Genomic DNA, 97,921 nt, shown 5'->3' on the forward strand with positions numbered 1-97,921 from the left:
TCCTCTACCGCGCGGTGCGCGACGACGCCGACCTCCGCTTCGCCACCATCGTCACCGCGATCGAGCAGCACCCGGGCGGTGTCGGGGTGACCCTCAGCGACGGCTCGACCGAGACCGCCGACCTGCTCGTCGGGGCCGACGGCCTGCACTCCCACACCCGGTCCCTGGTGTTCGGACCCGAACGCGACCACCTGCTCGACCTCGGCCACGTGGTCGGCGTGTTCATGATGGACCGGCGACCCGACTTCCTCACCGAGGGCGCCACCGCCAGCCTCACCTCGCGCGGCCGCACCGTCGCCGTCATCAGCCTCGGCGACGACCGGGCCGCCGCGTTCTTCGGCTTCCGCACCGACGACGTCGCCCGCGACCTCGCCGCCGGACCGCACACCACGCTGCCGGAGGTCTTCGGCGACCTGGGCTGGCTCGTGCCCGACCTGCTCACCCGCCTGCGCACCGCCGACTCCGTCTACTACGACACCCTCAGCCAGGTCGTGCTCGACCGGTGGAGCGACGGCCGGGTCGTGCTGCTCGGCGACGCCGCCTGGTGCGTCACCCTCTTCGCCGGCTACGGCTCCTCACTGGCCGTCGGCGGCGCCGACCTCCTCGGCACCGCCCTGGAACAACAACCCGACATCACCACCGCCCTGGCACGCTGGGAGGCCGAACTGCGCCCGGAGGTGCGCCGCAAGCAGAAGCTCGGCCGCCGCGTCAAAGGGCTCTACGCACCCGCCGACCCGTTCCGGCTGTGGCTGCGCGACCTACCGCTGCGCACCGCCGCGCTGCCACCCGTGAGCCGCCTGCTCAAGCGCCGACTCCAACTGGCCGGCTGACCACCGGGCCGTGGACCCTGGAGGTGGTGGTCCGGTGGAGCCGGGGAACGAGGTCGCCCGGCGGGTCTCCCCCTGGGTTCACCGGGTCGGCGGCGCGGGGCGGGCGTCCCGCACGGCGAACGGGGTGCCCTGCTGGCAGGTGGTCGCCTGGCCGGGCTGCGCCACGCCCTCCACGACGACATCGGCACCCGCTCGCACCACCTCCGGGTCGGCGCCGAGCAGGAGGAACTGCCCGGTCTCCGTCGCCAGGACCAGGCAACCGGCCTCCACCCCCGCCTCCACCCGACCGCGCAGCGTCACCTCGGCGCGGGCAGGTGTGGAGGTCTCCGTCGCGGTGGCGGGAGCCGAGGTCGGTGAGCTCTCGCAGACGGGCGGCGGCATCAGGTCACCGTCACCGGTCGCCTCGACCATCGCGTCCAGCGTCGTCTCGCCGGCGCGCTCGAACACGAACGTCAGCGGCACGGTCGTGCCGGCGAGCACTTCCCTCGTGAAGTCGACGAGCCGCAGGTGGTAGGCGGAGGCGGCGCCGGCCGTCGCGCCCTCGGCGGGCACCTCGATGCGGTCCACCGGCTCACTCGTCCCGTCGCAGTCCCGGTCGGCGTGCAGTTCGACCCGCGTCGCGGCACCGCTCCGCACCGCCACCAGCGCGTCCGCGTGGTCCGCACGGCTGAGCAGCGTCAACCAGACCGTCGCGTCGTCACCGGGCCGCCAGCGGTGCTCCGGCGGAGGTTCGACCACGACGTTGCGCAACTCGACGTCGCCCACCTGCCCGTTGGACCCGATCGTGCCGCTCTCCAACTGGCGCTGGGGCTCACCGCAGGACACCACCGCCACCGCGACCGCGGCGACGACGGCTCGCAGAACAAGGGCTCGCAGACGGTCCATAGTCGACGGCTACCCACCGGCGACGCGCCGCAACACCTGTGCCCCACCGTCAGGTAATCGCAAGGTGAACCTGACGACAACCTTGCGATCCAGCCGGCTGCGGGGTGACTTGCTGACGATCTCCTTGCGGTGCAACGCCGATCCGTCCGAGCACGGGAACGGGAACCTAGCCTCGGAGGTGACCGGACCACCGAGCGACGGAGGCGACAGATCGTGATCGACATCGACACCACGGCCGCCCGGGCCATCGACGAGCTGACCGCGGCCACCGGGGTCGGACGTCAGGGTGGACTGCGGATCGCGTGCGCCGACCACGCGGACGACCGCGATTTCGAGTTGTCCATCCAGCCGCACCCGGCGGTCGACGACGTGGTGGTCGTCCGCGACGACGCCCGCGTCTTCCTCGACCCCCGCGCCGCGCGGGCGCTGTCGGGCAAGGTGCTCGACGTGCGCAGGCGGCACGCGGGCCGGATCCACTTCGGCGTGTACCCCCAGGCTTGAGAGGAACCCGGGCACCACGCACGTGGTGATCCGGGCCGTACCTTCCAATCGGCTTGCGTAGTGCCGCCGCGGCGCGATCCGACGCGGCGGGCCGGCCGCCCTGACCCGACAATCGAGGCATGACGCTCTCCGTGCTGCTCGTCGAGGACGACGAACACATCAGGCAGGCCCTGGGGCTCGCGCTCGACGACGAGGGCTTCGCCGTCACCGACGCGGTGTCCGGCGAAGACGCCCTGGACCTGTTGCGGACCACCACGTTCGACGTGGTGCTGCTGGACCTGATGCTGCCCGGCGTGGACGGCTTGGAGGTCTGCCGAACCCTGCGCTCCCAGGGCGACCTGCCCATCATCATCGTCACCGCTCGCACGGACGCGAGCGACGTGATCGCCGGGCTCGAAGCCGGCGCCGACGACTACGTCACCAAGCCGTTGATGGCCAGCGTGCTCGCCGCCCGCATGCGCGCCCTGTTGCGCCGCACCGGCCGCCAGGACGAAGTCCTGCGCCTGGGCGACGTGGAGGTCCAGCCCGAGGTCGGCACGGTGCTGCGGGCGAACACGGAGGTGCACCTGACCCGCACCGAGTTCCGGCTGCTGGTGGAACTGGCCTCGGCGGAGGGCCGGGTGGTCAGCCGCGAGCAGCTGCTGCAGCGGGTGTGGGGCTACGACTACTTCGGCGACACCCGGCTGCTGGACGTGCACATCCGTCGCCTGCGCCGCAAGGTCGAGCACGACCCCGACGACCCGAAACTGATCGTCACCGTGCGCGGCGTGGGCTACCGGGCCGGCCTCTGATGCTCCGGCTGTCGTTGCGGTGGCGGGTCGCCCTGGTCCTCGGCGCCGGTTCGCTGCTGCTCACCAGCGCGATGGCGGTGCTGGTGTGGAACCTGGCCTCGGGGTACATGCTGCGCCAGCGCGAGCAGAGCGCCACCCGGCAGGCCGAGGTCAACGTCCGGCTGGTCGACGAGGCCCTGCGCACCGGCTCCGACGCGCTCGAAGAGCTGCTGACCGGCCTGACCACCGGCCCCGACTCCACCGTCCTGCTCTACCGGTCGGGTCAGGTGCTCACCAGCGGCCGGCAGATCGATCCGCAGGTCCTGCCCGAGGAGCTGGTCGACCTGGGCCGCCGCGGCGTACCGGCCTCGCAACGACTCGTCGTCGACGGCATCCCGGTGCTGGCGGTGAGCCTGCCGATCAGCTCCACCGACGCCGCCTACGTCGAGCTCGCGCCCCTGGTGCAGCTGGACAGCACCTTCCGCTTCCTCAGCATCCTGCTGATCACCGGAACCGTGGCCAGCGGGCTGCTGGGCGTCGCGCTGGGCTCGTGGGCCAGCGGCCGCGCCCTGCGTCCGCTGACCGAGCTGACCAGGGCCGCGTCCCGCATCGCGGGCGGCGACCTCAAGGCGCGCCTGCCCACCCAGACCGACCCCGACCTGGCGCACCTGGCCACGACGTTCAACTCCACCGCCGACGCGCTGGAGGAACGGGTGCTGCGCGACGCCCGCTTCGCCGGCGACGTCAGCCACGAGCTGCGCTCACCCCTGACCACCATGGTGAACGCGGCCGAAGTGCTCCGCCGCCGCCGCGCCGAGATCCCCGGCACCGCAGGCCGCGCCCTGGACCTGCTCACCTCCGAGGTCGACCGGTTCGCCCGCACCGTCGTGGACCTGCTGGAGATCTCCCGCGCCGACCAGCAGGCCGACGACACCGACCTGGAGCTCATCGACCTCGCGTCGTTGGTCGACAACGTGCTGGAGTCCCGTCCCGGCACCGAGGTCCCGGTCCGGACGGAACCCCCCGGCCCCCGGGTCCTCGGTGACCGCCGCCGCCTGGACCGGGTGGTGAACAACCTGCTCGACAACGCCGAGCGCCACGCCGGTGGAGCGGTGCGCGTCGCGGTCCGGTCCCACGGCGGCCGCGCCAGGCTGGAGGTCGACGACACCGGGCCGGGCGTGCCGCCCGAGCTGCGCGACCGCATCTTCCACCGCTTCGACCGCGGCACGCGGGCGGGCAGCCGCGGCACCGACACCGGCAGCGGCCTCGGCCTGGCCCTGGTCGCCCAACACGTCCACCGGCACGGCGGCGCGGTGTGGGTCGAGGACAGCCCCGGCGGCGGCGCCCGCTTCGTCGTGGAGCTCCCGGAGGCACGCCGGTGAAGACCACCCCAGCGCTCGGGCTGACCGCCTGCGCCGTGCTCACGCTCTGCGGCGTCCTCACCGCCTGCGGCGTCACCGCGCAGGACGAGCCGCAACCGCTCACGACCTCCACGGTGGCGCCCGTGCACACGCCGACCGTCACCCAACGTCCGGACCCCACGGCCCCCGCACCTGCCTCGTCGACGACCGCGACGACGCCGGTCCCGGCCACGCCGACCCGCTGACCTTACGTGCCGCGGCGACCTTGCGGTTGCCTTGCGAGGTCCGCCCGGCCGTTTAACGCCTCGTCACCCGGGAACGCTCGGACGGGAGCGGTGCCGCTCCACCACGGCGACAGCGCGCACCGCGAGTGCGCCCCAAGGCCCACCTCGGCGAACGAAGGGGCAGGCGATGAGCGTGGCGTCACGGCAGACCGGGGACCGGGGGTTCTTCGGACATCCGCGAAGCCTCGCGCACCTCTTCGGCGTGGAGATGTGGGAGCGGTTCTCGTTCTACGGGATGCAGGGCATCCTGACCATCTACCTCTACTACTCGGTGGTCGAGGGCGGGTTGGGACTGCCGGAGGCCACGGCGACGAGCATCGTCGGCGCCTACGGCGGGGTGGTGTACCTGTCGACGATCGTCGGCGCCTGGGTGGCCGACCGCCTCGTGGGATCCGAACGCGTCCTGTTCGGCAGCGCGGTCCTGATCATGTTCGGACACGTCGCCCTGGCCCTGGTGCCCGGTTTCCTCGGCGTCGGGATCGGGCTGTGCGCGGTCGCGCTGGGCAGCGGAGGGCTGAAGGCCAACGCGACGGCCATCGTCGGCTCGCTGTACGCCGAGGGCGACGAACGGCGTGACGCCGGGTTCTCCCTGTTCTACCTCGGGGTGAACGTCGGTGCGTTCACCGGGCCGCTGCTGACCGGCCTGGCCCAGGAGGAACTGGGCTTCCACTACGGCTTCGGGCTGGCCGCCGTCGGCATGGCGATCGGGCTCGCCCAGTACTCGTTCGGCCGGCGGAAACTCCCCGAGGGGGTGAACGTCGTGCCGAACCCGCTGCCTGCCGGCCGCCGGCCGTTGGTGGCCGCGGGCGCCGTCGCGGTGGTGGCCGCCGTGGTCGCGCTGGTGGCGACCGGTGTGGTGCGGCCGGACAACCTCGCCACCACCGCGGTCGTGGTGATCCTGGTGGCGGCGCTGGCCTACTTCGCGGTCATCCTGTCCAGCAAGAAGATCACGGGTGTGGAACGGCGGCGGGTGGTGGGCTTCATCCCGATGTTCCTCGCCAGCTTCGTCTTCTTCGCGCTCTTCCAGCAGCAGTTCACCGTCGTGGCGATCTACGCCGACCAGCGGCTGGACCGCACGTTCTTCGGCTGGGAGATGCCGGTGTCGTGGGTGATGGCGATCAACCCGATCTTCATCATCGTGCTCGCCGGGGTGTTCGCGGCCCTGTGGACCAAGCTCGGCCCGCGGCAGCCGTCCTCGCCGGTCAAGTTCGCGCTCGGCACGGTGTTGATGGGGGTGGCGTTCCTGCTGTTCCTCCCGGTGGCCGGCGGCGCCGCCAACACGACACCGCTGCTCGCGCTGGTCGTCATCCTGCTGGTGTTCAGCGTCGCGGAACTCCTGCTCTCACCGGTCGGGCTGTCGTTGTCGACCAAGCTCGCACCCGCCGCGTTCCGCACGCAGATGGTGGCGTTGAACTTCCTGTCGATCGCGCTCGGCACCGCCACGGCGGGTTCGCTGGCCAAGTACTACAGCGTGGACGACGAGGCTCCGTACTTCGCGTTCGTGGGCGGCACGGCGGTGGTGCTGGGTGTCGTGCTCGCGGTGGCCAGTCCTCACATCCGCAAGCTGATGAGCGGCGTCCGCTGAGCCGGGAGCCGACGACGGCGTGGTGACGTCGGACCTGAGCGCCCACATCGTCGCCGCCGTGCCGGGCTTGCCCGGTGCAGGCATGGGGGTCGGTCTCCTCGCGGGGTCGGCCGGCCCGCCGGAAAAGGCAGCGGGCCGGCCGGGTCTCGACTGATGCGGGGGTTACGGCGTGACCGAGAGCAGGTGGGCCTTGAAGCCCTCGCCGACACCGGGCTCGGGCGTGCCGGCCCAGTCCTTGATGAGCACCGCGCCCGTGGTGCAGCCCCACGGGGTCCAGGTCCAGGCGAGGTAACCGATGTGGTTCGCGTCGGCCCAGTCCGCCAACCGCTCCATGTAGTCGTAGCCGCAGTTGTCCTGGCCGAACTCGCCGAGCACGACCGGCACCTGCTGGGCGACCGGTGCGATCTGGGTGTCCCAGCAGGTCTCGGTGACGCAGGCGTTGAAGCTGTAGGCGTGCCACGACGCGGCGATGTTGTTCAACGGGTCGGTCGGCTTGTGCGCCAGCCACTCCCGCATGTCGTTGGCCCACTCCAGGCCGCCCAGCATGAGGACGTTGGTCGCGCCGGTGGCGCGCACGGCGTCGACCAGGTCCTGCATGCCGGCGGTCTCGTAGGAGATGCCGGTGCAGGCGCCCCCGTCCCGCCAGCACTGCCAGCCCAGGGTCTTGTCCCAGTTGGCGGCCATCTCGGGGTACGGCTCGTTGAACAGGTCGAAGACGACGGCGTCGTTGCCCTTGAACGCGGTCGCGACGCCGGCCCAGAACTGCGGCGCGTACTTCGCGTCCGGCATAGGCTTCTGGCACAACGCGTGCTCGTCCTTGCAGTGCCAGTCGGGACCGGTCGTGTAGGCGCCCCAGGTCCAGTGCAGGTCGAGGATCACGTTGATGCCGTTGGCGACCAGCAGGTCGACGTAGTCCTTGACGGCCTGCTGGTAGGTGGCGCCGCCGGGCGAGCCGTGGACGCCCAGCCAGCACTCCTCGTTGAGCGGGACCCGCACCGCGTGGATGTTCCAGGTCTTCATCGCGTCCACCGACGCCTGGTCGACCGGACCGCCGTCCCACATGCCCTTGCCCTGCACGCAGGCGAACTCGCTGCTGGAGCGGCTGACCCCGAGCAGCCGGTACGGCACGCCGTCCGCCGTGACCAGCTTGTTGCCGGTCACGTGCAGTTCCGGCGCCGGCCCGTCGACGGGCGGAGTGGTGGTCGTCGTGGTGGTCGTCGTCGTGGTCGGGTCGACACCGGTGCACGCGGCGCCGTTCACGGCGAAGCCCGTCGGCTTGGCGTTGGCGCCGCTGTAGGAGAAGTTCGCTCCCGCCGACACGCTGCCCTTCGCGGCGATGGTGCCGTTCCAGCTCGCGTTGGTCACGGTGATCTGCTTGCCCGACTGCGACCAGGAGCCGTTCCAGCCGTGTTGCAGGGTCTGGTTGCCGGCGTAGGAGTAGGTCAGCGTCCAGCCGTCGACCGCCGACGAGCCGAGGTTGGAGATGGTGACGTTCGCGCCGAACCCGCTGCCCCAGTCGTTGGTGGTGTAGTCGACTCGGCAGGCGAACGCCGCTTCCGCGCTCCCGCCGCTCGCCCACGACCCACCGGCCGCTGCCACCAGGGCCGTGCCCGCGATGGACACCACGGCGCCCAGCGCGGCGATCGAGGCACGACGTTTTCTGGTTTTCTCGAACATCTGCACTCCTTTGTGCGAGTGACACCTGGTCCGCCACCGTGTGGTCCGGAAGCGGTTTCCGCAGACGGAAGAAGAGGGACGCCCGGTCGAAGATGGCTGTTCCCGACCGCGCGCCCACCGACGAGATCGAGCAGGAAGGGCCGACGGGGCGGTGGCGCCGGAATCGACGGCTTTGTTCCGCAGCACCCTTTGTCAGCCCGAGGGCGGTGCAGCGATCAGCCGAACCGGAGTCCGACGAGCGCCCGTGAAGAAGTCGCTTCCAGCACGCGGGGACGCGGCAGACCGACCGGCCGGGAGGCCCGATCGGTGCCCTCACCGGGGACTGGATCGGATTCCGCGGTGACGGAGCGGTAGCCGATCCAGCGCCACAGGGCGTCCACTCGTCCGCCGGCAGGCACTTCCGGGTCGGCGACGACCTCCGGCACGGCGCCTCCGGCTAAGCGCGAGCGCCGGCCGTCCTGCGGGTTCGAGCGCGTCATGGTGGCCCACTTCCTCGTCGATCAGCGGGGAGTCGGAGCCCTCAGATAGTTACTCAGGTAGGTGAACTAAGTCAACTCCACCGGCGTACCAGGAGGTGGCACCTGCCTTGGGGGAAGCCGCTTGAGCGGGATATACCCGCAGTTCAGCGCTTTGTTAGGCAACTTGAAATGCGGAACTGGAGCGACGAGCGTGGTCGCCTTGATCCTCGGCGCAGGACCCGCGATCGAGGACACCGGCCGTGACGTCACCGCAGTGCGCGGACGTGCCGCGTCGGTCCGGCCCTGCGGTCAGGTCTGCGCTGCTTCCCTCTCGGTTCGACCGCCACCCGCTCGGGCGGGCGCCGGCCGCGCCCCGCCCTCGGAGCGGCCGTCACCGGGGATCAGCTCGCTCTGCAGCACGAGAACCGCCCCGCCGATCGCCGCCGCGTCCGATCCGTTGACCGACGGCATCACCCGCACCGGGTGCGCCTCGCGGGCGAACACCCGACGGTCCAACTGCTCCTGGATCACCGCCTGGTAGATCGAGCCCGCCACCGCGAAGCTCTGCCCGGACAGCACGATCACGTCCAGGTCGAACAGGGTTGCCAGGGAGACCGCGGCATGACCGATGTAACGCGCCGACCGCTCGACGAGTTCACGGGCGTCCGGGTCGCCGGCGTTGGCGGCCGCCACGATCCGGGCGAACTCGGTGAGGAAGTCGTCACCGGTCGGGTCGAGCGCCAGTCGTCGGGCCAGTGCCGGGATCGCCAACGCCTGCCTGACCAGCGCCGACGGGCCGGCGAAGTTCTCCAGGCAGCCGACGTTGCCGCACGGGCACTCATCGCCGTGCACGTCGACCGAGATGTGGCCGATCTCCGCGCTGTTCGACGAGCTGCCCCGGTACACCTCGCCGGCGACCACCACCCCGCCGCCGATCCCGGTCGCCATGTAGATGCAGCCATAGGCGCTGCGCGGGTCCACCGCGCCCATCCAGTACTCACCGATGGCGGCCGCCGCGGCGTCGTTGTCGAGCAGCACCGGCAAGCCCAGGCTCTCCTCGAGACCTCGCGCGACGGGGTAGCCGTGCCACTCCGCGGTGGGGTACGGCGTCAGAAGCACACCCGCACGCCGGTCCTGCGGGCCGTAGCTGACCAGGCCGGCCCCGAGCACCTTGGCGCGCTCGACGGCCGCCGTCGCCAGCAGGGCGTCCACCTGCGCCGCCACCATCGGCAGCGCCCGCTCCGGCGGCATCGACGCCACGCCCTGGAACGAGGTCCGGGCCACCGGCCGCCCGGCCAGGTCGACGACCACGATGACGCAGGTGTTGCGCTCCAGCTGGATCCCCACGCTGTAGCGGGCCTGCGGGTTCAGCTGGACCAACGTGCGCGGCTTGCCCCCCGTCGGCGCACCACGACCGGCTTCGACGACCAGACCGTCGCCCAGGAGCTCGCGCACGACCTCGGAGATCGTCGCACCGGTGAGACCGGTTGCCGTCGCGAGCTCCACCCGGCTGATCGAGCGCGCCGCCCTGATCACGTCCAGGACCAGCCCGCGCGTCTTCGGCCGGTTCGCCCAGACCGGGCTCCTCGCCACGGTTCCCTCCCAGTCCCAGCTTCGTCGGACCACATCATCCATCGGGCTCATCCGGGCCGTCGTCGATCACAGTCCGCCGACAACCCCACCTAGCAGCACGTTTAGCTATCATAACGAACTTAATAAAGCGCGGGCACGCGGCCGACGCCAGCGGAGACGACCGGGCGGCGGCACGGGTCGGACGTCGTCAGCGCTCTTGCACGCTCGCCTCAGACGGATCTACGTCTTCTTCGTGACCGAGACCAAGTAGCACCCGCCTGGGTGCACCGGGACCATTGCGCGCATGACAGCGAACGCGCCATCGGCGGCACAGGGGTGCGTCTTCTGCGCCATCGTGGCGCGACAGGCCGAGGCCAGCGTGGTGCACGAGGACGAGACCGTCGTGGTCTTCATGGACCTGAACCCCGTCACGCCCGGCCATCTGCTCGTCGTGCCACGCAAGCACGCGGCGGGCCTCGAAGACCTCGACGGAGCCACCGGCGCCCACGTTTGGTCGGTCGGTCACGACATGGCACGAGCCTTGCGCCGCTCGAACCTGCGCTGCGAGGGGATCAACGTCCTCCTCTGTGATGGCGAGGCCGCCTTCCAGACGGTCTTCCACTTCCACCTTCACGTGATCCCCCGTCACGCCGGAGACGGCTGGACCCTCAAGGCCGATCCGCCGGAACGCGAGAGGTCGCTCCTCGACCGCGACGCGCAAGCAGTCAAAGACGCCATCGCGTCGCCGGACTGACCGGTCACGTCCGCTCATGCCACCGAGCGACCAGCGGGCCGTGACCGAGCTGGGATGATGTCGGTGATGAGCACTCAAGCGGAAAGTGACCAGGCGAGCCTTCGGCAGCGGTTGGAGGCGTTGAAGCTGCCGGTCGTGTCGCTCCGACGTCACGGCTTCGTGATGCCGGCAGATCCGGGCGCGATGATGCGGGAACCCGAGGCAGTAGGCGTGGGTCCCGACGGTACGGCCTTCGCCGTGTGGCCTCACCGCGATGGCGGCAACCGGAAACAGGTGACCTGGCACGTTGGCGGCCGGCGGAGAGTTGTCGGAGCCGTCGACGTCGAGACCGACCTACAGGTGCGTTTCGTGCAACCGCTGCCCGGGGAGCGCGTTCTACTGGTGGCGGCCCGGGCCGGCAGGTTCGGCGAGGTCAACGCGGAGGTGTGGACCAGCAGCGGCGAGCTCGCGCACAGCGGTCACCTCGGTGACGCGATCGAGGAGCTGCTGACCACACCCGAGGGCAAGGTTTGGGTCGGGTACTTCGACGAGGCGATGGGCGGGAGTGGGCCGGAGGGGCACGGGCTCGCCCGCTTCCGGGGAGACCTGACCGCCGAGTGGCTCTATCCGCTGGATGCCGGTCTGCCCTACATCTCCGACTGCTACTCGCTCAACGTCGAAGGTGAGACCGCCTACTTCTGCCCTTACACCGAGTTCCACGTCCTGTCCGCTACCGGCTCGCAGGTGACCGATTGGGGACCCTCCCCGTGCAGGTCGGCTTGCCACCTGCTGCGACGCGGTCCGGACCTCGCTCTTCTCCGCGGCACGGGCCCCGAGTACGACGTCGCGACGTTGCTGCGGATCAGCCGCGACGGGGTGCACCAGGAAGGCGGGCGATGTCGTGTGGTCCTGCCCGACGGCATGGAGGCCCGCCAATTGCGTTACACCGGCAGAGGCGATGTGCTGCACGCCTTCCTCCGATCGACCTGGTACTCCATAGACCTGGACGGTCTGGGCGCGGCAGCGGGCCGCCCCGGCGCGTAGTCGGCACAGCGTCACGGATGATCCAGCGGTGAACGCGACGGCCCGGAGCTTGCGGTTGATCGGGTACTGGCTCGGCCCTGAGGCGCCCGGGTGGCCCGATGTCCGGTCGTTCGTCGATCCCTCACCCGATGCCGCGCTGCGCGATCGCGTGGTGGCATACCTCCGCGGCGGGAGCGTGTTCGTCGCTGCCGCGGGCACGTCGGCATGTCGTCTCTGCGGGCGGATGAACGGTAGTGCGGAGCTGACCGACGGCGTTCGCTTCGTCTGGCCCGAAGGGCTCCCGCACTACGTCGAGGCCCACAACGTCAGGCTGCCGGCCGAGGTCACCACGGCGATGGACGTCGTCCCACCGCCGGTCGACGTCGCCGAGTTCGAGCGCCGCCTGCTCGACACGCACGAGTTGATCATCGACGCGGACTGGTGGCGAGACCTCAGCGGAAGCTGACGTCCGGGCGTTGACCCGATCACCTCGTCTCGCTAATGTCGGATCCGGCGTGGCCCACGCCCCACCTCCATCGACTGTCCCCAGCACAGTCCTGGCCGGAGGCAAAGGGACTTCTCGTCTCGGGTCGCTGTCGTAGTCCGTCCGTCTCGGGCGTGGTGGTCGCCGGGGGACCGTCGTCCGGGATCCGGAAGGCCCTCTCATGACAGCGAACCGGAATTTCAAGCGCAAGGTCCGAGCCCGCGCGGCCAAGACCGGGCAGTCCTATTCGACTGCCCTGCGACACTTCCGCCTGGGTCACTTCCGGCCGACTCCGACACGAGAAGCCATGCCGGAATCCGACCACGTGCGGCTGGCCGTGGCCCAGACCACCATGCGCAGCGAACCTCGTGACAGCGCCGAGTTCCGCGCCGGCGGGCGCGACATCCGTCGGATGATGAGTGAGGCGCACGACGCGGGTGCGACGCTCGTGCACTTCCCCGAAAGCGCGATCTGCGTTCCCGGCAAGTACATCCTGTCCGGTGGCGACCCGGCCGAGGCCGGGCCGGCGAACTGGGACCTGTTCGCCTGGGGCGCGCAGCGGCAGGAGCTGACCGCGATCGCGGCACTGGTTGGGGAACTGGGGCTCTGGACCGTGCTCGGCTCAACCCATCGCCTGACCTCGCCCCACCGTCCGCACAACAGCCTGTACGTGATCTCCGACCAGGGGCGGCTCGTCACGCGGTACGACGAGCGCATGTTGTCGAACACCAAGATCACCTACCTGTACACGCCCGGATCGAGCCCGCAGACGTTCACCGTCGGCGGTCTGCGGTTCGGGCTCCTGCTCGGGATGGAGGTCCACTTCCCCGAGCTGTTCCTCGAGCAGGAACGGCTCGACGTCGACTGCGTCCTGTTCTCGACACACGGGCCGGGTGAGCGGCCCGACGACGGGACGTTCGCCGCCGAAGCACGGGCGCATGCGGCCGCCAACCGCTATTGGGTCAGCTACGCGGGGCCGACGTGGGGCGTGCCATCCGGTGTGATCTCTCCGACGGGGCACTGGGACGCCCGGTGCCTCGAGGTCGGGAGGCCCGGACTGGCACTTGTCGACCTCGACAGCAGTCGGGAGAACGGCGCACGGCGGTGGAGGCGCACCGCGCGATCGGGGATCTATGAGCCGCACTTCGTCCCCGAAGACCGCAGGAGCAACGACGTCCACTCGTTCTAGAGGTCCTTGCAGAAGCCGCCACGGGAAGATCGGGCCGGCCACCACCGGAAGGGACCGTCAGCGCCGCTATCCGCTCATGCCGATGTCAGGACGTCCGAAAGCTCGTGATCCGGCCTGTGTTGAGGCTTCTGCCAGAGGAGTTAGTAGGACTGCGCTCGGTCGAGGTTCGAACGAGGGTCGGCAACGCACTCTCATGGCGCTGATCGGCCGTCACGGCGCAGCGGGGCGGTCGTGCGGCGGGTCGAGCGATTTCCACGTGAGTTCGGGCAGTGGGCCACTGGTGATGTCGAGGTCCGCGCGGGCACGGGCGTAGAACTCGTTGCGCAGTCGCATGGCACTGCGGTAGGCGTCGGCGAAGGAGGACGGGTCGGGGTCGTCCTCGCGCAGGATGTGCTCCAGCCGCCACACCTGCTCGCTCCACGTTCGTGCGGCGGCGATGGTCGACGGCTCGCCGAGGAGCAGGACGGTCTCCCACCGCGCGGCTCGTTCGGTCTCCGCCTCCGCGAGGGCCGTGAACGCGGAGTCGAGGTCGATGGGCTGACCCGTGGACAGCAGCCCCTTGGTCTCCGCGATCCGGCGGCACAGCCGGACCATGTGCTTGACCGCGTTGGCGTACTCCGAATACGCGACGAGGCGTTTGTCGTCCCACCGGGCGGACTGCGCTCGTCGCCAGCGGATCCGCTCGGTAGCGGACGTGACGACGAACGTCGCGGCTGAGCCGAGCAGGACACCGACGATGGTCAACACCTGCGCAACAATCGGGTTCACGGATCCCAGCCTGCCGGCTCTCCGGACGACTCAGGCGCTCATCCAACGGCAAACGGACGCCGACCCGAACCGTCGGCACCGGGCCGCCCCTCGACCGGTGTGGTGCAGCGGGCAACGCATGGACATGCCGATGTGAGTGCGGCGGATGGTGGCCGGATGGCACTTGAGGTGGTTGGAGAGGCGCGCCGCGTGGCTCGCAGGGAACCGCGGCGCCGTCCTGCCGGCCGCTGGTATGTGCGACGACAGGTGCGCGCGGTAACGCGAGGAGCGTCTCGAACTCTGAGGACCTGGGCGGCGGGGCTCAGGACGCCATCGGTGTCGTGGGCGGGGCTCTTCGCGCCTTTCTAGGACGACGCCCCAAGGTGGGCTCCCTGGTCAGGCGCGGGCGTAGCGGTCGGCGAGGGTGTGCAGCAGCGGCCTGAGTTCGCTGGGCGACTCGACGGTGAAGTCCATGCCCAGCATGCCGATGTAGGCGGCGATCGTGTCCAGTGAGTCGGCGCCGGTGACGAGGACCGAGGTGGTGTCGTTGACGGTCTCGACCACGCCGACGCCGGGGTGGATCCGGTCGAGGACGGCTTGGGCCGGTGCGTCGACCCGGAGGCGTGCGTGCACCTGCCAGCCCGTGAACGCGACACGGCGCATGGTGAAGCTCGTGTAATCCTCGTCGGGCAAGGCGGTGGGGGCGAACCGGCGGTGGGTGCGCATGCGTGGCGTGATCCAGTCCGCCCGGTAGACGTCCCACTCGCCGCTGGACGGGTCGCGGGCCACGAGGTACCAGCGTCGCTTCCAGGCGAGCAGGCGGTAGGGCTCGACGAGCAGCGAGGTGTCCCGGTAGTCGAAGCGGAACCACTCGACGTCGTGGATCGCGGTCGCGATGGTGCGCAGCACGGCGGGGTCGACCTCGGGGTCCGGGGCGTCGGTGTCGGTGTTCTCCGGCGCGTGGTCGACGACCGAGGCCAGCGCCTCCACCGTCGGACGCAGGCGTGGCGGCAGGACCTGTTCGAGCTTGGCCAGCGCGCGGGCGCTGGAGGTCTCCAGCCCGGCGATGCCGCGGCCGGCGCGCAACCCGATCGCCACGGCCACCGCCTCCTCGTCGTCCAGGAGCAGCGGGGGTAGCTTGCCGCCCGCGCCGAGCCGGTAGCCGCCCGTCGCGCCGCGGGTGGCCTCGACGGGGTAGTCCAGCGTGCGCAGGCGCTCCACGTCGTTGCGGATGGTGCGGGTCGTGACGCCCAGCCGCTCGGCGAGTTCGGTGCCGCTCCACGACGGGCGTGACTGGAACAGCGCCAGGAGCGCGAGGAGCCGCGCCGATGTGTCCGCGGTCACTACGACGACCTCCGTCTTATAGGAACGAACCTTTCCTATAGGCACTCTAACGTCTGTGCCATGACGAACACGGAGATCCGCCCCTTCCGCATCGAGGTCACGCAGGCCGAGCTGGACGACCTGACCGGTCGCCTCGACCGCACCCGCCTGCCGCAGCCGGCGCCGGGCGACACCTGGGAGCACGGCACCCCCAACCACTACCTGCGGGAGGCCGTGGCGGCGTGGCGCGCGTTCGACTGGCGCGCCGCCGAGGAGCGCATCAACGCCCACCCGCACTTCGTCACCGAGATCGAGGACCAGCCGATCCACTTCATCCACGTCGAGTCGCCGCACGAGGGCGCGACGCCGCTGCTGCTCGCGCACACCTACCCCGGCTCGTCGGTCGACTACCTCGACCTGATCGGCGGGCTCACCGACCCCGTCGCCCACGGCGGGCGCGCCGAGGACGCGTTCCACGTCGTCGTGCCGGACGCGCCCGGCTTCGGCTTTTCCAACCCGGTCACCGAACCGGGCTGGACCACCGCCCGCGTGGCCCGCGCCTACGACACCCTCATGCGCAGGCTCGGCTACCAGCGCTACGGCGTCCACGGCTCGGACAACGGCGCGATGGTCGCCCGCGAGCTCGGCATCCTCGCCCCGGAGGGCTTCCTGGGGTTGCACGTGCTGCAGCTGTTCTCCTTCCCGTCGGGCGACCCCGCGGAGTTCGAACGACTCGAACCGCAGGACTACGCCGGTCTGGAGCACATGCGGTGGTTCCAGAAGGTCGGCGGCTACAACACCATGAACGCCAGCAGGCCGCAGACGGTCGCGGCCGGGCTCAGCGACTCGCCGGTCGGGATGCTCGCCTACAGCGAGCTGTTCAACTCCTTCGGCAACGGCACGTCCCTGGTGCCGCTGGAGACCATCCTCACCGAGGTGTCCGTCAACTGGTTCGCGAACGCCGCCGCGGGCATGACCCGGTCCTACTTCGACAACGCGGCCGCCCCCGCCGACGAGCCCGCCCCGGTGAACGCCTCCCCCACCGGCGTGGCCGTGTTCGCCGACGACTTCCAGACCATCAAGGTGTTCGCGGAACGGGACAACTCCAACATCGTGCACTGGAGCCGGTTCGAGAAGGGCGGCCACTTCGCCGCACTCGAAGTCCCGGAGATCGTGGTGGACGACATCCGGGCGTTCTTCACCGCGCTGCGGTGACCTCCCGGCAACGGCCTCCCCACCCCGCGGATGCCGCACATGCCCCTCGCATGTGCGGCATCCGCGTTTCAGTCCCGGTTCGGTCGGGGGCAAGCCCGATTCGCAGCGGGCCTGGGGGCGTCACGGGGTCAGAGCCAGCCGCGCTGCTTGGCGGCCAGGGCCGCCTGGAAGCGGGTGCTCGCGCCGGCCCGGGCCATCAGGTCCGCCACGTGGCCGCGGAACTTGCGGACCGAGACGTGCAGCGAGCGGGCGGCCGATTCGTCGGTGTCGTGGTGGGCCAGGGCGTGCAGCACCCTCCGTTCGATCGGGGACAAGGGGTGGTCGTCGAGGTCCCGCGCGCGCGACCACGTGCCGTCGAAGACGTCGACCAGCATCGCGACCAGGCCGGGCTGGCGGATCTGCAGCACGCCTCCCGCGTGCTCCGCCGGGTCGGCCCGGACGAACGCGACCGCGCGGTTGACCAGGACGAGATGGCGCACCGGCTCGGTCGTGACGCGGTGCCGGTCGCCGACCGCGTGCCACTTGCGGACGTGGTCGTACCGGCCCGGGTCCTCCAGGGCGTCGGCCGGCACCAGCGTCCGGCTGCGCAACCCGCGCGCCAGCAGGCCGGCGAACGGCGTGCCGGTCCCGTCGTCGTGGACGCCGTCGCGCACCCGGGCGAGCTCGCCCGGCTCGTCGGCCAGCAGGCCCAGGACGCGCCGCACCGCGGCCGAGCCGTCCGGGACGTGCTCGACCAGGTGCACGGGCCGGCCGCTGCGGTGCTCCTCGCTCAGCTCGGTGAGCACGTCCCACGCCCGGGTCAGCCCGGCCAGCTGCCGCCGCGTCCGCTCCAGGCGGTGGCGCACCAGCAGGTCGACCGCGACCGCCGGCTCCACCGCGGTCGCCGCGTCGTCCACCAGGCCCAGCGCGCGCAGCTGTGCGGCGACCGCGCGGGCGTTCGGCATGAGCAGCTCGGCGCCCGCGCTGTCCACATCGGACGTGCGGCTGCGCAGCAGGTGGCGGTACAGCCGTTCCTGGTCCGCGGTGAGGCCGAGGTCGAGCAGGCCTGTCATGGTTCCCCCTCCCCGGAGCCGGCCTAGCGCCGGGGCCCGTAGGTCAGGCGCCGCAGGACGGACTCGGCCGGGCCGGGCCGGGTGGGCGACGCCGCGGCGACCAGCACGGCGACGAGCCACACCGCGACCGCGACGACCACGCCGACCAGGGTCGGGCTCGCGAACCGCTCGTCGAGGGCGAGGGTGAACGGCGCCAGCAGCACCAGCCACGCCACCGACTGGAACAGGTACCCCGACAGCGACCGCCGCCCCAGCGCGGCGAGGGCGCCGACGACCCGGCCGGACGGCGTGACCCGCATGGCGAGCAGGCCGAACACCGCCACGTAGCCCGGACCGGCGAACATCCCGCTGCCGCCGTGCAGCAGCAGCACCAGCTCCGCCGTCGACTCGTCCACGTGCAGCCAACCCGCGCCCACCAGTGCGGCCGGGAGCCCGCCGGCGACCGAGAGGCCGATCCCGACGACGGCGGTCCACCGGAGCACGGCCACGTGGCGCGCCGGCTCCTCCAGCACGCGGCGGCGTGCGGCCCACATGCCCAGCCACGAGATCAGGACGAACGGCAGGGCGGTCGCGGTGTGCACCGGCCACTCGCCGAGCCGGTCGAGCAACGACGTGAGGTAGTCGGGCGCGACGAGGGACGCGACGTGGTCCACGGGCAGCGGGGCGGACCCGGTCGACCCGAGCACGCCGCCGAGCGCGACGACGGCGATCACGACGACCTCGACCGCGGCCACCGCCCAGATGACCAGCGCGATCCGGTGGAACTTGTCGCCGCGGCGCAGCAGCGCCAGCGTCATCACGAGACCGACGATCCCGTACGCGCCGAGGAAGTCGCCGTAGTACAGCAGGGTGCCGTGCACGAGTCCGAACGCGACGAGCCACGCGTTGCGGCGCACGAGCACCGAGCGGACCTCGCCCGGCGTGGCGCCGGAGGCCGCCTGGCGGCGGGCGAGCTGGACGAGCCCGTAGCCGAACATCACCGCGAAGACCGGGTAGCCGCGGGCGTGGGCGAGGTCGAAGAGCAGGAAGGTGAGGCCCCGGTCGACCCCCTCGGGCGCCGGGTCGAGGCCCGGCTCCCCCGCGAAGACCACGCCCGCGGCGTTGGCCAGCGCGATGATCAGCAGCATCACGCCCCGGGCCAGGTCGGGCGCGAGGGCCCGTTCACCGGGCCGGACCGGACCCCTGGTCGTGCGTGGCGCGGCGTCGAACCTCATGCGTTCCCCCAGGTTGTGATTGGCCAGCATTAGTGTGCCTGACAAAGTATCAGGTGCAAACTAATTGCTTCTGGCATGATGGGGCGAAATCGGCCGAAGTGGACACGAGGGCATGGCGAGCGAGGACTTCGTTCCGGCGGCGTTGCGCCGGTTGTGGCGGATGTCCGAGCCCTCGCGCCTCGGGCGGCGACCGGCGCTGGACATCGACCGGGTCGTCACGACCGCGGTGGAGATCGCCGACCGCGACGGGCTCGGCGGCGTGACCCTGCCCAAGGTGGCCCAGGCGCTCGGCTTCACCGGCATGTCGCTCTACCGGCACGTCGGCTCGAAGGACGAACTGCTCGTGCTCATGGCCGACCACGCGCTCGGCCCGCCGCCGGAACCGGCCGGCGAGGGCTGGCGCGACGGCCTGCGCGACTGGGCGTTCGGCCAGCGGGCGATCTTCCGGCGCCGGCCCTGGCTGGTGCAGGTGCCGGCCTCCGGACCGCCCTCCGGGCCGAACCAGGTCGCCTGGATGGAGGCCGCCCTGGTGGTCCTGGCCCGGACCGGTCTGGACTGGCCGCACAAGCTCGGCGTGCTGTCCCTGGTCGGCGGGTACGTGATCCACTCCGCCCGCCAGGACGGCGAGTTCACCGCGGCCAGGGCCGAGGGCCAGGAGCAGGCCGAGGCCGAACGCGACTGGGCAGTGGCCCTGGCCCGCCTCGTGCAGGGCGGCCGGTTCCCGGAGACCGCACGGCTGTTCTCGTCGACGTTGTTCTCCGCGCCGCCGGTCGTCGCCGGCGTGGACATGGCCGACGCCGACTTCTCACTGGGCCTGGACGTCATCCTGGACGGCGTGGCCGCGCGGATCGCCCGCACCTGACCGCGCAACGTCCGCCGTGCACGATCCTGCACGGACTCCTGCAACCGCTCGCTCTTCCGCGCGACCGCCGGTGATCGACATCCTGGCGTCATGGACCGATCCGACGTCATCGACACCTGCACCGCCATGGCCTGGCACGCCGACCACCGCGAGTGGGACCGGCTCGGCCGGGTGTTCGCCGACGAGGTGACCCTCGACTACACCAGCCTCAACGGCGGCGAACCGGTCACCCTGACGCCCGCGCGGATCATCGAGGGCTGGCGGGCCGGGCTGGGCGCCTACGCGGCGACCCAGCACCTGCTCGGCAACCAGCCGGTGACCGTCACGGGCGACACCGCGGTGTGCACCGCCACCGGCCAGGCCACCCACCGCAAGCCCGACGGCGCCCTGTGGACGCTCGGCGGCTTCTACCGCTTCGACCTGGTCCGCACCGGCGAGGGCTGGCGGATCGGTGGCGTGGTGCTGACGGTGGCGTGGAGCGAAGGTGAGCGGTGAGGCCGGCGGTGATCGCGGGCGTGGCCGCCGCCGTCCTGGTGGCCGGCGCGGCGGCGCTCGTGGCCGGTGACGACTTCCTGCGCGCGGTCGTCACCGACGCCGTCCACCCGGTTCCCCCGACGACCGCCTCGGTCGACACCCTCGACCCGGCGGCGCGGCGCTACCTGGACGCCGTCGCCGCGCGGGACGCCGACGCGGTGGCCGCCGCGTTCGCGCCCGACGCCGTGGTGGTGGACGTCGGGCGGGAGATCCGCGACCGGGACGCGATCCGCGCCTGGGCCGAGGCCGAGGTGGTCGGCGGCGCCTACACCCTGCTCGACCACGGCCCGCGGCCCGGCGGCGTCACCCTGCTCGTCCGCTTCCAGCCCGGCGGCGCGGGCGGTTTCCGCGCCGACTACGGCTTCGACATCACCGACGGCCTGATCACCAAGGCAACCCTGGAGTACGCATGAACAAGGTCACCTTCGACAGCGACGGCGTGACCCTCACCGGCAACCTGTTCCTGCCCGACGGCGTCGAACGGGCGCCCGGCGTGGTGGTCGCGGGCACGTGGACCAGCGTCAAGGAGCTGATGGCCGACCGCTACGCGCGGCGCCTGGCCGACCGCGGCTACGCGGCCCTGTCGTTCGACTTCACGGGCTTCGGCGAGTCCGCGGGCGAGCCGCGGGACGTGGAGGACCCGGCGCGCAAGGTCCGCGACATCCACCACGCGGTGGGCTTCCTGGCCGCCCACCCCGCCGTGGACGGCGACCGGCTGGGCGCGCTGGGCATCTGCGCCGCGGCGATGTACATGGCGGACAACACCGCCCGCGACCCCCGCGTGAAGTCCCTCGCCCTGGTCGCGCCGTGGCTGCACGACGCGGCGATCTGCGAGGTGGCCTACGGCGGCGCGGACGCGGTCGCGGAGAAGATCGAGATCGGCCGCGAGGCGCGCTCCCGCTACGACGAGACGGGCGAGATCGACTACGTGCCCGTGGTCAGCGCCACCGATCCCCGGGCCGCCATGCCCTACGACATCGACTTCTACCTCAACCCGGACCGCGGCGGCATCCCGTCGTGGCCCAACCGGTTCGCCGTCATGTCCTGGCCGGACTGGCTCACCTACGACTCCATCGCCCTCGCGCCGCGGATCACCCGGCCCACCCTGCTCGTGCACAGCGAGGACGCCGCCATCCCCGACGGCGCCCGCCGCTTCCACGCCGGGCTGACCGGTCCCGCGGACATCCTGTGGACTCAGGGCACGCAGTTCGACTTCTACGACCAGGAGCACCAGGTGACGCTGTCGGCCGACACCGCCGCCGCCCACTTCGGGAGAACGCTGCGATGATCCTCGTCACCGGAGCCACCGGCAACGTCGGCGGCGAGGTCGTCCACGCGCTGGCGCGGGCCGGCGCACCCGTGCGCGCCCTGGTGCGCGGACCCGTCGAACTGCCGGTCGAGCAGGTCGTCGGCGACCTGGACCGGCCGGACTCCGTCGACCCCGCGCTCGACGGCGTCCGCGGCGTCTTCCTGCTGCCCGGTTACCGCGACATGCCCGGACTGCTCCGCCGGATCGCCGCCGCCGGGGTCGAGCGGGTGGTGCTGCTGTCCAGCCAGGCCGCCGTGGCCACCGACACCGCCAACGCCGTGTCGGCCTACATGGTCGAGTCGGAGGCGGCGGTCCGGGAGTCCGGTGTGGACTGGACGTTCCTGCGGCCGGCCGCGTTCACGTCGAACGCCCTGCGGTGGCTGCCCCAGCTGCGCGCGGGCGACGTGGTGAGCGACGCGTTCGGCGACGTGCCCATCGCGTCGGTCGACCCGGCCGACATCGCGGCCGTGGCCGTCGCGGCGCTGCTGGAGCCGGGTCACGAGGGCCGTGCCTACCCGCTGAGCGGGCCCGAGGCGCTCCTGCCCGAGGACCGGGTGCGGATCCTGGGCCGGGTGCTGGGCCGTGACCTGCGCTTCCACGCGTTGGGTGACGACGAGGCCAGGGAGCGGATGAGCGCCACCACGCCGCCCGAGTACGTCCGGGCGTTCTTCAGCTTCTACCGCGACCGCACGATCGACGAGACGACCGTGCACCCCACCGTGGAGCAGGTCACCGGCCGGCCGCCCCGCACGTTCGAGCAGTGGGCCACCGCCCACGCCGGGCTGTTCCGCTGAGCGGTTTCGTGATCCTTCCTTCGTCGGGCAACCTCGGGGCACACGGGGTGCGTTCCTGGTTGTGTAGAGGCACGACACAGGAGGTCACCGAGTGAAACGGTCCGAGGAGAACGCGTACCGCGAGTACGTGACGGCTCGGATGGAGTCCATGCGGCGCGCCGCGTACCTCCTGTGCCGGGACTGGCACACGGCGGACGACCTCGTGTCGATCACCATCAGCAAGCTGTACCGGCACTGGCCGAGGGTCGGCCGGACGGCCGGCATCGACGCGTACGTCCGCAAGGCGCTGCTGCGCACCTGGTTGGACGAGAAGCGGAGGCCGTGGCGTCGGGAGCAGTCCGTGGAGGAGCCGCCCGAGCTGCCGACGGCGGCCGAGTTCGCCGTGGTCGACCGGGCCCAGCTGCTCGACCTGCTCGACGGGCTCCCGCCGCGGCGGCGGGCCGCCGTCGTGCTGCGCCTCTACCTCGACCTCTCGGTGGAGGAGACCGCCGAGATCCTCGGCTGCTCGGTGGGCACCGTGAAGAGCCAGACCGCGCGGGGGCTCGACACGTTGCGTACGGGCGCGGCGCAGGCGACCAGGGAGGGGTACTGATGGACAAGCAGCTGTTCGACGACGCGATCGGGGAGGTGCCGCCGTCCACGGTCGACGTGGACGCGGTCATCGCCCGCGGCCGCCGCGCGGTCCGGCTTCGCCGGGTGGCGAACCCGGCGGTCGCGGCCGGGGTGGCCGTCGTGGTGCTGACCGGCGCCGTCGCGTACACGCTGACCAGCGGTGACGGTGGGGGCACGCCGGTCGGTGGGCCGCCGGGCGCCACGACCACGGCGTCGCCGTCCTCGACCACGCAGCACCAGCCGGCCGGCTCGAAGGTCGGCACGCCGTCGGTGGACACGGTGGACGTCAAGGTGCCACCGCCCCAGTGCGGGGGCAGGCTGGAGCCCGCGGCCGAAGCAGCCGCGCGGCTGACCCAGGCGACGACGGACGCGGTCAAGGCACAGCGGCCGGACCTGGAGCTGTCGGCCAACCCGGCGGGCGACTACCCGGCGGGCACGCCACACGGGCCGCTCGACTACCACCAGCTGAACCCGACCGACCCGGGTGTCGAGGTGTCCATCTGCGACACCAACGCCACCTTCGAGGCGTGGGCGACCACGACGACGGCCGACGGGAGCGGGAACATCTTCGTCCTCATGGAACCGACCTGGCACGACGGCCTGGGCCCCCTGTGCGACTACCCCGGCCTCGGGATCCGGATCTTCTGCGTGACGGAGACCGGCCCCCGTGGGGAGGAGATCATCAAGCAGACGGCGGACATGGGGGGCGGCATCACCATGCACCAGGTGCTGGTCCACCGGGAGGACGGCACGCGGGTCCTCGTCCAGGCCGAGAACGTCGGCACCTCCGGCAAGTCCGGTAACGCGCCGACCGCGTCGAAGCCGCCGCTGACCCTCGACCAGCTGGTCGCGATCGGCGTCGACCCGGAACTGACGATGTTCCCGGGCTAGCGCCCGCGCTCGACGACGTCGCGGAGAGGGGCGAGGTCGGGGTCGAAGGACGGTGGTCTGCCGCCGGCCTTCGGCCCCTTGGCCTGCGGGCACTCCGCCATGCGGCGGGTGTGCGGCGTGCCTACAGTACGGCGAGTGCTTCCCAGGGGGCCGCCGCGTCCCAAGGGGGCCGCGTCGGGCCGAGAGGAGTCGCCGGTGGCCACTGGTGCGCAGGAGCCCGAGGCCGGGTGGGTGCCGGTCGAGCACCGCGTCCTCGGGCTCGACCGGCGGACGTTCACGCCCGCCTTCGTCGTCCTGGTGATCTCGTTGGGGCTGATCTACGGGCTGCCGGCGCTCAACGCGGCGATCCCCTGGCACAACGAGATCCGGGCCGGTGACGTGCTGGACCTGGGTGACGGCGCGACGGCGGTGCCGCCGGTCGGCTGGCACCTGGAGAGCGGCACCCTGGTCGGCGAGGGGCAGGAGAACCCGGTCGGGCTCCAGGCGCTGCTGGCCTCGGGCGGGGCGACGGTGGAGCTGCGGGGCGCGGCCTTCAAGGGCGCCGCGGAGCAGTTCCTCGACCAGGTGCAGCGCTCGCAGGGCGACGACGTGCCCGGCGTGGGCGGGTCCCGCGCCACGCTGACCACCGACGCGGGTGTGGTGGGCGTCGCGCAGAGCTCCACCGGCCCGAGCGGCGACGGGCTCGACGTGGCGTTCAAGGTGGCCGTCGGCGCGGACGGGTCGGCCGAGGCGGCACCCGCGCTGCTGGTCCGGGTCCGCACCTCGCCGGGCCAGTTCGAGCGCTACCGGGGCGCGGTGGCGGCGTTGCTGCGCAGCATCACGCCCGGAGACCGACGATGAGCGACGTCGCCGCGGGCAAGGCGGCACAGCTGGCCGCGATCGAGCAGTCCGGGTGGGGCCTGCCGTTCCGGTTCCTCCAGCCGCACAACGCGGCGTTCTGGGTGTACCTGCTCGGTGTCGGCGGCGGTGCGCTGACGATGCTGCGCTACTTCGGCCAGGGCGGCGGGTTCTACGCGCCGGCGCTGACCGGGGGCGTGCTGCTGTTCGGGCTCTACCTGGTGCCTTGGCTGCTGCTCCTGCGCCACCACAACCGCTACACCCGCCAGCCCGCGGGCCTGTTGGCGACCGGGTTCGCCTGGGGCGGGGTGGCCGCGACGTTCTGGATCGCCCTCCCGGCCAACACCGCGTTGCTCGACATCTGGGCGAAGGTCGGCGGCACCGGGTTCGCCGCCGACTGGGCGGCCGGGCTGAGCGCGCCGATCAGCGAGGAGCTCGGCAAGGCGCTCGGGCTGGTGCTGCTCATCGGTCTGGCCCCGCGCCTGGTCCGCAGCGCCTACGACGGGTTCATCATCGGCGCGTTCATCGGCCTGGGGTTCGAGGTCTTCGAGGACGTGCTGTACGTGTTCAACGGCGCGACGCAGAGCTTCGGCGTCGACCAGTTCAGCTCGTCGCTGCAGGTGTTCCTCCTCCGGGGCGCATCCGGGATCGTGTCGCACGCGTTGTTCAGCGCGATCTTCTGCACCGGCCTGATGTGGGTGCTGGGCCGTACGCCCGGCGAGCGCAACGTGCCGCGCGGCATCCTGGCCATGCTCACCGCGATGGTGTTCCACTTCGCGTGGGACGACCTGGCGGGCCTCAGTGGCGGCGGCGCCCTGTTCGTCGTCCTGCTCCCGCTCGTCGTGGTCGTCGAACTGGCCACCCTGTTCTCCGTCCTGCGGCACGCCGCACGGCGGGAACGCGCCTGGATCCGGGACCTGCTCGAACCCGAGCTCGCGACCGGAGCCGTCGACCCGCCTCTGCTCGACGCCGTCAGCGGCCTGCGCAAGCAACGCAAGGCCTACCGCAAACACCTGCACAGCCGCCGCCGGGCACGACACCTGATCGAGGGGGCGCAGGACCTGGCCCACGAGATCGCACGCGCACGCGGTGAGGAAACGCTCCACGTCGCCCGCGCCCGAGCCGAACTCCTCCGCCTCCGCACCATCCCCTGACCCGACCCGCCAGCACGACGGAACCTGCACGGCGACCACGTCCGGGTCCGCGGCCACGAGCAACCGGTCTTGCTCATCTTTCGCTACATCCTCGTGATCCCACGCTGAACCGGATGTGGACGGTGCGGTGGCACTGGCCCGCGGCGACGGCCCGCTGCCCCTCCGGCCCGAGCGTGTCGAGGGGACGGCTGGGGTACCCCTACGGCGACAACAAGACCTACGACGCCGCCAACTTCGGCATCTTCAAGCAGAGCTGGTACATGCCGCGCAACAAGTGCGACCGCTGCCGCGGCCAGACGAGCAACCAGTGGAACAACGGCGCGGCGCTCGACAGCAACCTCTCCGCCCACATCTCGTGCCTGCACCAGAGCCAAAACGCCTACGGCAGCCCCCGCGTGGTCACCGCGGTGCCCTGCCGCGGACTCGTCGACCGCGCAGGTGGGCTGTGATGTGCGCGGATCGGGTGCATTCCGGCGTTGCGTGCGGTAGATCTTTCGCTCAGGTGGTGGGGCAACGGAGGGGTGCCGATGGCGGGGTTCGATTCTTCCCGGGGCGTACGGCTGCGGCTGTTAGGGCGCTTCGTCGTCAAGACGTGGCGGGAGACCAACTCCTCGCTGCGGACAGGTGCGTGGGTCCTGTGGACAGCGGGCGGCGTCCTCGCCGTCACGGGCGTGTTCCTGGACGTTCTCGGGTGGTGGAGCTCCCTGCCGTTCCTGACGAACCTGCTGACCACCGTGACCGGCGGGCTCTTCGGCGTGCCGATCGTGGTGCTGCTGATCCAGCGCCTGTCGAAAGACGAGTTCGAGACCCACGTGGCCGAGGAGCTGCGACAGTTGGCGGAGCGCCAAGAACAGCTCCTCGCGCTGCGCAGGCGAGCGATGACAAGCCTGCGACAATCCACGGTGGCTGAGCGGACCCGCGACGAACGGGCCGGTGCCGAGCCCGTCCCCCGCGAGCCGATCCCCCGCGACTTCGAGATCTACCTGCGGTTCCTGGACAGTCGCATGCCCGCTGCCACGGATCCGGACGTGCGGAGTCTGCAGACCGCGTTGCGCGCCGCGTCGGCGACCGTCCCGCCGCGTGGATCCATCTCGACCGACGCCGCGGCAGCGATGCGTACCGCGCTGTCGCTGTGGCGGGACGTGGTGCGGCCGGTGTCGGTGACGATGATGCGAGCGGACTGGCTGGAGCTGCGCGGGAAGATCCCAGCCGGGGACGCCGCCCGTGCCAAGGCCGAGATCGCCCGCTTCTCCGCCGCGATCGCAGCCGCCCGCAACCCCGACCACAGCTGGTACGAGCAGGCCTCGGCGCTGGTGGACGCCTCCGGGCGCAGGACTCCGCGCCGGTCCGTGGCCCGGCTGTTCGAGCAGGGCAGGGCCACCTTCGAGGCACTGCTGGAACTGCGGCACGCGCTGGACGCGCTCAAAGCCGCCCTGACCGGGCCTGCCGCCGGCGGCTGAGACCGCTCGCGACCGGGTGTCGGTGCGGAGGCGTCGCCGGACTGTCGGCACGCGCGTCCGGCCGACCGGCGACCCCGTTCGCATGAACTCAGGCACCGGCCCAGCGGTCGAGGAACTCGTGGCCCGTGCGCACGACGTGCTCGGACCACTCGGTGCCGCTCGCCCACGTGAGGTTTCGCAACACGCAGTGCGCCGCGTAGACCGCCAGCGCGCCGCGGTCGGTGGTGCGCAGGATCTCCTCCCCCAGCCGCTCGCGGACCCCCGGCTCGGCCTTCGGCCAGGCCGCCAGGTCCCAGTCGACGGTCACCAGGTCGTAGGAGGCGTCACCGGTGCGGCACGACCGCCAGTCCAGCACCGCCGTCACCCGACCGCCGTCGACGAGCACGTTGGCAGGCCCGAAGTCGAAGTGGACCAGGTCGTCCGGGACCCGCTCGGGCAGCGGCGCCGCGGCGGCCGACGCGCGCAGGCGGGACAGCAACTCCGAAACCGGCTGCTCGCCTCCCACCAACGCCGAAGGCCGGCACAGCGGCGACCGATCCTCGAACAACCCGCCCAGGACGAGGTCCCACCACTCCCCGCCCGCCCCCGAACCGGCTCCCCGCTCGTGGCCGACCACCGCGATCAACTGCTCCAGCGTGACGTCGTCGACGTGCTCGACCGGGTTGCCCGCCACGAACTCCTGCAGCTCGAACCACAACTCGCCCACCCGTCCGGCGGCGACCTGGCGCGGAATCGGGCAGCCCGCCGCCCGCAGCCTCGCCAGCGCGGGCTCCACGTGCGTCTCGGCGTGCCGGGCCTCCCGTCCCCAGGGCAACCACTTGAGCACCAACCGGGCGCCGTCCGGCCCGGTCACCTCGTAGGCGCCCTCATCGCCCTTGGCGAACCTGCCGACCAGCGTCAGCGCCAAGCCGCGCTCCCGCCGCACCAGCCCGATGACCTCGTGGACCCGCACGTCGATGTCCGGCATACCGGGGTGTGCCTCCTGCCTGTCCTCGGGCACGGGCCGCGCGCCCGTCAGCCGTCCTTGCTCTGGTGTCCACGCACGCTGGATCCGGGTCACCGGCGACACGCGCACAGGCAGTCTCCTCGGCCGACCTGCCGGTGCGTCATCGGCTCCACGGCACGTGCGTGACCGCTTCCGGGCGCAGGGGCCACTGGGCCGTGGTGAGGCTGAGCCGATCGACGTAGGGGAACCGGTCGTCCGCGTCGCGGGGCGGGTCGCCGCGGACGAAACAGCGGTGCAGCAACAGTTCCCGGCGTTGGTCCAGCGGGACGTCGTCGTCGGGACCGTCGCCCGCGGGGACGGGAGGGTCGGCGCCGATGTCCACCTCGCCGTCCCAGTTGAGGTGCAGACCTTCCTCGTCGGAGTAGAACCGGGGGAAGCTCGTCCGCCACTGCGACTGGGAACCCCACCCGTGGGACAGGTCGTTGGTCGGCCGCTGACCCCGGCGGAAGGTGAAGTACAGCACGGAGGTCGTGGCCACGGTGGCGTCGATCAGGTGCCGCGGCGCCCTCACCCGCACGCCGGCTCGGCTGAACAGCAGGTCACCGAACCAGAAGCCGGGCCACAGCACCTCCTCCACGGTCACGCTCGTCGCGGACGGGTCCTGCACCACGGCGACGATCTCGTGGTGGAACGGGGAGAACGCCTCGACGTGCCCGAACGGGGTAAGCCCGACGGCGGTGAAGAACTCCGTGTGCACCGCGTGTGCCGGCGGGCACGTGCGGATCCGACCGACGCCACCCTCGACGACGGCACGTCCACCGGTGACGCCGACCTCGCCGTGCAGGGCGATCAGGTGGTCGCTGACCCGGCTCAACGCGTACAGCTCCAGCATCAGCCACAGCTGCTCGTCGTCCACGGTGTACCCGCCGGCCGGTATCCGCTCCCGCGTGCGCAGCGGCGCCAACCCCGCCAAGTGGTCGGCCACCGCCCGCCGCTCACCGCTCAGGAACCGCCGCCGCGCGTCGACGTCGTCCTCGTCGTGCAGAGCCTCGTACAGCCAGCGGAAGTACCCCCAGTCGAGTGCCACCGCACGATCATGACCCAACCGGCCCACACCGACAACGACAATCGGCCGCCGTCGTCGCTCGTGGGCACGGGTCAGCCGGCGCGGGGACCGAGGATCGGCGCGGCGACCTGGTCCAGGACGTGCCAGGCGTTGCGCCAAGCCACCTTCACCTCGGGCTCGACGGTCGCGTCGCGCAGGAGCGCCACGAGGTACGGGTGCAGGTCGCCGATCGCGTACTGCATGAACACCTCGGCGCAGAACTCGCTGAAGCTCCCCGCCTGGTACTTCTGCCGCTGGTCGCCGTCCAGCCGGTTGCCCTTGGGGTCACGCCACAGCTCCAGGCCGAGCAGGCGGTCCCGGTGCCCGCGCAGCGTCAGCCAGGCGTGGTAGAACGCCTTGGCGTCGAGCGACATCAGGTTCCAGTAGTCGTGGACGCGTCGGAGGTCCCGGCCGTGCTGCGCCAGGACCAGGTGCTCGGCCCGACCGGGTGGCAGGGGGTCGTACTTCGCCGGGAGACCGGCCACCTCGCCCCGGGTCAGCTCGGGCGGCATCGGCCGGTCGGCCAGGAGGGTCGGCTCGAACGTGGCGTGACCCGTCTCGTGCACCAGCAGGCGGATGAACACGCCGGGCGGCGTGGCGATCATGCCGGACAGGTGGATCGTGTCGGCCTCGTACAGCCCGCCACCCCTGCCGTCCGCGCGGGACGACCTGAACGCGACGCGGCACTTGCCGGTCAGGACGCCCCAGAACCGCGGGTACGCCTCGAGGAAGGCCATGACGGCCGCCGCGTGGGGCAACGGGAGGTCGAGGTCCGGCTCACCGACGAGGTCGCACAGGGCCGTCGACTTCGGCTTGGCGGCGAGCAGCGCCGAGATGATCGCGGCGTGCGGTTCGCCCGGGTCGAGGACCGCGGCCCCGTCGGAGATCGCCAGGTAACGCTCTTTGATCTTCGCGACGCCCGCGCCCAGCGTCACCGCGGTCATCCCCGCCCCACCGCTCGCGATGACGAGCTGGGTGATGCCGCCGTCGGTGGTGTCCGCGACCCGGGTCTGGAGCTTCAGGGGGTCGAACGCCGGGAACAGGGTGCCGTCGAACGTGTCGTGCCCGACCACCGCCACCGGGCTCGCGCCCTGCGGCGCGGACCCCCGGTCCACCGTCGCCCCGTGCTGGACGGCGTCGAGCAGCGCCTGCGCCTGTCGGCGGACCGCCGCCCGTTCGGCGGGCGTCGACGGCGCCGCCATGTCGGCGAGCATGTCGTCCAAGTCTAAGTCGTCCCCGTTGGGCTCCACGGAATCCCCTTTCACCGCACGCCTTGTGCCGATTCCGGGGAACCCTAGTCGCCGGCACGTAGCCGGTGCCCGTGCCACGCGGGGACGGGCGCCGGCGACGTCGTGCGCGCCGTTGGGCACCAGGACACGACCGCTCAACCCGAACGTCGTTCGCCTATACGATGCGCGGGTGAAGATCGACGACTGGTGGGCCGTGGTCGAACGAGCCCGCATCGCGGTCGGTGAGCGCGCGGGAGACCGCAACCACGCGGACGATCCGCTGCCCGACGCGCTGACCGACGAGCTCTCGAAGCTCAGCCCTGACGACGTCGTCGACTGGGAGATCACCTTCATCCAGGTCACGGACTCGGCGTACCGCCACCCGTTGTGGCACGCGGCGTACCTGATCGAGGGCGGCTGCGGTGACGACGGGTTCATGGACTTCCGCGACGGGCTCATCCTCCAAGGCCGGGACGTGTTCACCCGCGCGGTCGACGACCCCGACACGCTCGCCGACCTGCCCGTGGTCCGCGCGATGGCCGGTGAGGACGGCGACGGCTGGCTCGGCTTCCAGGCGATCAGCACGTGCGTCGAAGAGGCGTACCGACGCGTGCGCGGCGAAACGGAGTCGTTCCACGAGGCCGTCGACCAGGCGCTCGCCACGTTGACGCGGCCGGACGAACCGGCGGGACCGAGCTGGCACTGGTCCGACGACGACGCGTTCCGCGAGCACCTGCCCCGGCTGTCCGCGCTGTTCCTGTCCTGACGCTCAACGGGTCGACCGGGTCGAGGTATCACCCACCGCGTCCCAGAGTTCCGACGAATGACTCCTGACCACCGGCGGTTCGCTGTGACAAGGTGTCGCGACTCGAACTGTCCCTGTGGGAGGAGACACCCTTGAGACCCAGACGATTAGCCCGGCGCGCGCTCTCCGTGGCCGGGGCGGCGGTGATGGCGTTGGCCATGACCCAGCCCGCGACCGCCCAGCCGCACGACACCGACTACACCGTCCTGGTGGAGGCCGGCGCGTCGACCCAGGCCGCACGTGCCGCCGTCCGCGCCGCCGGCGGACGGGTCACCGCGGAGAACACCGCGGTCGGCACGCTGACCGTGAAGGCGCCGGCCACCGGGTTCGTCCAGCGCGTCACCGCCGCCGACGCGGTGTTCGGCGCGGCCCCGGTGCGACCGATCGGGCAGGCGCCCGGGATCGGCGGACAGCGGACCCGTGAGTGGCACGACGTCGAGAACGAGCACGTCGGCGCCGCGACCAACCCCAAGGCCCCGACCACGCCCCGGACGACCGCGGACGGCCTGGACCCGCTCGACGACGCCCTGTGGGGCCTGCGCCTGGTGCGCTCCGACATCGCCCGCGTCCGGCAGGCCGGTGACCAGCGGGTCTACGTCGGCGTGCTGGACACCGGCGTGGACGGCACCCACCCCGACATCGCGCCCAACTTCAACCGCGCGCTGTCCCGCAACTTCACCATCGACATCCCGAACGACTCCAACGGCGGCGTGTTGGACGGGCCGTGCGAGTTCCGCGGCTGCGTCGACCCCGCCGACCGCGACGACGGCGGCCACGGCACCCACGTCGCGGGCACCATCGGCGCGGCGGCCAACGGCTTCGGCGTGTCCGGCGTCGCCCCGAACGTGTCGCTGGTCAACATCCGAGGCGGCCAGGACTCCGGCTTCTTCTTCCTCCAGCCCGTCGTGGACGCGCTGACCTACGGCGCCGACGTCGGCCTCGACGTGATCAACATGTCGTTCTTCGTCGACCCCTGGTACATGAACTGCACGGCCAACCCGGCCGACAGCCCCGAGGCGCAGATCGCCCAGCGGACCACGATCGCCGCCATCCAGCGCGCGCTGAACTACGCGCACGGCAAGGGCGTGACGCTGATCGGCGCGGGCGGCAACAACCACGAGGACCAGGGCAACCCGCGGACCGACGTGGCCAGCCCGAACTACCCGCCGGGCTCCGCCTACCCACGCCCGGTCGACAACACCACGTGCCTCAACCTCCCCACCGAGGGCGACCACGTCATCTCGATCTCCGCGCTCGGCCCGTCGACGGCCAAGGCCGACTACTCCAACTACGGCGTCGAGCAGACCGCCCTGTCCGCGCCCGGCGGCTACTTCCGCGACGGGTTCGGCACGGACTGGTACCGGACGAACGAGAACCAGATCCGTTCCGCCTACCCGCGCAACGTGGCGCTGACGGCGGGTGACATCGACGCCGACGGCACCATCACCGCCAAGGGCCAGGCAGCCGGGGTGGCCAAGTACTGCGACGCGACCACCTGCGGCTTCTACCGCTACGCACAGGGCACGTCGATGGCCGCGCCGCACGCCGCGGGCGTGGCCGCGCTCGTGGTCAGCCAGTTCGGCAAGCGCGACCGGGCACACCCCGGCACGCTGACCATGTCGCCGGACCAGGTCGAGGCGGTGCTGTACGGCACGGCCACGCCGCGGGCGTGCCCCGAGCCGCGGACCGTGTCCTACGAGAACGTCGGCAGGCCGGCCGAGTTCACCGCGACCTGCGTCGGCGACACCGCGTTCAACGGCTTCTACGGCCACGGCATCGTGGACGCCTACGGCGCCGTGACCCGCGGCGGCGACTTCCTCTGACGGTCGGTCGCGAGTCACGGGTCCGGGACGACCGGGCCCGTGATTCGCGGCTGGGCCAGGCCGGGGCCACCGCGGTCAGGGCAGCGTCCGCGCCGACGCGCCGCTCAGGTTCGCGCGAAGTTCGGTTCGGCCGCTTCCAGTCGCGGCACCGCAAGGCCAAGGCGCCGTGCTTCCGCCAGCACGTCCCGGCAGACTTCCCGCGGCTCCCGAGCGTCGGGGTCGGAGTGCACCTCGAAGCTCGTGCGCACCGGCGGGACATGCGCGGTGAGCCAGGCCAGCACGCGGGCCGTCAGCCAGGCGGGCGCCCGGAACAGCAGCCCGCCGCGCCGGTGACGTCGCAGGTCGAGGCCGCGCGCTTCGAGGAGCGGCAGGAGTTCGCGGCTGGTCAGCAGCGCCTCGCGCAAGTCGCCCGCCGCCCCGGCCAGCTCGGCCAACGACCCCCGCCGCAGGCCCTGCGCGTGCAGGCCGGCGTCCGCCACGAAGTGGATCCACAGCCAGCCGCGGAAGTCGGGTCGCTCGCGCGGCCGGAAACCGGCCTCGCGAAACGCCTGGCGCACGGCCCGGCCACGGTCGGTCGGGGGTTGATCGAGGGTGCCGAAGACGACCGCCGGCAGCAGCGTGCCGCGCAGCACGCCGTCCTCGCCGAAGCCGCCACCGGCTTGGGGGAAGCCCCACACGACCTGCTCCACCGGGAGTGCGCCGATCGCGGCCAACGGCTCGGCCCAGACGTTGCCGAAGACCAGGACGGTGGCCCGGCCGACGCGCGGCGCCAGAAAAGCCGCCGCCTCCGCGAGGCGGTAGTGCGGCACGCTCAGCACGATCAGGTCGAAGTCGTGGTCGGGCTCCAGTTCCTCGCGGTAGCGCACCGGCCACCGCTCGACGACGCGCGGCCCCCACACCCGGCGCCGCGTGTCGTGCAGCTCGAGGTCGACCGCTTCCCCGTACGTCGCCGCACGACCCGGGCGGACGTAGAACTCGACGTCGTGCCCCGCCTGGTGCAGGGCCCAGCCGTGGACGGTGGCGATCGCGCCCCGGCCGAACATCAGGATCTTCAAGGTGCACCTCGTGGGGTACGATCGATCTGGAGATCATCTCCGCTTTCCAAAATATGGAGGTCATCTCCATTTGTCAACGCGAGGTAGCGCATGACCGCCGACAAGCCGCTGCGGGCCGACGCCCGACGCAAGCGCGAGGCCCTGCTCGCCAAGGCACGGGAGGTCTTCGACGCCGGTGAGTTCTTCGACCTGCGCTTCGACGACTTCGCACGCCTGGCCGGGGTGGGCACCGGCACGCTGTACCGCCACTTCCCCACCCGCGAGGCGCTGGCCGAGGCGGTCTACCACGGGGAAGTCGCCGCGCTGTGCGACCGCGCCCGCCAACTGCGGGCCGCGCTGCCCGCCGCGGAGGCGTTGGCGACCTTCCTCCGCGGCGTGGTCGACCACCTGGATACCCACAAGGGCCTGGCCCGGACGCTGGCCACGCTCATGGCCGATCGCACGGGCGCCCTCGCCGAGGGCAGCCGAGCGCTGGAGCAGGCTGTCACCGACCTGGTGGCCGCCGCCGTGCGGGAGGGCGCCGTCCGCGAGGATGTGGGCGCCGGCGCCGTCATGATGGCGTTGCACGGCATCGGCGCGGCCCATGACCGCCCCGATTGGCGGACCGAGGCCGACGGTGTCATCACCCTCGTCCTGGACGGGCTGCGCCGCCCGCACTAGATCCGACAGCCCACAGCCCGACCGGTCACCTCGGGGTGACGTCCTCCCAGTCCGGCGGCGGCTCGTCCAGGGCGTTGACCTTCACGATGTGCAGCGTCACCGCGGACCGCGTCTCGCCGTTCGGCTCGTACCGGCGGAAGTCGGGGTAGTAGTACTTCGGCGAGACCTGCCGCTCCAGCACCATCTCCGGGTCGGCCGCCAGTTCGGCGTCGGCCCGGATCTCCAAGGCCCGGAACTGGTTGCGCGGGTCCAGGATGAACAACGTGACCCGCGGGTTGGCGCGCATGTTCTTGACCTTCTGCCGCTTGTCCAGCAGCCACATCTTCACCGTCCCCTCGTCCTCGTCGTAGATGAACCACGTCGCGGTGACCTGCGGACGACCGTCGCTCCCGATGGTCGACAGCGCGGCGGTCTGCACGTCCAGCAGATCGCGGTGCGATTCAGGTATTCGAACTATACCGTCCATGACACTCCCCCCTTAGTGCGCCTGAGACCTGATGATAGGCCGCCAATGGCAACTCCGCGAGGGGCTTTCGCAAGCCCGATCCGAAGGCGAGTCCGTTATGGCGACGTCACTGGGAAAAATGGAACTCAATCCACATCGGGTTGAATATGTCAGCGCTCGCGGTCAGCGGATGATTCCGGTCGCGAACCTCCGGGAGGCGGTCGCGACGACCGCCCGACAAGGCGAAGAACTACGGCGTCGACCTGGGCGCGAACCCCGCAGTGCAATTCATGTAGACAATTCCGCGAAAGCGAGACGGAAGAATCAGTTATCCATTACACGCCGCCCGGCCGCGACCGGGAATGTGCGCCGTCCGGCGGGGGCAGACCGGCTCCCGCGCCGCCGAACGGCACTGGCCGTTGGGCTGTACGGCGCACCGGAGGTACTTTCGGGAAGAATCGCGACCAATAGCACGAAAGTGTTTCGACAATGCTTGTGGCACGGTGCCGGGCGCTGCTAGGACTGATCGACTGCCGGTCGATCCGAGGGGGCCACATGCGCTTGGCGAAACTGCTGTTACCCGCCCTGGTGGCGGCGGCCCTCGCCGCACCGGTCACGGCGACGGCCCAGGCCCGACAAGCGCCGGACTCGCCACCGCGGCCGGGGTGGGCGATCACCGGCACCGGGCTGACGTGGACGGCGACCTCCCCGATCCCGCCGGGTGGCGCGGCGGTCGAGTTCTGGGACGGGGACCGGCTGCTGGGGCTGCCGCGACCGTCCGCGGACCTGCGCACCTACTCCCTGGACGCGGCGGAGGTCGAGGACGTCGACACGCTCCAGGTGCGGCTGTCGGGCACCCGTCTGGACGTCGAAGAGCCCACTCCCCCGTCGGCCGAGGCGGTCCCGGCATCACCTGCGCCCTTGCCGGCAGGGGACACCGATCCCGGCAGGCCCGGCCCGTTCGCCACCTCCACCGGCGAGTACGAGCTGGACCCGATCACCATGCCCGGCTACGCGGCGCCGCTGGAGCTGGCGGCCGTGGTCGTCGCGCCGGTCGACGCGCCGGGCCGCCGCCCGCTGGCGCTGTTCCTGCACGGCAGGCACATCACCTGCTACAACGGCACCGAGATGGTGCTGGCGTGGCCCTGCCCGGCGCCCGCCAAGCCCGTGCCGAGCCACCGGGGCTACCTGCAAGCGCAGCGGCTGCTGGCCTCGCAGGGCTACGTGACGGTGTCCGTGTCGGCCAACTCCGTCAACGCCCACGAGGACCTGGACCTGGAACAGGGCGCGGGCGCGCGGTCCGCGCTGGTGCGCGCGCACCTGGCGCGGTGGGCGGACTGGGCGGGCGCCGGCCGGGCCTCCGCGCCCGACGTGGTCCGCGCCGCGCCGGTCGCCGACCTGGACAAGGTCGTCCTGGTCGGGCACTCCCGCGGCGGTGAGGGCGTCAACCGGGCCGCGGTCGACAGCCTCTCCCCGCCGGCCCCGGGCAGCGGCCACGACGGCCCGGTGCGCTGGACGATCAAGGGCAACCTGCTGATCGGTCCGACGGTCTTCGCGCACAACCCGGCGCCGGACGTGCCGTCGGTGACGATCCTGCCGGGCTGCGACGGCGACGTCGCCGACCTCCAGGGTCAGCTGTTCGTGGACGCCACCCGCGGGGTGAGCAGAGGGGCCGCGCTGCACAGCGCGCTGTACTTCGTCGGCGCCAACCACAACTACTTCAACACCGAGTGGACGCCCGGTCAGGCCGAAGCCCCGGCCAACGACGACTTCCGCTCCCCGCCCGAGGACCCGGTGTGCTCGCCGGGAACGCCCACCCGGCTCACGCCGGAGCAGCAGCAGACCGCCGCCGCGACCTACATCGCCGCGGCCGCGCGCCTGTTCGTCACGGGCGACCGGCGGGTGCTGCCGCTGCTGGACGGTTCGGGCGTCCGCGCTCCCTCGGCCGACCCGGCGCGCGTGCTCGCCCACGCCGTCGGCGGCGCCCGCACCCCGTTCGTCGTGCCCGACGAGGCGACCTCGGCGAGCGGCTCGGCCCGGGTGTGCGCGCAGGTCTCGGCGGACCCGGCCACGGCGTGCGTCGACCCGGTCGAGACCCGTCCGTCGCCGCACTTCGCCCGGTTCAACCGCATCGTGCCCGAGTCGGGGCGGTCCGCCGTGGCGCTGGGGTGGACCGCCGACGGGCAGGCCGCGACCGTGCGCCCCGGCGCGCCGGTGTCCCTGGCGGGGTCACGGCAGCTGGCGCTGAGGGTGGCCGTGCCGCCGAACAGCGCGACCACCCGCTTCGACGTGGCCCTCACGGACGCGGCCGGGCGCCGGGCGGTGCTGGGGTCGGTGACGCTGGACGGGCTCCCCGCCACCGCGCGGATCTCCGCCCGCTGGGCGCAGGAGCTCCGGGTGCCGCTGCCGGCGCGGGGGATCGACCTGCGTCGCGTCACCGGGCTGGAGCTCGTGCCGCACGGCGGTTCCGGGCAGGCGTGGCTCATCGACGCCCACGGGTACGCCCCCGGCCTGCCCGACCCGCGGCCGGTCGCGCTGCCGCGCGTCGACGTGGGCGCGTTGACCGTCGTGGAGCGCGACTCGGGCGTGCAGACCGTCCGGTTCCCGGTCTCCGTCACCGGGAGCGGCGCGGGGGTGGTGCGGGTGTTCGTCCAGAACGAGGGCGACAACGCCTACACCGAGCGGTTGGTGGCGGTCGAGCCGGGCGAGGGCGAGCTCGAGGTCCCGGTGCAGGTCACCGGCAACACCCGCTGGAACCTGGACGCGAGGCGCACGGTGCTGGTCAAGGCGGTGCGGGGCGCGGTCGTCGGCCGTTACGCGGACCGGCTGACGGTGTCGAACGACGACCCGGCGCCGACCTTCACCGCCACCCCCGTCACCGACGTGGTCGCCGAGGGCGGCACCTTGACCTGGCGGGTGACGCTGTCCGCGCCGGTCGACCGGATCATCACGGTCCCGGCTCGGCCGGCCGCCCCGGAGGGGGTCGAGCTGTCCACCACGGACGTCGACGAGCTGTGGTTCCGCCGCAACGTCACCTTCGAGGAGCCGCTGCCCTCGCGGCCGTTGTCGACCACCCGAGTGCAGCCGATCGCCGCTTTCCCGCGCGGTGAGCTGAGCGCGCTGCTGACCGTGCCGACGGTGACCGACGCGGAGGCCGAGCCGGTCGAGCGGATCCTGTTGGACCTCTCGTTGTTCTCCTCCACCGCGTCGGTCACCGGCGCGGTCACCGACAGCACGCCAGCCGGGCCGTGACCGACGGGCGCCGTCGTCGACCCGATGCATGGTCGACACCCATCCAGGTCGCCCGCGGACCACTGGCCGCGGGCGAGTGAACACCGAGAGGACACCGAACTTGCGCACGACTTGGAGACCATCCCGCGTCACCGCCTTATCCCTGATCTCGGTCCTGGTGGCGGCCGGGGCGCTGACGGGGGCCGCGGGGCCCGCGTCGGCGGAGACGACCGCGGTGCGACTGGACTACACCTGCACGACCTCCCTCGGCCCGACCGCCCAGGTGACCGTGTGGGTCGTCGGCGGCCTGCCCGACGACGGCGCGGGCCCCAACAGCGTCGCCCGCCACGAACCCGCCTACATCGACGTGGACCTCGACCTGCGTGAGCTGCGCCCGGTGATCGCGTTGGCCGGCGGGGTGCGCGTGGACGGCGACAGCACCGCGGTGCTCGACGCGACGATCACCGGCCCGGACGGGACCCGGACCACCCAGGCCCCGGTCACCTTCGCGCCCACGTGGGTGACCGACGTCCGAACGGCCGCGCTGCGGGCCAGAGGCGCCTTCCCCGTGCAGTCGCTGAGCACGGCGGGCTACTACGACCTGCACGTGGACGACCTGGCGCTGACCTTGCGCCCCGAACGCGCCGACGGCACGCCCCTCGGCACCGTCACCGCGTCCTGCTCGCACGACCCGGCGCAGAACGACCTGCTGGGCACCGTGTGGTCGCAGTTCGCCGTCTTCGACCGGCCGCTGCGCCCGACCGGGCTGCGGGTGGTCTCGACGACCCCGACGTCCGTGACGCTGGCCTGGGAAGCCTCTCCCTGGTGGAACCCGACCCTGGGCTACGAGGTGTACCTGGACGGAGGCCACACCGGCATGGTCACGGAGAAGCAGGTGACGCTGACCGGCCTGACCCCCGACCGCCAGCACCGGGCGAAAGTCGCCACTACAGATGTGCGGGGCAGCCGTTCGCCCAAGAGCCAGGGCCTGATCTTCACCCTCCCGCCGGCCTGACCCGCGCGACCGCGCCGATCACCGGGGTCCGCCACGTCGGCGGACCCCGGTGCCACGACCGGTGTGCCCGCCGACCGACGGCGAGTGCGGCAGGCGTTCGTCCGCGAACCCGTCACCCGTGCCGCCGGCAGCGTCAGAGGACGAACGCGTCCGCCGCCTCGCGGAAGGCGTCCGGCCGCTCCACCCACGGGTAGTGGCCGCAGTCGTCGATCACCACCACCTCGCCCTTCGGGAACAACCTCGCGGCGGCGACCACGGGGGCCAGGCCCGTCAGGAAGTCCTGGGCGCCGGCGATCACCCGCACGGGCGCGGCCACCTCCGACAGGCGCCGCGGCAGGTCCTCGGGCACGGTCACGGCGAGGAACGCCCGGACCGTCGCCAGCACGGTGTGGCCGACGCGGGCATGGGCCTGCTCCCGCTCGGTCCACGCCGCGTACCCCGCCGGCGCCGTCAGCGCCTGCCACCGCTCGAAGTCGCTCTGTTCCTCGCTCCACGGGCCCTCGCGGGTGGCCCGCGCCGCCGCGTCGAACACCGGGTCGCAGAGGCGGTGCGCGACGAGCTCCTCGCCGTCCGACGGCGTGTCGGTCAGATAGGCCACCGGAGGCGTGATCAACAACATGCTCGCCACCCGGTCCGGGTACTGGGCGGCGTACGCGACCGCCACGCGGGTGCCCGCCGAGTGCGCCACCAAATCCAGTCGTGCCAACCCGAGGTGGGCGCGCAGGTCCTCCAGGTCGCGGGCCTGCTCCCAGAACGACACCGTCGCCGCGGACGCCGACTTCCCGGACCCGCGGAAGTGGTGCACCACGAGCCGACCGGGCAACCCCGCCAGGTCGCCGAGGTACTCCGGGTGCCGTCCCGCACCACCCGGCAGGACGACGAGCGTCCTGCCCTCACCCCACTCGTCGTAGTGGAGCTCGGCTGCGTCGGCGGCGCGGAAAGTCGGCACGACCGGACCCTAACCCACCGCTTCGCGGGCTCCGGACCAGGCACGACCGGACGCGTGCCAGGGACCTGGAGGTCCAAGCACGCGCCATGGGTGATGCCACCGACGACCGCCACCGCGACATCCGTGATCGCCCGACTGCCACAGCGTCGGTGCCGCGGTCACCGACGTCGGCCGGCTGGTGCACACCGCGGTCACGGGACGCGGCCCGGTGTGCACGGCCGACCCGCGCCGGCGATAACCTTCCGCCCTGTGCCCGGATTCGAGAGCTTCGCGTCGGCGTTGAGCGGTGACGACCGCGAACTGAGGGCTGCGGCCGGGCCGGACGGCATCGTCTGTGTCGCGCCCGACCTGGCGAGCGTGTTCCTGGTCCAGGTCGGCGCCGACGGCACGCAGAGCACGACGCTCGCCATCGTCCGGGAAGGCGGTGGGAGCAGCGTCAACCGGATCGAGGTGCCCGCGTCCTTCCGGATCAGCGGCATCCGGCACGACCACGAGCACTTCACGCTGACCGCCGTCGACGGCCGCACGGCGCACGGCACGCCCCGCCAGTTCGTCGAAGAGCGCAAGCTCCTCGACGAGGAGCACAACCCGCGTTACCACGAGCAACTGGAAGAAGTCTTCCTCGCCACGCACCTGATCCCGGTCCGGGACTGGTCGGAGGCGGTCGACGCGGTGACGACCGACCGGGGTCTGGACGGGCCGGGGGTCGAGGAGATCGTGCGGCTGGGCCAAGCGCAGGTCGTCGCCGGGGACCTGGACCTGTCGGTCACCTTCGACGGCGCCGGGCCGGAGAAGGTCGCCGAACTGCTCCCCCACGTCCGCGACCTGCTGGCGGAGTTCGACCGCGTCAGCCGCGACGGCCTCGAGTTCCTCTGGGACAAGAGCTCCGACGGCAGCGAACCCGACGGCGCGAAGGCGCGGTTCCTGACCGAACTGGTGCCCGCCGAACTGGTCGTGTACCGCTCGGGCGACTTCGAGATCCACTTCGTGGACACCACCGAGAGCTACTACCTCGACGGCTACTGGCCGGCCGTCCAGTTCACCGCGGACGCGACACCCGTCAGCGAGACCGTCGAAGCCTGAACTCCGGTTCTCGACCTGCCCCCGCTGCCGTTGACGCAAGTGCAGCGGACCGTCCGACACGATCAACCCGTTGCCCGGCAACACGATGCCGCGATTGAACGTCGACCCGAGCGCGACCGGTCCGAGGCAGGGCGGCCAACCTCCCCCGTGATCAGCTCCGAGGCTTCGGCCACGACGCGTTCCACGACCTCGCGGACGGTCGGGATGCGCTGCCGCGGCGGAAGGTCGCACGATCACCGACGCCGACCTCGACGGCATCCGCAACATCCGCCGCTGCGGCGCCTACTCCCGCATCCGTGACGCGATCAAGGCCGGTGCCGAGAACATGTGAGCGCCCGCTTCCGGATCGAAGGGACCACGGCCTGCGCGCGATCCCGGCTGGTGTTTACTTTTCCCATGACGTCAACACAAGTCGTTACCTACCGGCGTTTCGCGGGCCGGCTCGTCGAACTCGGGATGGTGACCGAGGCGCGGGTGGCCGAGGCCCTGTCGGCCATCGCGGAGTGGCGCGACCCGGACGGGGAACTCCCGATCGACGAGCGGGCGGCGGCGCTGGTCGAGCTGGGTACCGCGGTGAACGTGCACACCGATGACGTCGGCCTCGACGGCCCCGATCTGGTGGATGCCTACGAGGAGGTCCTGACCGCCGCGGCCGCGTGCTCCGGTGGGTCGGTGGTCGTCGAGGACGTCGAGCTGACCGAGCAGGACGACGAGGACGCCGCGGGCGACTGGCTGCTGACCTTCACCCGCAACGGCCAACCGGTGTCCTGGAGCATCGACGACCACGGCGAGTACCTCGACACCCTGTCGATCTACGAGTCGATCAACGACCTGCGGCCGACCGGTGACGTGCAGCGGAAGTTCCACCTGCTGTCCACTTCGCCCGGTGCCGACCAGGTCTACGTGCTCGCGTCGGAGGCGCAGCTCGCCGTGCTCACGGGCGAACTGGGCGTGTCGTCCGGCACCTGACGGGAACAGGCCGCCGGCCAGCACTCGACGTCAACGCATGAGGTTGTCGCCGCGCGCGGTGCGGGCGTAGTAGACCTCGCGGCCGGCGCGGGCCTTCGAGGCGAGTCCGGCGGCGACCAGTCGGTGGAGGTGGACCGACACCCCGCCGGGCGCGAGGGTGAGGGACCGTGCCAGTTGGTCGGTCGTCGACGGCACGTCCAGCAGCGCCAGGAGCCGGGCGCGGGCGGTTCCCAGGACGGCCGCGAGGTCGTGGCTGGTCTCCTCCGGTTCCCAGAGGGCTCCGACACCGCGCGCGGGATACCTGACCACGGGGGTCCAGGGCTCGGCGGTCTTGACGTAGACCCGGGGCCAGGCGAACGCCGAGGGGACCAGGACGAGGCCGCGGCCGGTGAGGACGCGGTCGGGGTAGGCGACTTCGGTGGTGCGGTTGCCTACCGACAGCGTGTCGCTCGTGGGGTCCCAGCGGATATCCGGGTGCAGTCCGTTGAGCACGGCGCCAGGACCCTGGTCGGCAGTGGACAGTGCCCGCTGGTGGATGTCGCGTTCGAGGATCCCCCGGATCGCGGGCCACCTCGGCTCGATGGTCCGCGACCAGTACGCGCGCAAGTCGGCCACCAGACCGCGCAGTTCCCGCCGCGGCGCCGTGATCAACGGGACCAGCGATGGCGGGACTCCATCGGGATGCGTGCCGCGCACTTCGCGGCGCACGACGTCGACCGGCGTGGCCAGGACGACCGCCAGCTCGTCGTCGATGTCCGCGAGCGGTGAGTCGGGCGTCGGCGCGAGGAACCCCGGCAGGTGGCCCGGGTGCCGGCCGGCGAGGTCCCTCAGACCCTGGTGGCGGGGGTGGGTGAGGACGGGGTCGTCCCGGTGTCGGGACAACCAGGGCATGTGGATCGCGTGCGTGCCCGGCCGTCCGAGGACCCGCAGGCTGGCGAGGAGTTCCCAGGCGGGTGAGATCGCCCAGCGCAGCCGGCTGAGGTCCGCGGCGTCGAGCCGGATGCGCACCTCCCACATGGATTCACTCTAACGTGAATCCGATGCCCCCGTGCCCGGCGTCGTCGACGCTGCCGCCATGACCACGCACGTGCGACCGCCCGACACCGCCGAGTCGGCTCGGGATCGCGGCCGTTACCTCGTCGCCTCCGGCGTTGCCTTGTGGGGCGCGCAACTCGGGGTCGCGGCGGTCCCGCTGACGGCGGTCGCGTCGCTGTCCGCCGACGCCCGCGGCACCGCGCTGCTGTCGGCCACCGTCGCCGTGCCCTTCATGCTCCTGGGCCTGCCCGTGGGCGCCTGGCTCGACCGCGTCCGACGTCGACCGGTGATGATCACCGCGGACGTCGTTCGGGCGGTGACCCTGGCCACGGTGCCCATCGCGGAGTGGCTCGGTTCGCTGACGTTCCTCCTCCTCTGGGTGGTGGTGCTGGTGAACGGGGTCGCGACGGTGTTCTTCGACCTCGGCACCCAAAGCCACCTCAAGGACCTCGTTCCGGCAGACCGGTTGGTGAGGACCAACGGCAGGCTGGCGACCCTCACCCAGACCGCCCTGATCTGCGCGCCCCCGCTGGCGGGCTGGGTCGCGGGGGTGCTCACGCCGTCCGCCGTCCTCGCCGCGACCGCGGTCGGTTACGCGTGGTCCGCGGTGTGGCTCTCGCGGCTGCGCACCCCGGAGCCCGTCCGTCCCGCCGACGCGCCCCGGCAGCGGCTCCTGGCCGACATCCGTGACGGTGTCCGGTTCGTCCGGCGGCAGCCCGTGCTCCTCGCCGTCCTCGGCGCCGGGTGCCTGGTCAACTTCGGCAGCGCCGCGTTCACGGCGGTCCTGCCCGTGCGCGCACTGGTGGACCTCGGCTGGTCCGAGTCGCAGCTCGGGACCTACCTCGGCGCCGGGGGAATCGGCGGCTTGCTGGGAGCCGTGACGGCGAACAAGGTCGCCGGCCGGTTCGGCGCCGGTCGCTCGGTCTTCGTGATCGGCCTGCTCGTCGCTCCCGCCGCCGCGGTGCTGCCGCTCACGGGAGACCCGGTTCCCGGCCACGTCGCCGCGGCCGCCTGGGCGCTGATCATCTACAAGATCGGCTTCGACGCCGTCGTCATGATGAGCTTCCGCCAGGCCGTCACCCCCTCCGCCCTGCTGGGCCGGGTGAACGGCACGATGAGGGTCCTCTTCACCGCCGCCGTCGCGGTCGGCGCGGCCACGGCCGGCACGGTCGCGACAGCGGCCGACAACCGTGCCGCCCTCATCGTGGCCTCGACCGCGCTCGGCCTGGTGTGGGTACCGATCGCGTTGTCACCGCTGCGCCGCATGTCCACGCTGGATGGTGCGCGGTGACGATCAGGACGCGGTGGTCGACGATCGCGGTGATGATCGCGGTGAGCCTCGGCTGGGGGTGCTCGTTCCTGCTGATCCGCGAGTCGCTGCTGGTGACCGACGCGTACGGGGTCGCGTTCGGCCGGGTCGCCCTCGGCGCCGTCGTCCTGGGCATGATCCCGACGGCCAGGCAACGGGTGCCGCTGCGCGCCTGGCCGGGGCTCGGCGGGCTCGCGGTGACGTGGATGGCCGTTCCCATGGTGTTGTTCGCGCTGGCCGAACGGGGTGTCAGTTCGGCGACCGCGGGGATGATCAACGGTTCAGCGCCGGTGTTCACCGCGATCGTCGCCGCCGTGCTCACCAGGACGGCACCCGGTCGGCAACGGCTGCTCGGCCTGCTCCTCGGCGTTCTCGGGGTCGCCGCGATCGGACTGCCCGGCGCCGCCCAGGGCGCCGGAGCACCGTTGGGCGTGGTGCTGGTCCTCATGGCCGTCGCGGTCTACGGCGTGGCGTTCAACATCACCGGTCGGCTCCAGCGCGAGCACGGAGCCCTGCCGGTGATCTGGCGCTCCATGATCATCGCGACCCTGCTGCTCGCACCGGTCGGGCTGCCGGACCTCCTCGACGCCCAGCCCGTTCCGCACGGGATCCTGGCACTGGTGCTGCTCGGCGGCGTCAGCACCGCCGCGTGCTTCGCGCTGTTCGCCTGGCTCGCCGGGACCCTCGACCCCACCCGGGCATCGGTCGTCACCTACGCCGTGCCGGTGGTGGCCCTCCTCGTGGGCGTGCTCCTCGGCGGCGAATCAGCACACGCGCTCGCCCTCGCGGGGGTGGTGCTGATCGCCGCCGCGGCGTACCTGGTGCAGCGGCCGGAAGCCCGCCGGTCCCGACCGACCACTGAGGACCACCCTCCGGACCGCGGACACCGAGTCGGTCGGAACGCCTGAACGTCGGGACCGTCGGCGCCGGTCGCCGGAGTCCTCCCGAGCCGGAGTGCTTCACTCCCCGCGAATCGCGGTCAACACCGGCTCGATGCTGAGCTGCATGAGGAAGAGGAGCTTGTCGTGGGGAACGAGACGGTGCATGGCGGCGGTGACCTCCTTGGTACGCGACTCCTCGTCGCGGTCGGCGGTGGCCCGGACCGCGTCGACGAACGCCTCGACGTAGCGGCGCTGCTCGACGAACAGCTCCTTGCCGCCCGGGGCGCCGTGTCCGACGTGGAGCACGACGTCGTCGGGCAGGGTCCGGTGCAGCTCGTCGAGCTGCTCGATCCAGGAACCGTGGTGGCCGTCGGCGAGGAAGGCGTGCATGTCGTTGTAGACGACGTCGCCGGTGAAGAGCGTGACGTCGTCCAGCGCCCAGACGGCGTCGGCGTGCGACTCGCCCGCGCCCAGGTCCCGCACGGTGAACGTGAGACCGCCCAGCTCGACCGACTCGCCGTCGTGGACGATCCGGGTCGGGAACGGCCGTTGCGCGGGCCACTGGTCGCCCATCATCGGCCCCACGACCTGGTTCTTGAGCGCGTCGTCACGCCGGATGACCTGGTCCACCGCGGCCGTGCTGACGATGGGGACGTCGAGACCCTCCGTGATCGCCGCCAGCCCCGCGTAGTGGTCGGGATGGGGGTGCGTGATCAGCACGCCGGCCAGCGGGCGGCCGCCGCGGTCGACGGCCGCGCGGACCCTGGCGGCGTCGTCGACGGTCAACTGCGCGTCGACGACCACCACGCCGTCGGGGCCTTCGACGAGGTAGGAGTTCACCGCCATGGTGCGGCCCTCCACCCGCTCGATGACCGGGGTGCGGTTTGAGATCATCATGCCGAGAGGGTGTCCCGGACCGTCGCGGCGCACCAGTAGGCACTTCCCAGTGCCTGGGCACCGAAAAGTGCGTACTGGCTCTCAGGACCGGTATGGCATTCAATTGCACCCGTGGAGGGAGCCATGTCCGAACCGGAGCCCCCGTACGTGTGCCCGGTGGACGTGCCACTGCGGCACCTGGGCGGGAAGTGGAAGCTGATCGTCTGCTTCTACCTGCTGCAACGGCCGTGTCGCCATGGTGAGCTGACCCGCCTCATCCCGCAGGTGTCCCACAAGATGCTCACCCAGCAGCTGCGCGAGCTCGAAGCCTCGGGTCTCGTGCGGCGGACGGTGTTCGACCAGGTGCCGCCGAGGGTGGAGTACTCCGTCGAAGAGGCGGAACGCGCGGCCCTGGAGCCGCTGGTGGCCGCGATGTGCCGGTGGGGACTGCGCTATGTGGACGGACACGGCGGGGAGGTCCTCACCACCAGCCTCCCGGACGGCTTCCTCCCTTCACGACCACAGCAGGAGTAGACGTTGCAGCACGTGACCATGCGCACCCCCGACGGCATCGACCTGGCGGCCGTGCTGCGACCCGGGCGCGGCGCCGGACCACGGCGGGCCGTGGCGTTGACCGGACCGTTCACCGGCGTGAAGGAGCAGGTCGTCGCCACCTACGCCGAAGGGCTGAGCGAGCGCGGCATCACGACCTTGACGTTCGACCACCGCAACTTCGGCGCCAGCGGTGGGACCAACCGCCAGCACGAGGACGCGGGCGGCAAGCTCACCGACCTGCAGACCGCCGTCGGTTTCCTCCACGGGCACCCCGACGTCACCGAGGTCGGTCTGGTCGGGATCTGCCTGGGCGCCGGGTACGCGTTGAAGGCGGCGGCCTTCGACGGCCGGGTCCAGGCGTTGGTCACGGTCGCGGGCGCGTACAACAGCCCTCAGGCCATGCAGGCCGGTTTCGGGCGTCGGGCGTACCGCGCGAAGCTCGCCGACCTGCTCGCGAGCGGCGCCGACGTCATGCCCGCGGTGTCCCCGGACGGACCCGCGGCCATGCCCGGACCCGAGCCGTACGAGTACTACGGCACCAGTCGAGGGGCGGCGCCGACCTGGCGCAACGAGGTCACCACCGCCTCGATCCACACGCTGCTGACGCTGGACGCCGCGATCGGCGCGGACTTCGTCTCACCCACGCCGGTGCGGATCATCCACGGAACCCGCGACGAGTACTGCTCGCCCGAGGGCGCCCGGGGGATCTTCGACCGGCTGGGCGAGCCGTCGGACCTGGTGTGGATCGACACCACCAACCACATCGACCTCTACGACCAGCCTCGCTGCGTCGAACCGGCCGTCGAGTCGGCCGCGGCGTGGTTCCACGAACACCTGGGCTGACCGGCGTCACCGTCCATTCCACACCCGAGGAGAGTTGTGTCCATCTCGCCGTCCCCGCGGCCACGTCTCCGCGTCACCACAGGCAGCGAGGGCGACCGGGTCACCACGCTGGAACTGTTCTTCGACCTCGTCTTCGTGTTCGCGTTCACCCAGGTCACCGGAATGATCACCCACGGCGACCCGCCCCGCTCCCTCCTCCAGGGGTTCATCGTCGTGTCACTGCTCTGGTGGGCGTGGTCCTCCTACGCGTGGCTGGCGAACCAGGCGCGCGCGAACCGCGGCCTCCTCCGGGCCGCCTTCGTGGTGGCGATGGTCGCGATGTTCGTCGCCTGCCTGACCATCCCGGAGGCGTTCCACGAGGTGCCCGGCGGTGTCCCGGCAGCAGCCATGCTGGTGTTCTGCTACGCCGTCGTGCGCTGCGCCCACCTGGCGGTCTACCTGGCCGCCGCGGCCGGCGACAAGGTGCTGCGGCGTCGCGTCGTCCTCACCGGCGCGACCTCCGTCGCCCCGACCGTGGCCATCCTCGCCGTCGGCGCCGCGATCGGGGAGCCGTGGCAGACGTGGATCTGGCTCGCCGCGGTCGCGTACGACTTCGCCGCCATCTACGTGGGTGCGCGCGGTGGCGGGTGGATCGTGCAGTCGGCCGCCCACTTCGCCGAACGCCACGGCCTGGTCGTCATCCTGGCGCTCGGCGAATCCATCATCGCCGTCGGCGTCGGCGTGGCGAACCGACCGCTCGACTGGGCCGTCGTCACCGGAGGCGTCCTGGCCATCACCATCGCCATCGCGCTGTGGTGGCAGTACTTCCACCGCAGGTTCGAGCACCTCGAACACGCCCTGGAGTCCCGCCACGGCCACGACCGCTCCCGGCTGGCCTCCGAGGTCTTCACCTACCTCCACTTCCCGCTGATCGCCGGCATCATCCTCACCGCGCTCGGGCTCGAACAGGCCATGGCGCACCTCAGCGACGACCACCTCGGGCCGCTCGGCGGCTGGGCACTCGGCGTCGGACTCGGCTGCACCCTCCTGGCATCGGCACTGACGATCGCACGCACCGGTGGCGGCATCCCGCCCCTGAGGTGGGTGGGCCCCGGCGTGCTCCTCGCGTCCGGCGCCCTCCTCGCCACCCTGCCCCCGCTCTGGGCGCTCGCCCTCGCCACGTTGCTCGTCGGGGCGGTCTGCGTGCACGACGAACTGCGATCCGCGGACCGAACGGCCTCGTGAGGTTCCCGTCACCCGACCCTCGACGGCGGTGGCACCGCACCCGACGCCGATCCGGCACCGCTTCCCCCGAGCGGTCCGGTCGCGTCGGCCACGGTCACGGCGCGCCGCCCCCGCACCGGTCTTCGTGCTCCGCCAACGCTTCGAGGTCGTTGTCCCAGTGGCCGCAGCGGTAGCACGAGTGCGTCACGCGGTGCAGGAACTGCGAGCGATCCTCGTCCGGCAGCTGGTGCTGCCACGGCTTGAGGTCCATCACCACGACCACCCCGCCCCTGCTCCACAGTGGATGGATTCGTGCGCCGTCATCCGCATCTCGGCAGGAACAGGCCCGTGCGGTAGGCGAGCGTGATCGCGTGCGCGCGGTCCTTGGCGCCGAGCCGGCGCAGCACGCCCTTCACGTGGGTGCGGACCGTCTCGACCGACACCACGAGCGCGTCCGCGATCTCCACCGACGTCATACCGGCCGCGATCATCTCCAGCACCTCGCGCTGCCGCGGCGACAACCTCTCGACGCCCCCGCGAGCCACGCCACCGGCCGGCGGCGCCTCGACCGTGACGCCGCGAGCACGGACGGGAGCAGCGGGCACGAGCGCCGGACGGCGGCTCCGGTGAGCCCTCAGGATCAGCGCCACGAGGTCGGAAGGACCGGCGCCCAAGGGCACGACGCCGTGCGCACCGGCCGCTCGTCCGAGGCGGACCACGTCCGGTGCGGGGCGCTCGCCGTTCAGCAGCCCGAGCACCACCGGCACCCGGCCGGGACCGGCGAGCTCGGCGATCAGCGCGCCACTCGGGTCGACGGCGCTGTCGACGAGGACCACGTCCGGGCGCACGTGGCGCAGGCACCGGAGGGCTTCACCCCGCGTGGCGACGGCCCCCAGCCAGCGCAGCCCGGCCCGTCGGATCACGGCGTGCAGCCCTTCACGGACCAGCGGCGTGGCAACGACGGCCGCGACACCCACCACCCCGGGCCCGACGCCGGAGGGCGACCGGGGCCCGACAGCTCGATCCACCGGCTCGGCCAAGTCGACCACCAGCCCTTCCCGCCACCACGACCGCGGTGCCGGCGTCACCGGGCAGCGGACCCACAACTACACCGACAGTGATGTAACAGGTACAGCACCGTATCAGTCATCCTCACCGTCGGCTACTCAGCGCAGCGGCGTGTCGCACAACGTGCACGATGTGGCAGGAGGACTCAAGCCGGACCTTCGGGCAGCTCCGGCAGCGGGACGTCCGGGTCGAGCTCGACGCCGGCGTCCCGCAGCTCGTCGTCGACCAGCGCCCACACCGCGGCCGACAGCCGCCGCACCAGCCGCGCCTCGTCGATCGCGCCGGGCACGGCCAACCACCGCACCGTCGTCGACTCCACCAGCCCGGCGACCCCGAAGGCCACGAGGTCCGCGCGCGCCGGGTCCGCGCCGAGCAGCCGCAGGTACCCGCCGAGCAGCTCGCGCAGCCGGTCGGCGACCTGCGCGCGCAGGTCGGCCGCACGCCCACCGCGACCGGGCGCGAGCCCCGTGGCGCGCACCACCATGTAGTCGTACAGCGAGGCGTTGCACACCATCCAGGACACGAACGTCCCCACCACCTGGCCGATCACCTCGCGGGCGGTGCCGCTCGGCCGGACCAGGCCGGGCAGGATCTCCTCGGCGAACAGCTCCGCGACCCGGCCCGCGACCGCGTCGTGCAACTCGTCGGCGTCGGCGAAGTGCCGGTACAGCTGAGGCCGGGAGACACCGGCCCGGTCCGCGATCCGCTCGGTGGACACCCACGGACCGTGCTCGACGATGGCCGCCAGGGCCGCGTCCACGATCTCCGCACGGCGTTTGTCCCGGTGCCCGGCCCACCGGGCAGTCCTGCCGTCCACACCCGCGCCCCGCCGACCGCCTTCCGCCATCCCGGCAGCGTATCCACGACGACGGTGGTCGACGGCAACGGTTCACCCGATGTCGGATCCCGTGGCCGTACCGCCGACGCCCGAAGCAGATCGGGCGCCTTCAGGGCCTGAGGTAGCGCGGCTCCACCGGCGGCATGGGTTTCACCGGCAGGCCGACGTGGGCCTTGGTCATGAAGTCGAACCACGTGCGCGCGGGCAGGGTGCCGCCGAAGATGTCGCCCTCCCCGCACAACCGGGGAGGCCCGGCGCCGATGCAGATGCCGCTGGGCGAAGTGCTGTCGTTGAACACCTGCACGGCGCCCGCGTAGTCCGGGGTGGCGCCGAGGAACGCCGCGGACTTGTACTGCTCCGTGGTGCCGGTCTTGCCCAGCATCGGCCGCGTCCACCCGAACTGCTTCGCTGCCGCGGCGGCCGTGCCCCGGTTCCGGTCGTCCTCGCTCAACCCGACGGCCAACGCGTTCGCCAACGCCTCTTCCACCACCTGCTCGCACGGCGCCTCGCGGAACTCCACGGGCGTGCCGTGCCGGTCGAGGATCCGGCTGATCGGAGAGGGCCGGCACCACGTCCCGCCCGAGATGATCGTCGCGGCGACGTTCGCCAGCTCCAGCGTGCTCGTCGGCGCGGGGCTCAACGTGAACGAGGCGTTCCGGGACTTCTTGAAGAACTCCGTCTGCGAGACGCGCAGGTCCTTCTGCTTCGACGTCCGGTCCGGTGGCACGCCCGCGATGTTGGTCGCCATCGTGTCCCGCATCCCGAGCCGGTGCGCCATGTCGACCACCGCGTCCAACCCGGTCTTCTCCTCCAGGATCACGAACGCCGTGTTGGGCGAGGTCGCCAACGCCTCCTTCAACGTCATCCGGGGCGGGTAGCTGCCGTCGAAGTTGCTCAGGCAGTACCAGTGCGCGGACGGCTCGCCGGTCCCCGGGCACCCCGGCGCGCCGCCGAAGAACACGTGCGAGGTGTAGGACGTCGGCGACTCGACGACGCTCTCGATCCCGTACCCGTGCTCCAAGGCCGCCGCGGCGGTGAACACCTTGTAGACCGACCCCGCGCCGAACTTGTTCTCGACCCCGCTGGGCAGGTCGAACTGCGTCTGGAACCGGGCTTGGTCGAGCCCGTAGTCGCGGTTGGCCGCCAGCGCCACCACCTCGTGCCGCTCCTTGCCCGGCCGCACGACCGCCGCGGTGTTCGCGATGCCCGGCGTCGGCTTCGGCACCTGCGCCTCGGCCGCCTGCTTGGCCTGGATCGTGAGCGCCCGGTCCATCGGGGTTTGGACGGTGTAGCCGCCGACCTTCAGCTCGTTGAGCGTGTAGCCGTTGTCGGTCAGGTAGTCCAGCACGTACGAGCAGTAGAACCCGAACTCCGGCCCGGCCCCGACGCACCCGGTGGGCAGGGGCCGCACGGGGGTGCTCAGCCCCAGCGGCGCGCGCTTGTGCGCCTGGGCTTGTTCCGGGGACAGCTTGGCGTTCTCCAGCATCAGGTCGATGACCAGGTTCCGCCGCTCGATCGCCCTGTCCGGCCGGGCTTCAGGGTCGAGGAACGTCGGGCTGTTCACCATCCCGGCGAGCATCGCCGCCTGCGGCACCGTCAACAGGTCCGGTGTGGTGTCGAAGTAGGCCTGGGACGCCGCCGCGATGCCGTAGATCGTGCCGCCGAACGGCACCACGTCCAGGTACCGCGACAGGATCTCGTCCTTGCTCAGCTGCGATTCCACGTGCATCGCGATGCGCGCCTCGCGCAGCTTGCGGGCGATCGTCTGCTCTTGGGCCTCCTTCTGCCCGGCGACGTCGTTCCGGGCGAGCACGTGCACGAGGTGGTTCTTCACGTACTGCTGCGTGATCGTCGACGCGCCCTGGGAGATGGTGCCCGTGGCCCCGTTCTTCAGCGCCGCCCGCGCGGTGGCCAGCCAGTCGACGCCGTGGTGCTCGTAGAACCGGCGGTCCTCGGCGGACACCAGCGCGTCCTTCATGACCTGCGCGACCTTGTCCGGCGGCGTGAGCACGCGGTACTGGTCGTAGAGGTAGGCGAACGGCACGCCGTCCTTGTCGGTGATGGTGGTCATCAGCGGCGGCGGCGAGCCGACCACGGTGACCGACATCGCCGCGACGTAGTCGCTCATCAGGTTCGACGCGATGCCGATCACGCCGACGACCGGGATCGCCATCCCGGCGAGCAGCAACCCGGCCACCAGGCAGAGGCCGAGGAGCTTCGCGAAGCATGCGGTTCGCATGGCAGGAAGTCACGTTCGGATGACCCGCCGGAGGGTGTCACGCGGTCGTGTGCGCGGTAACGCGTTCTCGACGCCTACCCCGGCATCGTGCGGTCGGCCGGGCGTGGGTTCACGCGGCGTCGGATCGGGTGGGCGCGGCGCCGACGACATCGGCCGCGTTCGGCACGCCCTTGGGCGGATTGACATCGACCCCGCCGTCGACCTCCCGGAGGCCGGCCGCCCCGCGGTCCCCCGGGCGGGCAGCCTCGTGCAGCGACTCGATGAACGGTTCCCAGTCCACTCGGAACGAGGTCATGGTTCCCACCTCCCGTACGGTGCGCCCATTACCGCAACCATGACCGAGCGGCAGGGGAACTGCCACCAGGGTCAGGGCTTTTCACCCTCGCGGGGGGAGGGATCGTGCTCGATCCGACAGGAAGATCACGTCGCGTGCCGTGAGAACACCGTCCACCACGCGATCCGGTACCAAGGTCGCGAGTCGCTTGACTCGTCGTCGATCCCGCTCGACCTCACGGTGCGGTCGCGCGCAGCTGCGACTGCCGGCGCAGCGCGCGGTCCAGGGCGAGGGTGTCCTCCAGCACCACGTCGTCGACGACGCGTCCCCAACGCAGTGTCACCCACTGGATCGCCTGGTTCTCGTAAGGGGTTCCGTCGTCCAGCGTCCCGGCGACCCGGAGCCTGGCCGCCACGGTGGTGGACCAGGGCCAGCCGGAGACGACGACGTCGGTCAGCGCGAGTCGGACGTCGGGCAGGTGCTCGGTGAACCGGTCGAACCACGCCCGGAAGGCGTTCCGGCCGCGCGTCTCGGCGCCCAGGGCGGTATCGCCGACGAAGTGGAACCTCATGTCGGGTGCGGCCATCGACACGGCGGCCTCGTAGTCGCCCGCGTGCATCCGCCGCCACGTCCTTCTGATGATCGCCCGCACGGTCGCGTGGTACATGATCGGGACCGTAACCTGGTGACTTGCAACTTGCAAGCCACTAGGCTGAGGTCATGACACGCACGGACTTCGCCGGGATGGCCTGTTCGATCGCCCGGTCGGCCGCGCTGATCGGCGACCCGTGGTCGCTGCTGGTGGTGCGCGACATCGCACTGGGCCTGCGCCGGTTCGACGAGTTGCAGCAGGACCTGGGCGTCGCCACCAACACGCTCACCGACCGCTTGGAGCGACTGGTGACCGGCGGAGTCCTGGTCCGGGAGCGGTACTCGCGGCGGCCGGATCGCTACGAGTACGCGCTGACCGAGAAGGGACGGCAGCTCGTGCCGATCCTGCTCGCGCTGACCGCGTGGGGCGACCGCTGGGAGTCCGCCGAGGAAGGCCCGCCGCTGGTGGTCCGGCACCACACCTGCGGCGAGGTGGCCACGGCCGAGGTGACCTGCTCGGCCTGCGGTGACCCGGTCGCCTTGAGCCAGGTCGATTTCCACGCCGGCCCCGGTGGCCGCACCGACAGGGGAACCGCGCTGTTGTCCACCCGGCTCGGCCCCAGGACGTGACCGTTCCACAGTGGACGTCCACGAAGGGCACTCGGTTGCCCGCGCCCCCGTGCTGAACGCCCGTTCGCCTCACGGCCGCACGGCACGGGATTCGACGAGGGCGCGGACCGTGGTGGCGACGAGGTCGCGGTGCGGTTCGGGTGAGGTCCCGCGGCGCAGGTGGCGGCGGACGATCGCGTAGGGCACGTCCACCACGGCGATCGACACCAGCTCCGCGTGCTCGGGCGCCGCCGTGCCGAACAGCTCGGTCGCCAGGTCGCGGATCAGCTCGGCCACGGGAGCGTTGAGGTCGGTGAGCGCCCGCCGGGTCTCCGGCGGCAGCTCGGCTTCGACGAGCAGTTGCGCCCGGTCGGCCTGGAGCAGCAGCCGGGCGTCGGCGGGGTGGCGGACCGCGAACTCCACGGTCCAGTCGGCCGCCGCGAGCAACCGTTCGAGCCCGGAGCCGGTGGTGGCGGCGAGCAGACCGGCCTGGAAACGGGTGACGGTGCGCAGCCACACCTCGGCGAACAGGCGCGTGCGTGAGCCATACCGGTGGTAGATCGACCCGGTGGGCGCGCCGCTGAGCGCGCTGATCGCGCCCGTGGTCGCCGCGTCCGGACCGCCTCGCACCAGCAGGTCGCGAGTGGCGTCGAGGATCACGTCGTCGCTGTGCACCCGACGCCTGGACATGCCGTCAGCCTAGAGGAGGTATTCTAGAGCGAGCATTCCAATAAAGGATGAGGCGATCATGGTCAGCAGGTCAGAGAGCCCGCCGTTGCCGCCCGGTCAAGTGCCCGCTCCCCTGCGTCGGTTCGGGCTGCCGCAGTTCGCCCGGGTCCGCCCCCAGGAGCCGACCGGCCCGGTCGTGACCGTCACCGGCTTCGTCGAACGTCCCGCGCAGCGCCCCCTCGGCGAGTTGCTCGGCGCCCACCCGCGGCACGAGCAGCGCGCCGACCTGCACTGCGTCACCACGTGGAGCGCACGAGACCTGCGCTGGGAGGGCGTGCGGTTCCGCGACGTCCACGAGACGCTGACCGACGAGGTGGGCGTCGCGCGGACGGCCGCTTGGGTCACCTTCACCGGCGTGGACGGGTACCGGTCCTGCCTGCGCCTCGACGACGCCCTCGCCGACGACGTGCTGCTCGCCGACCACCTCGACGGGGCGGCGCTCACCACCGACCACGGCGCTCCCGTCCGCCTGGTCGCGCCCGCCCACTACGGCTACAAGAGCGTCAAGCACGTGTGCGCCATCGAGTACTCCCCCACGTTCGACCCGGGCTCGGCGAAGTGGGCGGCGCACCCGCGCGGTCGCGTCGCGCGCGAGGAACGCAGCCGGTACCTGCCCGGCCCGCTCTGGCGCCCGATCTGGCGCGCACTGCTGCCCGGGGTCCGCCATCGGTACGACGACACGCCCGCGACACCGTAGGAACGCCGGGGCGATGTCGGAGGTCGTCCAGCACCGTGTCATTGCACCGAGAGCATTGTTTTTATTGCACTGAGGTGTGCGCCGAACCTAGCCTCGGTCCGTGAGCACAATCTCGGTAAACGGCATCACCGTCGACTACTCCGACACCGGCACCGGCCCCGCGCTCCTGCTCGTGCACGGCCACCCGTTCGACCGTTCCATGTGGACACCGCAGCTGACCTGGCCGGGTTGGCGGGTCGTCGCACCGGACCTCCGCGGCTACGGCGCGAGCACGGTCGTGCCCGGGGTGACCCCGCTCGGCGACTTCGCCGACGACCTGGCCGCGCTGGCCGACGCCCTGGGCATCGACCGGTTCGTCCTCGGCGGGTTGTCCATGGGCGGCCAGGTCGTGCTCGAATGCGTCCGCCGGTTCCCGTCCCGCATCCGCGGCCTCCTGCTGGCCGACACGTCCGCGCCCGCCGAGACGCCTCAGGGCAAGGCGAGCCGGAACGCGATCGCCGACCGGGTGCTGCGCGACGGCATGGCCGACCACGCGGCCGAACTGCTGCCGAAGATGGTCGCTCCCGACGCCGATCCGCAGGTGAAGGCGCACGTGCTGGCCATGATGCGGGCGGCTCCGCCCGAGGGCGCGGCCGCCGCGCTGCGGGGCCGGGCCGAGCGGCCTGATTACACCGACCTGCTCGGTGCAATCCAGGTGCCGACCCTCGTCGTGGTCGGCAGCGCCGATGAGTTCACCCCCGTCTCCGAGGCCGTGTTCCTCAGCGACCGCGTCCCCGGCTCGACGCTCGCGGTCATCGACGGCGCCGGCCACCTGCCGAACCTGGAACGCCCCGCCGAGTTCAACCAGGCGCTGGCCGCGCTGCTGGGGCAGGTGGCGGCGTGATCGTCCTCGTCACCGGCGCGAGCAGCGGGTTCGGCGCGGCGATCACCCGGCGCTTCGCCGCCGCGGGCGCCCGCGTGGTGGCCGCGGCCCGTCGCGTCGAGCGCATCCCGGCCGGCAGCCGGATCCTGCCGCTGGCGCTGGACGTGCGGGACCCGGAGGCCGTGCGGCACGCCGTGGCCACGCTCCCCGCCGCGTACGCCGACATCGACGTGCTCGTCAACAACGCGGGCCTGGCCCTGGGGCTCGACCCCGCGCACCGAGCGGACCTCACCGACTGGGACCGGATGCTCGACACCAACTGCCGGGGGCTCGTCCACTGCACCCGCGCCGTGCTGCCGGGCATGGTGGCGCGCGACCGCGGGCACGTGATCAACATCGGTTCGATCGCGGGCACCTACCCGTACCCGGGCGGCAACGTCTACGGCGCGACGAAGGCGTTCGTCCGGCAGTTCAGCCTGAACCTGCGCGCCGACCTGCACGGCAGCGCGGTGCGGGTGACGTGCGTCGAGCCGGGCCTGTGCGAGGGCACGGAGTTCTCGCTGGTGCGCTTCGCCGGCGACCAGCCCCGCGCCGCCGCGGTCAGCCGGGGCACGGCCGCGCTCACCGCCGACGACATCGCGGCGACCGTCGAGTGGGTGACCGCGCAGCCGCCTCACGTCAACGTCAACACGATCGAGCTGATGCCGGTGTCGCAGAGCTTCGCACCGCTGGCCGTGCATCGGTCCACCTGACCGTTTCCGGTGGTGAGCGGGAGGGCCAACGCGGTTCTCCTGCTGGAGAGGGATTCGCGGGCTCACCAGCGGCTAAGGCGCTGTGACAGTGGCGCTCAAGCCGAAGTTCCCAGGCTGTGCCGGACGCGCTGGGACGACCTGGGGGGCTTCGTGGCGGGTGCCGTTCGGGTGGACGCCGAGCCGATCGCGGTCGTCGGGATAGGGTGCCGGTACCCCGGCGGGGTGCGGTCGGCCGACGCGCTGTGGCGGCTGGCCGCCGAGGGACGGGAGGCGGTCGGGCCGGCGCCTGCCGACCGCGGCTGGGACCGGGACGTGGTCGGCGGGTTCCTGGACGACATCGCCGGGTTCGACGCGGACTTCTTCCGGATGTCACCCCGCGAGGCGGTGTCCGCGGACCCGCACCAGCGGCTGGCCTTGGTCACCGCGTGGGAGGCGCTGGAGCACGCCGGGATCGCGCCGGACACCGCCGGCGGACCGGACACCGGCGTCTTCCTCGGCGCCGGGTGGTCCGACTACGCCGCGGTGGTCGACCGGTCGGGGGAAGACCTGGTGGGACGGGCGTTGACGGGGCTGTCCCCCGGGCTGGTCGCGGGACGGGTGGCGCACTTCCTGGACATGGGCGGACCCGCGCTCACGGTCGACACGTCGTCGTCCTCGTCGTTGGTGGCGGTCCATTGTGCCGTCCGGTCGCTGCGCACGGGCGAGACGTCCCTCGCGCTCGCCGGCGGGGTGGCGGTCATGTCGACGTCGCTGGCGTTCGAGGCGCACGGGCGGCAGGGCGGGTTGGCGCCGGACGGGCGGTGCAAGGTCTTCTCCGCCGACGCCGACGGCACGACGTGGGCCGAGGGCGTCGGCGTGCTGGTGCTGGAGCGGCTCTCCGACGCCGTGCGCAACGGGCGGCGGGTGCTGGCACTGGTGCGCGGCACCGCCGTCAACCACGACGGCGCCACCGACGGGCTGACCACGCCGAGCGGTCCGGCCCAGGAACGGCTGCTCAGGGCGGCGCTCGACGACGCCGGCCTCGCGCCCGCCGACGTCGACGCCGTGGAGGCGCACGGCACCGGCACGCGGGTCGGTGACCCGGTCGAGGCGCGGGCGCTGATCTCGGTCTTCGGGCGGGGGCCGGTGGCGGTGGGGTCGCTGAAGTCGAACATCGGGCACGCGCAGGCCGCCGCCGGTGTCGCGGGTGTGATCAAGATGGTGATGGCCCTGCGGCACGGCGCCCTGCCGGCGACCCGGAACGTCACCACCCCGCTGCACCTGGACTGGGAAGGGGTGGAGCTGCTGCGGGAGGGCCGGGCCTGGCCGCACACCGGGCGGCCGCGCCGGGCCGGTGTGTCGTCGTTCGGGATCGCCGGCACCAACGCGCACGTCGTGCTGGAGCAGGCACCTGACGGGTCGGGCGCACCGGGAGCGGCGACCGGGGCCGCTGTGCCCTGGATCGTCTCGGCAGCGACCGAAAGCGCGCTCGACGCCCAGATCGCCCGCCTCACCACCGCCGCGACGGGCCTGGACCCCGCGGCGGTCGGGCGGACGCTCGCGGTGGGACGGGCCGGGCTCCGCCACGGCGCCGTCCTGCTGCCCGGAGGTTCCCACGAGGTCGCGCGAGGTGTGCGGGGTGGCGGTCGGTGCGCCGTCCTGTTCCCCGGGCAGGGCTCGCAGCGGCTGGGCATGGGACTGGAGCTCCACCGGACGCACCCGTGCTTCGCCGAGGCGTTCGGCGCCGTGGCGGGCGCGTTCGACCTCGAACGGCCGCTCCGCGAGGTCGTGTGGGGCGAGGACGCCGAGCTGCTCGACCGCACCGGCTGGACGCAGCCGGCCCTGTTCGCCGTCGAGGTGGCGCTGTACCGGCTGCTGGAGCACTTCGGTGTCGCGCCGGCGTTCGTCGGGGGCCACTCGGTCGGCGAACTGGTGGCCGCGCACGTGGCCGGGGTGTTCGACCTGGCCGACGCGGCCGCGCTGGTCACCGCGCGCGCCCGGCTGATGGACGCACTGCCCCACGGCGGCGCGATGGCGGCCGTGGAGGCGACCGAGGCCGAGGCCGAGGCGGTGCTGACCGGTGCGGTGTCGGTCGCGTCGGTCAACGGGCCGCGGTCGGTCGTGGTCGCCGGTGACGCCGGGGCCGTGGGACGGGTGGTCGCGCACTTCGCGGGCCTCGGGCGGCGCACGCGGCCGTTGCGCGTCTCGCACGCCTTCCACTCGCCGTTGGTCGAGCCGGTCCTCGAGGACTTCCGCCGGGCCGCCGAGGGCGTGACCTACCGGGCCCCGCGGCTGCCGGTCGTGTCCAACCTGACCGGCGCGCTCGCCGGGGCGGAGCTGGGCACGCCGGACTACTGGGTGCGGCACGTGCGCGGGACCGTCCGGTTCGCCGACGGCGTGGCCGCGCTGGTGCGAGCGGGGGTCGACGCGGTGCTGGAGGCCGGACCCGGCTCGACGTTGACGGCGCTGGTCCGCGACGTGCCCGCGGTGCCGGTGCTGCGGGCCGACCGGGACGAGGCGGAGTCGTTCGCGGTGGCGCTGGGGCGGCTGTCGGTGGCGGGCGTGCCGGTGCGGTGGCGCGAGTTCTTCGGCGACGCCGGGCACGTCGACCTGCCGACGTACGCGTTCGAGGAGGAACGCCACTGGCCCAGGCAGGCAGTGCAATCCCGACCGGCTGCCGAACCGGGCCCGGCCGCTCACGAGAGCGCAGTCGCACGAACCCAACCGGCCCGGCCCCCGCACGAGAACGCAGCCGCCGAACAGGCGCGGTCCCTGCTCGACCTGGTTCGCGCCGAGGCGGCGGCGGTGCTCGGGCGGCGGGATCCGGTGGCGGCCGAGCTGGCGTTCTCCGAGGCCGGGTTCGACTCGCTCGCCTGCCTGGAGCTCTCCGAGCGCCTCAGCGCCCACACCGGCCGCCGGCTGCCCGACACCCTCGTCTACGACCACCCCACGCCCGCGCTGCTCGCCGAACACCTGGCCGGCACCCCCACCGCACCCGCGCTGCCGGCCGACATCGCGACCGCGACCGTCCGGGAGTTGCTCGACCTGATCGACGAAGAGTTCGAGACCACCTAGACCCGCAGGGGGAAACCGGTGTCGGAAGACCAGAAGGTGGTCGACTACCTCAGACGGGTCACCGCGGACCTGAGGGCGGCACGGCAGCGCATCCGCGACCTGGAGGCGCGCGAGCCCATCGCGATCGTCGGCATGGGGTGCCTGCTGCCCGGCGGCGTCGACTCGCCGGACGCGCTGTGGGACCTGGTCGCGTCCGGCGGCGACGCGGTCTCCCGGTTCCCGACCGACCGCGGCTGGGACCTGGCCCGGCTGGAGGCCGACAGCGCCACCGGCAACGGCGGGTTCGTCGACCGCGCCACGCGGTTCGACGCCGCCTTCTTCGGCATCTCGCCCCGCGAGGCGGCGGCCATGCACCCGGAGCAGCGGCTGCTGCTGGAGGTGGTGTGGGAGGCGGTGGAACGGGCCGGGATCGACCCCTTGTCGTTGCGCGGCACCAAGACCGGCGTGTTCGTCGGCGCGCACCACTGGGACCAGCCCGCCGCCGCGTCCGGCGACCTCCACGGCCACGCCATGACCGGCAGCGCGTCCAGCGTCCTGTCCGGTCGCGTCGCCTACGTCCTGGGCCTGGAAGGACCGGCGATCACGCTCGACACGGCGTGCTCGTCGTCGCTGGTCGCCCTGCACGTGGCGACGCGGTCGCTGCGGGCGGGCGAGTGCGACCTGGCGATCGTCGGCGGGGTCAGCGTGCTGGCGCGCTCGTCGGCGTTCGTCGAGTTCAGCAGGCAGGGCGGGCTCGCGCCGGACGGGCGCTGCAAGGCCTTCTCCGACGACGCCGACGGCACGGGTTGGGCGGAGGGCGTCGGCGTGCTGGTGCTGGAGCGGGCGTCCGGCCGACGCGCCCTCGCCCTCGTGCGGGGTTCGGCGGTCAACCAGGACGGCGCGTCCAACGGCCTCACCGCCCCGAACGGCCTCGCCCAGCAACGCGTCATCCGCGCCGCGCTGGACGACGCGGGCCTTCGACCGTCCGAAGTGGACGCCGTCGAGGCGCACGGCACCGGGACCCGGCTGGGTGACCCGATCGAGGCGAACGCCCTGCTGGCCACCTACGGCCAGGACCGCGCGCGGCCGCTCTGGCTGGGCTCGCTCAAGTCCAACATCGGCCACACCCAGGCGGCGGCCGGTGTCGCGGGTGTCGTCAAGGCGGTCATGGCGCTGCGGCACGGCGAGCTGCCGCGCACGCTGCACGTCGGCACACCTTCGTCCCACGTGGACTGGGCCAGCGGTGACGTCCGGCTGCTGCGGGAGCCTCGCCCGTGGCCCGACACCGGTCGGCCGCGGCGGGCGGGCGTGTCGTCGTTCGGGATCAGCGGCACGAACGCGCACGTGATCCTCGAACAGGCGCCCGACGGGTCGCCGGCCGAGGGTGGACCCGCCGGGCCGTGGCTGCCGTCGGCGAAGTCCGCCGAGGCGTTGCGCGCGCAGGCGGCGCGCTTGCGGGACCACCTGGAGGCCCGGCCCGCCGAGCCCGCGGACGTCGCGCGGACGTTGGCGGCCCGGACGCGGTTCGCGCACCGGGCGGTCGTGCGGGACGTGACTGACCTGGACGCCCTGGCCGGGGGACGGCCGGGTGTGGTCAGCGGGGTCGTGGCGGACGCGGCCGACCGACCGGTCTTCGTCTTCCCCGGCCAGGGCGCGCAGTGGCCGGGCATGGGCCGGGAGCTGCTCGCGTCGTCGGAGGTGTTCGCCGCTGCCGTGGACGGGTGCGCCGAGGCGTTGGCGCCGCACGTGGACTGGTCGCTGCGGGCGGCGCTGGTCGACGGGGTCGGGCTCGACCGGGTGGACGTGGTGCAGCCCGCGCTGTTCGCGGTGATGGTCGGGCTGGCGGCGCTGTGGCGGTCGAACGGCGTGGAGCCGGCGGCGGTCGTCGGGCACTCGCAGGGCGAGATCGCCGCCGCGCACGTGGCCGGGGCGCTGGACCTGGACGACGCGGCACGGGTGGTCGCGTTGCGCAGCCGGGCGTTGACGCGGCTGTCCGGGCTCGGCGGCATGATGTCGGTGGCGGCCCCGGCGGCACGGGTGCGCGAGTTGTGCGACGGGCTCACGGTCGCCGCGGTGAACAGCCCGGTGTCCGTGGTCGTCTCCGGTCCGCCGGAGACGTTGCGGGAACTGCGGGACGCCTGCTCGCGCGAGGGCATCCGCGTGCGCGTGCTGCCCGTGGACTACGCCTCCCACGGGCCGCAGGTCGAGGTGGTGCGCGCCGAGTTGGCCGAGGCGCTCGCTCCCCTCCGGCCCCGCGCGCCGGGCATCCCGGTCTACTCCACGGTGACCGGCGGTCGTCTGGAGGTCTTCGACGCCGACCACTGGTTCGCGAACCTGCGCCGGACCGTGCTGATGCAGGACGCCACCCGTGCGTTGGTCGACGACGGTCACCGGGTGTTCATCGAGGTCAGCCCGCACCCGGTGCTGACGTCGGCCGTGCTGGAGACCGCGCCGGCCGCCGTCGCGCTGGGCTCGCTGCGCCGCGACGAGGGCGACCGCTTCCCCACCGCGCTGGCGGAGGCGTACGTGCGCGGCGTGCCGGTGGACTGGGGAATCCGCGGCGGCCCCGGCGCGGAGTTGCCGACCTACGCCTTCCAACGCCGCCACTTCGCGCCCGCACCCGAAGCCTCGGTCATCGCGGACCCGACGACCGAGGACCTCCCGGCCGACCGGACCGACGAACGGCCGTCCGACTGGTCCGACCCCGACGCGATCCTGGAGCGCGTCCGCGCCGAGGCCGCCGCGGTGTCGGGGCTCGACCGCGCGGCCGACCTCCCGCCGAACGGGCCCTTCAAAGACGCCGGGTTCGACTCCGTCACCGCGGTGGACCTCCGCACCAGGCTGGCCGCGGTGTTCGGGGTCCGGTTGCCGGTCGGCCTGCTGTTCGACCACCCGACCCCCGCCGCCGTCGCCGCGCACGTCGCCGAACTCCTCGGCGGCTCCACGAGCACCGACCCGGACGCCCCGATCCGCGCGGCCCTGGCCGCGATGCCCGTCAGCAGGCTGCGGCAGGCGGGCGTGCTCGCGCTGCTCGGCCTGGAAGACGCGGGCACACCCGACCTGGACGACCTCGGCGCCGAGGACCTCCTCCGACTGGCCACCGAAACCCTCGCGAAGTAGAGGAGCTCCATGAGCACGACCGAGTACGTCGAGGCGTTGCGCTCCTCGCTGAAGGAGGTCGAACGGCTGCGGCGGCACAACGAGCGGCTGGTGGCGGCCGCGTCCGAGCCCGTCGCCGTCGTGGGGATCGGCTGCCGCTTCCCCGGCGGCGTCACCTCGCCCGACGACCTGTGGCGGCTGGTCGAGTCCGGCCGCGACGCGATGTCGCCGTTCCCCACCGACCGCGGCTGGGACCTGGAGCGCCTCGCCGGCGACGACCCGGGCCGCAGCCGTGCCCTGGTCGGCGGTTTCCTCGACGACGCCACGGGGTTCGACGCCGCGTTCTTCGGCATCGCGCCCAGCGAGGCGCTGGCGATGGACCCCCAGCAGCGGCTCGTGCTGGAGGTCGCGTGGGAAGCGCTGGAACGCGCGGGGATCGACCCCACGTCGTTGCGCGGCAGCCGGACCGGCGTGTTCGCCGGCGCGTCGGGGCACGACTACTCGCTGGTCGCCAGGGACGCGCCCGACGACGTGCGGCTGCTCTACTCCACGACCGGTGACGCGCTGAGCGTCCTCTCGGGCAGGCTCGCCTACACCCTGGGCGCGGAGGGGCCCGCCGTCACCATCGACACGGCCTGCTCGTCGTCGCTGGTCGCCGTGCACTGGGGCGCGCAGGCGCTGCGCAACGGCGACTGCGACCTGGTGCTGGCGGGCGGCGTGACGGTCATGGCGACGGCCGACCTGTTCGCCGCCTTCACCGCGCAGAACGGCCTGGCCGCCGACGGCCGGTGCAAGTCGTTCTCCGAGCGCGCCGACGGCACCGCCTGGGCGGAGGGCGCGGGGGTGCTGGTCCTGGAACGCCTGTCCGACGCGCTGCGCCACGAGCGGCGGATCTTCGCCGTGGTGAAGGGCTCCGCGGTCAACCAGGACGGCGCCTCCAACGGGCTCACCGCGCCCAACGGCCCAGCTCAGCAACGCGTCATCCGCGCCGCCCTGGACAGCGCGGGCCTGCGACCGTCCGAAGTGGACGCCGTCGAGGCGCACGGCACCGGCACGACGCTCGGCGACCCGATCGAGGCGACCGCCCTGCTGGCCGCCTACGGCCAGGACCGGGCGCAGCCGCTCTGGCTCGGCTCCCTGAAGTCCAACATCGGCCACACCCAAGCCGCCGCCGGCGTGGGCGGGATGATCAAGATGATCGCCGCGATGCAGCGCGGCGTGCTGCCGCGCAGCCTGCACGCCGACGCGCCGGCCACCTCGGTGGACTGGGGTTCGGGCTCCGTGCGGCTGTTGGCGGAGAACACGCCGTGGCCGGACACCGGCCGGCCGCGGCGGGCGGGCGTGTCGTCGTTCGGGATCAGCGGCACGAACGCGCACGTGATCCTCGAACAGGCGCCGGAGGCGACGACCCGCGGCGGATCGGCGACCGTCGTGCCGTGGCCCGTCTCGGCCAAGACCCCCGAGGCGCTCGCGGAGCTGAAGACCCGGGTCCGCGAGGCCGCCGCCGGGCGCCGGGCCGTCGACGTCGCCCGCACCCTCGCCGCGGGCCGGGCGTCCTTCGCCCACCGCGCGGTCCTGCTGCCGGACGGGGAGCTGGCCGAGGGCGTGGCGACCGACGAGCCGCTCGCCGTCGTGTTCGCCGGGCAGGGCTCGCAGCGGCTGGGCATGGGGCGTGGGCTGCACGAGCGGTTCCCCGTGTTCGCGGAGGCGTTCGACGAGGTGTCGGCGTTGCTGGACAAGCACACCGACCGCCCGTTGCGCGACGTGGTGTGGGGTCCGGACGCCGACCTGCTCGCCGGCACCGGCTGGGCGCAGCCCGCGTTGTTCGCGCTGGAGGTCGCGGCGTTCCGGCTGGTGTCGTGGCTCGGGGTCCGGCCGGCCTTCGTCCTGGGCCACTCGATCGGCGAGCTGGCCGCCGCGCACGTCGCCGGGGTGTTCTCCCTGGAGGACGCCTGCCGGCTGGTGGCGGCGCGGGCGGGGTTGATGGCCGCGCTGCCGCGTGACGGCGCGATGATCGCCCTGCGCGCGAGCGAGGACGAGATCAGGCCGCTGCTGGACGACCGGGTGTCGATCGCCGCGGTCAACGGGCCGCGGTCGGTCGTGGTGGCGGGCGACGAGAAGGCGGTGCTCGCGGTGGCCGAGGGGCGGGGCGGTACCCGGTTGAAGGTCAGCCACGCCTTCCACTCGCCGCTGATGGAGCCGATGCTCGCGGACTTCCGCGCCGTCGCCCGCGGCCTGGTCTACCACCGGCCCGCGCTGCGCCTGGTGCCGAACACGACCGGCGACGTGACCGACCCGGAGTACTGGGTGCGGCACGTGCGCGAGACCGTCCGGTTCGCCGACGGCCTGCGCACCCTCGCCGAGCAGGGTGTGACGACCGTGCTCGAACTCGGCCCGGACGGCGTGCTGTCGGCCCTGGCGCACGAGTCCGTGGACCACGCGATTCCCCTGCTGCGCAAGGACGAGCCCGAGGACGAGGCGGCGTTGGCCGCGCTCGCCGCCGTGCACGTGCGCGGGGCGACCGTGGCGTGGGAGCGGCTGTGCGACGGCGCCGACCCGCGTCCGGTCGAGCTGCCGACCTACCCGTTCCGGCACCGGAGGTTCTGGCCCGACCCGCGCCAGGCCGGGCCGGACGCGCCGCACCCGCTGCTGGGCGCGGGCGGCGACCTGCCCGACGACGAGGGCGCCCTGTTCACCGGGCTGCTGTCCACCCGGACCCACCCGTGGCTGGCCGACCACGCCGTGCTCGACCGCGTGCTGCTGCCCGGCACGGCGCTGCTGGAACTGGCGCTGCGGGCGGGCGAGGAGGTCGGGTGCCACCGGGTCGCGGACCTGGCGCTCGTCGCGCCGCTGGTCCTGCCCGACCGCGGCGCGGTCCGCGTGCAGGTGCGCGTCGGCCCGGCCGACGCGGACGGGCTGCGTGCCGTCACCGTCCACTCGCGACCCGAGGGCGCCGACGCGTGGACCAGGAACGCCGCGGGCGCGGTCACCGCCGGGGGAACGGCGCCCGCGCCGTTCGAGGAGAGCTGGCCGCCGGTCGACGCGGAGGCGCTCGACGTCGACTACGAGGACTTCGCGGCTCGGGGCTTCCGGTACGGGCCGGCGTTCCAGGGGCTGCGGCGGGCGTGGCGGCGCGGCGCGGAGGTGTTCGCCGAGGTCGCGCTGCCCGAAGGCGTGCACGCGACCGGGTTCGGCCTGCACCCGGCGCTGCTCGACGCCGCCCAGCACGCGATGCTGCTCGGCGACGGCAGTGGCGACGGCGTGCGGCTGCCGTTCTCGTGGACCGGGGTGTCCCTGCACGCGGCCGGAGCGGCGGAGCTTCGCGTGCGGCTCACGCCGGACGGCGACGCGCTGCGCGTGGCCGTGACCGGGCCGGACGGCACACCGGTCGCGTCGATCGACTCGCTGGTCGTGCGCCCGGTCGACACCGACCGGCTCGACACCGACGCGTTGTTCCGGTTGGACTGGACGCCCGTGCCCGCGACCGGTGTGGCAACCGCGACCGTGCTCGCGCCGGACGTGCTCGGGCTGGCGGAGGCGGGCTTCCCCGTCGCCGCCGACCTGACGGACGGCGTGGTGCTGGTCGGTGTCGCCGGCGACGAGCCGGTGCGATCGGCGCACGAGCTCACCGCGCGGGCCCTGGAGCTCATCCAGCGGTGGCTCGCCGAGGAGCGCCCGTCGCGGCTGGTGTTCGTGACGCGGGGAGCCGTCGACGGTGACGACGTCGCGGCCCGCGCGGTGTGGGGGCTGGTGCGGTCCGCGCAGACCGAGCACCCCGGCCGGTTCGGGCTCGTGGACGTGGACGACGTCACCGCCCTGCCGCGGGCGCTGGCCGTGGACGAGCCGCAGGTCCTCGTGCGGCGGGGCGTGCCGAGCGCGGCGCGGGTGGCCCGGCTGGAACCCGGCCTCCGGCCACCGGACGCGCCCGACTGGAACCTGGACTCCGCCGCCAAGGGCAGCATCGACAACCTCGTCCTGGCACCGGGCCGGCGGCTGCCGCTGACCGGCCACCAGGTGCGCGTCGAGGTCCGCGCCGCCGGGTTGAACTTCCGGGACGTGCTCAACGCCCTGGACATGTACCCGGGCGACGCGGGCTTGTTCGGCAACGAGGCCGCGGGCGTCGTCGTGGAAGTGGGGCCGGAGGTGAGCGGGCTGCGGCCCGGCGACCGCGTGTTCGGCATGGCGGCGGGCGCGTTCGGCACGCAGGTCACCACCGACGCCCGGTCGGTCGCCCCGGTGCCCGACGGCTGGTCGTGGACGACCGCCGCGTCGGTGCCGCAGGTGTTCCTGACCGCCTGGCACGGGCTGGTGGAGCTGGGCGGACTCAAGGCGGGCGAGAAGGTCCTGGTGCACGCGGGCGCGGGCGGTGTCGGCATGGCGGCCGTGCAGATCGCCCGGCACCTGGGCGCGGAGGTCTTCGCGACCGCGAGCGAGGGCAAGTGGGGCGCGCTGCGCGATCTCGGCGTCGCGGACGACCACATCGCGTCGTCGCGGACCACCGACTTCGAGGCGGCGTTCGGGCCGGTCGACGTGGTGCTCAACGCGCTGGCGGGCGAGTTCGTGGACGCCTCGCTGCGGCTGCTGGGACCGGGCGGCCGGTTCCTGGAGATAGGCAAGACCGACCTGCGCGATCCGGCGACGATCCCGGCGGGCGTGGACTACCGGCCGTTCGACCTCGGCTGGGTGGAGCCGTCGGGCATCGCGCGGCTGCTGGCCGAGCTGGCGCCGCTGTTCGCGAGCGGCGCGCTGACGCCGCTGCCGGTGCGGACGTGGGACATCCGGCGGGCGAAGGACGCGTTCCGGTTCATGAGCACGGCCCGTCACGTCGGCAAGATCGTGCTGACCGTCCCACGCCGGTGGGACCCCGACGGCACGGTGCTCGTCACCGGCGGCACGGGCGGGCTCGGCGGCGTGCTGGCCAGGCACCTCGTCACCGCGCGCGGCGTGCGGAACCTCCTGCTCACGTCGCGGCGCGGCCCGGACGCGCCCGGCGCGCGGGAACTCGTGGCGGAGCTGACGGGCCTCGGCGCGGCGGTGCGGGTGGTGGCGTGCGACGTCGCCGACCGGGCGGCGGTGGCGGACCTGCTCGCGGACGTGGAGCCGACCGCCGTCGTGCACACCGCCGGCGTCCTCGAGGACGGCCTGGTCGAGGCGCTGACCCCCGAACGGCTCGCGGCGGCGCTGCGGCCCAAGGTGGACGCCGCGTGGCACCTGCACGAGCTGGCCGGTGACGTGGCGGCGTTCGTGGTGTTCTCGTCGGTCGCCGGGACGTTCGGGAACGCGGGCCAGGCCAACTACGCGGCGGGGAACGCGTTCCTCGACGCGCTGGTCGAGCGACGGCGGTCGCTCGGGCTGCCGGGCGTGTCGCTGGCCTGGGGCCCGTGGGACCCCGGCGTGGGCATGATGGGCGGGTTGGACGAGCGGGACGTCCGGCGGATCGTCGGGTCGGGGGTGCCGCTCATCACGGTGTCGAAGGGCCTGGCGATGTTCGACGCGGCGCTGGCCGTGGACGAGCCGTCCACGCTGGCCGTGCGGCTCGACCTCGCGGCGCTGCGCCGGCGGGGCGAGGTCCGGCCGCTGCTGCGCGGCCTGGTCGCCCGACGTCCGCGAGCCGCCGAGGCCGCGCTGCCGGACCGGCTGGCGGGGCTGCCGGAGGGCGAGCGGGACCGCGTGCTGCTGTCCCTGGTGGGCGAGCACGCGGCGGCCGTGCTCGGCCGCGACCGGATCGGCGGCGACCTGCCGTTCCGCGAGCTGGGCTTCGACTCCCTGACGTCGGTCGAGCTGCGCAACCGCCTCAACGCGGCCACCGGCCTCCGCCTGCCGACGACGGTGGTGTTCGACCACCCCAGCGCCCGCGAGCTGGCGGTGCGGGTCCGGGACGAGCTGTTCCCGCCGCGGCCGGAGTCCCTCGACGACATGGGCGCCGAAGACCTGATCGCCCGCGCGCTGGGAGGGCGGTCGTGACCGAGGACCGCCTCGTCGAGGCCCTGCGCGCCGCGCTCAAGGAGAACGAGCGGCTGCGCGCGGCGCAGACCGCGTCGACGAACGAGCCGATCGCCATCGTGGGCATGTCCGTGCGCCTGCCCGGCGGTGTCCGCACGCCGGAGGACCTGTGGGAACTGGTCCTCGACGGCGTGGACGCGATCGGACCGCTCCCCCGCGACCGCGGGTGGGACCTGGAGAGCCTGTACGACGCGGACTCGCCCAACGGGACCCCGGTCCGCGAAGGCGGGTACCTGGACGGCGTCGCCGAGTTCGACGCGGACCTGTTCGGCATCAGCCCGCGCGAGGCCGAGGCGATGGACCCGCACCAGCGGCTGCTGCTCCAGGCCTCCTGGGAGGCGTTCGAACGGGCCGGGCTCGCGCCGTCGGCCATGCGCGGCACGCGGACCGGGGTGTTCGTCGGGCTCGGGCACCAGGACTACGGGCCCGCCTGGGACGCCGTGCCCGCGGGCTTGGAGGGCGTGCTGGGCAACGGGCGGATGGGGAGCATCGCGTCCGGCCGGATCGCCTACGCCCTGGGCCTGGAGGGCCCGGCGCTCACCGTCGACACGGCGTGCTCGTCGTCGCTGGTCGCGCTGCACCTGGCCGTGCAGTCGCTGCGCCGGGGAGAGTGCGACTCCGCCCTGGCCGGCGGCGCGATGGTGATGTCCAGCGTGCTCGCGCTGGTGGAGTTGACCCGGCAGCACGCGCTGGCCGACGACGCGCGCTGCCGGGCGTTCGGCGAGGACGGGTCGGGCATCGGGCTGTCCGAGGGCGTCGGGGTGGTCCTGGTGCAGCGGCTGTCGGACGCGGTGGCCGCCGGGCGCGAGGTGCTGGCCGTCGTGCGGGGTGGCGCGGTGAACCAGGACGGCCGGTCCAACGGCCTCACCGCGCCCAGCGGCGCGGCGCAGCGGCGGGTGATCCGGTCCGCGCTGGCCGACGCCGGGCTGACCGCGACAGACGTGGACGCGGTCGAGGCGCACGGCACGGGCACCGCCCTGGGTGACCCGATCGAGGCCGATGCGCTCATGGCCACCTACGGGCAGGACCGCGACGAGCCGCTGTGGCTGGGATCGCTCAAGTCCAACATCGGGCACACCCAGTTCGCCGCGGGCATCGCCGGCGTGGTCAAGGCGGTCCTGGCGCTGCGCCACGGAATCCTGCCCGGCACCCTGCACGCCGACCCGCGCTCGTCGCGGATCGACTGGTCCGCGGGCGCGGTGGAGCTGCTCACCGAGCGGCGGCCGTGGCCGGAGACCGGTCGGCCGCGGCGGATGGCGGTGTCGTCGTTCGGGCTCAGCGGCACCAACGCGCACCTGGTGCTGGAGCAGGCGCCCGTCGGCGCTCACCCGGATCCCGTGCCGGACCGGCTGCTGCCGTTCCTGCTGTCCGGCACCGACGAGAGGGCGGTGCGGGCGCAGGCCGCGCGGCTGCGCGAGTCCCTGCCGGACGCGCCGTTGGCCGACATCGCGCTGTCGCTGGCCACGACGCGGTCCCACCTCGCCGCGCGGGTCGCGGTGGTGGCCGGTGACCGCGAGGGGCTGGCCGCCGCGTTGGGCGACGTGGCGCGCGGCGTCACGCCCGTGTCCACTGTGGACTCGCACGGCGGTGTGGTGTTCGTCTTCCCCGGTCAGGGCTCGCAGTGGCAGGGCATGGGCGTGGAGCTGCTGGAGCACAGCCCGGTGTTCCGCGACCGGATGGCCGACTGCACGCGGGCGCTGGCGGCGTTCATCGGCTGGGACGTGCGGGACGTGCTGCTCGACGTGCCCGGCGCGCCCTCCGCGGAGCGGATCGACGTGGTGCAGCCGGTGCTGTTCGCGCTCAACGTGTCGTTGGCGGCGCTGTGGCGGTCGTACGGCGTGGAGCCGTCCGCGGTGGTCGGGCACTCGCAGGGCGAGATCGCCGCCGCGTGCGTGGCCGGTGCGCTGAGCTTGGCCGACGCGGCACGCGTGGTCGCGTTGCGCAGCAGGCGACTGCGGGCGTTGTCCGGTCAGGGGGCGATGGCCGCGGTGTCGTTGCCCTTGGCGGAGGTCCAGGCCCTCCTGCGCGGCACCGACCTCGTCGTGGCGGCCCTGAACGGGCCCACGTCCATCGTCGTGTCGGGGCCCACGCCGTCGGTGGACGCCTTGCTCGCCCGGTGCGAGGCCGAGGGTGTCCAGGCGCGGAAGGTCCGGTCGGACGTGGCGACGCACTGCTCGCTGGTCGAGGTGCTGCACGCCGACCTGCTGGAGGACCTGCGCCCCCTGGCGCCGCGACCGGGCGACATCCCGTTCCACTCCACGGTCGAGGCGGCCGTGGTCGGCGGCGAGGAGCTGGACGCCGACTACTGGTACGACAACATGCGGCGGCCGGTCCGGTTCGAAGAGGCCGTGCACGGGTTGCTGGCCGAGGGCCACACGGTGTTCGTCGAGGTGAGCGCGCACCCGGTGCTCACGGTCGCGCTCCAGGACGTCCTGGAGGACCGGACCGGCGTGGCGGTCGGCACGCTGCGGCGCGGCGACGGCGGTCCGGCGCGCGTGCTGGCCGCGCTCGGCGAGCTGTGGGCCGCGGGCGCCGCGGTGGACTTCGCGCCCGCGCTGGCCGGTGGCCGGGTCACCGCGCTGCCGACCTACGCGTTCCGCCCCGACCGGTACTGGTTGGACTCCGGGGCGGTCGGGCAGGGTCGGGACGCGGGGTTCTGGGCGGCGGTCGAGGCCGGTGACGCGGACGCGCTGGCCCGGCTCGTCGCGCCCGGTCGGCCCGACCTGGCCCGGGCCCTGGCGCCCGCGCTGCCCGTGCTGTCCCGGTGGCGACGTCGGCGGACCGACCACGACCAGTGGCGCTACGGCGTGACGTGGCGGCCGTGGGAACCGCCGGCCGGGGCGGTGGCGGGCAGCACGGTGATCGTCGTGCCGGCGGAGGACCGGGCGCTCGGCGAGCGGCTGCGGGAGGTGCTGGGCGGCGAGGTGGTCGCGGTGCCGGTCGGCGGCGGGGTCTCGCTGCCCGAGGCGGCTCGCGTCGTGAGCACGGTGGTGGACCCGGACCGGGCGTTGGCGGTGATCCGGGCCGCGCGGTCGCCGCTGTGGTTCGTGACCTCGGGTGCGGTGGCGGCCCGACCCGACGAGTCCCCGGCGTCGGCGGACGCCGCCGCGCTGTGGGGCCTGGGCCGGACCGCGGCCCTGGAGTTCCCCGACCGGTGGGGCGGGTTGGTCGACCTGCCCGCGGAGGTCGACGACGGCGTGCGGGCGAGGTTGGCCGCCGTGCTGGCGTCCGGGTCGGACGAGGACCAGGTGGCCGTGCGGTCGGACGCGACGCTGGTCCGCCGCCTGGTCCGCGCCCCCGCGGGCGAAGGCTCGCCGTGGCGCGCCGGCGGGACCGTGCTCGTCACGGGTGGGACCGGCGCGGTCGGGCCGCACCTCGTGCGGTGGCTCGCGCGCAACGGCGCCGAGCACGTCGTGTGCACGAGCCGGACCGGCGTCGAGCCGCCGTCGTTCGCGGCCCTGCGCGCGGAGTCCGACGTGCGGTTGACCGTGGCGCGGTGCGACATCGCCGACCGGGACGCCCTCGCGGAGCTGATCGACCGGATCGGGCCGGTGCGCGTGGTCGTGCACGCGGCGGCGGAGATCCGGCTCGATCCCCTGCGCACCACGACGTCCGAGGAGTTCGCCCAGGTCCTGGCGCCGAAGGTGGCCGGCGCGCGGAACCTCGACGAACTGCTGCCGGACGTGGAGGCGTTCGTGCTGTTCTCGTCGGTCGCGGGCGTGTGGGGCAGCGGCGACCACGGCGCGTACGCGGCGGCCAACGCCTACCTGGACGCGCTGGCGCGGCAGCGGCGGGACCGCGGCCGGCACGCGCTCAGCGTCGCGTGGGGTCTGTGGGACACGCCCGACCGGTGGGGCCCGGACGGACCGCCGGAGGTGGTGCGGCTCGCGGAGCGGCAGGGACTGCCGCTGATGGACCCCGAACAGGCGCTGGTGGCGCTGGGGCGAGCGCTGGACAACGACGACACCTGCGTGGCGATCGTGGACGTGGCGTGGGACCGGTTCCTGCCGGTGTTCTCCGCGAGCCGCCCGCGGCCGTTGCTGGCCGAGGTCGGGGATCCGGTCGAGGCCACCGCGGCGGACCTGCCCACCCGGCTCGCCGCGCTGTCCCCGGACCAGCGCGAGCGGGAGGTGCGCGAGATCGTGCACGCGGCGGCGGCCGCCGTGCTGCGGCGCGACGACGTGCCGCTGGGCCGGCCGTTCCGGGACCTGGGCCTGGACTCGTTGACGTCGGTCGAGCTGCGCAACCGGCTGACCGCCGCGACCGGCGTGAAGCTGCCCGCCACGGTGGTCTTCGAACACCCGACCGTGCTCGCGCTGACCGACCGACTGGTGGCGGAACTGGGCGGCGCGCAACCGGTGACGCCCACGGCACCGTCCGTCACCGACGACGACCCGATCGCGATCGTGGCGATGAGCTGCCGCCTGCCCGGCGGGGTGCGCTCGCCGGAGGACCTGTGGCGGCTGCTGGAGGCCGAGCGGGACGTCATCGGTCCGCTGCCCGACGACCGCGGCTGGGACCTCGACCGCCTGTACGACCCGGAACCCGGTCGCCTCGACACCACGTGCACGAAGGAAGGCGGCTTCCTGCGCGACCCGGCCGCGTTCGACGCCGCGTTCTTCGACGTCGGCCCGGACGAGGCGCTGGCGATGGACCCGCAGCAGCGGCTCGTGCTGGAGACGGGCTGGGAGGCGTTCGAGCGCGCCGGCATCGACCCGTCGGCGTTGCGCGGCAGCCGGACCGGCGTGTACCTGGGCACCCGGTACCAGGGTTACGGCGCGGACGCGCCCGCCACCCCGGAACTGGCGCCGCACCTGCAGACCGGCGACCTGATCAGCGTGCTGTCCGGCCGGGTCTCGCACGTGCTCGGCCTGGACGGACCGGCGATCACGGTCGACACGGCGTGCTCGTCGTCCGCGGTCGCGCTCCACCTGGCCGCGCAGGCGCTGCGCCAGGGCGACTGCACGCTGGCGCTGGCGGGCGGCGTCACGGTGATGGCGCGCCCGGCCGAGCTGGTCGGGCTCAACCAGCTGCGGGTGCTGTCGCCCGGTGGGCGCTGCCGGTCGTTCGCCGACGACGCCGACGGCATGGGCATCTCGGAGGGCGTCGCGCTCGTGCTGCTGGAACGGCTGTCCGACGCCCGGCGGCACGGTCACCCGGTGCTGGCGCTGGTGCGCGGCTCCGCGCTCAACCAGGACGGCACCGCCAACGGCCTCACCGCGCCCAACGGCGGCGCGCAGCGCCGGGTCGTCGCCCAGGCCCTCGCCAACGCCGGCCTGCGGCCCGACGAGGTGGACGCCGTCGAGGGCCACGGCACGGGCACGGCGCTGGGCGACGCGATCGAGGCCCAGGCGCTGGTCGACGTGTACGGCGGCGACCGCGCGCGGCCGCTGCGGCTCGGGTCGCTGAAGTCCAACGTCGGCCACACCCAGTCGGCGTCGGGGGTGGCCGGTGTGATCAAGATGGTGCTGGCGATGCGGCACGGCGTGCTGCCGCGGTCGCTGCACGCCGGCGTGCCGTCGTCCCGGGTCGAGTGGTCCGGGGTGTCGCTGCTGGACTCGGCGGAGCCGTGGCCTCGGACCGGGCGGCCGAGGCGGGCCGGGGTGTCGTCGTTCGGGATCAGCGGCACCAACGCGCACGTGCTGCTGGAGGAGGTGCCGCCGCCGGCGCCGCCGCCCTTCGCGGCCGGGCCGTGGCCGCTGTCCGCGCGGTCGGCGGAGTCGTTGGCGGCGCAGGCCGAACGGCTGGCGGCGTTCGTCGCGGCGGAGGAGCACCTGGGCGGCATCGGCGCCGCGCTGGCCTCGCGGACGGCGCTGGAGCACCGTGCCGTGGTCGTGGCCGACGACCGCGAGGGGTACCTGGCGGGCCTCACCGCCCTGGCGACGGGTCGCCCGCACGAGGCCGTGATCACCGCGGCGACCGCCACGGGCACGGACACCGCCCACCGGTGGGTGCGGGGCGAGGTCGACTGGCCGACGTCGCCCACCGACGGGCGCACGACGGTGCCGACGTACGCGTTCCAGCGACAGCGGTACTGGCTTTAGGCAGGACGGCGGCGGGCCGGTCCCGCCGCCGTCCAACTGCTGACGGCGGGCCACGGGGTGAAGTTCTTCCTCGCGGAGGACCTTCCCGGCCGCCGCGACCTCCTCGTGGCCGGCACGCGGCTCTCTGGCATCTGTGAACCACCGCGCTCCGGTGTTGTTCGGGCGTTCCGAGGGGTTGAATTCCGGGCCTACGCCGCTCGGAGCAAGGAGTGCACATGCGCACAGCAACCGTGGCCGCGGCAGTCGTCGCCCTGGCCGCCGTGACCGCTTCGCCCGCTTCCGCGATCAACACCTACAACGCCACCCCCGCCCCGGAGCGGACGGAGGTCGGAGCCCTGGTCGCGACCTGGGACAACGACGACAACCCCGCCACGCCGGACCGGGTCGACTGGGTGTGCAGCGGCACGATGATCGACGCCGACACCTTCCTCACCGCGGCCCACTGCGTCGACGGTTGGCCGTCGAACGTCACGTTCTACGTCTCGCTGCTGCAGGACGTGCAGTCCGCGCTCGACACCGCGACGGGGACCCCGGCGCAGAAGGCGGCGGCGGTCGGCGTGCGGGGCGTGGCCCACGCCGACCCGGCCTACCCGGGCAACTCCGCCGACTCGCACGACATCGCGGTCGTCGAGCTGCCCGCCAAGCAGCTGGCGGCGCGCTGGAGCTTCAAGCCCGCCACCCTGCCGACCGCGGGCAAGCTCGACGCGCTGGGTCCGAAGGCGCTCGACGCCGCCGAGTACACCGTCGTCGGCTACGGCACCGAGGAAGCCCAGAACGGCCCCGGCGGCCACACGCACCCCGGCGGCGGCGCCCGGATGAAGGCCCCGCTCGGCTTCAACGCGCTCAACAACACCTGGCTGCGGCTGTCGATGGTGGAGGCGCAGGGCAACGGCGGCGCGTGCTACGGCGACTCCGGCGGCCCGAACTTCGCCACGATCGACGGCAAGCGCGTCCTGGTGGCGACCACGATCACCGGCGACGCCCCGTGCTACGCGACCAACGTCGTCTACCGCATGGACACCCCGTCCGCCCGCTCGTTCCTCGCCCCCTTCACCACCCTCCCGTAACGCCGACGGCGGCGCCGGCTCCCGACCGCACGTCGGGAGCCGGCGCTGCCCTCAGTCGGTCGGCAACCGACCGCCGGGCAACGCCTCCAGCGGCAGCGGAGTTTGGCCCGAAACGGTCACGGTGAAGCGTCCGTCGGTGTCCTCCACGTGGATCAGGTAGCCGCCGCGCAGCTCGTAGGTCCCGGTCACGGCGACCGGCTCCACCGGGGTCGGCCTGCCGTAACGGCTCTCGGCGGCGGCGAAGAGGGCCGACAGGATCTCGTTCGCAGCGTCGTTGTTCGTCAGCACCGCGACGCTCGTCCGGGTGCCGGGCCACGTGTGCAGGCGGGAACGCCTGGTCGAAGCTGCTGTCGGCCATGCCGAGCGGGTCGAGGACGGTGGTCCGCACGAGGTCGGCGAACCCGTCACCGGTGACGTCTTCGAGCAGCTGTTCCAGCACCGCGTAGTGGCTGCCGAAGCCGCGGAACAAGTTGTAGGTCAGGCCCGCCGTGCGCGCCGACAGCTGCCGCGGCGTGATCACGACCCGCCGGCCACCGGTTTCGGGCACGTGCCACGACGTCAGGTAGGCGTCGATGTCCTGGTCGAGGTCGAGCACTCGCTCAAGAGAGTCGCACCGGTAGGCGTTCCACGAGCTGGAGGCACAGGCGTCCGTTGTGGTAGCAGCACTTCCACGGACCGGCCGCCTCCTTGCGCAGCGGCACGTTGTCCGCGTCCCGGGCGTACAGCCACTCGCCGGTCGGCCGGGGGTCGACCACGTTGGCGGTGATGTAGTCCCAGGTGCCGCGCGCCAACTCGAGGAACGACCGGTCACCGGTGCGTTCGTGCGCGTTGAGGAAGCCCACGACCGCCTCCGCCTGCACCCACCAGACCCGCGTGGCGTCGACCCGGCCCGCGACCGCCTCGTTGGCGACCGCGCCGTCGGCGAGCACCGCCCGTTCCGCCGTGCCCTCGGCCAGTCCGACCACGGCGTCCGGCAGGTCCGCGCCGATCTCCCGGCACGCCTCGTCGATCAGCCAGCTCGCCTCGACGTCGTGGCCGAACGACATCACCTCGCCCAGCTCACGCCAGTCGGCGTCCAGGAACACCCGCAGCGAACGGCGGCGCGGGTCGTAGAACCGGTCGCGGAACGTCTCCAGCAGTGCCGCGATCCGACCGGCCACGGCAGGCGACGGCGCCACCGCGTGATAAGCGGTCAACGCCTCCAGCACGTGCAGGTGGGTGTTCATCGTGACGTCGGCCAGCTCCGCCTCACCGAGCAGGGCGTTGGGCTTCGGCGTCCAAGCGCGGTCGAACTGCTCGCGGTAGGCGCCCCTGGCCGGGTCGAAACCGACACCCGTCACGATCCCGTACACCTCCGCCGCCCTCGCCGCCGCACCCGGATCGCCGGTCGCGCGGTGGTACTCGCTCAACGCGTAGAGCGCGAACGCCTGGGCGTAGACGTGCTTGTCGGTGTCCGCCGGCGCGCCGGTGTGGTCCACGGACCAGAACACCCCGCCGTGCACGGGGTCGACGAGGCGGCCGGTCACGAACCGGTACATGTCACGTGCGGCGGCCAGGTACGACAGGTCGCCGAACGCGCGGTAGGCGGCGGAGAAGGTCCACAGGAACCGGCACGCCATGACCGCGCCCTTGTCAGCCGTGTGGTGCACCACCAAGTCCACGTCGACGTACCCGTGCACGCCGCCGTGCTGGTGGTCCACCAGGCCGAGCCAGAACGGCAGGATGCGGTGCCGCAGCTCGGTCTCCGCCTCCCGCCGCAGGTCGTGGTCGATCATCGGCTCCCCGTCCGGTTGTTCACCCGCAGGCCTCGGCTCGCACCTGGTGCAGCCCGACCTCCGTGACCGTGTCGTCCGCGACCACGACGATCAAGTCTGCCACCCTCGCCGCGGACCTCGATGCCGAACTCACGAGGCACTTCGTCGCGGTGGCGCGGACATGGGACCGCGGGCGCGGATACCCTCTCCGCCATGGTCCGCACGACCCCGCCGCGTCCGGTCGACGTCGCGGCACTCCTGCCCCGCCTGGCGCCGCTGGCGCGCACCGCCACGCGGCTGCACCCCCGGCCCGGCGAACCGACCTCGGCGGACAGCTCGATCGGCGGCCCGTTGCTGTGGCCCGCGGGAGAACCTTGGCCGACCTGTGCCGAACACGCCGGTCCCACGCTCTACGGCGCCACCGTGCCCGACGTGGTGGCACGGCGGCGGATCCTGGCGCAGGCGTGGGCGCGACCGCGTCCCGACGGCGCGGACCTGCTGACCGAGGAGGAAGAGGTCGTCGTCGACCGCGTCGACTCCGGCGCGGAGATCGCGCAGGACGGACCGACGCCGATGGTGCCGGTGGCCCAGCTGCACGCGCGCGACGTCCCCGGTCTCCCCCGCCCGGACGGCGCCGACCTGCTGCAGGTGCTGTGGTGCCCGTTCGACCACGAGGACGACGGCTACCTGCCGAGCACGGTGCTGCGCTGGCGGGTCGCCGCCGACGTCACGGATCCGCTGACCGACCCGCCACGACCGGCCGCGGTCGAGGAGCACTACCTCCCGCAGCCGTGCGTGCTGGACCCGGAGGAGGTGACGGAGTACCCGGCCCGGCTCTCCCTGCCCGAGGACCTGGCCGAGCAGGTCAAGGCGTGGGAGGGCCCGGACTACCAGTTCGACCTGTCCGTCGCCCCTGGCTGCAAGGTCGGCGGACACGCGCCGTGGAGCGTCACCGACCCCTTCCCCATGTCCTGCCCCGACTGCGGCGCCGACGTCCGACCGCTGCTCACCCTCGACTCCGCCGAGTGGGGCGGCGAGACGAGCTGGCGGCCGTTCGAAGACACCGCGGCCGACCCACAGCCGTTCCCGGCCGCCAACGAGCCGACGCTGCTGATGATCGGTCGCGGCTACAAGCTGCAGTTCTACTCGTGCACCGCCTCCCCCGCGCACCAGCACATCGCGAACATGCAGTAGCCGCTCCCGACCGCGGCGCACAGCCGGCCGGCCCGGGACACGCCGATCCGCTAAGTGGTCGAGGGCGCGGAACGGCACTCGCTCAGACGATTCGGGTCAGGCCTGTGGCTGTCGGGCGAGACGTTGGGCAGGTTCCCCCTGAAGAAGTTGTCCCACAAGCCGTCGACGATGAACTTCCTCAGCTTCCCCTTGATCAGTTCGCACCTGACCTTGTCACCCAGCGGCAAGCCGACACCGTATCGCTCCTCCTTGCCGAAAACGATGTTGGCGGGGATCGTCACGCCGTTGTCCGTCTTGGCCATGCCGTACAGCAGGAGTTGGTCCGTCGACACCACGTCCACGTCGCCCGCGTGCAAAGCCAGGCGGCAGTCCTCGTAGACCTTCTTCTGCACGATGGTCACCTTGACCCCCAGGTCGTTCTTCACCTGGTCCAGTGAGGTCGACCCGCTGGTGACGCACACCGTCTTTCCCAGCAGGTCACCGACCGAGCGGTACAGGCCCGCATCCTCGCTTCGCACCATGACACCTTGCTGGGTGCGCATGTACGGTCCGACGATCTCCACCTGCTTGAGCCGGTGGTCGGAGATCGAGTAGTTGGCGATGACCATCGAGACCGTGTTGTTCTTGAGATCCCTCTCACGATTCTCGGTCACGACGTCGACTTCGACCGGATCGAAGTTCAGTTCACTGCCCAACCATTCGGTCAGGTCGTGGTCGAACCCACTGCGCGTTCCGGTGTGGTCCCTGAACCCCCACCCGGGCGAACTCGGCGCAGAACCAACGTTGACGACCGACGGGAACGACGGCTCTTCGGTGGACGTGCACGCCGAGAGCAGGACGACCAGCACGACAGACAATCTCAGCACGCGCGCGGACCAGTTAATCATGGAGCACCGCCTCGTCAATCTGCATCAGCACCTTGCACGGTGCGTTCGCCGGTTCGTAGTGGACGACCACTTTGACCTGCGCCGCGGTTTGCGCGCCGCCGAGCGGGAGGGTCACCTCGGTCCTCGGCGCAACGCTGATCGCCTGCCCCTCTTTCCCGTCGAGGACGGGAATGAAGTCGAGCAGCGCCGTGTTCTCGCAATCTCCGGAATCTCGGACGTTGCGGAGGGACACGACCAGGGTCAAGTTGTCCCGCCGTGGCGGACGGTGCGACTCCGGGAACACCAACGTCGCGACTCCACCATCCGTCCACGGCACCCCGGCAGCACTGACGTGGCCGGAGAGGGCGACGTCGAGGTCCTTCGTGTTCTCCCGCACGGCGTACCCGACGGTCAGGATCCCGAGCACCGCGATCACGACCGCCGAAACGATCAGGACACGCCGCCACGGGAACAGCGCACTTGTTCCTGCCGACGCCGAGACTCCCGAGAGCGCGGCCAATGCGACGGCCAGGGGTAACGACAGCGCGCCCGCGAGCTGGCTGGCGACCTCCAGGTCCAAGAACGTCAACGGTGCACAGGAGACAGCGAAGAGCACCGCCAGGATCCGCAAGTTCCGCCGCCCGTGTTCATTTTCACCCACATCTCACCTCCAGGCATGACCTACCCCTATTACAATTGCCGTCGCATGCGAAGTAACGACGACGCTTGATCATCGCGGTAGCGGGACTGTACGGCGGGCCGGCAGGTATAGAACCGCACTTTTCGGTAGTTGCCTGTTTCGTGATCTTCTTCGGCTCGCGACAGCGGCGCGGCAGCACTCCGAAGAGGTGCGCCTGCGGCCATTCGGCCGAGGATCCGGTGGCGGCGCAACGATAGGAATAACGGGTGCGGCGCGCCGGGTTCCGCCGCCGACGTCCGACCGCCCGTCACCGGCCGGAGGTTCCGGTAGCCCGCCCGCGGGCCAGGCGCAGTGGCGCCCAGATCAGCAGGGCGAGCACGGCCACCAGCAGGTACTCGATGGCCGGGATGCGCACGACCTCGTCAACGCGGTCGAAGCCGCGCCAGGCGTAGACGGCCGCCACCGCCACCGCGACGGTCCCGGCGACCCACCAGCGCGCGGCCGTGCTCAGGCCGACGCCGTGCATCTGGGTGATCACGAAGATGCCGACGAACCCGAACAGGAACATCGGCCAGATCCCATCCGGTCCGGAGTTCATCACCGCGACCAGCGTGCCGTGCAGCGCCACCATCAGCTCCAGCGTGAGCGTCCACCACCGGTTCGTGTGGGCGGCGGTGAACATCAGGCTGCTCTGGAACAGCAGCAGGAACATGTAGAAGAACCCGATGAGGTGCCCGCTGGTCGACTCCATCGGGTGATACCAGAACGTGTAGATCGCGGCCCAGCTGAACAGGTAGCCGTGGTACCGCCGCACGAAGTCCACGACGTCGGCCGAGATCGGGGCCCGCCGGCCGAAGAACAGCCCGCGCCGCTTGTTCTCCATCAGCAGCACGGCCACCAGCAGCAGCACGACGGAGCCCTGCGAGCTGAAGATCGACACGTCCTGGGCGATGCCGTCGTAGAAAATCTGCGTCTGCACGGCGTGCAGGGCGATGAACGCGCCGTTGGCCGCGAGCGCGACGACGTTCACCCGGTGCAGGCCGGTGGTGTAGCGGCGGATCCTGGTCTGCGCGTAGTAGATGAGCCCCCATGACACGACCTGGTGCGCCACGTAGCCGGTCCACGCCGACGCACGCGTCCAGAAGGTGGGCTCGGGCAGTTTCCAGTAGTACCAGGAGGCCCCCTGGTCGGGCAGCAGGGCGATCCCGTGCAGCCGCTGCCCGAACAGCCACACCAGGCCGGTGAGCGCCAAGCTCCCGATCACCCCGAGCACGAGCAGCCCACTGCGACCACGCACGATGTTCAGCACGCTGAACATCATGGCAAACGCTCAGCAGGCTGAACAACTGCCCCTCGGACCGCTCTGCGAAGATGGTCGCGTGGGCCAAGGGGACGAGCAGGAGGTGTCGCACCGGCCGGACCAGGTGCGCGCCGACATCGACTCCTGGCCGACCGGGCGACTGCTGTCGGTGGCGGCGCGGGTCGTGGAGAGCCGGTTCGACGAGGTGCTGAACGGCTTGGGCCTGACGCACGCGGGCCTGATCGCGCTGCACCACCTCGCCGACGGCCCGCGCGCCCAGCGCGAGCTGGCGACGCTCTGCAAGGTGACCGACCAGACCATGAGCCGCACCATCGAGCGGCTGGACCGCTCCGGGCACGTCACCCGCGGCTCCGACGCCCGTGACCGCCGACGCACCCTGGTCGAGATCACCCCGACCGGCCGGGACGTCCTGACCGCCGCCCGCCGCGAGGAGCAGGAGTCGGAGGCGCTGCTCGGCGCGGTGGACGACTACGACCACTTCCGCCGCCAGCTGATCGTCCTGATCGCCGCCGCGACCGGTCACCGCTGAACTCGCCGGCACGCTGGGTCGACGCAGGCCCGGCACGGCGGACACCCGCAGCCCGGTGTCACCCGCGCACGTGCCGCCTCGCGGACTCGTCACCGAGCGCACAGGCGCCGTCCGGCCCGCAGCGATGTCCTTCCGAGCGGCACAGGGTTGCCAGTGCGGTGGTGAGCAGGCGTTCGGCGGTGAGGGCGTCGTGGGCCAGCGCGGTGGCGAGGGATCCTCCGTGCGCCAGCGGGACGAGGGACCACCAGTCGCCGCCGGCCGGTTCGGCGGGGTCGTCGCCCCGGACGAGCAGTTCGCCGGCGATGACGGTGTGGCCGGCGAGGTGGGCCGGGGTGTGGTCCAGGTCGGGGTTGCCGAGGTCGAGTCGTTGGTGCAGCAGGGTGGTGTCGGCGCGGCGGACGCGGGTGAGGCCGGTGAAGCGCCCGGGTGGTTCGCCGGTGCGACCCAGGACGACGATCTCCCGGCAGCGCAGGCGTGCGTCGGGGGCCAAGTCGGCGAGCAGCTCTGTGTGGTGGTCGGCGTCGGCGGCGACGATCGTCGGCTCGGTGCGGTAGTCGAGCCGGCCGGCTTCGGCGACGTGGAACCTCGTGGTCATCCGGCTGGGGCCGGGGTGCGGACCGGGCAGCGCGAGGGTGGCGCCGATGCCTTGCAAGCGCAGCCCGGCGCCCGGTCCGACGTGGACTTCCAGGTCCAGGTCGTCACCACCCAACGGGGCCGCGGCGGAGCCGACGAGGTGCACCAGGGCGGTGTCGGGGTCGCCGTCGTGTCGGCCGGGTGGGCTGGGCATGAGGGTGAGCGGGGACACCGACCGCAGTTCGCGCACGACGCTGCGGCCGGTGCGGTCCCGTTCGACCACCAGGCGCGCGCAAGCCCTCACGCCGTGCTCGTGAGCTGGGCGGACACCGCGTCGGCCGGTCGGCTCAGGCAGGCGCGGACCCAGTCGGCCACGTCGGGCGCGTCGGGGGTTCGCACCAGGGATTGCGTGATCACGGGCAGTCGGTGGCGGCGCATGCGGTGGGCGTCGGAGACCATGACCGCCATGTTCGCGCCGACGTGCTCGGCGAGGTCCGTCTTGTTGATGACCAGCAGGTCGGCGGTGGTGACGCCGGGGCCGCCCTTGCGGGGCACCTTGTCGCCGCCGGCGACGAACACCTGCCGGTCGACCAGGCCGCGGCTGAAGGTGGCGGTGAGGTTGTCGCCGCCGCTCTCGATGATGACCAGGTCCAGGCCGGGGAAGCGGGATTCGAGGCGTTCGACGGCGTCGAGGTTGGCGGTGATGTCGTCGCGGATGGCGGTGTGCGGGCAGGCTGGAGGTCCTTCACCAGGAACCGCGCGGGGTCCGCGACGTCGTGCCGGGTTCCGTCGCTGTCCGTGTAGGCGTAGCGATCGAGGTAGTGGCGGCCGGTTTCCCGGTAGCCGAGCCGGAGGTAGAGGGCCGCTGCCCGGGGGTTCCCATCGTCGACGCCCAGGCCGATCCGGTGGTGGCCGTGTTGGCGGACGACGTCCTCCGCGGCGGCGATGAGGGCGGTGCCGATGCCCTGGGACCGGCGTTCGGGCGGCCAGACGTCCAGGCCGTTGAGTTCGGGGCAGTCGGGGTAGTGCTCGTTGATCTCCGGGGCGGAGCAGCCACGCCAGAGGATTTCGCCTGCCCCGACCGGCAGGTCGTCCGCCCAGGCGATCAGGAATGTGCTGTGACCCTGTTGCTGGCGTTCGAACCGGGTGGTGTGACGCTCGGGTTGGCCGGGCGTGGGGATGTGCTCGCGCAGCTGGGCGAGGTCATTTTCCTGGCAGGGGCGGATGACGACCATCTCTGTCCTTCCCGGACGACGACTGACTTCTGCGGGCGCAGGCGGCCCGGTCGCCGCTGCCGGCGCGCTGTCGGTGTCGGACAGGGGGTGATGCGGCGCAGGTCAGCGTAGCGGGTGTCGGTGTGGCTGTTCTCGTAGCGAGCCGCTCGAACTCGGGTACCGTGCCTTGGCTCTGCGGTGGCGACTCCGCCGAGCCGTGAGCGGTTCGGTCGGTCCGCGGCGCGGGTGTCCGTTGGCGTGATCCGCGGTGATCACCGAGGTCCCGAGCCCCGGTATCGTCGGCCGGTGACCTCGGAAGCCGGCGCCCGCACCACCCCCACGTGGCCGGACCTGGCCGTCATCGCCCGCGACGTGCTGCTGGACGTGCTGGTCCACGGGCCGCTGTCGCGGGCCGAGATCGCCGACCGGCTGCGCCTGTCCCGGCCGACCCTCACCCGGGTCACCAGGTCGTTGGTGGCGAAGGGACTGCTGGTCGAGGGCGACACGAGACCCCGCGCCTCGGCGGGGCGGCCCTCGGAGATGCTGCACGTGCGGGGCGCGGCCCACCACTTCCTCGGCGTGAAGCTGACCGCCGAACGGCTCCACGCCACGATGACCGACCTCACCACGACCCCGGTCGCCACCACCCAGGAACCGCTGCGCTCCCAGGACCCCGCCGACGTGGTCGACCAGATCGCCGACGTGGCGGCCCGCTTCCCCGCCCCGACCGGCATGGGGGTGACGCTCGGCGGGGTCACCCACCACGGTGTGGTCGTGCGCGACGAGCACCTCGGCTGGACCCACGTGCCGCTCAAGGCGGCGGTGACCCGGGCCACCGGCATCCCCACCGCGATCGACAACGACGTGCAGGCGCTCACCGCCGCCCAGCACTGGTTCGGCCCCGGCGCCGGGCTGAGATCCATGGCGGTGATCACCGTCGGCGCGGGCGTCGGCACCGGGCTGATCGTCAACGGCGGCCTCGTCGAAGGCGCGCACGGCCTGCCACCCTGCTTCAGCCACACCCTGGTCGACGCGAGCGGTCCGCTGTGCGGCTGCGGCCGGCGCGGCTGCGTCTCCAGCTACCTGCTCACGCACGTGATCCTGCGGCGACTGACCGGCAACCCCGCCTACGACGAGGCCCTCGACCGGGTCCGCGCGGGCGATCCGCAGGCCCGGCAGGTGTTCGACGAGGCGGGCTACGCGCTCGGCGTGCTCATCGGCACCGTCGCCAACGCCGTCGACCCGCAGAAGGTGCTGCTCACCGGCGAGGGACTCCCGCTGTACGACGTGTCGACGCAACTGGTGCACGACGGCATCGAGGACACCTTCGACGACGACCCCGCCCTGATCGACCTGGACGTGCAACCGTTCGACCACAGCGAATGGGCCCGCTCCGGCGCCGCCCTCGCGGTCAAGGCCACGATCACCGGCACGATCTGATGCCCGGGCGGGTGGGAGGCGCTGCGTCGCCTCCCACCCTTCCGCGCGTGGTCACGTCGTGGGGACCACGCCCGCGGACACCCGGTGGCTCTCCGGCGGGCCCAGGTAGCTGTACTTCAGGCCGCCGGTGTCGACCACGAGGTTCTGCAGCACCACGGCGGGGTCGACCACCCAGAACTTCACCGTGTGCACGCCGGGAGAGGTGACCGTGAACGTGGTGGACGTGCGGTTGACGGCTTCCAGGGCGTTGACCTCCCAGCCCTTGTTCATGGTCGTGTCGTCGGCACGCGTCGCAGTCGTGATGTCGACCGTCCGGGGCGCCTGGTCGTCGATCGACATCGCGTACTTCACGCCGTCGCCGGGACGCACGTTGTTGCGGGGCGAGAGGTACGCCCACACCGTGACCGGTCCGGTCGTCGTCAGGTTGACCTGGTACTCCAGGCGTGCGCCGTCGCCTCCCGGTGTCTGGTCGGCCGTGGTCACCGGGCTGGGCCGCATACCCGACCCGGTACGGCCGATGTCGGGCAGGCGCGACCAGGTGATCCCGTTGCCGTCGACGGCTTTGGTGTAGTGGTCGGCCTCGATGGAGACGTAGCCGCCCGCTTCCACGAAACCGCCCGCGGGCTCGGTGATCGGCTTGTTCACCACCGCCTGCACGGTGACGGTGCGGCCGGCGCCGGTCACGGTGATGGCGTGGCGCGAGTACGACCTCTTCGACGTGCTGCTGGTGACGTTGCAGGTCTCCGTCGCCGTGGTCGTGATCTCCGTGCTGATCGGCGTGCCCACTGCCTACGCCCTGGCCCGCCGCGACTTCCCCGGCAAGAAGCTGCTCACCCTGCTGTTCCTGCTGCCCATCCTGATGCCGCCCATGACCTACGGCATCCCCCTGGCCACCGTGCTCTACAAGTTCCACCTGGCCGGCAGCATGACCGGCGTCATCGTGGCCAACCTCGTGCCGTCGGTGCCGTTCGTCGTGCTGACCATGACCCCGTTCATCGAGCAGATCGACACCAAGATCGAATCCGCCGCGCGGAGATCACCACACCGGACGTGCCGCCGCCCAACAGCGCGTCCAGCTCCGCCAGCTCCGGCTCGCGACCGGTGAAGTTGCCGGTCGACAGGGGCAACTGCCGGGGCTGCCGCACGGGCGCGGCGGTCGTGAGGTGCACGCCGCCGTGGATGTCGCGCGACTGCAGGACGAAGTCGCTGGGACCGGAGACGGTGTTCGAGTGCCCGGCCACGTCGTCCCCGTCCACCACCACCTCCGCCGCCTCACCGAAGGCGCCCACGGTAGCCGCACCCGCCGCACGACCACGTCCCGGCCGTGAACCGCGGATCGGTGGTGTGCCGGCGAAGAGCGGTGCCGGTCGTCGCAGGTTCGCCTTCCGCTGTTCACGGTGTCGCGGCACGGCCCAGGGCCGCCTCGACGATCCGGATCGCCTCGGTGGGATCGATGCCGGTGCTCGCGATGACCGCCGCGTAGTCGAGGGCGGCGCGGCGGGCCTGTTCGAGGGCGCGGTCGCCGGCGGCCGCGACGTACGACCCGGCCCGCCCGCGGGTCTCGATCAGCCCGGCCTCCTCCAGCTCCCGGTACGCCCGACCGACGGTGTTCACGGCGAGGCCGAGGTCGGCCGCGAGCCGGCGGATCGTCGGGAGCCTCGTGCCCACGGCGAGCGCGCGGTCCTGGATCTGCCTCGCGAGCTGGGCTCGGAGCTGCTCGTACGGCGGCGTCGGCGAGGCCGCGTCGATGACGATCACCGGGTCGCCATGGCTCGCCGGGCCGCCGCACCGACACCCGCGGACCGGACCTGGATCAGGGAGAACACGACGGCGCCCACCACGAGGAGCGCCACCGAGACCGCGTTCCACCAGCCGAGCGAGTCCCCGTACAGGAAGATGACCGGCAGCAACCACACCAGGCTGGGGGTGACGACGGCGCGGGCGTCCTCGACCCGCATCACGACGTCGGCCGTGAGCGACGCCTCGTCCTCCGCCACGGCCGGGCTCGCCAGCACCTGGCGCAACTGCATGACGGTGCCGGCGGCGGCGCCCACGAGGCCGATCAGCACGATGACCGCCCCGGACCGCAGGCCGGGGTCCGGAACCGGCAGCACGCTCACCGCGAGCAGCAACGCGCCGGCGAAGCCGGCGACCGTGAAGACGGCGTGCGGCAGGCCCAACACCGCCGGCCACCCGAGCTGGACCGGGTGGGCCACCCGCCGGGGCAGTCGTGCGCCCGCCCGCCGGTCGACCCGCCGCACCCACCAGCCGAGCAGCCACTGCGCCACCAGCAACCCGACCACCAACGCCGTGAGCACCAGCAGCGCCGGCCAGGACGACGTGACGTCGGCGGGCAGCGTCAACGCGTGCGTGAGTGCCGCACCGATCATGAACGCCGCCAGCAGGACGCTGTTGGCGAGGTTGGCACGCCGTCGCACCGCCAGCCGTGCCGCGAGCAGCGGGGTCGGCTCGGCGTCGGCCAAGCCGTGCCGGGCCAGCCACCGCCCGGCCTCCGGGTGATCTCCCTGGCGCATGCGCCACCTCCCAATGTCACAACCTTTGTCTCAACACGATGAGTCATAGGATGCGACAATGTCAACCCCGGGTCGGGCGCTGCCACCCGGACCCCGTGGGCGTGCGAGCCGGCGCGGTCGGCCGCCCGACATCACCCTGCGCGGCTTCACCGTGGGTCATTTTCGGAGATCATGGTGAAAGCTCTTAGCTCGACCCGGTAGCGCCCTACACCCGTTCGACGGAGAGCGATTGCCGAGCACGGCCGGAACGTCCCAGGGTCGGACGAGTCGCGGTTGATCGAACCCGATCACCGCGATCGCTCGAACATTCTCACTCGAGAATACCCACACCCTGAGGAAGGCCATGAAAAGGTCGAGGATGCTGGTTGCGGTGTTCAGCCTTGCCGCCGTCGTGCTCAGCGGCACCATGATGCTGTCGGCTCCGGCGCAAGCGGTGACCGGCGTGATGGTCCGGAGCGAGATGAATGGCAAGTGTCTCGACATCAAGGACTGGAACAACAACGACGGCGCGACCGTCCAGCTGTGGGGTTGCCACGGCGGCGCCAACCAGCGCTGGTACGGCGACGCCGGGATGATCCGCAGCGACATGAACGGCAAGTGCCTCGACATCAGAGACTGGAACAACAGCGACGGGGCCGTCGTGCAGATGTGGAGCTGCCACGGAGGCTCCAACCAACGCTGGTACGTGGACGCCGGAATGATCCGCAGTGAGATGAACGGCAAGTGCCTCGACGTCAAGGACTGGAACCCCAATGACGGGGCCGTCGTGCAGATGTGGAGCTGCCACGGCGGCGCGAACCAACGCTGGTACTGACCAACCGCCCCGCCTGGGTCGCGGCGAAGGAGTGCGTCGCTCCCCCGGCTTTTTCAGGTTGGTGAGACGAGCTTTGTGGTGAGACCGGGCAGCGGAGTCGGCGGGTGCCGCGGCGGCACCCGCCGTTCCCGGTCAGCCGGGGTTGCCGGTGACGACGTCGCCGGTCTTGGTGATGCGGTAGGCGGTCGTGGCGCCGCTCCAGAAGTGGAACGTGAGCGTGACCGGGCCGTCGTCCACCTCGGCGAAGAACTCCGGTTTCAGGATGATGCCGTCGGCGCCGTAGTCGGGTTGGAAATGCGCGGCCTGGATCGGTAGGTCGTGGCTGATGATGCCGATCGGCCACGGCACCCCGGCGGAGAACCTGGCTTCGATCGTCGCGTTCACGCCATGGGCCCGGTTGCCGGCGAGGCGGGCGCCACCGGCCGGTCCGGGGCACCGGTGCGCGACGACCTCCGCGGCCCGCGCGTATCCCCCACCGTGGTAGTTCACTCGCTGTCACGCCCGGAGCTCCGCGCGATCCGACGCGCCCAGGCGGCATGGTCGTCGGTGCCCGTTCGGCGACGTCGACGAAGCACCCGGCCTATCGCCCACCACGCCGGCGGCCGTCCCGGCGCAGGTCAGCGGGCTGCCGGCCGCGCCCGGCGGGTGCTCTCGACACGCCGTCGCCACCCCTGTCCCGATCACCGGAGCTGGCCGGGTGGTCGGCCGGGCAAGTAGCTTCTGGCTGTGTCGGAACGGGACGAGGTCATCGCCGGGCGGTATCGGCTGGTGGAGTTGGTCGGGCGCGGGGCGGCCGGGGTGGTCTGGCGGGCACGCGACGAGCGCCTGGGGCGGTCCGTCGCGGTCAAGCTCCTCAACGCGGCCGACTCCCCGAGCGCGGTCGAGCGGATCGTGCGGGAGGGTCGGGTCGCCGCACGACTGCGGCACCCGCACGCCGTCACCGTGCACGACGTCGTGGAGCACGGCGGCAAACCCTGCCTGGTGATGGAGTACCTGCCGTCCAAGACGCTGGCCGAGCTGGTCGACGAACGCGGTCCGCTGCCCGAGGAGCTGGTCGCCGGCGTCGGCTGGCAGGTCGCGTCCGCGCTGACCGCCGCCCACGCCGACGGCATCGTGCACCGGGACGTCACGACGTTCAACATCCTCCTGGCCGAGGACGGCACCGCGAAGATCGCCGACTTCGGCATCGCCCGGGCGATCGGCGAGCACACCGTGACCGACGCCCGGGTGGTCGTCGGCACGCCCGCGTTCCTCGCGCCGGAGGTGGCGGCAGGCCAGGAGGCCGTGTTCGCCTCCGACGTGTACGCCCTGGGCGCGACGCTCTACGCCGCGCTGGAGGGCCACCCGCCGTTCGGCACCACCGACAACCCGTACGCCCTGCTCCGCCGCATCGCGGACGGCGAGGTCGCGCCGATGCGCTTCCAGGGTAGGCTGGGCGACGTCTTGGAGCGCGTGCTCCGCCGAGACCCGGCCGAACGGCCGACGATGGCCGAGCTGCACGGCCTCCTGGGCGCGGTGGTGGAAGGACGGCCGCTGCCGGGCGACCCCCAGCCCAGCGCCTCGCAGAACGGCGACACCCGCCCGCTACCCGCCCAGCGCCGCGTGCCGTGGCGACGGTTCGCGCTCGTGGCCGGCGCCGTCGTGCTGGTCGCGACCGGCATCGTGATCGGCAACTCGCTGGCCCGCACGGACTCGACCGGCAACGCCCAACCGGCCGTGGACGACACCACCACGACCACCACCACGACGACAACGACGACGGCGAGCACCCCCGCCAGCACCCCCACCACCACTACCAGCGCGACCACCACCAGCGCGACCACCACGACAAGCGCCACCACCACCAGCGCAACGGGCACCACCCCGCGCACCTGCACCGCCCGCTTCGAGATCACCAACTCCTGGCCCGGCGGCTACCAGGCCCACGTGACCGTGCGCAACGCCAGTGGCCGCGCCCTCACCGGGTGGACCGTGACCTGGCCCCGCCCGTCCGGCCACGCGATCAGCAACCTGTGGAACGGCACCCTCGACCTGGGCGAGAACTCGGTGGCCGTCACCAACGCCGCCCACAACGGCAAGCTGCCCGCGGACGGCTCGACCACCTTCGGCTTCACCGCCAACGGCCCGTCCGTCCCGGACCCCGACCTGAACTGCACGTCCGGCTGAACGAGCGGCCTGAGGGACCGGAAATGGGTGGTCAGACCGGCGCGGAGGCTGGTTTGCTCAACCTTCCGCGCCAGTCTGACCCAGCCGGCCGAAGCCGACCTGCCGTGCAGACACGCGTGCACACGGCCCGTCCGGACTACCCCGACGGGACGCTGCGTACACGTGCGCACACCGACCCCGAAGGAAACGACTCCTCCCCATGCCACGCCACGCCGTCAGCATCGAGACCCACCTCGTCGCCGACCACGACAGCGGCCCCTACGCGATCACCACCGGCCCGGACGGCGCGCTGTGGTACACCCTGGTGCGGGGCAGCGGGATCGGACGACTGGCGCCCGGCGGAGCCCCGACCACCCACCACCTCGCCCCCGACAGCCGGCCGACCATCATCGTCACCGGTCCGGACGACGCGCTCTGGTTCACCGGGTACCAGAGCCACCGCATCGGCCGCATCACCACCGACGGCGAGATCACCGAGTTCACCCCACCCACCCCCGACTGCGGCCCGTACGGCATCGCCCCGGGCCCCGACGGCGCGCTGTGGTTCACCGAGATCAACGCCGACCGCATCGGCCGCGTCACCACCGACGGCGACATCACCGAGTTCCCGCTCCCGCTCACCGGCGCGTTCCCGTCGGCCATCACCGCGGGCCCCGACGGCGCGATGTGGTTCACGCTCAACCAGGCCAACGCCATCGGCCGGATCACCACCGACGGCGCCGTCACCGTCCACCCGCTCCCAACGGACGCGGCCGGACCGGTCGGCCTCTGCGCCGGCCCGGACGACGCGCTGTGGTTCGTCGAGATCGCCGCGGGCCGGATCGGCCGGATCACCACCGACGGCGAGGTCACCGGGTTCCCGCTGCCCGACCGCGCCTCGCGCCCGCACGCCATCGTCGCCGACGGCCACGGCGACCTCTGGTTCACCGAGTGGGGCGCCAACCGGGTCGGCGTGATCACCACCGACGGCGCCGTCGAGTCCCACGCGCTCCCCGCGCCCCACGCCGAACCGCACGGCATCACCCCGGGCCCCGACGGCGCCCTCTGGATCGCCCTCGAAACCGGCGCGCTGGCCCGCGTCACCCGGACCTGATCACCCGTCCGCCTGGAGGGCCGCCAACCCGTGCAGCAACGGCACGTAGACGTCGTCCACCAACGACGCCACGGTCTCCTCGCTCACCGGGGCGCCGCAGGTCATCGACTCGTTGCGGATGAGGTCCAGCGGCAGCCGCCGCACCCGGTGCGGCAGCTCGACCGGCGGCAGCTCGGCCCGGCTCACGGCCTTGTCCACGATCGTCGACACGGCCTCGGTCAGCGGCGTCGGGTTGGTCAGGCGCTCACCCAGCAGGGCCGCCACCTCGGGGTGGCGGAACGCCTCACCCATCACGCCCGCCACCATCTCGTTCATCATCGAGTCGGCCCGGCGGGCGATGCGGCCGAACAGGGTGCGCAGGTCACCGCGCAACGTGCCGGTGTCGGGCGGCTCGGGTTCCGCGGGCAGGTTGCGGAACCACGCAGCCAGCACCAGCTCCGCCCGACCGCCCCACCGGCGGTAGATGACCGGCTTGCTCGTCCCGGCACGGGCGGCCACCGCCTCCATGGTGAGCCTCGCGTAGCCGACTTCGCGCAGCTCGTCCCACGCCGCGTCCAGGATGGCCCGCTCCAGCTCCGCCCCACGTCGACGCGACTTCGTCACCGTCACCCTGCCCTCTCACCGAACCTCGCCGGGCCCGCCACCGACGAGCCCCCTACCCACGAGCCCGTCACCATGAGTCCATGAACCCCGACCGGACGAAGCCTTTACCCAGCCTTTAGATACTTTGCGTTCCTTATCGCACGGGTCTACCTTTGCACATGTTAGACACGATCCGTTTCTTATGGGGGAACACCGTTGCTGAGCCGCTTGCTGCGTGCCCACCTGCGGCCGTACAGACGTGAACTGACGGTCGTGCTCGTGCTACAGCTGATCGGCACCGTCGCCTCGCTGTACCTGCCGAGCCTCAACGCCGACATCATCGACTTCGGCATCGCCGCCGGTGACACCGGCTACATCCTGTCCACCGGCGGCTGGATGGTCGGCGTGTCGATCATCCAGATCGTCTCCTCGATCGGCGCGGTCTACTACAGCGCCCGCGTGGCGATGAGCTTCGGCCGCGACGTCCGCGCGGCCGTCTTCCACCGCGTCGGCGAGTTCTCCGCGCGCGAGGTCGCCACGCTCGGCCCGTCGTCGTTGATCACCCGCACGACCAACGACGTGCAGCAGGTCCAGCTGCTCGTGGTGATGGGCTGCACGATGCTGGTCAACGCGCCGATCATGTGCGTGGCGGGCATCGTGATGGCGCTGCGCGAGGACGTCGGCCTGTCGTGGCTGCTCGTCGTCTGCGTGCCCGCGCTGGCGATCGCGGTCGGCCTGATCGTGATCCGCATGGTGCCGCAGTTCCGGCTGATGCAGGAGCGCATCGACGAGGTCAACCGGGTGCTGCGCGAGCAGCTGGCCGGCATCCGCGTGGTGCGGGCGTTCGTCCGGGAGCGCGCCGAGACCCGGCGCTTCGCCGACGTCAACGGCGCGCTCACCGACACCGCGCTGCGCGTCGGCCGGCTCCAGGCGTTGATCTTCCCGGTGGTGATGCTGCTGCTCAACGCCTCCAGCGTGGCCGTGCTGTGGTTCGGCGCGTTCCGCGTGGACACCGGCGAGATGCAGATCGGCGCGCTGACGGCGTTCCTGAGCTACCTGATGCAGATCCTCATGGCGGTGATGTTCGCGACCTTCATCTCGATGATGATCCCGCGTGCCGCCGTGAGCGCCGAGCGGATCAACGAGGTGCTGGAGACCGACTCGTCGGTCCGGCCGCCGACCTCGCCGCTGCTCGAGCTGCCGAGCAAGACCTCGGTGGAGTTCCGCGGCGCGGAGTTCCGCTACCCCGGCGCGGACGAGCCGGTGCTGCGCGACATCAGCTTCCGCGCCGAGGCCGGTCACCGCACCGCGATCATCGGCAGCACGGGCACCGGCAAGACGACGCTGCTCAACCTCGTGCCGAGGCTGATCGACGTGACCGGCGGCGGTGTGCTCGTCAACGGCGCGGACGTCCGCGAGATCGACACCGAGGCGCTGTGCGCGCGCATCGGGCTGGTGCCGCAGCGGCCGTACCTGTTCACCGGCACGGTCGCGTCCAACCTCCGCTACGGCAGGCCCGAGGCCACCGACGACGAGCTGTGGGAGGCGTTGGAGATCGCGCAGGCGCGCGACTTCGTGGAGGCCATGCCCGGCGGGCTCGACGCGGAGATCGCCCAGGGCGGCACGAACGTCTCCGGCGGCCAGCGGCAACGGCTCTCCATCGCCCGCGCGCTGGTGCGCCGACCGGACATCTACCTGTTCGACGACGCCTTCTCGGCGCTGGACCTGTCCACCGACGCACGGCTGCGCGCCGCGCTGCGACCGCACACGCGGCACGCCGTCGTGGTGGTCGTCGCCCAGCGCGTGTCCACGATCCTGGACGCCGACCGGATCGTGGTGCTGGACGCCGGCACCGTCGTCGGCATCGGCACCCACCACGAACTGCTGGACTCCTGCCCCACCTACGTGGAGATCGTCGAGTCGCAGCTGACCTCGGAGCAGGCCGCATGAGCACCACGACCACTCCCCGCCCCGCGACCCCGCCACCGCCGCGGATGGGCGGCGGCATGCCCGGCATGGGCATGCCGATGGGCAAGGCGGAGAACTTCGGCCCGTCGGCGCGCCGGCTCGTCCAGCGCATGCGGCGCGAGCGGATCGCGTTGCTGGCGGTCGTCACCCTCGGCGTCATCAGCGTGGCGTTCGCCGTGGCGGGGCCGAAGATCCTGGGCCACGCCACCGACATCATCTTCGAGGGCGTCCTCGGCCGGATGCGCGGCACGGACGCGGGCGTCGACTTCGCCGCCCTCGCCACGGTCCTGATGTGGGTGATGGGCCTCTACCTGATCTCGTCGGCGTTCGGCTGGTGGCAGGGCCGGGTGCTGAACAACGTGGTGCAGCGCTTCGTGTTCCGGCTGCGCTCCGACGTCGAGGACAAGATCCACCGGCTGCCGCTGCGCTACTTCGACGGCAAGCCCCGCGGCGAGCTGCTCTCCCGCGTCACCAACGACATCGACAACGTGTCGACGACGTTGCAGCAGACGCTGAGCCAGCTGCTGACGTCGTTGCTGACGGTCATCGGCGTGCTGGTGATGATGCTGACGATCTCGCCGCTGCTGACGCTGATCGCGTTGCTGCTGATCCCGATCTCCGTGGTGGCGACCGGGCGGATCCGCAAGCGGTCGCAGGCGTTGTTCGTGGCGCAGTGGAAGCACACCGGCGCGTTGAACGCGCACATCGAGGAGGCGTTCACCGGCCACCAGCTGGTGAAGGTCTTCGGCCGGCAGCGCGAGTCGGAGGCGGAGTTCAAGCGCCGCAACGACGAGCTGCTCGGCTCGGCGATGGGCGCGCAGTTCGTGTCCGGCCTGATCATGCCGATGATGATGTTCCTGTCGAACGTCAGCTACGTGGCCGTGGCGGTGGTGGGCGGCCTGCGCATCACGTCCGGCGCGATGACGCTCGGCGAGGTGCAGGCGTTCATCCAGTACTCGCGCCAGTTCACCCAGCCGCTGACCCAGGTGGCGTCGATGGCGAACCTGATGCAGTCCGGCGTCGCCTCGGCCGAGCGGGTGTTCGAGCTGCTCGACGCCGAGGAGCAGGAGCCGGACCCGGCGGAGGCGTCGTTGCCCGCCGAACGCCGCGGCCGGGTGGAGTTCGAGCACGTGAGCTTCTCCTACCGGCCCGAGCAGCCGCTGATCGAGGACCTGTCGCTGGTGGCCGAGCCGGGGCAGACGGTCGCGATCGTCGGCCCGACCGGCGCGGGCAAGACGACGCTGGTGAACCTGATCATGCGGTTCTACGAGCTGGACGCGGGCCGCATCACGCTGGACGGGGTGGACATCACCGCGTTGAAGCGGGAGGACCTGCGGGCGCAGACCGGCATGGTGCTGCAGGACACGTGGCTGTTCGGCGGCACGATCCGCGACAACATCGCCTACGGCAACTCCTCGGCCACCGAGGAGGAGATCATCGCCGCGGCCCGCGCCACCTACGTGGACCGGTTCGTGCGCACGTTGCCGGACGGGTACGACACCGTCATCGACGAGGAGGCGACGAACGTCAGCGCCGGTGAGAAGCAGCTGCTGACCATCGCGCGGGCATTCCTGGCCAACCCGTCGCTGCTCATCCTGGACGAGGCGACCAGTTCGGTGGACACCCGCACGGAGTCGTTGGTGCAGCACGCCATGGCGGCCCTGCGGTCGTCGCGGACGAGCTTCGTCATCGCCCACCGGCTGTCGACGATCCGGGACGCCGACGTGATCCTGGTGATGGAGTCCGGGCGGATCGTGGAGCAGGGCAGCCACGACGAGCTGATGGCCGCCGAGGGCGCGTACCACCGCCTGTACGCGGCCCAGTTCGCCGCGGCCGGGTGAGGCGGCGCCTCGGCAGTGGCCACGTCCGGCCACCCCCCCGGCGCCCCGGCGGGGCCCCCCGCCACAGGTGGCAGATGGCCAGCGCGAGCGCGTCGGCGGCGTCGGCGGGCTTCG

Annotated in this window: 82 protein-coding genes and 5 pseudogenes; 52 read left to right on the plus strand and 35 right to left on the minus strand. The window is 72.5% G+C overall.

Translation table 11 applies throughout. The annotated features are described in order from the left end of the window. On the plus strand, positions 1–830 hold an 830-nt coding region (locus AB0I91_RS29770; RefSeq protein WP_499639899.1), incomplete at its 5' end, for an FAD-dependent monooxygenase. A gap of 78 nt (positions 831–908) precedes the next feature. On the opposite strand, the gene AB0I91_RS29775 is transcribed toward AB0I91_RS29770, so the two are convergent. Further along, a complete protein-coding gene (locus AB0I91_RS29775; protein ID WP_499639901.1) occupies positions 909–1,715 on the minus strand; it encodes a copper chaperone PCu(A)C in 807 nt (268 codons plus the stop codon). A 213-nt stretch (positions 1,716–1,928) separates the two neighbouring features. Between AB0I91_RS29775 and AB0I91_RS29780 the strand changes: the two genes are divergently transcribed. From AB0I91_RS29780 to AB0I91_RS29800, 5 genes are all read left to right on the plus strand, one after another. Next, a complete protein-coding gene (locus AB0I91_RS29780) occupies positions 1,929–2,216 on the plus strand; it encodes a hypothetical protein (protein WP_499639903.1) in 288 nt (95 codons plus the stop codon). 119 nt (positions 2,217–2,335) lie between these two features. Continuing rightward, the gene (locus AB0I91_RS29785; RefSeq protein WP_498778014.1) at positions 2,336–3,007 is read left to right on the plus strand and encodes a winged helix-turn-helix domain-containing protein; all 672 of its coding nucleotides are present in this window, start codon (positions 2,336–2,338) and stop codon (positions 3,005–3,007) included. Beyond that, positions 3,007–4,368 (plus strand): sensor histidine kinase, encoded by a 1,362-nt coding sequence (locus AB0I91_RS29790; protein ID WP_498778016.1) that lies wholly within the window; start codon positions 3,007–3,009, stop codon positions 4,366–4,368. The genes AB0I91_RS29785 and AB0I91_RS29790 overlap by 1 nt, the downstream gene beginning before the upstream one ends. After that, a complete protein-coding gene (locus AB0I91_RS29795; RefSeq protein WP_499639904.1) occupies positions 4,365–4,592 on the plus strand; it encodes a hypothetical protein in 228 nt (75 codons plus the stop codon). The genes AB0I91_RS29790 and AB0I91_RS29795 overlap by 4 nt, the downstream gene beginning before the upstream one ends. Before the next feature lie 166 nt (positions 4,593–4,758). Next, positions 4,759–6,216, plus strand: coding sequence for a peptide MFS transporter (locus AB0I91_RS29800; protein WP_499609164.1), 1,458 nt, complete (start codon positions 4,759–4,761; stop codon positions 6,214–6,216). Between the two features lie 162 nt (positions 6,217–6,378). On the opposite strand, the gene AB0I91_RS29805 is transcribed toward AB0I91_RS29800, so the two are convergent. Together AB0I91_RS29805 and AB0I91_RS29810 are read right to left on the minus strand one after the other, a co-directional pair. Next, complete coding sequence (locus AB0I91_RS29805; RefSeq protein ID WP_499639906.1) at positions 6,379–7,893, minus strand: cellulase family glycosylhydrolase; 1,515 nt, start codon at positions 7,891–7,893, stop codon at positions 6,379–6,381. 767 nt (positions 7,894–8,660) lie between these two features. After that, positions 8,661–9,944, minus strand: coding sequence for an ROK family transcriptional regulator (locus AB0I91_RS29810; protein WP_499609159.1), 1,284 nt, complete (start codon positions 9,942–9,944; stop codon positions 8,661–8,663). Between the two features lie 283 nt (positions 9,945–10,227). Between AB0I91_RS29810 and AB0I91_RS29815 the strand changes: the two genes are divergently transcribed. From AB0I91_RS29815 to AB0I91_RS29830, 4 genes are all read left to right on the plus strand, one after another. After that, complete coding sequence (locus tag AB0I91_RS29815) at positions 10,228–10,677, plus strand: HIT family protein (RefSeq protein WP_498778026.1); 450 nt, start codon at positions 10,228–10,230, stop codon at positions 10,675–10,677. Positions 10,678–10,743: 66 nt separating this feature from the next. After that, the gene (locus tag AB0I91_RS29820) at positions 10,744–11,700 is read left to right on the plus strand and encodes a hypothetical protein (RefSeq protein WP_499639908.1); all 957 of its coding nucleotides are present in this window, start codon (positions 10,744–10,746) and stop codon (positions 11,698–11,700) included. A 28-nt stretch (positions 11,701–11,728) separates the two neighbouring features. Continuing rightward, on the plus strand, positions 11,729–12,145 hold the full coding sequence (locus AB0I91_RS29825) for a hypothetical protein (RefSeq protein WP_498778030.1): 417 nt from the start codon (positions 11,729–11,731) through the stop codon (positions 12,143–12,145). A gap of 199 nt (positions 12,146–12,344) precedes the next feature. Beyond that, positions 12,345–13,352, plus strand: a complete 1,008-nt coding sequence (locus AB0I91_RS29830) for a carbon-nitrogen hydrolase family protein (RefSeq protein ID WP_499639910.1) — start codon at positions 12,345–12,347, stop codon at positions 13,350–13,352. 210 nt (positions 13,353–13,562) lie between these two features. On the opposite strand, the gene AB0I91_RS29835 is transcribed toward AB0I91_RS29830, so the two are convergent. Both AB0I91_RS29835 and AB0I91_RS29840 read right to left on the minus strand, forming a co-directional pair. Then, a complete protein-coding gene (locus AB0I91_RS29835; protein WP_499639912.1) occupies positions 13,563–14,120 on the minus strand; it encodes a hypothetical protein in 558 nt (185 codons plus the stop codon). Positions 14,121–14,495: 375 nt separating this feature from the next. Further along, positions 14,496–15,443: a helix-turn-helix transcriptional regulator gene (locus AB0I91_RS29840; protein WP_499639914.1), complete on the minus strand. Its 948-nt coding sequence runs from the start codon at positions 15,441–15,443 to the stop codon at positions 14,496–14,498. 60 nt (positions 15,444–15,503) lie between these two features. Between AB0I91_RS29840 and AB0I91_RS29845 the strand changes: the two genes are divergently transcribed. Beyond that, positions 15,504–16,637: an epoxide hydrolase family protein gene (locus tag AB0I91_RS29845; protein WP_499639916.1), complete on the plus strand. Its 1,134-nt coding sequence runs from the start codon at positions 15,504–15,506 to the stop codon at positions 16,635–16,637. Positions 16,638–16,765: 128 nt separating this feature from the next. Here the strand turns inward: AB0I91_RS29845 and AB0I91_RS29850 are convergent, their stop codons facing one another. Continuing rightward, positions 16,766–17,689: a hypothetical protein gene (locus AB0I91_RS29850; protein WP_499639918.1), complete on the minus strand. Its 924-nt coding sequence runs from the start codon at positions 17,687–17,689 to the stop codon at positions 16,766–16,768. A gap of 23 nt (positions 17,690–17,712) precedes the next feature. Continuing rightward, the gene (locus tag AB0I91_RS29855; RefSeq protein WP_499639920.1) at positions 17,713–18,903 is read right to left on the minus strand and encodes a DUF418 domain-containing protein; all 1,191 of its coding nucleotides are present in this window, start codon (positions 18,901–18,903) and stop codon (positions 17,713–17,715) included. 112 nt (positions 18,904–19,015) lie between these two features. Here AB0I91_RS29855 and AB0I91_RS29860 point away from each other — a divergent pair, with 112 nt between their 5' ends. From AB0I91_RS29860 to AB0I91_RS29910, 11 genes are all read left to right on the plus strand, one after another. After that, the gene (locus AB0I91_RS29860) at positions 19,016–19,765 is read left to right on the plus strand and encodes a TetR/AcrR family transcriptional regulator (protein WP_499639922.1); all 750 of its coding nucleotides are present in this window, start codon (positions 19,016–19,018) and stop codon (positions 19,763–19,765) included. A 90-nt stretch (positions 19,766–19,855) separates the two neighbouring features. Further along, positions 19,856–20,260 carry a nuclear transport factor 2 family protein gene (locus AB0I91_RS29865; protein WP_499639924.1) on the plus strand — a complete coding sequence of 135 codons (405 nt, stop codon included), beginning with the start codon at positions 19,856–19,858 and terminating at the stop codon, positions 20,258–20,260. Next, the gene (locus tag AB0I91_RS29870) at positions 20,257–20,712 is read left to right on the plus strand and encodes a nuclear transport factor 2 family protein (protein WP_499639926.1); all 456 of its coding nucleotides are present in this window, start codon (positions 20,257–20,259) and stop codon (positions 20,710–20,712) included. Before AB0I91_RS29865 ends, AB0I91_RS29870 begins: the two co-directional genes overlap by 4 nt. Then, on the plus strand, positions 20,709–21,587 hold the full coding sequence (locus AB0I91_RS29875; protein ID WP_499639928.1) for an alpha/beta hydrolase: 879 nt from the start codon (positions 20,709–20,711) through the stop codon (positions 21,585–21,587). Before AB0I91_RS29870 ends, AB0I91_RS29875 begins: the two co-directional genes overlap by 4 nt. Further along, on the plus strand, positions 21,584–22,402 hold the full coding sequence (locus AB0I91_RS29880) for an NAD(P)H-binding protein (protein ID WP_499639930.1): 819 nt from the start codon (positions 21,584–21,586) through the stop codon (positions 22,400–22,402). Before AB0I91_RS29875 ends, AB0I91_RS29880 begins: the two co-directional genes overlap by 4 nt. A 91-nt stretch (positions 22,403–22,493) precedes the next feature. Continuing rightward, a complete protein-coding gene (locus AB0I91_RS29885) occupies positions 22,494–22,994 on the plus strand; it encodes a SigE family RNA polymerase sigma factor (protein ID WP_498778055.1) in 501 nt (166 codons plus the stop codon). Next, entirely contained in the window at positions 22,994–23,905 is a 912-nt protein-coding gene (locus tag AB0I91_RS29890; RefSeq protein ID WP_499609126.1) for a hypothetical protein, read from the plus strand. Before AB0I91_RS29885 ends, AB0I91_RS29890 begins: the two co-directional genes overlap by 1 nt. 195 nt (positions 23,906–24,100) lie before the next feature. Then, on the plus strand, positions 24,101–24,745 hold the full coding sequence (locus tag AB0I91_RS29895; protein ID WP_499639932.1) for a hypothetical protein: 645 nt from the start codon (positions 24,101–24,103) through the stop codon (positions 24,743–24,745). After that, positions 24,742–25,896, plus strand: a complete 1,155-nt coding sequence (locus AB0I91_RS29900) for a PrsW family intramembrane metalloprotease (RefSeq protein ID WP_499639934.1) — start codon at positions 24,742–24,744, stop codon at positions 25,894–25,896. The genes AB0I91_RS29895 and AB0I91_RS29900 overlap by 4 nt, the downstream gene beginning before the upstream one ends. 113 nt (positions 25,897–26,009) lie before the next feature. Next, positions 26,010–26,345 carry a lysozyme family protein gene (locus AB0I91_RS29905; RefSeq protein ID WP_499639936.1) on the plus strand — a complete coding sequence of 112 codons (336 nt, stop codon included), beginning with the start codon at positions 26,010–26,012 and terminating at the stop codon, positions 26,343–26,345. 78 nt (positions 26,346–26,423) lie between these two features. Further along, positions 26,424–27,356 carry a hypothetical protein gene (locus AB0I91_RS29910; protein WP_498778065.1) on the plus strand — a complete coding sequence of 311 codons (933 nt, stop codon included), beginning with the start codon at positions 26,424–26,426 and terminating at the stop codon, positions 27,354–27,356. Between the two features lie 88 nt (positions 27,357–27,444). On the opposite strand, the gene AB0I91_RS29915 is transcribed toward AB0I91_RS29910, so the two are convergent. From AB0I91_RS29915 to AB0I91_RS29925, 3 genes are all read right to left on the minus strand, one after another. Next, positions 27,445–28,323 carry a phosphotransferase gene (locus AB0I91_RS29915; RefSeq protein ID WP_499609114.1) on the minus strand — a complete coding sequence of 293 codons (879 nt, stop codon included), beginning with the start codon at positions 28,321–28,323 and terminating at the stop codon, positions 27,445–27,447. 139 nt (positions 28,324–28,462) lie between these two features. Beyond that, positions 28,463–29,389 carry a hypothetical protein gene (locus tag AB0I91_RS29920; protein WP_499609111.1) on the minus strand — a complete coding sequence of 309 codons (927 nt, stop codon included), beginning with the start codon at positions 29,387–29,389 and terminating at the stop codon, positions 28,463–28,465. Positions 29,390–29,460: 71 nt separating this feature from the next. Next, positions 29,461–30,621: a hypothetical protein gene (locus tag AB0I91_RS29925; protein WP_499639938.1), complete on the minus strand. Its 1,161-nt coding sequence runs from the start codon at positions 30,619–30,621 to the stop codon at positions 29,461–29,463. A 205-nt stretch (positions 30,622–30,826) separates the two neighbouring features. Here AB0I91_RS29925 and AB0I91_RS29930 point away from each other — a divergent pair, with 205 nt between their 5' ends. Further along, on the plus strand, positions 30,827–31,402 hold the full coding sequence (locus AB0I91_RS29930) for a DUF4240 domain-containing protein (protein WP_499609106.1): 576 nt from the start codon (positions 30,827–30,829) through the stop codon (positions 31,400–31,402). A gap of 185 nt (positions 31,403–31,587) precedes the next feature. Next, positions 31,588–33,264, plus strand: a complete 1,677-nt coding sequence (locus tag AB0I91_RS29935) for a S8 family serine peptidase (RefSeq protein ID WP_499609374.1) — start codon at positions 31,588–31,590, stop codon at positions 33,262–33,264. Positions 33,265–33,368: 104 nt separating this feature from the next. Here the strand turns inward: AB0I91_RS29935 and AB0I91_RS29940 are convergent, their stop codons facing one another. Then, entirely contained in the window at positions 33,369–34,319 is a 951-nt protein-coding gene (locus AB0I91_RS29940) for a ketopantoate reductase family protein (protein ID WP_499609104.1), read from the minus strand. Positions 34,320–34,409: 90 nt separating this feature from the next. Here AB0I91_RS29940 and AB0I91_RS29945 point away from each other — a divergent pair, with 90 nt between their 5' ends. Continuing rightward, positions 34,410–34,979: a TetR/AcrR family transcriptional regulator gene (locus tag AB0I91_RS29945; RefSeq protein ID WP_499639940.1), complete on the plus strand. Its 570-nt coding sequence runs from the start codon at positions 34,410–34,412 to the stop codon at positions 34,977–34,979. 25 nt (positions 34,980–35,004) lie between these two features. Here AB0I91_RS29945 and AB0I91_RS29950 read toward each other — a convergent pair whose 3' ends face one another. Next, positions 35,005–35,445: a TIGR03618 family F420-dependent PPOX class oxidoreductase gene (locus tag AB0I91_RS29950; RefSeq protein ID WP_498778079.1), complete on the minus strand. Its 441-nt coding sequence runs from the start codon at positions 35,443–35,445 to the stop codon at positions 35,005–35,007. A 534-nt stretch (positions 35,446–35,979) separates the two neighbouring features. Here AB0I91_RS29950 and AB0I91_RS29955 point away from each other — a divergent pair. Next, positions 35,980–38,676 (plus strand): hypothetical protein, encoded by a 2,697-nt coding sequence (locus AB0I91_RS29955; RefSeq protein WP_499639941.1) that lies wholly within the window; start codon positions 35,980–35,982, stop codon positions 38,674–38,676. A 157-nt stretch (positions 38,677–38,833) separates the two neighbouring features. Beyond that, a complete protein-coding gene (locus tag AB0I91_RS29960) occupies positions 38,834–39,670 on the plus strand; it encodes a DUF6801 domain-containing protein (protein ID WP_499639943.1) in 837 nt (278 codons plus the stop codon). Positions 39,671–39,803: 133 nt separating this feature from the next. On the opposite strand, the gene AB0I91_RS29965 is transcribed toward AB0I91_RS29960, so the two are convergent. Continuing rightward, positions 39,804–40,619, minus strand: coding sequence for an alpha/beta fold hydrolase (locus AB0I91_RS29965; protein WP_499639945.1), 816 nt, complete (start codon positions 40,617–40,619; stop codon positions 39,804–39,806). Between the two features lie 249 nt (positions 40,620–40,868). Here AB0I91_RS29965 and AB0I91_RS29970 point away from each other — a divergent pair, with 249 nt between their 5' ends. Together AB0I91_RS29970 and AB0I91_RS29975 are read left to right on the plus strand one after the other, a co-directional pair. After that, positions 40,869–41,702, plus strand: a complete 834-nt coding sequence (locus AB0I91_RS29970; RefSeq protein WP_499639947.1) for a hypothetical protein — start codon at positions 40,869–40,871, stop codon at positions 41,700–41,702. A 396-nt stretch (positions 41,703–42,098) separates the two neighbouring features. Beyond that, a complete protein-coding gene (locus tag AB0I91_RS29975) occupies positions 42,099–42,671 on the plus strand; it encodes a hypothetical protein (RefSeq protein WP_498778089.1) in 573 nt (190 codons plus the stop codon). 30 nt (positions 42,672–42,701) lie between these two features. On the opposite strand, the gene AB0I91_RS29980 is transcribed toward AB0I91_RS29975, so the two are convergent. Further along, positions 42,702–43,688, minus strand: a complete 987-nt coding sequence (locus AB0I91_RS29980; protein WP_499639949.1) for a DUF5937 family protein — start codon at positions 43,686–43,688, stop codon at positions 42,702–42,704. 58 nt (positions 43,689–43,746) lie between these two features. On the opposite strand from AB0I91_RS29980, the gene AB0I91_RS29985 reads away from it, so the two are divergent. Together AB0I91_RS29985 and AB0I91_RS29990 are read left to right on the plus strand one after the other, a co-directional pair. Beyond that, a complete protein-coding gene (locus AB0I91_RS29985; RefSeq protein ID WP_499639951.1) occupies positions 43,747–44,997 on the plus strand; it encodes an MFS transporter in 1,251 nt (416 codons plus the stop codon). Further along, entirely contained in the window at positions 44,994–45,923 is a 930-nt protein-coding gene (locus tag AB0I91_RS29990; RefSeq protein WP_499639953.1) for a DMT family transporter, read from the plus strand. Before AB0I91_RS29985 ends, AB0I91_RS29990 begins: the two co-directional genes overlap by 4 nt. Positions 45,924–45,974: 51 nt before the next feature. Here AB0I91_RS29990 and AB0I91_RS29995 read toward each other — a convergent pair whose 3' ends face one another. Beyond that, positions 45,975–46,793 (minus strand): MBL fold metallo-hydrolase, encoded by an 819-nt coding sequence (locus AB0I91_RS29995; RefSeq protein ID WP_499639955.1) that lies wholly within the window; start codon positions 46,791–46,793, stop codon positions 45,975–45,977. A gap of 123 nt (positions 46,794–46,916) precedes the next feature. Here AB0I91_RS29995 and AB0I91_RS30000 point away from each other — a divergent pair, with 123 nt between their 5' ends. Genes AB0I91_RS30000 through AB0I91_RS30010 form a run of 3 tightly spaced genes read left to right on the plus strand, consistent with a single transcriptional unit; the run spans position 46,917 to position 49,394 of the window. Continuing rightward, positions 46,917–47,306, plus strand: coding sequence for a winged helix-turn-helix transcriptional regulator (locus tag AB0I91_RS30000; protein WP_498778100.1), 390 nt, complete (start codon positions 46,917–46,919; stop codon positions 47,304–47,306). An 18-nt stretch (positions 47,307–47,324) separates the two neighbouring features. Next, positions 47,325–48,170: an alpha/beta hydrolase gene (locus AB0I91_RS30005; protein WP_499639996.1), complete on the plus strand. Its 846-nt coding sequence runs from the start codon at positions 47,325–47,327 to the stop codon at positions 48,168–48,170. Positions 48,171–48,206: 36 nt separating this feature from the next. Next, the gene (locus AB0I91_RS30010; RefSeq protein WP_499609072.1) at positions 48,207–49,394 is read left to right on the plus strand and encodes a low temperature requirement protein A; all 1,188 of its coding nucleotides are present in this window, start codon (positions 48,207–48,209) and stop codon (positions 49,392–49,394) included. A 94-nt stretch (positions 49,395–49,488) separates the two neighbouring features. Here the strand turns inward: AB0I91_RS30010 and AB0I91_RS30015 are convergent, their stop codons facing one another. The 6 genes from AB0I91_RS30015 to AB0I91_RS30040 all read right to left on the minus strand — a co-directional run bounded on the left by AB0I91_RS30015 (position 49,489) and on the right by AB0I91_RS30040 (position 54,459). Next, positions 49,489–49,656 (minus strand): hypothetical protein, encoded by a 168-nt coding sequence (locus AB0I91_RS30015; protein WP_498778104.1) that lies wholly within the window; start codon positions 49,654–49,656, stop codon positions 49,489–49,491. A 37-nt stretch (positions 49,657–49,693) separates the two neighbouring features. Beyond that, complete coding sequence (locus tag AB0I91_RS30020; protein WP_499639957.1) at positions 49,694–50,461, minus strand: helix-turn-helix transcriptional regulator; 768 nt, start codon at positions 50,459–50,461, stop codon at positions 49,694–49,696. Positions 50,462–50,586: 125 nt separating this feature from the next. After that, the gene (locus AB0I91_RS30025) at positions 50,587–51,288 is read right to left on the minus strand and encodes a TetR/AcrR family transcriptional regulator (protein WP_498778110.1); all 702 of its coding nucleotides are present in this window, start codon (positions 51,286–51,288) and stop codon (positions 50,587–50,589) included. 100 nt (positions 51,289–51,388) lie between these two features. Further along, positions 51,389–53,518 (minus strand): transglycosylase domain-containing protein, encoded by a 2,130-nt coding sequence (locus AB0I91_RS30030; protein ID WP_499639959.1) that lies wholly within the window; start codon positions 53,516–53,518, stop codon positions 51,389–51,391. 109 nt (positions 53,519–53,627) lie between these two features. Beyond that, positions 53,628–53,813 carry a hypothetical protein gene (locus AB0I91_RS30035; RefSeq protein WP_499639961.1) on the minus strand — a complete coding sequence of 62 codons (186 nt, stop codon included), beginning with the start codon at positions 53,811–53,813 and terminating at the stop codon, positions 53,628–53,630. A gap of 214 nt (positions 53,814–54,027) precedes the next feature. Then, a complete protein-coding gene (locus AB0I91_RS30040) occupies positions 54,028–54,459 on the minus strand; it encodes a nuclear transport factor 2 family protein (protein ID WP_498778117.1) in 432 nt (143 codons plus the stop codon). Between the two features lie 53 nt (positions 54,460–54,512). Here AB0I91_RS30040 and AB0I91_RS30045 point away from each other — a divergent pair, with 53 nt between their 5' ends. Beyond that, entirely contained in the window at positions 54,513–55,013 is a 501-nt protein-coding gene (locus tag AB0I91_RS30045) for a winged helix-turn-helix transcriptional regulator (RefSeq protein ID WP_498778119.1), read from the plus strand. Positions 55,014–55,082: 69 nt separating this feature from the next. Here the strand turns inward: AB0I91_RS30045 and AB0I91_RS30050 are convergent, their stop codons facing one another. Next, a complete protein-coding gene (locus tag AB0I91_RS30050) occupies positions 55,083–55,682 on the minus strand; it encodes a TetR/AcrR family transcriptional regulator (RefSeq protein ID WP_499609054.1) in 600 nt (199 codons plus the stop codon). Positions 55,683–55,740: 58 nt separating this feature from the next. Here AB0I91_RS30050 and AB0I91_RS30055 point away from each other — a divergent pair, with 58 nt between their 5' ends. The 8 genes and pseudogenes from AB0I91_RS30055 to AB0I91_RS30090 all read left to right on the plus strand — a co-directional run bounded on the left by AB0I91_RS30055 (position 55,741) and on the right by AB0I91_RS30090 (position 77,278). Next, positions 55,741–56,418: a molybdopterin-dependent oxidoreductase gene (locus AB0I91_RS30055; RefSeq protein WP_499639963.1), complete on the plus strand. Its 678-nt coding sequence runs from the start codon at positions 55,741–55,743 to the stop codon at positions 56,416–56,418. 100 nt (positions 56,419–56,518) lie between these two features. Next, positions 56,519–57,301 (plus strand): alpha/beta fold hydrolase, encoded by a 783-nt coding sequence (locus AB0I91_RS30060; protein ID WP_499639965.1) that lies wholly within the window; start codon positions 56,519–56,521, stop codon positions 57,299–57,301. Next, positions 57,298–58,032, plus strand: coding sequence for an SDR family NAD(P)-dependent oxidoreductase (locus AB0I91_RS30065; protein ID WP_499609047.1), 735 nt, complete (start codon positions 57,298–57,300; stop codon positions 58,030–58,032). The genes AB0I91_RS30060 and AB0I91_RS30065 overlap by 4 nt, the downstream gene beginning before the upstream one ends. A 150-nt stretch (positions 58,033–58,182) precedes the next feature. After that, on the plus strand, positions 58,183–61,086 hold the full coding sequence (locus AB0I91_RS30070) for a type I polyketide synthase (RefSeq protein ID WP_499639967.1): 2,904 nt from the start codon (positions 58,183–58,185) through the stop codon (positions 61,084–61,086). 21 nt (positions 61,087–61,107) lie between these two features. Further along, positions 61,108–64,185 (plus strand): annotated as a pseudogene (locus tag AB0I91_RS30075) (type I polyketide synthase); the annotation flags it as partial. Between the two features lie 36 nt (positions 64,186–64,221). Further along, positions 64,222–70,128: pseudogene (locus AB0I91_RS30080) on the plus strand (type I polyketide synthase); the annotation flags it as partial. 11 nt (positions 70,129–70,139) lie between these two features. After that, a pseudogene (locus tag AB0I91_RS30085) lies at positions 70,140–76,211 on the plus strand (SDR family NAD(P)-dependent oxidoreductase); the annotation flags it as partial. A gap of 215 nt (positions 76,212–76,426) precedes the next feature. Further along, complete coding sequence (locus tag AB0I91_RS30090; protein WP_499609040.1) at positions 76,427–77,278, plus strand: trypsin-like serine protease; 852 nt, start codon at positions 76,427–76,429, stop codon at positions 77,276–77,278. A 51-nt stretch (positions 77,279–77,329) separates the two neighbouring features. Here AB0I91_RS30090 and AB0I91_RS30095 read toward each other — a convergent pair whose 3' ends face one another. The 3 genes and pseudogenes from AB0I91_RS30095 to AB0I91_RS30105 all read right to left on the minus strand — a co-directional run bounded on the left by AB0I91_RS30095 (position 77,330) and on the right by AB0I91_RS30105 (position 79,053). Next, positions 77,330–77,566, minus strand: coding sequence for a hypothetical protein (locus tag AB0I91_RS30095; RefSeq protein ID WP_499639998.1), 237 nt, complete (start codon positions 77,564–77,566; stop codon positions 77,330–77,332). Between the two features lie 52 nt (positions 77,567–77,618). After that, positions 77,619–77,873: pseudogene (locus AB0I91_RS30100) on the minus strand (serine hydrolase); the annotation flags it as partial. A gap of 4 nt (positions 77,874–77,877) precedes the next feature. Further along, complete coding sequence (locus AB0I91_RS30105; protein ID WP_499639969.1) at positions 77,878–79,053, minus strand: AGE family epimerase/isomerase; 1,176 nt, start codon at positions 79,051–79,053, stop codon at positions 77,878–77,880. A gap of 192 nt (positions 79,054–79,245) precedes the next feature. On the opposite strand from AB0I91_RS30105, the gene AB0I91_RS30110 reads away from it, so the two are divergent. Beyond that, positions 79,246–80,226 carry a hypothetical protein gene (locus AB0I91_RS30110; RefSeq protein ID WP_499639971.1) on the plus strand — a complete coding sequence of 327 codons (981 nt, stop codon included), beginning with the start codon at positions 79,246–79,248 and terminating at the stop codon, positions 80,224–80,226. A 50-nt stretch (positions 80,227–80,276) separates the two neighbouring features. On the opposite strand, the gene AB0I91_RS30115 is transcribed toward AB0I91_RS30110, so the two are convergent. From AB0I91_RS30115 to AB0I91_RS30125, 3 genes are all read right to left on the minus strand, one after another. After that, positions 80,277–81,074, minus strand: a complete 798-nt coding sequence (locus tag AB0I91_RS30115; RefSeq protein ID WP_498778143.1) for a transporter substrate-binding domain-containing protein — start codon at positions 81,072–81,074, stop codon at positions 80,277–80,279. A 31-nt stretch (positions 81,075–81,105) separates the two neighbouring features. Then, a complete protein-coding gene (locus AB0I91_RS30120; RefSeq protein ID WP_499639973.1) occupies positions 81,106–81,681 on the minus strand; it encodes a hypothetical protein in 576 nt (191 codons plus the stop codon). Positions 81,682–82,039: 358 nt separating this feature from the next. Then, a complete protein-coding gene (locus AB0I91_RS30125) occupies positions 82,040–83,041 on the minus strand; it encodes a hypothetical protein (protein ID WP_499639974.1) in 1,002 nt (333 codons plus the stop codon). A gap of 70 nt (positions 83,042–83,111) precedes the next feature. On the opposite strand from AB0I91_RS30125, the gene AB0I91_RS30130 reads away from it, so the two are divergent. Then, positions 83,112–83,582 (plus strand): MarR family winged helix-turn-helix transcriptional regulator, encoded by a 471-nt coding sequence (locus AB0I91_RS30130; protein WP_499639976.1) that lies wholly within the window; start codon positions 83,112–83,114, stop codon positions 83,580–83,582. Between the two features lie 58 nt (positions 83,583–83,640). Here AB0I91_RS30130 and AB0I91_RS30135 read toward each other — a convergent pair whose 3' ends face one another. Together AB0I91_RS30135 and AB0I91_RS30140 are read right to left on the minus strand one after the other, a co-directional pair. Then, positions 83,641–84,459: an urease accessory protein UreD gene (locus AB0I91_RS30135; RefSeq protein WP_499639978.1), complete on the minus strand. Its 819-nt coding sequence runs from the start codon at positions 84,457–84,459 to the stop codon at positions 83,641–83,643. Next, positions 84,456–85,390: pseudogene (locus AB0I91_RS30140) on the minus strand (GNAT family N-acetyltransferase). The gene AB0I91_RS30135 and the pseudogene AB0I91_RS30140 overlap by 4 nt, the downstream one beginning before the upstream one ends. 285 nt (positions 85,391–85,675) lie before the next feature. On the opposite strand from AB0I91_RS30140, the gene AB0I91_RS30145 reads away from it, so the two are divergent. Beyond that, positions 85,676–86,809 (plus strand): ROK family transcriptional regulator, encoded by a 1,134-nt coding sequence (locus AB0I91_RS30145; RefSeq protein WP_499639980.1) that lies wholly within the window; start codon positions 85,676–85,678, stop codon positions 86,807–86,809. A 51-nt stretch (positions 86,810–86,860) separates the two neighbouring features. Here AB0I91_RS30145 and AB0I91_RS30150 read toward each other — a convergent pair whose 3' ends face one another. Continuing rightward, positions 86,861–87,493: a hypothetical protein gene (locus AB0I91_RS30150; protein ID WP_498778155.1), complete on the minus strand. Its 633-nt coding sequence runs from the start codon at positions 87,491–87,493 to the stop codon at positions 86,861–86,863. On the opposite strand from AB0I91_RS30150, the gene AB0I91_RS30155 reads away from it, so the two are divergent. Then, complete coding sequence (locus AB0I91_RS30155; protein ID WP_499639982.1) at positions 87,468–87,914, plus strand: ABC transporter permease; 447 nt, start codon at positions 87,468–87,470, stop codon at positions 87,912–87,914. The two genes, AB0I91_RS30150 and AB0I91_RS30155, sit on opposite strands and share 26 nt — an antisense overlap. A gap of 287 nt (positions 87,915–88,201) precedes the next feature. On the opposite strand, the gene AB0I91_RS30160 is transcribed toward AB0I91_RS30155, so the two are convergent. After that, positions 88,202–88,567 (minus strand): GntR family transcriptional regulator, encoded by a 366-nt coding sequence (locus AB0I91_RS30160; protein WP_499639984.1) that lies wholly within the window; start codon positions 88,565–88,567, stop codon positions 88,202–88,204. Further along, positions 88,564–89,343 carry a hypothetical protein gene (locus AB0I91_RS30165; RefSeq protein ID WP_498778163.1) on the minus strand — a complete coding sequence of 260 codons (780 nt, stop codon included), beginning with the start codon at positions 89,341–89,343 and terminating at the stop codon, positions 88,564–88,566. Before AB0I91_RS30165 ends, AB0I91_RS30160 begins: the two co-directional genes overlap by 4 nt. Before the next feature lie 358 nt (positions 89,344–89,701). Between AB0I91_RS30165 and AB0I91_RS30170 the strand changes: the two genes are divergently transcribed. Further along, the gene (locus AB0I91_RS30170) at positions 89,702–90,157 is read left to right on the plus strand and encodes an RICIN domain-containing protein (RefSeq protein WP_498778167.1); all 456 of its coding nucleotides are present in this window, start codon (positions 89,702–89,704) and stop codon (positions 90,155–90,157) included. A gap of 132 nt (positions 90,158–90,289) precedes the next feature. On the opposite strand, the gene AB0I91_RS30175 is transcribed toward AB0I91_RS30170, so the two are convergent. After that, the gene (locus AB0I91_RS30175) at positions 90,290–90,646 is read right to left on the minus strand and encodes a hypothetical protein (RefSeq protein ID WP_499639986.1); all 357 of its coding nucleotides are present in this window, start codon (positions 90,644–90,646) and stop codon (positions 90,290–90,292) included. A 237-nt stretch (positions 90,647–90,883) separates the two neighbouring features. Here AB0I91_RS30175 and AB0I91_RS30180 point away from each other — a divergent pair, with 237 nt between their 5' ends. Both AB0I91_RS30180 and AB0I91_RS30185 read left to right on the plus strand, forming a co-directional pair. After that, complete coding sequence (locus tag AB0I91_RS30180; RefSeq protein ID WP_499639988.1) at positions 90,884–92,323, plus strand: protein kinase domain-containing protein; 1,440 nt, start codon at positions 90,884–90,886, stop codon at positions 92,321–92,323. A gap of 199 nt (positions 92,324–92,522) precedes the next feature. Next, complete coding sequence (locus AB0I91_RS30185; RefSeq protein ID WP_499639990.1) at positions 92,523–93,416, plus strand: Vgb family protein; 894 nt, start codon at positions 92,523–92,525, stop codon at positions 93,414–93,416. Here AB0I91_RS30185 and AB0I91_RS30190 read toward each other — a convergent pair whose 3' ends face one another. Then, entirely contained in the window at positions 93,417–94,019 is a 603-nt protein-coding gene (locus AB0I91_RS30190; RefSeq protein ID WP_499639992.1) for a TetR/AcrR family transcriptional regulator, read from the minus strand. A 195-nt stretch (positions 94,020–94,214) separates the two neighbouring features. On the opposite strand from AB0I91_RS30190, the gene AB0I91_RS30195 reads away from it, so the two are divergent. Together AB0I91_RS30195 and AB0I91_RS30200 are read left to right on the plus strand one after the other, a co-directional pair. Then, positions 94,215–95,948, plus strand: a complete 1,734-nt coding sequence (locus tag AB0I91_RS30195; RefSeq protein ID WP_499639994.1) for an ABC transporter ATP-binding protein — start codon at positions 94,215–94,217, stop codon at positions 95,946–95,948. Then, positions 95,945–97,807, plus strand: coding sequence for an ABC transporter ATP-binding protein (locus tag AB0I91_RS30200; RefSeq protein ID WP_498778187.1), 1,863 nt, complete (start codon positions 95,945–95,947; stop codon positions 97,805–97,807). Before AB0I91_RS30195 ends, AB0I91_RS30200 begins: the two co-directional genes overlap by 4 nt. The last annotated feature ends 114 nt before the right edge of the window (positions 97,808–97,921 follow it).

Source organism: Actinosynnema sp. NPDC049800 (genome assembly GCF_040656635.1).
In the GTDB taxonomy this organism is placed as follows: domain Bacteria; phylum Actinomycetota; class Actinomycetes; order Mycobacteriales; family Pseudonocardiaceae; genus Actinosynnema.

Bases quoted from the DNA above. Each gene is read 5' to 3' on its own strand.
- AB0I91_RS29790 (WP_498778016.1), top strand. From the start codon at position 3,007: ATGCTCCGGCTGTCGTTGCGGTGGCGGGTCGCCCTGGTCCTCGGCGCC.
- AB0I91_RS29850 (WP_499639918.1), bottom strand. From the start codon at position 17,689: ATGACAGGCCTGCTCGACCTCGGCCTCACCGCGGACCAGGAACGGCTG.
- AB0I91_RS30200 (WP_498778187.1), top strand. From the start codon at position 95,945: ATGAGCACCACGACCACTCCCCGCCCCGCGACCCCGCCACCGCCGCGG.
- AB0I91_RS29890 (WP_499609126.1), top strand. From the start codon at position 22,994: ATGGACAAGCAGCTGTTCGACGACGCGATCGGGGAGGTGCCGCCGTCC.
- AB0I91_RS30035 (WP_499639961.1), bottom strand. From the start codon at position 53,813: ATGACCTCGTTCCGAGTGGACTGGGAACCGTTCATCGAGTCGCTGCAC.
- AB0I91_RS29830 (WP_499639910.1), top strand. From the start codon at position 12,345: ATGACAGCGAACCGGAATTTCAAGCGCAAGGTCCGAGCCCGCGCGGCC.
- AB0I91_RS29985 (WP_499639951.1), top strand. From the start codon at position 43,747: ATGACCACGCACGTGCGACCGCCCGACACCGCCGAGTCGGCTCGGGAT.
- AB0I91_RS29955 (WP_499639941.1), top strand. From the start codon at position 35,980: ATGCGCTTGGCGAAACTGCTGTTACCCGCCCTGGTGGCGGCGGCCCTC.
- AB0I91_RS29925 (WP_499639938.1), bottom strand. From the start codon at position 30,621: ATGCTCGCCGACATGGCGGCGCCGTCGACGCCCGCCGAACGGGCGGCG.
- AB0I91_RS30040 (WP_498778117.1), bottom strand. From the start codon at position 54,459: ATGTACCACGCGACCGTGCGGGCGATCATCAGAAGGACGTGGCGGCGG.
- AB0I91_RS29815 (WP_498778026.1), top strand. From the start codon at position 10,228: ATGACAGCGAACGCGCCATCGGCGGCACAGGGGTGCGTCTTCTGCGCC.
- AB0I91_RS30105 (WP_499639969.1), bottom strand. From the start codon at position 79,053: ATGATCGACCACGACCTGCGGCGGGAGGCGGAGACCGAGCTGCGGCAC.
- AB0I91_RS29865 (WP_499639924.1), top strand. From the start codon at position 19,856: ATGGACCGATCCGACGTCATCGACACCTGCACCGCCATGGCCTGGCAC.
- AB0I91_RS30005 (WP_499639996.1), top strand. From the start codon at position 47,325: ATGCGCACCCCCGACGGCATCGACCTGGCGGCCGTGCTGCGACCCGGG.
- AB0I91_RS29950 (WP_498778079.1), bottom strand. From the start codon at position 35,445: ATGGACGGTATAGTTCGAATACCTGAATCGCACCGCGATCTGCTGGAC.
- AB0I91_RS29910 (WP_498778065.1), top strand. From the start codon at position 26,424: ATGGCGGGGTTCGATTCTTCCCGGGGCGTACGGCTGCGGCTGTTAGGG.
- AB0I91_RS30090 (WP_499609040.1), top strand. From the start codon at position 76,427: ATGCGCACAGCAACCGTGGCCGCGGCAGTCGTCGCCCTGGCCGCCGTG.
- AB0I91_RS29915 (WP_499609114.1), bottom strand. From the start codon at position 28,323: ATGCCGGACATCGACGTGCGGGTCCACGAGGTCATCGGGCTGGTGCGG.
- AB0I91_RS29900 (WP_499639934.1), top strand. From the start codon at position 24,742: ATGAGCGACGTCGCCGCGGGCAAGGCGGCACAGCTGGCCGCGATCGAG.
- AB0I91_RS30170 (WP_498778167.1), top strand. From the start codon at position 89,702: ATGCTGGTTGCGGTGTTCAGCCTTGCCGCCGTCGTGCTCAGCGGCACC.
- AB0I91_RS30050 (WP_499609054.1), bottom strand. From the start codon at position 55,682: ATGTCCAGGCGTCGGGTGCACAGCGACGACGTGATCCTCGACGCCACT.
- AB0I91_RS30030 (WP_499639959.1), bottom strand. From the start codon at position 53,518: ATGCGAACCGCATGCTTCGCGAAGCTCCTCGGCCTCTGCCTGGTGGCC.
- AB0I91_RS29845 (WP_499639916.1), top strand. From the start codon at position 15,504: ATGACGAACACGGAGATCCGCCCCTTCCGCATCGAGGTCACGCAGGCC.
- AB0I91_RS29875 (WP_499639928.1), top strand. From the start codon at position 20,709: ATGAACAAGGTCACCTTCGACAGCGACGGCGTGACCCTCACCGGCAAC.
- AB0I91_RS30185 (WP_499639990.1), top strand. From the start codon at position 92,523: ATGCCACGCCACGCCGTCAGCATCGAGACCCACCTCGTCGCCGACCAC.
- AB0I91_RS29905 (WP_499639936.1), top strand. From the start codon at position 26,010: ATGTGGACGGTGCGGTGGCACTGGCCCGCGGCGACGGCCCGCTGCCCC.
- AB0I91_RS29855 (WP_499639920.1), bottom strand. From the start codon at position 18,903: ATGAGGTTCGACGCCGCGCCACGCACGACCAGGGGTCCGGTCCGGCCC.
- AB0I91_RS29775 (WP_499639901.1), bottom strand. From the start codon at position 1,715: ATGGACCGTCTGCGAGCCCTTGTTCTGCGAGCCGTCGTCGCCGCGGTC.
- AB0I91_RS30045 (WP_498778119.1), top strand. From the start codon at position 54,513: ATGACACGCACGGACTTCGCCGGGATGGCCTGTTCGATCGCCCGGTCG.
- AB0I91_RS30165 (WP_498778163.1), bottom strand. From the start codon at position 89,343: ATGCGCCAGGGAGATCACCCGGAGGCCGGGCGGTGGCTGGCCCGGCAC.
- AB0I91_RS29975 (WP_498778089.1), top strand. From the start codon at position 42,099: ATGACGTCAACACAAGTCGTTACCTACCGGCGTTTCGCGGGCCGGCTC.
- AB0I91_RS29820 (WP_499639908.1), top strand. From the start codon at position 10,744: ATGAGCACTCAAGCGGAAAGTGACCAGGCGAGCCTTCGGCAGCGGTTG.
- AB0I91_RS29880 (WP_499639930.1), top strand. From the start codon at position 21,584: ATGATCCTCGTCACCGGAGCCACCGGCAACGTCGGCGGCGAGGTCGTC.
- AB0I91_RS30055 (WP_499639963.1), top strand. From the start codon at position 55,741: ATGGTCAGCAGGTCAGAGAGCCCGCCGTTGCCGCCCGGTCAAGTGCCC.
- AB0I91_RS29805 (WP_499639906.1), bottom strand. From the start codon at position 7,893: ATGTTCGAGAAAACCAGAAAACGTCGTGCCTCGATCGCCGCGCTGGGC.
- AB0I91_RS29935 (WP_499609374.1), top strand. From the start codon at position 31,588: ATGGCGTTGGCCATGACCCAGCCCGCGACCGCCCAGCCGCACGACACC.
- AB0I91_RS29785 (WP_498778014.1), top strand. From the start codon at position 2,336: ATGACGCTCTCCGTGCTGCTCGTCGAGGACGACGAACACATCAGGCAG.
- AB0I91_RS30110 (WP_499639971.1), top strand. From the start codon at position 79,246: ATGGTCCGCACGACCCCGCCGCGTCCGGTCGACGTCGCGGCACTCCTG.
- AB0I91_RS29860 (WP_499639922.1), top strand. From the start codon at position 19,016: ATGGCGAGCGAGGACTTCGTTCCGGCGGCGTTGCGCCGGTTGTGGCGG.
- AB0I91_RS29945 (WP_499639940.1), top strand. From the start codon at position 34,410: ATGACCGCCGACAAGCCGCTGCGGGCCGACGCCCGACGCAAGCGCGAG.
- AB0I91_RS30000 (WP_498778100.1), top strand. From the start codon at position 46,917: ATGTCCGAACCGGAGCCCCCGTACGTGTGCCCGGTGGACGTGCCACTG.
- AB0I91_RS29800 (WP_499609164.1), top strand. From the start codon at position 4,759: ATGAGCGTGGCGTCACGGCAGACCGGGGACCGGGGGTTCTTCGGACAT.
- AB0I91_RS29980 (WP_499639949.1), bottom strand. From the start codon at position 43,688: ATGTGGGAGGTGCGCATCCGGCTCGACGCCGCGGACCTCAGCCGGCTG.
- AB0I91_RS29995 (WP_499639955.1), bottom strand. From the start codon at position 46,793: ATGATGATCTCAAACCGCACCCCGGTCATCGAGCGGGTGGAGGGCCGC.
- AB0I91_RS30025 (WP_498778110.1), bottom strand. From the start codon at position 51,288: ATGGCGGAAGGCGGTCGGCGGGGCGCGGGTGTGGACGGCAGGACTGCC.